Annotated in this window: 103 protein-coding genes, 1 rRNA gene and 1 riboswitch (1 of these 105 running past the window's edge); of the genes, 55 read left to right on the top strand and 49 right to left on the bottom strand. The window is 48.5% G+C overall.

The window, feature by feature from the left end:
* The 14 genes from pilV to FMR86_RS09555 all read left to right on the top strand — a co-directional run.
* A protein-coding gene (gene pilV, locus FMR86_RS09620; RefSeq protein WP_163350892.1) for a shufflon system plasmid conjugative transfer pilus tip adhesin PilV crosses the window boundary here: on the top strand, positions 1-383 show its 3' end. The gene continues 757 nt to the left of window position 1, outside the view; only the last 383 of its 1,140 coding nucleotides appear in the window; its start codon lies off the left edge, out of view; the stop codon is at positions 381-383.
* Positions 384-392: 9 nt separating this feature from the next.
* Positions 393-1,034 carry a phage tail protein gene (locus FMR86_RS09615; protein WP_163350891.1) on the top strand — a complete coding sequence of 214 codons (642 nt, stop codon included), beginning with the start codon at positions 393-395 and terminating at the stop codon, positions 1,032-1,034.
* 9 nt (positions 1,035-1,043) lie between these two features.
* The gene (locus FMR86_RS09610; protein WP_163350890.1) at positions 1,044-2,249 is read left to right on the top strand and encodes a TrbI/VirB10 family protein; all 1,206 of its coding nucleotides are present in this window, start codon (positions 1,044-1,046) and stop codon (positions 2,247-2,249) included.
* A gap of 2 nt (positions 2,250-2,251) precedes the next feature.
* Positions 2,252-4,195, top strand: a complete 1,944-nt coding sequence (locus tag FMR86_RS09605) for a type IV secretory system conjugative DNA transfer family protein (RefSeq protein ID WP_163350889.1) — start codon at positions 2,252-2,254, stop codon at positions 4,193-4,195.
* On the top strand, positions 4,182-4,604 hold the full coding sequence (locus FMR86_RS09600) for a hypothetical protein (protein WP_163350888.1): 423 nt from the start codon (positions 4,182-4,184) through the stop codon (positions 4,602-4,604). The genes FMR86_RS09605 and FMR86_RS09600 overlap by 14 nt, the downstream gene beginning before the upstream one ends.
* Positions 4,605-4,746: 142 nt before the next feature.
* Positions 4,747-6,369, top strand: a complete 1,623-nt coding sequence (locus FMR86_RS09595) for a hypothetical protein (RefSeq protein ID WP_163350887.1) — start codon at positions 4,747-4,749, stop codon at positions 6,367-6,369.
* A complete protein-coding gene (gene traF / locus FMR86_RS09590; protein ID WP_163350886.1) occupies positions 6,366-6,881 on the top strand; it encodes a conjugative transfer signal peptidase TraF in 516 nt (171 codons plus the stop codon). Before FMR86_RS09595 ends, traF begins: the two co-directional genes overlap by 4 nt.
* Positions 6,882-9,041, top strand: coding sequence for a DNA topoisomerase (locus tag FMR86_RS09585; RefSeq protein ID WP_163350885.1), 2,160 nt, complete (start codon positions 6,882-6,884; stop codon positions 9,039-9,041). It begins immediately after the preceding gene.
* Between the two features lie 22 nt (positions 9,042-9,063).
* Entirely contained in the window at positions 9,064-9,276 is a 213-nt protein-coding gene (locus tag FMR86_RS09580; protein ID WP_163350884.1) for a hypothetical protein, read from the top strand.
* Between the two features lie 4 nt (positions 9,277-9,280).
* Complete coding sequence (locus FMR86_RS09575) at positions 9,281-11,584, top strand: zincin-like metallopeptidase domain-containing protein (RefSeq protein ID WP_163350883.1); 2,304 nt, start codon at positions 9,281-9,283, stop codon at positions 11,582-11,584.
* 49 nt (positions 11,585-11,633) lie between these two features.
* Positions 11,634-11,900 (top strand): XRE family transcriptional regulator, encoded by a 267-nt coding sequence (locus tag FMR86_RS09570; protein ID WP_163350882.1) that lies wholly within the window; start codon positions 11,634-11,636, stop codon positions 11,898-11,900.
* Between the two features lie 2 nt (positions 11,901-11,902).
* Positions 11,903-12,772, top strand: coding sequence for a hypothetical protein (locus tag FMR86_RS09565; RefSeq protein WP_163350881.1), 870 nt, complete (start codon positions 11,903-11,905; stop codon positions 12,770-12,772).
* A gap of 19 nt (positions 12,773-12,791) precedes the next feature.
* Positions 12,792-13,019, top strand: coding sequence for a hypothetical protein (locus FMR86_RS09560; protein ID WP_163350880.1), 228 nt, complete (start codon positions 12,792-12,794; stop codon positions 13,017-13,019).
* A complete protein-coding gene (locus tag FMR86_RS09555) occupies positions 12,994-13,551 on the top strand; it encodes a hypothetical protein (RefSeq protein WP_163350879.1) in 558 nt (185 codons plus the stop codon). Before FMR86_RS09560 ends, FMR86_RS09555 begins: the two co-directional genes overlap by 26 nt.
* Before the next feature lie 49 nt (positions 13,552-13,600).
* On the opposite strand, the gene FMR86_RS09550 is transcribed toward FMR86_RS09555, so the two are convergent.
* From FMR86_RS09550 to FMR86_RS09450, 20 genes are all read right to left on the bottom strand, one after another.
* A complete protein-coding gene (locus FMR86_RS09550; RefSeq protein ID WP_163350878.1) occupies positions 13,601-14,110 on the bottom strand; it encodes a HEPN domain-containing protein in 510 nt (169 codons plus the stop codon).
* Between the two features lie 9 nt (positions 14,111-14,119).
* Positions 14,120-15,187, bottom strand: coding sequence for a DUF262 domain-containing protein (locus FMR86_RS09545; RefSeq protein ID WP_163350877.1), 1,068 nt, complete (start codon positions 15,185-15,187; stop codon positions 14,120-14,122).
* A 72-nt stretch (positions 15,188-15,259) separates the two neighbouring features.
* Positions 15,260-16,879, bottom strand: a complete 1,620-nt coding sequence (gene traI / locus FMR86_RS20560) for a TraI/MobA(P) family conjugative relaxase (protein WP_239057199.1) — start codon at positions 16,877-16,879, stop codon at positions 15,260-15,262.
* Positions 16,876-17,193 carry a conjugal transfer protein TraJ gene (locus FMR86_RS09530; RefSeq protein ID WP_203544834.1) on the bottom strand — a complete coding sequence of 106 codons (318 nt, stop codon included), beginning with the start codon at positions 17,191-17,193 and terminating at the stop codon, positions 16,876-16,878. The genes traI and FMR86_RS09530 overlap by 4 nt, the downstream gene beginning before the upstream one ends.
* Positions 17,168-17,995: a Rha family transcriptional regulator gene (locus tag FMR86_RS09525; RefSeq protein WP_163350875.1), complete on the bottom strand. Its 828-nt coding sequence runs from the start codon at positions 17,993-17,995 to the stop codon at positions 17,168-17,170. Before FMR86_RS09525 ends, FMR86_RS09530 begins: the two co-directional genes overlap by 26 nt.
* A 497-nt stretch (positions 17,996-18,492) precedes the next feature.
* The gene (locus FMR86_RS09520; protein WP_163350874.1) at positions 18,493-19,353 is read right to left on the bottom strand and encodes a branched-chain amino acid ABC transporter permease; all 861 of its coding nucleotides are present in this window, start codon (positions 19,351-19,353) and stop codon (positions 18,493-18,495) included.
* Complete coding sequence (locus FMR86_RS09515; protein WP_163350873.1) at positions 19,350-20,219, bottom strand: branched-chain amino acid ABC transporter permease; 870 nt, start codon at positions 20,217-20,219, stop codon at positions 19,350-19,352. The genes FMR86_RS09520 and FMR86_RS09515 overlap by 4 nt, the downstream gene beginning before the upstream one ends.
* Before the next feature lie 14 nt (positions 20,220-20,233).
* The gene (locus FMR86_RS09510) at positions 20,234-21,166 is read right to left on the bottom strand and encodes a polyprenyl synthetase family protein (RefSeq protein WP_163350872.1); all 933 of its coding nucleotides are present in this window, start codon (positions 21,164-21,166) and stop codon (positions 20,234-20,236) included.
* On the bottom strand, positions 21,150-21,344 hold the full coding sequence (locus FMR86_RS09505) for a hypothetical protein (RefSeq protein ID WP_163350871.1): 195 nt from the start codon (positions 21,342-21,344) through the stop codon (positions 21,150-21,152). The genes FMR86_RS09510 and FMR86_RS09505 overlap by 17 nt, the downstream gene beginning before the upstream one ends.
* A 10-nt stretch (positions 21,345-21,354) precedes the next feature.
* On the bottom strand, positions 21,355-22,407 hold the full coding sequence (locus FMR86_RS09500; protein ID WP_163350870.1) for a hypothetical protein: 1,053 nt from the start codon (positions 22,405-22,407) through the stop codon (positions 21,355-21,357).
* A gap of 8 nt (positions 22,408-22,415) precedes the next feature.
* Complete coding sequence (locus FMR86_RS09495; protein WP_163350869.1) at positions 22,416-23,519, bottom strand: ABC transporter substrate-binding protein; 1,104 nt, start codon at positions 23,517-23,519, stop codon at positions 22,416-22,418.
* Between the two features lie 28 nt (positions 23,520-23,547).
* The gene (locus tag FMR86_RS09490) at positions 23,548-24,246 is read right to left on the bottom strand and encodes an ATP-binding cassette domain-containing protein (protein ID WP_239057209.1); all 699 of its coding nucleotides are present in this window, start codon (positions 24,244-24,246) and stop codon (positions 23,548-23,550) included.
* The gene (locus tag FMR86_RS09485; RefSeq protein WP_163350867.1) at positions 24,246-24,962 is read right to left on the bottom strand and encodes an ABC transporter ATP-binding protein; all 717 of its coding nucleotides are present in this window, start codon (positions 24,960-24,962) and stop codon (positions 24,246-24,248) included. Before FMR86_RS09485 ends, FMR86_RS09490 begins: the two co-directional genes overlap by 1 nt.
* Before the next feature lie 85 nt (positions 24,963-25,047).
* Positions 25,048-25,629 carry a bifunctional 2-polyprenyl-6-hydroxyphenol methylase/3-demethylubiquinol 3-O-methyltransferase UbiG gene (locus FMR86_RS09480; protein WP_163350866.1) on the bottom strand — a complete coding sequence of 194 codons (582 nt, stop codon included), beginning with the start codon at positions 25,627-25,629 and terminating at the stop codon, positions 25,048-25,050.
* Positions 25,611-27,020, bottom strand: coding sequence for an HNH endonuclease domain-containing protein (locus FMR86_RS09475; protein WP_163350865.1), 1,410 nt, complete (start codon positions 27,018-27,020; stop codon positions 25,611-25,613). Before FMR86_RS09475 ends, FMR86_RS09480 begins: the two co-directional genes overlap by 19 nt.
* An 18-nt stretch (positions 27,021-27,038) precedes the next feature.
* Positions 27,039-27,899 (bottom strand): DUF4435 domain-containing protein, encoded by an 861-nt coding sequence (locus FMR86_RS09470; RefSeq protein ID WP_239057208.1) that lies wholly within the window; start codon positions 27,897-27,899, stop codon positions 27,039-27,041.
* A gap of 5 nt (positions 27,900-27,904) precedes the next feature.
* The gene (locus tag FMR86_RS09465; RefSeq protein ID WP_163350863.1) at positions 27,905-29,227 is read right to left on the bottom strand and encodes an AAA family ATPase; all 1,323 of its coding nucleotides are present in this window, start codon (positions 29,225-29,227) and stop codon (positions 27,905-27,907) included.
* A 314-nt stretch (positions 29,228-29,541) separates the two neighbouring features.
* Positions 29,542-29,775 (bottom strand): hypothetical protein, encoded by a 234-nt coding sequence (locus FMR86_RS09460; protein WP_163350862.1) that lies wholly within the window; start codon positions 29,773-29,775, stop codon positions 29,542-29,544.
* 1 nt (position 29,776) lies between these two features.
* Positions 29,777-30,583, bottom strand: coding sequence for a nuclease-related domain-containing protein (locus tag FMR86_RS09455; protein ID WP_163350861.1), 807 nt, complete (start codon positions 30,581-30,583; stop codon positions 29,777-29,779).
* Between the two features lie 124 nt (positions 30,584-30,707).
* Positions 30,708-31,115, bottom strand: coding sequence for a helix-turn-helix transcriptional regulator (locus FMR86_RS09450; protein WP_163350860.1), 408 nt, complete (start codon positions 31,113-31,115; stop codon positions 30,708-30,710).
* A gap of 115 nt (positions 31,116-31,230) precedes the next feature.
* Between FMR86_RS09450 and FMR86_RS09445 the strand changes: the two genes are divergently transcribed.
* The 3 genes from FMR86_RS09445 (at position 31,231) to FMR86_RS09435 (ending at position 32,278) form a co-directional block, all read left to right on the top strand.
* A complete protein-coding gene (locus FMR86_RS09445) occupies positions 31,231-31,506 on the top strand; it encodes an XRE family transcriptional regulator (RefSeq protein WP_163350859.1) in 276 nt (91 codons plus the stop codon).
* Between the two features lie 83 nt (positions 31,507-31,589).
* Positions 31,590-32,030 carry a phage regulatory CII family protein gene (locus tag FMR86_RS09440; protein WP_163350858.1) on the top strand — a complete coding sequence of 147 codons (441 nt, stop codon included), beginning with the start codon at positions 31,590-31,592 and terminating at the stop codon, positions 32,028-32,030.
* Positions 32,031-32,047: 17 nt separating this feature from the next.
* Complete coding sequence (locus FMR86_RS09435; protein ID WP_163350857.1) at positions 32,048-32,278, top strand: hypothetical protein; 231 nt, start codon at positions 32,048-32,050, stop codon at positions 32,276-32,278.
* Here FMR86_RS09435 and FMR86_RS09430 read toward each other — a convergent pair.
* Positions 32,275-33,462, bottom strand: coding sequence for a site-specific integrase (locus tag FMR86_RS09430; protein WP_163350856.1), 1,188 nt, complete (start codon positions 33,460-33,462; stop codon positions 32,275-32,277). The two genes, FMR86_RS09435 and FMR86_RS09430, sit on opposite strands and share 4 nt — an antisense overlap.
* A 760-nt stretch (positions 33,463-34,222) precedes the next feature.
* Between FMR86_RS09430 and FMR86_RS09425 the strand changes: the two genes are divergently transcribed.
* From FMR86_RS09425 to FMR86_RS09410, 4 genes are all read left to right on the top strand, one after another.
* The gene (locus FMR86_RS09425; protein WP_163350855.1) at positions 34,223-37,567 is read left to right on the top strand and encodes a hypothetical protein; all 3,345 of its coding nucleotides are present in this window, start codon (positions 34,223-34,225) and stop codon (positions 37,565-37,567) included.
* A 243-nt stretch (positions 37,568-37,810) separates the two neighbouring features.
* On the top strand, positions 37,811-38,407 hold the full coding sequence (locus tag FMR86_RS09420; RefSeq protein WP_163350854.1) for a DUF4402 domain-containing protein: 597 nt from the start codon (positions 37,811-37,813) through the stop codon (positions 38,405-38,407).
* Between the two features lie 232 nt (positions 38,408-38,639).
* The gene (locus FMR86_RS09415; protein ID WP_163350853.1) at positions 38,640-38,900 is read left to right on the top strand and encodes a hypothetical protein; all 261 of its coding nucleotides are present in this window, start codon (positions 38,640-38,642) and stop codon (positions 38,898-38,900) included.
* Positions 38,901-38,928: 28 nt separating this feature from the next.
* The gene (locus FMR86_RS09410; RefSeq protein WP_163350852.1) at positions 38,929-39,747 is read left to right on the top strand and encodes a hypothetical protein; all 819 of its coding nucleotides are present in this window, start codon (positions 38,929-38,931) and stop codon (positions 39,745-39,747) included.
* A gap of 7 nt (positions 39,748-39,754) precedes the next feature.
* On the opposite strand, the gene FMR86_RS09405 is transcribed toward FMR86_RS09410, so the two are convergent.
* Genes FMR86_RS09405 through FMR86_RS09395 form a run of 3 tightly spaced genes read right to left on the bottom strand, consistent with a single transcriptional unit; the run spans position 39,755 to position 44,230 of the window.
* A complete protein-coding gene (locus tag FMR86_RS09405) occupies positions 39,755-40,816 on the bottom strand; it encodes an HD domain-containing phosphohydrolase (protein WP_163350851.1) in 1,062 nt (353 codons plus the stop codon).
* Entirely contained in the window at positions 40,813-43,449 is a 2,637-nt protein-coding gene (locus tag FMR86_RS09400) for a PAS domain-containing hybrid sensor histidine kinase/response regulator (protein WP_163350850.1), read from the bottom strand. Before FMR86_RS09400 ends, FMR86_RS09405 begins: the two co-directional genes overlap by 4 nt.
* On the bottom strand, positions 43,439-44,230 hold the full coding sequence (locus FMR86_RS09395) for a substrate-binding domain-containing protein (RefSeq protein WP_163350849.1): 792 nt from the start codon (positions 44,228-44,230) through the stop codon (positions 43,439-43,441). Before FMR86_RS09395 ends, FMR86_RS09400 begins: the two co-directional genes overlap by 11 nt.
* Positions 44,231-44,376: 146 nt before the next feature.
* On the opposite strand from FMR86_RS09395, the gene FMR86_RS09390 reads away from it, so the two are divergent.
* From FMR86_RS09390 to phoU, 5 genes are all read left to right on the top strand, one after another.
* Positions 44,377-46,533 carry an adenylate/guanylate cyclase domain-containing protein gene (locus tag FMR86_RS09390; RefSeq protein WP_163350848.1) on the top strand — a complete coding sequence of 719 codons (2,157 nt, stop codon included), beginning with the start codon at positions 44,377-44,379 and terminating at the stop codon, positions 46,531-46,533.
* The gene (locus tag FMR86_RS09385) at positions 46,523-47,869 is read left to right on the top strand and encodes an ABC transporter substrate-binding protein (protein ID WP_163350847.1); all 1,347 of its coding nucleotides are present in this window, start codon (positions 46,523-46,525) and stop codon (positions 47,867-47,869) included. The genes FMR86_RS09390 and FMR86_RS09385 overlap by 11 nt, the downstream gene beginning before the upstream one ends.
* 159 nt (positions 47,870-48,028) lie before the next feature.
* A complete protein-coding gene (locus FMR86_RS09380) occupies positions 48,029-48,319 on the top strand; it encodes a YhdT family protein (RefSeq protein WP_163350846.1) in 291 nt (96 codons plus the stop codon).
* A complete protein-coding gene (gene panF / locus FMR86_RS09375; RefSeq protein WP_163350845.1) occupies positions 48,319-49,791 on the top strand; it encodes a sodium/pantothenate symporter in 1,473 nt (490 codons plus the stop codon). The genes FMR86_RS09380 and panF overlap by 1 nt, the downstream gene beginning before the upstream one ends.
* Positions 49,792-49,931: 140 nt before the next feature.
* Positions 49,932-50,600: a phosphate signaling complex protein PhoU gene (phoU, locus tag FMR86_RS09370; protein ID WP_163350844.1), complete on the top strand. Its 669-nt coding sequence runs from the start codon at positions 49,932-49,934 to the stop codon at positions 50,598-50,600.
* An 81-nt stretch (positions 50,601-50,681) separates the two neighbouring features.
* Here phoU and FMR86_RS09365 read toward each other — a convergent pair whose 3' ends face one another.
* Complete coding sequence (locus FMR86_RS09365) at positions 50,682-52,283, bottom strand: DUF4831 family protein (protein WP_163350843.1); 1,602 nt, start codon at positions 52,281-52,283, stop codon at positions 50,682-50,684.
* Positions 52,284-52,476: 193 nt separating this feature from the next.
* A riboswitch (TPP riboswitch) is annotated at positions 52,477-52,580 on the top strand.
* A 69-nt stretch (positions 52,581-52,649) separates the two neighbouring features.
* Between FMR86_RS09365 and thiS the strand changes: the two genes are divergently transcribed.
* From thiS to FMR86_RS09320, 9 genes are all read left to right on the top strand, one after another.
* Positions 52,650-52,850 carry a sulfur carrier protein ThiS gene (gene thiS / locus FMR86_RS09360; protein ID WP_163350842.1) on the top strand — a complete coding sequence of 67 codons (201 nt, stop codon included), beginning with the start codon at positions 52,650-52,652 and terminating at the stop codon, positions 52,848-52,850.
* Positions 52,851-52,855: 5 nt separating this feature from the next.
* Positions 52,856-53,632 carry a thiazole synthase gene (locus tag FMR86_RS09355; RefSeq protein WP_163350841.1) on the top strand — a complete coding sequence of 259 codons (777 nt, stop codon included), beginning with the start codon at positions 52,856-52,858 and terminating at the stop codon, positions 53,630-53,632.
* 6 nt (positions 53,633-53,638) lie between these two features.
* Positions 53,639-54,760 carry a 2-iminoacetate synthase ThiH gene (gene thiH, locus FMR86_RS09350; RefSeq protein ID WP_163350840.1) on the top strand — a complete coding sequence of 374 codons (1,122 nt, stop codon included), beginning with the start codon at positions 53,639-53,641 and terminating at the stop codon, positions 54,758-54,760.
* Positions 54,757-55,380, top strand: coding sequence for a sulfur carrier protein ThiS adenylyltransferase ThiF (thiF, locus tag FMR86_RS09345; RefSeq protein WP_163350839.1), 624 nt, complete (start codon positions 54,757-54,759; stop codon positions 55,378-55,380). The genes thiH and thiF overlap by 4 nt, the downstream gene beginning before the upstream one ends.
* Positions 55,381-55,389: 9 nt before the next feature.
* Positions 55,390-56,040 carry a thiamine phosphate synthase gene (gene thiE, locus FMR86_RS09340; RefSeq protein ID WP_163350838.1) on the top strand — a complete coding sequence of 217 codons (651 nt, stop codon included), beginning with the start codon at positions 55,390-55,392 and terminating at the stop codon, positions 56,038-56,040.
* A 117-nt stretch (positions 56,041-56,157) separates the two neighbouring features.
* Positions 56,158-56,946, top strand: coding sequence for an ABC transporter substrate-binding protein (locus tag FMR86_RS09335; protein WP_163350837.1), 789 nt, complete (start codon positions 56,158-56,160; stop codon positions 56,944-56,946).
* A 59-nt stretch (positions 56,947-57,005) separates the two neighbouring features.
* Complete coding sequence (locus tag FMR86_RS09330) at positions 57,006-57,797, top strand: ABC transporter substrate-binding protein (protein WP_163350836.1); 792 nt, start codon at positions 57,006-57,008, stop codon at positions 57,795-57,797.
* 68 nt (positions 57,798-57,865) lie between these two features.
* Entirely contained in the window at positions 57,866-58,216 is a 351-nt protein-coding gene (locus tag FMR86_RS09325) for a hypothetical protein (RefSeq protein WP_163350835.1), read from the top strand.
* 132 nt (positions 58,217-58,348) lie between these two features.
* Positions 58,349-59,107 (top strand): ABC transporter substrate-binding protein, encoded by a 759-nt coding sequence (locus FMR86_RS09320; protein WP_163350834.1) that lies wholly within the window; start codon positions 58,349-58,351, stop codon positions 59,105-59,107.
* A gap of 63 nt (positions 59,108-59,170) precedes the next feature.
* Here the strand turns inward: FMR86_RS09320 and FMR86_RS09315 are convergent, their stop codons facing one another.
* From FMR86_RS09315 to fdnG, 3 genes are all read right to left on the bottom strand, one after another.
* Entirely contained in the window at positions 59,171-60,082 is a 912-nt protein-coding gene (locus FMR86_RS09315; RefSeq protein ID WP_163350833.1) for a formate dehydrogenase accessory protein FdhE, read from the bottom strand.
* Between the two features lie 147 nt (positions 60,083-60,229).
* Entirely contained in the window at positions 60,230-60,964 is a 735-nt protein-coding gene (locus tag FMR86_RS09310; RefSeq protein WP_163350832.1) for a 4Fe-4S dicluster domain-containing protein, read from the bottom strand.
* 21 nt (positions 60,965-60,985) lie between these two features.
* Complete coding sequence (gene fdnG, locus FMR86_RS09305; protein ID WP_163350831.1) at positions 60,986-64,027, bottom strand: formate dehydrogenase-N subunit alpha; 3,042 nt, start codon at positions 64,025-64,027, stop codon at positions 60,986-60,988.
* Positions 64,028-64,394: 367 nt separating this feature from the next.
* Here fdnG and FMR86_RS09300 point away from each other — a divergent pair, with 367 nt between their 5' ends.
* Positions 64,395-64,805, top strand: coding sequence for an HI0074 family nucleotidyltransferase substrate-binding subunit (locus FMR86_RS09300; RefSeq protein ID WP_163350830.1), 411 nt, complete (start codon positions 64,395-64,397; stop codon positions 64,803-64,805).
* A complete protein-coding gene (locus FMR86_RS09295; RefSeq protein ID WP_163350829.1) occupies positions 64,805-65,107 on the top strand; it encodes a nucleotidyltransferase family protein in 303 nt (100 codons plus the stop codon). The genes FMR86_RS09300 and FMR86_RS09295 overlap by 1 nt, the downstream gene beginning before the upstream one ends.
* Before the next feature lie 514 nt (positions 65,108-65,621).
* On the opposite strand, the gene FMR86_RS09290 is transcribed toward FMR86_RS09295, so the two are convergent.
* Complete coding sequence (locus tag FMR86_RS09290) at positions 65,622-67,454, bottom strand: SLC13 family permease (protein WP_163350828.1); 1,833 nt, start codon at positions 67,452-67,454, stop codon at positions 65,622-65,624.
* Between the two features lie 223 nt (positions 67,455-67,677).
* Between FMR86_RS09290 and FMR86_RS09285 the strand changes: the two genes are divergently transcribed.
* Complete coding sequence (locus FMR86_RS09285; RefSeq protein ID WP_163350827.1) at positions 67,678-69,333, top strand: alpha-keto acid decarboxylase family protein; 1,656 nt, start codon at positions 67,678-67,680, stop codon at positions 69,331-69,333.
* A 56-nt stretch (positions 69,334-69,389) separates the two neighbouring features.
* On the opposite strand, the gene FMR86_RS09280 is transcribed toward FMR86_RS09285, so the two are convergent.
* Positions 69,390-69,809 (bottom strand): winged helix-turn-helix domain-containing protein, encoded by a 420-nt coding sequence (locus tag FMR86_RS09280; protein WP_163350826.1) that lies wholly within the window; start codon positions 69,807-69,809, stop codon positions 69,390-69,392.
* Positions 69,810-69,818: 9 nt separating this feature from the next.
* The gene (locus tag FMR86_RS09275) at positions 69,819-71,507 is read right to left on the bottom strand and encodes an FmdE family protein (RefSeq protein ID WP_163350825.1); all 1,689 of its coding nucleotides are present in this window, start codon (positions 71,505-71,507) and stop codon (positions 69,819-69,821) included.
* Positions 71,508-71,934: 427 nt separating this feature from the next.
* Here FMR86_RS09275 and FMR86_RS09270 point away from each other — a divergent pair, with 427 nt between their 5' ends.
* The 8 genes from FMR86_RS09270 to FMR86_RS09235 all read left to right on the top strand — a co-directional run bounded on the left by FMR86_RS09270 (position 71,935) and on the right by FMR86_RS09235 (position 79,607).
* Positions 71,935-72,390, top strand: coding sequence for a YaiI/YqxD family protein (locus FMR86_RS09270; RefSeq protein ID WP_163350824.1), 456 nt, complete (start codon positions 71,935-71,937; stop codon positions 72,388-72,390).
* A gap of 104 nt (positions 72,391-72,494) precedes the next feature.
* Positions 72,495-73,772 carry a phenylacetate--CoA ligase family protein gene (locus tag FMR86_RS09265; protein ID WP_163350823.1) on the top strand — a complete coding sequence of 426 codons (1,278 nt, stop codon included), beginning with the start codon at positions 72,495-72,497 and terminating at the stop codon, positions 73,770-73,772.
* 177 nt (positions 73,773-73,949) lie between these two features.
* Positions 73,950-75,233 (top strand): ATP-binding protein, encoded by a 1,284-nt coding sequence (locus tag FMR86_RS09260; protein ID WP_163350822.1) that lies wholly within the window; start codon positions 73,950-73,952, stop codon positions 75,231-75,233.
* Complete coding sequence (locus FMR86_RS09255; RefSeq protein ID WP_163350821.1) at positions 75,233-75,862, top strand: hypothetical protein; 630 nt, start codon at positions 75,233-75,235, stop codon at positions 75,860-75,862. The genes FMR86_RS09260 and FMR86_RS09255 overlap by 1 nt, the downstream gene beginning before the upstream one ends.
* 176 nt (positions 75,863-76,038) lie before the next feature.
* Positions 76,039-76,821 (top strand): 4Fe-4S binding protein, encoded by a 783-nt coding sequence (locus tag FMR86_RS09250; protein ID WP_163350820.1) that lies wholly within the window; start codon positions 76,039-76,041, stop codon positions 76,819-76,821.
* 55 nt (positions 76,822-76,876) lie between these two features.
* Entirely contained in the window at positions 76,877-77,557 is a 681-nt protein-coding gene (locus FMR86_RS09245) for a response regulator transcription factor (protein ID WP_163350819.1), read from the top strand.
* The gene (locus FMR86_RS09240; protein ID WP_163350818.1) at positions 77,532-78,923 is read left to right on the top strand and encodes a cell wall metabolism sensor histidine kinase WalK; all 1,392 of its coding nucleotides are present in this window, start codon (positions 77,532-77,534) and stop codon (positions 78,921-78,923) included. Before FMR86_RS09245 ends, FMR86_RS09240 begins: the two co-directional genes overlap by 26 nt.
* Before the next feature lie 84 nt (positions 78,924-79,007).
* Positions 79,008-79,607: a PepSY domain-containing protein gene (locus FMR86_RS09235; RefSeq protein WP_163350817.1), complete on the top strand. Its 600-nt coding sequence runs from the start codon at positions 79,008-79,010 to the stop codon at positions 79,605-79,607.
* Positions 79,608-79,616: 9 nt separating this feature from the next.
* Here the strand turns inward: FMR86_RS09235 and FMR86_RS09230 are convergent, their stop codons facing one another.
* Together FMR86_RS09230 and FMR86_RS09225 are read right to left on the bottom strand one after the other, a co-directional pair.
* On the bottom strand, positions 79,617-80,696 hold the full coding sequence (locus FMR86_RS09230; RefSeq protein WP_163350816.1) for a dual specificity protein phosphatase family protein: 1,080 nt from the start codon (positions 80,694-80,696) through the stop codon (positions 79,617-79,619).
* The gene (locus FMR86_RS09225; protein WP_163350815.1) at positions 80,689-83,136 is read right to left on the bottom strand and encodes a PEP/pyruvate-binding domain-containing protein; all 2,448 of its coding nucleotides are present in this window, start codon (positions 83,134-83,136) and stop codon (positions 80,689-80,691) included. The genes FMR86_RS09230 and FMR86_RS09225 overlap by 8 nt, the downstream gene beginning before the upstream one ends.
* Before the next feature lie 192 nt (positions 83,137-83,328).
* Here FMR86_RS09225 and FMR86_RS09220 point away from each other — a divergent pair, with 192 nt between their 5' ends.
* From FMR86_RS09220 to FMR86_RS09205, 4 genes are all read left to right on the top strand, one after another.
* Positions 83,329-84,525: a glycosyltransferase gene (locus FMR86_RS09220; protein ID WP_163350814.1), complete on the top strand. Its 1,197-nt coding sequence runs from the start codon at positions 83,329-83,331 to the stop codon at positions 84,523-84,525.
* Positions 84,526-84,663: 138 nt separating this feature from the next.
* On the top strand, positions 84,664-86,907 hold the full coding sequence (locus tag FMR86_RS09215; RefSeq protein WP_163350813.1) for a hybrid sensor histidine kinase/response regulator: 2,244 nt from the start codon (positions 84,664-84,666) through the stop codon (positions 86,905-86,907).
* Between the two features lie 106 nt (positions 86,908-87,013).
* On the top strand, positions 87,014-87,427 hold the full coding sequence (locus FMR86_RS09210) for a desulfoferrodoxin family protein (protein ID WP_163350812.1): 414 nt from the start codon (positions 87,014-87,016) through the stop codon (positions 87,425-87,427).
* Positions 87,428-87,474: 47 nt separating this feature from the next.
* Entirely contained in the window at positions 87,475-88,854 is a 1,380-nt protein-coding gene (locus FMR86_RS09205) for an MBL fold metallo-hydrolase (protein WP_163350811.1), read from the top strand.
* A gap of 143 nt (positions 88,855-88,997) precedes the next feature.
* Here the strand turns inward: FMR86_RS09205 and FMR86_RS09200 are convergent, their stop codons facing one another.
* From FMR86_RS09200 to FMR86_RS09145, 12 genes are read right to left on the bottom strand one after another with little or no spacing between them, the layout of a single operon-like run.
* Positions 88,998-90,056, bottom strand: coding sequence for an HDOD domain-containing protein (locus tag FMR86_RS09200; RefSeq protein WP_163350810.1), 1,059 nt, complete (start codon positions 90,054-90,056; stop codon positions 88,998-89,000).
* Between the two features lie 21 nt (positions 90,057-90,077).
* Complete coding sequence (locus FMR86_RS09195) at positions 90,078-91,142, bottom strand: HDOD domain-containing protein (protein WP_163350809.1); 1,065 nt, start codon at positions 91,140-91,142, stop codon at positions 90,078-90,080.
* Positions 91,143-91,163: 21 nt separating this feature from the next.
* Positions 91,164-92,120, bottom strand: a complete 957-nt coding sequence (locus FMR86_RS09190; protein WP_163350808.1) for an NAD-dependent epimerase/dehydratase family protein — start codon at positions 92,118-92,120, stop codon at positions 91,164-91,166.
* An 18-nt stretch (positions 92,121-92,138) separates the two neighbouring features.
* The gene (gene pelG, locus FMR86_RS09185; protein WP_163350807.1) at positions 92,139-93,509 is read right to left on the bottom strand and encodes an exopolysaccharide Pel transporter PelG; all 1,371 of its coding nucleotides are present in this window, start codon (positions 93,507-93,509) and stop codon (positions 92,139-92,141) included.
* Positions 93,510-93,512: 3 nt separating this feature from the next.
* The gene (pelF, locus tag FMR86_RS09180) at positions 93,513-95,018 is read right to left on the bottom strand and encodes a GT4 family glycosyltransferase PelF (RefSeq protein WP_163350806.1); all 1,506 of its coding nucleotides are present in this window, start codon (positions 95,016-95,018) and stop codon (positions 93,513-93,515) included.
* Complete coding sequence (locus FMR86_RS09175; protein ID WP_163350805.1) at positions 95,005-96,114, bottom strand: HEAT repeat domain-containing protein; 1,110 nt, start codon at positions 96,112-96,114, stop codon at positions 95,005-95,007. The genes pelF and FMR86_RS09175 overlap by 14 nt, the downstream gene beginning before the upstream one ends.
* Entirely contained in the window at positions 96,095-97,504 is a 1,410-nt protein-coding gene (locus tag FMR86_RS09170; RefSeq protein ID WP_163350804.1) for a GAF domain-containing protein, read from the bottom strand. Before FMR86_RS09170 ends, FMR86_RS09175 begins: the two co-directional genes overlap by 20 nt.
* Before the next feature lie 29 nt (positions 97,505-97,533).
* Entirely contained in the window at positions 97,534-99,420 is a 1,887-nt protein-coding gene (locus FMR86_RS09165) for an SPOR domain-containing protein (protein ID WP_239057198.1), read from the bottom strand.
* A 4-nt stretch (positions 99,421-99,424) separates the two neighbouring features.
* Complete coding sequence (locus FMR86_RS09160; RefSeq protein ID WP_163350803.1) at positions 99,425-102,265, bottom strand: tetratricopeptide repeat protein; 2,841 nt, start codon at positions 102,263-102,265, stop codon at positions 99,425-99,427.
* Positions 102,262-104,361 (bottom strand): DUF2194 domain-containing protein, encoded by a 2,100-nt coding sequence (locus FMR86_RS09155; RefSeq protein WP_239057197.1) that lies wholly within the window; start codon positions 104,359-104,361, stop codon positions 102,262-102,264. Before FMR86_RS09155 ends, FMR86_RS09160 begins: the two co-directional genes overlap by 4 nt.
* Positions 104,330-105,259 carry an endo alpha-1,4 polygalactosaminidase gene (locus FMR86_RS09150; RefSeq protein ID WP_203544833.1) on the bottom strand — a complete coding sequence of 310 codons (930 nt, stop codon included), beginning with the start codon at positions 105,257-105,259 and terminating at the stop codon, positions 104,330-104,332. Before FMR86_RS09150 ends, FMR86_RS09155 begins: the two co-directional genes overlap by 32 nt.
* Positions 105,178-105,738, bottom strand: coding sequence for a GNA1162 family protein (locus FMR86_RS09145; protein WP_163350802.1), 561 nt, complete (start codon positions 105,736-105,738; stop codon positions 105,178-105,180). The genes FMR86_RS09150 and FMR86_RS09145 overlap by 82 nt, the downstream gene beginning before the upstream one ends.
* Before the next feature lie 289 nt (positions 105,739-106,027).
* Between FMR86_RS09145 and FMR86_RS09140 the strand changes: the two genes are divergently transcribed.
* Positions 106,028-106,987, top strand: a complete 960-nt coding sequence (locus tag FMR86_RS09140; RefSeq protein ID WP_163350801.1) for an MJ1477/TM1410 family putative glycoside hydrolase — start codon at positions 106,028-106,030, stop codon at positions 106,985-106,987.
* Here the strand turns inward: FMR86_RS09140 and FMR86_RS09135 are convergent.
* On the bottom strand, positions 106,977-108,383 hold the full coding sequence (locus FMR86_RS09135) for a sulfite exporter TauE/SafE family protein (protein ID WP_163350800.1): 1,407 nt from the start codon (positions 108,381-108,383) through the stop codon (positions 106,977-106,979). The genes FMR86_RS09140 and FMR86_RS09135 overlap by 11 nt on opposite strands.
* Positions 108,384-108,539: 156 nt before the next feature.
* On the opposite strand from FMR86_RS09135, the gene FMR86_RS09130 reads away from it, so the two are divergent.
* From FMR86_RS09130 to FMR86_RS09115, 4 genes are all read left to right on the top strand, one after another.
* Complete coding sequence (locus FMR86_RS09130) at positions 108,540-109,163, top strand: TetR/AcrR family transcriptional regulator (RefSeq protein ID WP_163350799.1); 624 nt, start codon at positions 108,540-108,542, stop codon at positions 109,161-109,163.
* 33 nt (positions 109,164-109,196) lie between these two features.
* Complete coding sequence (locus tag FMR86_RS09125) at positions 109,197-110,207, top strand: TRAP transporter substrate-binding protein (protein WP_163350798.1); 1,011 nt, start codon at positions 109,197-109,199, stop codon at positions 110,205-110,207.
* Between the two features lie 77 nt (positions 110,208-110,284).
* Positions 110,285-110,770, top strand: coding sequence for a TRAP transporter small permease subunit (locus FMR86_RS09120; RefSeq protein ID WP_163350797.1), 486 nt, complete (start codon positions 110,285-110,287; stop codon positions 110,768-110,770).
* Positions 110,771-112,084 carry a TRAP transporter large permease gene (locus FMR86_RS09115; protein WP_163350796.1) on the top strand — a complete coding sequence of 438 codons (1,314 nt, stop codon included), beginning with the start codon at positions 110,771-110,773 and terminating at the stop codon, positions 112,082-112,084. It abuts the gene before it with no gap.
* An 82-nt stretch (positions 112,085-112,166) separates the two neighbouring features.
* On the opposite strand, the gene FMR86_RS09110 is transcribed toward FMR86_RS09115, so the two are convergent.
* The 3 genes from FMR86_RS09110 to rrf form a co-directional block, all read right to left on the bottom strand.
* Positions 112,167-113,969, bottom strand: a complete 1,803-nt coding sequence (locus FMR86_RS09110; RefSeq protein ID WP_163350795.1) for an SLC13 family permease — start codon at positions 113,967-113,969, stop codon at positions 112,167-112,169.
* Between the two features lie 168 nt (positions 113,970-114,137).
* The gene (locus FMR86_RS09105; protein ID WP_163350794.1) at positions 114,138-114,980 is read right to left on the bottom strand and encodes a phospholipase D family protein; all 843 of its coding nucleotides are present in this window, start codon (positions 114,978-114,980) and stop codon (positions 114,138-114,140) included.
* 180 nt (positions 114,981-115,160) lie between these two features.
* Positions 115,161-115,276 (bottom strand): 5S ribosomal RNA (gene rrf, locus FMR86_RS09100).
* Positions 115,277-115,343: the final 67 nt, after the last annotated feature.

Genomic DNA, 115,343 nt, shown 5'->3' with positions numbered 1-115,343 from the left:
GCTTTTGCGGAGATCCGGAGAAAGAAGGACGTATCTTCTTTGATCCTGCAGTTGGTCTTTACATCTGCCGTGAAGGCGAACCGCAGATCCTCGCCGACACCGGCAATTCCCAGCTTTTCAAAGATGCCACCTACGCTTCAGACGGTGAGCTGATCCCCAAACCGACCTGCCCCCCGGGCGTGACTTCAGTTCCGCAGATTTTCGTGGCCCCGGCTGTATTTGCCGAGGGTGCAGAGTCGCAGGCCTTCGTTGCCGTCCAGTCATGGGCGACGGACGAAGGCGACAACTGGCGCGTTCATCTGCGCATCAAAGACGTTACTGACACATGGGTATCGCCTCCCGCCGGATACGGACGGGTAATGGTGCTGACCACCTGTAATTAGGAGAAAATCATGAAGATAGAAGAAAAGAAACCAATGTCATTTAAAACTCTAATGATGGTTATTTCCGCCTGCATATGCCTGCTGGCGGCAGTCTTGATCGTACTTTCTTATACCCCCGAAGCGTTTGCCGGGGATGCCACAAGTTTCAACCCGACTTCTGTTGCTGTCCAAGCTCGTGCTGCCAGCGACACGCCCATAGGAGGAGTTATTCCTTATAGAGGGAGTTCCGTTCCGGACGGCTGGCTGGAATGCAACGGTCAATCAACTGCCGGATACCCGGAACTGGCTGCAGTTGTCGGCGCAAATGTGCCGGACCTGCGTGGGGAGTTTATCAGAGGATTGGACAGTGGTCGTGGTGTCGACACTGGACGAACATTGGGAAGTACACAGGCGGATGCGATGGAAGAACATCGTCATGATACGACGCTTACTGTTTCGGGAAGTTATAATATAACAGTGAAATATGGAGACTCTAGCATGGGTGGAGCTTATCCGTATGGTATTCATATTGGTCATGGTCCCGGATATTTAGGTAATTATGCTGGGGGGACTATGACAGCAACCGGAACCGGAACCTCGACTTCAGCTGGAGACGGAAGCGAAAACAGGCCCCGCAATGTAGCCCTCATGTACATCATCAAGGCGCAGTAGGATTTCATCATGTCAGATTCTCCTAACAGCCTTGCAAGTCCTTCAAAGGGAATAAAGGGAAACAACCGTATCTTCTTCATTGCGGTGGTGGTTGCGGTAATTCTGGTCGCGGTCATGATTTATTCCGTATCCAAATCCATGAACCGAAAAAAGAAAACTGATACCGGTCCCAGCACAATAGCCGAGTCAGATATCAAGCAGCCGCTTAATGCTCCTGAGACCTTCGGCCTTTCACTCCCCCCAAAGGAAGAAAAAGAACCTGAAAAAATTCCGGTTCAGGAAAAGCCATTGGTTACGGTTGTCCGACCGACTGAACCCACCGAAGCCGAAAAGCAAAGGCTGAAAGAACTTCAGGAATTGCGGACTTTCAAGCTTGAACGCATGAAAGCGGCTCTTGCTGCTCCGCTGAAAGTTCAAGCCGCTATCCCCGAAAAAAAGGCCCAAATAGTACAAGCATCCATGGATGATGTGCGCTCCCGGCATCCCCTGACCATGCCCGGAATGTCTGCCCTTACTCCGGCTGAAGGCAATGACCGGAAGGACAAGGAAGAGTTCCTTTCCACCCGTGCGGCCAAGGATGGCTCATGGCAGCTGCCTTATGACCGTGTCCCCGGCAAACCGTTTGAGCTTAAGACCGGCTCGGTCATCAACGGGATCATGATCTCCGGCATTAATTCTGATCTGCCCGGGCAAATCATCGGACAGGTCAGCCAGAATATATATGACACCGCCAGCGGACAAAATCTGCTCATCCCGCAAGGGTCACGTATGGTCGGGGTTTATGACTCCAGAGTTGCCGCCGGGCAGACCCGCGTACTTGTTGCATGGAATCGGATTATATTTCCTGACGGCTCGTCCATCACCCTCGGAATCATGCCCGGTACCGATGTCGGCGGCTATGCCGGTTATTCCGGAGACGTAGACAACCACTATCTGCGCATCTTCGGTTCTTCAGCCATCATGAGCGTGATCAGCGGCGGCATGGCCTATGCCATGGATAAATTTAATAAAAGCTCATCATCAAGTGACAATCCCAGCCTGCAGGATGAACTCGGCTCGGCCCTCTCCAGTCAACTCGGCCAGTCCACACTCTCTCTTTTGCAAAACAACATGAGTATCAAGCCGGCCATCAGCACTGCGCCGGGCAAGCGTTTCAACATGGTCGTGACCAAAGACATCGTTTTCGCACGTCCTTACAAGCCATACAGGATTTGAAAATGAGTAATAACGATTACGGACTCGGTAAAAAGAAAGGTCGTGGGAAAAGCGGCTTACTATACCTCTTTTTCCTTATACTGCTGACCTGCTTTGCCATGGGCTACGCCACCCAGAACACAGCCGCACTTTACGGTCATCATAAAGCATTGGGTCAAACCGTATACAAACAGTTCTACTGGCCGTGGATGATCTTCCACTGGGTACAAATTGTTCAGCCCAGTGAGCATCTAAACCGTATCATTTCAATTTCCCTGATTATCTTTGTTGCCCCTCAGTTTGTAGTGCTGGCAATAGTCTTCCTTTTTGCAGGCAGGCCCAAAGGGGTTGAAGACATCCACGGCACCGCGCACTGGGCCAAGAAAGAAGAAATCCAGCAGGCAGGTCTGCTCGGCGGTTCAGGGGTATATGTCGGCGGCTGGCAGGAAGAACAAATCCTCCACTACCTGCGCCACAGCGGTCCCGAACACATCATGGCCTTTGCCCCTACCCGCTCCGGTAAAGGTGTCGGACTGGTACTGCCCACCCTGCTCTCATGGGGCGAAAGTTCCATCGTTCTCGACATCAAGGGAGAAAACTGGGCTTTAACCTCCGGCTGGCGCAAAGCGCAGGGCCATAAGGTCATGAAATTTGATCCCACGGATACAACGGCAAGCTCCGCCCGGTACAATCCCCTGTCTGAAATCAGGCTTGGCGGACCTTATGCCATACCCGATGCCCAGAACATTGCCAGCATGATTGTTGACCCTGACGGCAAGGGCCTCAAGGACTACTGGAACAAAGCCGCGTTCTCGTTCCTCGGCGGTACAATGCTGCATTGCCTGATCCATTTCCAGATCAATGAAGGCCGTCACGCTACATTGAATGACCTTTCGCTCATGCTTGCCGATGAAGACCGGGATATGTCGGAGCTTTTTGAAGAGATGCTGACCAACGACCATGTTGCAGATCTTCAAACCCTTTTCGGCGACTCCATGAACGATGAATCCATGATGGCCATCAGAAAATTTATTGCCGCTGCAGCCCGAGAAATGCTCAACAAGGCAGATGCCGAACTTTCCGGGGTTGTTTCAACCGCAGTGGCCAACATGGCTCTTTACCGTGATCCGGTGGTCAGCTGGGCCACTTCCGGATGCGATTTCCGCATCGCAGACCTTATGAATTCCGAGCAGCCGGTTTCCCTTTATCTGGTCATTCGTCCTTCAGACATTGACCGCTTGCGGCCGCTGGTCCGGCTGATCCTAAATATTGTCCTGCGCCGACTGACCGAAGAAATGGAATTTTCAGGCGGTCAGGTCAAAGCTAATTACAAGCACCGTCTGCTGCTCATGCTCGATGAGTTCACTTCACTGGGCAAGATGGAAATCTTTGAACGCGCTCTGGCCTTCATGGCCGGCTACGGCATCAAGGCCTACATCATCGTGCAGGATCTCGCCCAGCTCCAATCCGCTTACGGCAAGGAAGAATCAATCATGAGCAACTGCCACCTGCGCATTGCATACGCGCCTAACAAGATAGAAACCGCCGAAGTCCTTTCAAAAATGAGCGGTAAAACCACCATCATCCAAAAAAAGACATCTCTTTCCGGCACCCGCAACGGACATATGAACAGGGCCAGCGTGAGCATTTCTGAAGCCAAACGCGCCCTGCTCACTCCCGATGAATGCATGCGCTTGCCCGGCGCGGAAAAGGACCGTCACGGCAAAATCACCAAGGCCGGGGATATGCTCATCTTCCCCGCCGGTTTTGCTCCCATCTACGGCAGACAGATTCTGTTCTTCCTTGATCCGGAATTCCTTGAGCGGTCGATGATTCCGGCTCCGGAAAAATCAGACCTGCTTCATGAACCTGCTGAAGCAATACAGACCATCAGCGAACCGGAAATAGATCTGGACGCTGAAATGGATGAACTCATTGAAGAGACCACTGACTATGAAGAATGCTGAGAAGATTGAAACCCTGCTCCCGGTACGCTTCCCGCGTGAAGCCTGCCGGACCTGTCCGGCCTGCGCCGCATGGATGGCTACACATAGGACCAGAAAAACAGGTCGCCCCGGCTGTCCGGTCTGCCATGGCGATGGCCGAGTTCCATACATGTTTCTGCCGCCGGAACAAGTTTCCGGTCGCGCTCTGGTGGAAGTGGAAAGGGATTTAATTCCGCTCCTGAAGCCCATATTTGGAGAATGCAAAGAGCCAGGTCAACACCGGGCCATGCAGATGGGCGAACAGGTGCGCTGCCCCGGCTGTGACGACCTCTGCGTAATGCCTGAAGGGATCAACGCAGGGGATCTTATTTCAACTGATTTGAAAGAAAGGAGGAACTATGCGCCCCACCCACTCACCGCAATTTCGTGACAAAATTTCAAGCGTTCCGGACATGAGCAAGCTTTTTCATGTCCGTTCTCAAAGCGATAATTTTATTTAGGGAGAACTCCCTGAATTTTAGGACTCTTAAATATCACTTTTCAACTGAACCTGATCCCCAAGGAATCAGCCCATGACTGCAACGGCACAAAAATACGACCCTCAAGGCTCTGGTAACTGCGGTGATCAGTATCAGGCCCCTGCTGATACCGATCATCTGAAGAAGCTCATGCGCCGTGATATTACCGGATTCTACAACCGTCTTTCCGCTGTCGGCAGGAGGATTCTTGCCACTCTCATCCAAGCTGCGCCGGCAATGGATGAGCCGTTTCCTTTTGTTATCTCCAGTCTTCAACATGGTGTGAAATGCAGCAAACTAAGCGTGCTGCGCACTATTCCCAAGGGCGAAGAGGCTGGCCTTTTCAAGCGCAAGGATCACGAAGCTGGCCGCAGGCACGGCAGCATCATTACCTTATATAAGGAACGCTGCGAGTTCTTCCTGAGCCTGTACAAACAGGAATATGGACTACTGCTTGATACCGATCATGATCGGTATCAGGAGAGAGTTGTTACCAATGCTGACCGGTATCAAATCAACTTTGGTAACATGGATGACCAGAAACCAAAGAACAACATCCATTCATTAAATTTATCCGATACTACGGACGCACTTTTTTCCCGCTTATCCGATCAGGGCAAACGTGTGTTCGGTATCATCTCAGCACTTGCAATCGAAACAGAGCAGGATGAAATATCCCTTGTAATCCAATCTGTTGCCAGAGAGGCCGCTTGCAGCGAAGTAACCGCAAGACGGGTACTCAAGCACGGCCATGAAGCCGGGATTTACGCCAAAAGACAACACGAACGCGGCCCCCGCTTCGGTGTAATCCTTAAGCTCAATGCCACGCCCATGGAACGGATCAAGGAGCTTGTGCAAACCTTTCCCGCTCAGGATGTTACCAATGCTGATCGGTATCAGCAGGGTGTTACCAAACATGACCGGTATCATGACCGTAATGATACCAATCCTGATACCAGACCTGATCGGTATCAGGTTACCAATGCCGATTTACCGGCAAAACAGGCCCTTAAACAGTGCGAATCAAGGGCTGGCGGCAATCACATATCACAGCCTGATACCAATGCTGATCGGTATCAAAACCCGGTACTATTAGATAGACAGATAAAAAATCTATCTGGTTCTGAAGAGAATGAAGAGGAACGCTGGGCGCAAAGGCTGCTTTCAATCAGCACAGACGAATTTCAAATCCTCTGGCCCCGGCTCCATGATGAAAGGTTTGGGCCGGATCAGATTCGCCAGATCATTCAGCATCGTTTTTCCTTTGATGAAACAATTCTGGATATCGAGAACTCTCTTCACGCTGCTGAATGGGAACTGGAACACGAAACTTTCCCGCCAGCCCGTAAAGGCCCCTGCAATTACCTCTTTGCCACTCTGAAAAGCAAAGGCACATGGCGCAGGCCCGTTGGCTTTCTGACTCCCAATGAACAGGCCCTTGCCAATGCCAAGAAAGAAAAAGCCGTTATCCGTGAGCTGAAGGAGTTGGACAAGCAGAAAGCCAAAGAAGCTGATCAGGCTGCCCAGAACAAAAAATTTGAAGCATGGCTGGCAGGCCACACTCCTGAAGAACTGGAAGCCATTGACGCCCTTTGTTCCCAGCGCGTCAGCACAGAAACAACAAAACGTGCATGGCGTAAGACATACTGGAACAAGATCAATAAGGGCGCGGCATGAAAAAAATGCTGCTAATCCTTTTCTTTCTCCATGCGCTAGGAATCATCTACCTGCTGCATGAACTTGGCTTTCGCTGTAACTTTACCGATTCCATGCCCCATGGAATTTACCAGATCGTGCCGGGCAAGCCTGATCGGCACGATCTGGTCACGTTCAGTCTTGCTGAAGACAATCCCTATTTCCAAATTTCACTTGAGCGGCACTATCTGGGCCTGAACGGTAACAGGCCGCTGCTCAAAACTTTAGCCGGCCTTCCCGGAGATTCGGTTGAGATCTCCGCTGAAGGTGTGCGTGTTAATTCCAAACTACTTCCACGTACAAAAGCCAAAACCTGCGACCGACACGGACGCCAACTGCCAATTTTCCTGAAGTCTACTGTTATTCCCTCTGCCAAAGGTCTGGCCCTGTCCACCTATACCGAAAACAGCTTTGATGGCCGTTACTTCGGGCTGGTGGATATGGATCAGGTGCGGAGGGTCATACCCATTCTAACCTTTAAAATCGGAGGATAAATGCGTTTAATAATCGCGGAAAAACGGGATGTGGCGGAAGCCATTTCCCAAGCCCTCGGCGGCCCGGCTAAACCGACCGGTCCCGCCTATCATGTAAACGGTGACCGCATCACATGGCTCTGGGGTCATCTGCTGCGGCTTACTGATCCTGAAGAGCACGATGAGCGTTACAAGCTCTGGGATCTCAACACCCTGCCCATGAAATGGCCAGTGACTTATGCGCCTGAAGCCAGACACGCCGACCATCTCAAAAGAATCATCGAGCTTGCCCATCAGGCAGACGAGCTGATCAACGCGGGTGATCCTGATCCGGAAGGTCAGCGGCTGGTAGATGAGGTTATCGAGTTTGCCGGCCTGACAGGCAAACCGACCCAACGGTTGCTGATCAACGACAACACCGACTCAGCCATTCTCAAGGCCATGAAGAATATGGAGGAGAATAAAAAATATCATGGGCTGTCCATGTCTGCGCTGGCCCGTGCGGTTTGTGATCAGCGTTTAGGATATAATCTGACCCGTTGCTATTCCATACTGGCCCAGAAAAAGGGCTATGATGGTGTGCTTTCCGTAGGCCGGGTTCAGACTCCTATCCTCGGCTTGGTTGTGGCACGCGATCGCGCACATGAAGGACATGAGAAGCAAGCCTATTACACTGTCAAAGCCCAAATTGATATGCCGGGCCAGCTGGTGGAAGCCGAATATATCCCCGCCGATGATGCGCCCATGGATGAGAAAAGGCGGATCGTGGATGCGGTATTCGGCAAGAAGATTGCCAATGAAGTTCAGGGAAAGCCGGCAACGGTTCTTTCAGTGCAGACTTCTGAGCGCAAGAATGACCCTCCCCTGCCCTACAACCTGCTGGCCTTGCAGGCCGATGCTGCCGGGCTTTGGAACTACAAGCCGAAAAAGGTGCTGGAGATCACCCAGCGGCTGCGCGACCAGCACAAGGCCATCACTTACAACCGCAGTGATTGCCGTTACCTCAATGACGAACGACATGAAGAAGCGGCAGAACTGCTGCTGGCCCTGACCCCGGCCTTCGGAGACATGGCCGAGTATGCCGCACCCAATCGAAAATCAAAGGCTTTCAACTCCAAGAAAGTCACCGCACATCACGCCATCATCCCGACCATGAATGTGCCGGAGCTGGACAAGCTTAATCAGGACGAGCGGCGCATTTATGAGCTGATCGTCAAGCTCTACATTGCCCAGTTTTATCCTCCGGCAGAATTTGTGGCCACAAAAGTGGAACTGAAAATAGCCGGCCACAGATTCAAGGCTGAAGGAAGACTGAACAGCTCCCCGGGCTGGCAGCTGCTGGATGAAAAGTATCTCAAAGAATACGAGAAAGCCGAAAAACAAACAGCACTTCACAAGCTCCTGCAGGATGATTCCGGAACCGTTGAATCCGCTGAATCGGTGAAGGCTTTCACCAAGCCCCCGGCACTCTACACCATGAAAACCCTGCTCAAGGATTTAACCGCGGTCGCTAAGTATGTAAGCGACCCGGAAATCAAAAAGCTGCTTCTGGACAAGGACAGCGACAAGCAGGACGAAGCCGGCGGAATCGGAACCCCGGCCACCCGTGATGCCCATATTGAAACGCTCTTCAGGCGTGGCTTTGTGGCGGAGAAAAACAAGAAGGTCATCAGCACCGAACTGGGCCGGCAATTCCACGATGCCCTGCCGGAATTCGCAGTGAAGCCGGACATGACCGCCCTCTGGCATGAGAAGCAAAAGCAGATCGAAGCCGGAGATCTCAATTACCTCCAGCTCATCGAAGAGGTGGACGATTCCGTTGCTCTGGAGATCGAGCGCGTCAAGCGCGAAGGCATCAATATTAAGAGTAATGCTGTGCAATGCCCCAAATGCAAAACCGGATTCCTGAAGCCCCGCAAGGGCAAAACCAAATTCTGGGGCTGCTCCAACTATCCCGACTGCAAAGCAACCTTTCCCAACAAAGCCGGCAAGCCGGATCTCAAGGCCAAGCCGGCCAAAAAACTGGAAGCATCCAAAGAACACAAATGCCCTGATTGCGGCAAAGGTCTGATCCGCAGGCCCGCCAAGCGTAAGGGCATGTTCTGGTGGGGTTGCAGCGGATTTCCGGAATGCAAATTCCGCTGCTTTGACGAGAAAGGAAAACCCAAACTGGAAAATTAACCAACAAAACCAAGGAGAAACCATGCCCGAAACTGATGAAATCAAAACACACATGAATGAACAGGCGAACCTGCTCGTTAAAGAGCTGGAAGAAAACCCCGGCGCGGCCATGGAAGTTGATCCAGAGCTGGCCGACCACATGGGGGCTTTTGAGGAAACCGCAATCTCGGCTGAAGAAGCGGAAGACGCGTCTTTCGATCCCTTTGACCCTGAAGACGCAGAAATGGAGGCATAAACATATGGCTAAAGGAAAATCAGACTACTACCAACGTTTCGCTGATAAGATCATCGAAAAGCTGGAGAATGGAACCGCACCGTGGCAGCGGCCATGGAAGGCGGGAGAATATCAGCCCGCCTTCAACCCGGTAACAGGGAATGTCTACCGGGGATTCAATCAGGTCATGCTCAGTTCCGACGGCCTCAATGATCCCAGATTCATGACCTACAAGCAGGCGGAATCACAGGGCTGGCAGGTCCGCAGAGGAGCCAAATCCCAGACGCTTGTTTATTGGCAATATGACGCAATAAATGAGGTTAAAGATGAAAACGGTAAACCTGTGCTCGATGAGGACGGAAACGTAAAAACAGAACGGGTTGAGAACGCCAAGCCGGTCAAACGATTCTTCAATGTCTTCCACGCCAGCCAGATTGACGGCATTCCTGAATGGGATGGCCGGGAGATCTCATGGAATCCGGACGACCGCGCGGAAGCCATTTTGGAGAACTCCGGAGCAAACATCACCCATGATCAACGTGACCGGGCATATTACACCCCGGCAAAAGATGAGATTCACATGCCGCCGCAGGCTGCTTTTGACAGCTCGGACAAATACTACAGCACCGCCCTGCACGAGCTGGGACACTGGACCGGCCATGAATCCCGGCTGGACCGTGAGTTCGGCCCTTTCGGCTCGGAAATCTACGCCAAGGAAGAACTCCGCGCAGAAATCGCAAGCTGGATGACCAGCGCGGAAATCGGCCTCAGTCATGATCCGAATCAGCATGCCAGCTATGTAAAAAGCTGGGTCAAAGTACTGAAGGAAGATCCTTTTGAGATCGTCCGCGCCTGCCAAGGAGCAGAAAAGATCAAGGATTACACCCTCGGCTTTGAAAAAGAACGCAGCATGGAAACAACCAAGGAGCAAGGCATGTCGGTTTCCGGTCCGGGTAAGGAAAAACTGGAGCAGCGCGAAGCAAAATACGGGGTTCCGGAGAACGGCAAGACTTGGCTCAAAGTTCCTTTCTCTGAAAAGAACGAAGCAAAGAATCTCGGTGCCAAGTGGGACAAGGATCAAAAAATGTGGTTCGCTCCTGAAGGAACCGACCTGCAAAAATTCAATGCATGGCTGCCGGAAAACAAAGCCGTAGCACAGCAGAAAGAAGAAGTGCAGGAACCGAAGCCAGCCACTGAAAAGACCTATCTCAATGTTCCGTACTCGGAGAAAGGGCAGGCCAAAAAGCTCGGCGCACGCTGGGACAAGTCCGAAAAACTCTGGTTCGCTGCCAGCGGGACAGACCTCAAACCTCTTGAGAGATGGTTGCCCAAAGAAAAAGTTCATGCTCCGCAGACAAATGCCGTGCAGGAGTTCGCCAAAGCCCTGCAGGAAGCCGAACTTGATCTTCAAGGCCAGCAGCCGATCATGGACGGAACGCTCCAGCGCGTGCCGGTCATCGATGGCAAGCCCAATTCAAGAGACGGTGCATACAAAGGATTCCTTGATGCCCATCCAGCAGGATTCATTCAGAATCACAAGACCGGCCTGAAAATGAATTGGAAAGCTGATGGCCTTGAGCTCACCGAAGAACAAAAGGCCCAGCTCAAAGCACAGGCAGCCCAAAAAAAGATCGAGCGTGAAAAAGCTCTCGCCGAGCAGCGTGAGAAGGCCTCCAAACGTTCCTTTGCCAAGTTTACCAACGCCAAATGGGCCACCGGGCAGCAGGAATACCTCGTAAAAAAAGGTGTTCCGGCATACGGGGTCAAGGTCAACGAGCGCGGAGATCTGCTTGTACCCGGTCACGATGTGCGCGGACATATCCACACCCTGCAAACCATCACCCCGGAAGGCAAGCTCTTCGAAAAAGGCGGCCTGAAGGCGGGGATGTTCCATGCCATTGATCCTGAAAGCAAGTTCAACGGGAGTAATAAAATCCTCATCGCTGAAGGATACGCCACAGCTGCAAGTGTGCACATGGCAACCAAAGAGCCGACAGTTGTGGCTTTTGATGCTTCAAATCTTAAGCCGGTCGCCAAAGCCCTGAAAGAAACCTATCCGCAATGCCAGATTGCCATCGTAGGCGACAATGATCATCACCTTAAAAACAATATAGGTGTCGAAAAAGCCGAGAAAGCAGCTTGGGCTGTTGGCGGGACAGCAATTGTTCCCAAATTCACAGCGGAAGAAAGAGAGCAAGGCCTGAGCGACTTCAACGACCTGCATCAGTCCAGTGGACTTGAGGAAGTGAAAAGTCAGCTTGCCGGGCTTTTTAAGAGGCAGCAAAGAACGGCTCAGAAACAGGAACAAGCCAAGGCAATGGCAATGTAAATTAACAAGCGGGCCTGAGGGGGGCCGCTTAAATAAAAGGGACAAACAAATGGATCATACAAAAATACTCGCAAATAGGGCTGATAATATTTCTGGAAAAACTCCTCATGAAGGATGTGCAAATTGCGAAGAGGAATTGTTCTTTGCCATGCAGGACAATGAGCACAAATTTTCACTCGGCTTGCGGACGGTACTACATTGCCTTAAGTTTGCAGAGTCAAACGGGAATATTCCTCCGCTGCCATCAAAATGGTGGATCAGTGTTAACAACAGGCATGGCTTAAAATTCCCTGCTCTGGACGAACAAGATGAGTGAACATGGATATATTCAAATTGTACACCGATGAACGTGGATATGAACGCATTTCGATTAATAAATTCGAAAGCATGACAAGAAAGGCCTACCCTTTCTACCAACCCAATGACAAAGGTGAAATAGTGCAATACGCAGTATGTCCAGATTGCAATAACCCTGTCCAAATTATCGGCCTATACAAAAGACTGAAGAACACAGACTATCCTTATGGGAAGCATTGCACACGCTCAATTTCTGACGTTGCAGACTACGATGCTCAGGCATTTGAATATTGTAGTCTAGCAAATCCCAACCGCTCTTTGACCAAAGACATGAAAAGAAAATCCAAGGGCGAAAAGGGAAAACAAATAATATCAATCATTCGCAATTGTTTTGATCAGATAGCATTCATACTTTCCAAGTCCACAGGAATATATATAACCGGAAAGCTGGCAGGCAGAATGCTTAAAGAGTACAAATCATCTGAAGGCTATCTTTATTTCGGGGCCAACGCCATGAACGTTCCATGGATCTTCGCATACATGGCCAACAACCACTCTCTATATGGACAAAGAATAGTAGACCAAAATCTACGCGAGACAATCAAAAAGCACTGTCCAAACATCATATTCGAAGGAGAATGGGTAAAAACTAAAAAATATTCTGAAATCGAATTCTGGTTTACCAAACACCGCCAGACCATGACTTCGGAAAATGGCCTTACTGAGAGTATGGAATTGAAACTCACATACAATGGCAAAACTTTTTTCAGTAAAAAAATTGACTTTGACCATGACTACTTTCAGAATCTAATGAATTACCCTGACGACAAACGCCCAAGGCAACAAGAATTAACAGACAAGGCTCAGGAATACTTCCCTGCCGCCGACTAACCCATAACAGGAGAAACGTATGGCAAAATACACCCGTGAAGAAGAATTCAAAATCATTCAGGAAATCAGAAGACTGGATGCTGAAGGAAAACATGATGAAGCTTACGAGCTGCGCTACAAGCTTCCTATGGCTCCTCATTTAGCTCAGGCATTAAAGGATGTTATTGGATTAGAAGAACTTAAAAAATCAAAAGTAGACCTTTCGGAGGCTGTAGAAAAGTATGGCGAAGACTGGCTTATTAATTAAACTCTCCATAAAACTGAGTGATGATTGGAAATCGTACCAACAAAAGGAAAATACCCCTGAGGCTCTCGCTTTCCAGAATGGCCTTAAAGACACATTAGACATGTTCAAGGAGCTGGCCGAAGCCAAAGATCCTAAAGCCATCTTGGAAGCTGAACAGATTGCCCTGATTCAAGAAAAAGAATTCGCCAACTCGGCTGAAATGGTCAACAGCATCAAGCCGGGCTTAACTCAGCTCCAAGAAGCCAGACAATCGCTGGAGCTTGTCCATGACAGTGAAACATATCAAAAAGTGACTGCTGCATTTTCCGGCAAAAGAAAGCAAGGCGGCCTGCCGATGGACGGCTTCAGGGAATTCATCAAAAGCCATCAGGCCAGACTGACCAACCGCCTCAAGTCTGACGGCTCCCACGAAGAAAAAAACATCCTCCGACAGCGCAAAACCAATCTCAAAATTGCAAACGAAACTTACATCAAACTACAGAAAAAAGCCCTCGGCATTGGGAATGCTAAGGGCAAGGGTATTGCTAGGTAGCAGGAAACTCTGAGGGGGGATTCCTGCTCCATTTGTTACATGTTAAATTTCATGAAATAGAAGTAGTGCTAACATAAAAGCACTCAATAACTTTCTTCCCCAGCTCATAACTTTCAATAGCTTCCTCTAACGTCGCATTAATGGGACATTCTGCATCGTGAACAAAAGCATGTCTCCAAATAATTAAGTTTGAATATGAACTGGTTATGCTTTTCCCTGTATTCCTCAAATACAAATCATCTTCAGTCTCCAGCAAATCACTGAATGCATCTCTATACGCATCACCAAAATTCTTTAAATAATCATTTTTAAGACTTTTTATCGCGATTCTAGCATTGATTTTTGAAAAACTCTTTTGCACATAATTAAAAAAAACTTGGTCTCGTGACCTAGCAAAAGAAAGAAGTATTTTCTTTACTGCACACTCATAGACGCTTGCCGCTAGCACCGAAACCACACCGGCATATTTAGACTTTAGCATAGGCTCAGAAGATCTCTGTAGATTACTAATATCTGCGATTAAATCATCTGCATGCGTAAACCTAGCTGAATAAGGCATAACTACCAATTATCTCAAAAAATATTTATTAACCAATGCGTAGCGTTGTGCAACAGTATTAGTATCTGTTGTTCCTTTTGTTGTCAGTGGAGCAAAAGATGGATCTGTTTTCATTTCCTTGAAGGATTTTTTTATTTCACCATCATAATCATCATAATTCAAAAGACACCACGTCATTACAGACTCAAGCACAGATCCATTCAATGGCCCTCTAACATGAAAAGGTTTTTCTCCTAAATGTTCCACTATTTCTGCTGTCACATCATAAAAACATTTTTCAAAACGAGAGACTATTTCACTTCCAGCATTACGATGCCGCTTCATTGCTTTATTTAAAAACTCTTTCATGGGCTTTTCATAATTTTCCCTGTTTTCGTAAAAGGCAAACAAACGCAACAGAAGCTCAACATCTTTCTGGTGTGCATCAGGAGTTTCTCGGCCTAAAATTTTCCTCCAATCCTCATCCTTATTCATTTCAACAAGTTTATTCGCAAGGGCACCCTCAAAAACGCAGTTACGAATTTCTTGAGAACTCAGCGGAGTACCACCAGTGTTCAATCTTTCAAAAATATGATAAGCACTCGACCCCTCATCATCTGGGTCTAACTGTTTAATGTTAATCGCACGCAGAACTGTAGAATACTGTAATTTGCGTTGTTCGTCGTCAGGAAGATCTTCAAAAGACATATTATTGTATGGATGTCCTTCAGAGAGCTTAAGACGAAAAACTCTTTTCCTTGATTTGGAATCCTCTTGTCCAAAATAGCCATTGAGAAAATAAACAATAGACATAATCCGTTGCTGCCCATCAATGACAAGATTTTCATTTTTGCGATTAATATACAAAAAAATAGGAGGAACAGGTAAGCCGCTTAAAAACGAATCAATAAGCAGTGAAGCTTGAGAAATTTTCCATACAAATTTTCTTTGAAATTTGGGTATCACCAATGCCTCGCGGTCCCACATTTCATTTATACCGGAGAGTGTTAAGTCAGAAGGATATGATGCAATATCATACTGCACGTGTTCACTTTCTTCCGAACCTTCAACATCTTCAAAATTTAATTCATTTTCCATAATACAGACTCCATTATTATTCCCTATATCCATAGGTGAATATAAAGAAAGAAGTCAATATAGGAATGAATTCTATTTCATAATATTTCTAGTAATATTCCTACGCCCAATCTCATTCCCAGAAACCTTAACATTCCGCCCAAACATCATCCGCGCAAATCCCTGCGCCACATGAGCAGCCGCAGGATCATTCACACTGAAGAATATCTTATCTCCATTGTCCTTGACCATGGAACCATTCTTCAATGTGTAAAGCACGTTCCCTGACGAATCAACACGCCATGTCATTTGATCCAGATTACGCTTTCTGGGATCGTCCGTGCGTTTGGCTTCTTCGGCCTGCAACTGAAGCATTTTGGAAATGGATAACAACCTGCGCTTATCCTTCCACGCCAAACTTGGATCAGATCTAAAATTGCTCTGCTTGAGCTTCAGCTCAGAAACTTTTGATGCCGGCACATCAAAAACAGGAGAAGGATTGCTTTGGATCGGCTCTTTCTTCGAGCGCAGGACCTGAAGAGCTTTTTCATCACCGCTCTCAGCCTTCCATTTCAAAAAGTCGTTCCAGCGGTTGAACGGCGTTTCCTGACGCAGTTCCGCTCGCTTTCCGGACATTTCTTTTTTGAGTGCTTCAATGGCCTCAGTCTTTCTGCCGGCAGCGAGAACAATTAGCCGGCTACGATCTTTGATTCTGAGCTTTTTGTCATTCCTGAGAGCCTTAATCTTACCGTCCCAATAGGAGCTGGCCTGCTGCCAGCGGCCATCCTGCTCTTCGCGCAGATCCTCGTATGCTTTTTTCCTCCCGGCAACGGCAGCCCGGTATTCAGCGTAAAGCTCTCCCCGATGTTTATGCAGAGGCCGGGCAACATACCGATCCTTCTCATTCACCACTATGCCCTTGGTATACTGGTAGCGGCCAAGCTGCGCCTCAAGCTTGGACTTGGTAAAATCACGATCAAGCCGACTGGCTTTGATGGCCGTCTTGGAATGACGGTCCTTGATGCTGCAACCATTCCCGCGCAGACGGACTTCGATACCGATCTCAGCCAAGGACATATGAAATTCGTGCCAGTCCTGCGCCTTTTCCAAGGCCTCCAAAATAAAGTCCTTGCGCTCCTTCACGTATGAATCAAAAGACTGCTGGCCGGAATGAGCTTCATAGGTAGCAGCCCGGTCATTGCTACGCTTCGGCTCCTGATCCTTCTGCCTGCCGTTATCGAACTGCAAGCCGAACTTCTGCTCCAGCTCACGGTGCAGCCGGTCGCGTTTGTAGAAATCCCGGTAAGGCTCGTAACGGGTCAACTTATCTGGATGAATCATGTTGTATGCGATATGCATATGGATGTTGTTAGTATTCTTGTGGACACCACAATGCCGTTGGTGCTCCTCAAAGCCCAAGGCCTTGGAGAACTCCTGCTCGATCTCTTTGAAGTCCTTCTCCGTAAGGACGGATTCATCTTCTGGCCTGAAGGACACGATAAGATGATAGGTCTTTTCCTTGCGTGTGCGCTGATTCAGATCCTGAGTATCGAGGACCTCCTGAATCGCCAACTCATAATCTTCACCCGCCCAACAACCGGCACACCAAGACATCAAGGTCTTTTCACCCTTGTGCTTGGCGTCGGCAATGTAATCGGCCAATCGCCGATAATTGTCATTCTGCGGCTTGCAAGAAATCCTGCGACTAATCATATGGTTCGGACCTTCTGAACTATTTCTTTCTGAAGCTGGTGTATCTCATCAAGCAGTCTTTCCGCATCTTTCCGCTGCGGGGTATCATCCATAATAAACATCTTGAGCAGCCCACCCAGACGGCCCTGATCTGCATTGACTTTCAACATATCCCGCCGGGCCTGCTGGTCAGTTTTGCTTTTGATCTCATGCCCAAGACACACGGCCTTGGCAAAAGCGGACAGCGAAAGACTGCACTGCTGCGCAGTCTTGCTGATCTGGGCGTATTCCTCTGCGGAAACGTAGGTTTTAATGACTTGTTTCTTGCTTGGCATTATTTCTACCGGATTCATTGTTAATGCCTTCCCAGACAAGACTGACGGCATGGGGAATATAAGATTTAGGCAGATCATCCAGTGATTCAATACACATGTCTCCACATAAATTTGCAAGCAGATCGTCACGAGTGGATTGGCCACAATAAGCCCAATAATCAAGCAGCCCGTTGACCGGAGACAATTCCTCTTTGGAGCAGATATCCTTGCCGCGCATTTTAGGAGGAACAACCTGCATGCATATCCTGAGATACGTCCATGCACTGCTCATGGCCAAGGCATCCATTTCATAAAGATCCGGAACACGGATAGCCCCTTCAATCTGCCTTTTGCCCTGCTCCCAACTGATCCCTTCCAAAAAGCACCAGTAACGCGCAACACCTTCAAATGATCGCACGGCCTCCGGAGCTGCCTTCTTATACTGAATGTTCCCCTCCACCGGCGGGACCGTCAGTTTAGCTTCCATTGCGTTGAAAGCTTCAAGAAATTTAATTTTCCACTCCATAGCCTTCTTGCCGGTAAACCCCATGGCGAGAAGGGAGAATCCGTCACGGGTCATGTTGAATGAGGGTTCTTTTCTGATTCCTCCATTTGGCTGAGCTACATCAATTGATGTGGGCGCAAAATTGCGCTCGCAATAATCGTTTGGAATTTCAAGATTACGGATAGCCTTCAGAACATCTTTGTGCTGTTTTTCAAACAACTCAGCCACTAACAAGGAAGAAACCATGGGCTGATTGTTTTCCATCACCAACTCCACAACCGTTGTCACTTCTTTGTTTTTAAAACCTTTTTTACTCATCTCATATACTCCATATAGTTTACAGTTGATACCAGCGCAAAATTCAGCAGTCCTGAATTTCGTTAGCAACATACGTTGAGCCGAAGGCGAATAAGCCAACCTCAGCCCTAAGGCTGTGCAGGACGTAAGGGAGACCACCTTGAAAAGGTGGGCCTACCTTACCTGTCCTGCCTTCGGACTCCGCAGGAGTATAAGCGATTTAGCGGAAAAATTTCAATTTATTTAATTATTACTGTTGGTTCTTGGTGAGTATTGTTTGTTCTTGATAATTCTCGCTGAATACTGTTTGCGTCTTAAAAATTCTTGTTAAATTAGAGTCCAACTCGGTATGGCAATAAGATGCAATTTGAAAGGGGCTGGAGCTGCCCTGAAAGAAAGGATTAAAGCGGTGCTGCTCCTGATTTGAATTTATACTTCAATGGTTCACAAAGAAAGAAAAAAGAGTGAGGTCAGTTATAGTTTTGTAGAATTGATGAACTGCGACAGTTGAACGATACTTATGCTACTTTCCAAACAGCTAAACGACTTGATAGCTTACCCCAAAATACAACACCAACGATCATCATTCCAACCACTAACTGTTTGATGTTAGCCTCATCAAAACCAGACAACCCTATAAAACGTAAACACTCGGGAAGCATAATCATAAAAGTAGCTGAAAGAAAAATACCAGCATAGCTCCCTCGCCCAAGAACCATTATAGCTACGATAAATACTGACTCATCGAGAGAAAAACTTGAGGGATCTATGTATGTCATATAGTGGGCATATAAGACCCCTGCCACCGAAGCAGTCATTGCACTAAATGTAAAAGCTGTAACTTTGATAAGTTGAACATTCTTCCCTAACGATAACATTAAAATCTCATCATCATTAATGCCTTTTAGGTTCAATGCCCAAGACGAGCGTGAGATTACAATCATAATTGTACTAAAAAACAAATAACACAGAAAAATTAATATCGGTTGGGGGATGAATTGTTCAACAGTAGAAAAATTACTTATACCTGAGATGCCGATCGGACCATTAGTTAATGCAGTGCAGTTATTAAACAAAGAGAAAAGAACGATTTGAATGCCAAGAGTCATCAAAATGAAATAGTCTTCATAAGACCTTAAACTAATTCTAGCAATAACGAACGAAATGCAGCCAGTAAGTATGGATGGCAGTAAAATGTTAACAAAAAAAGAATCAGTATAATGTATAGTTATTAAGGCAGAGCTATAGGCACCTATACCAAAAAAACTTGCATGTGCAATTGAGATCAACCCAGTAAATCCAGAAAAAAAATTCAAACTCTGCCCGAGCAATGCATATATAGAAATCATAACAAACAAATGCTCAATATATGCCATCATATTTCTACCTTTTTTAAAGTCACCCCAAAAACACCTTTAGGCTTGGCTATCAAAAAACAAACGAGTAAAAAAAACGTAGCAGTATCAATCCATTTTGTATCAAAATAAAATCCAACCAAATTATGTAATAATGAGACTAAAACAGCCCCACAAAGCACCCCTCCAGCACTATAGCCTCCTCCAACGATCATAGCCACCACGCTATATAATAGCGAGGAGAATCCCATCGTTGGTCTCATACCTGAATCAAAACCGACTAAAATCCCAACAAGACCTGCAAGCCCTGAACCGAAGGCATATGCCGTGACAATAACTTTTTCACGAGGTAAACCGTATATATAACTCAAAATACTATCATCAGCTACAGCACGAAAATATAACCCATAAGGACTATATGACATAAATATCTTCAAAAGAAGCAACACAAAAAAAGCAATACAAACAGATATAACTTGAACCGAAGAAATATATCCTCCAAGAACTTCAATACCAACAACAGTAGTCGTTTCATCTAAATGAGTCGTGCCACTTCCATAAAATATTGCCACACAAGCGACAATTGCAATATACAGACCTAATGAGCACACTAATAAACTTAAATTATTGTCATAACTGAGTAGAGGCTTATAGAAAAAAGAATAAAAAGAAGATCCGATCAGTGCAACAGCTAACAAAGACAGAAGTAAGCTCATAAAAAGCGGTAGGCCTAGCCCTAAATATAATGAGGAAAGAAAATATCCTCCTAAAACAAAAGAGGCACCATGAGCATAGTGCAAAATATTAGACGGACGGTAGACAATCCAGAAAGATATTGCACCAAGATACACAATTGAAAATGTATATAATAAATTAAGATAAAATTGCATTATTGTTAATATATCTAGAAAGATGAAACCATTGAAGACAATTCTCTAAAATCAGAAATTTCATTAACACTAAATTTATCTCTATCTAAACTATCGAGAGCTTTAGCACAGTACTCCTTAACAAGATCCTTAACTCTATCCACAGCGGAATATTTTGAAATGAGGCCTAACATATAGTCAAGGTCTTCCTTGCTAACTTCTTCAGGAGAATTATAAATTGCACACAGACCATTTAGTTCCGAATCGCTTAGTGAGTTTTTTAATATAGCCAAAATAGCCTTTTTCTTTTTACGAATTAAATCTCCATATTTAGGTTTTCCTATCCTTGCGGTGTCACCAACAAAGTCAATAACATCATCCCGCAACTGATAAGCCATACCGATATTGTAACCAAAATCTGAAAAACCACTAATAGTATCGTGATCTTTATCCGACAATATTCCACCCAGAACAAGCGGCATCTGAATAAAAGAAGCAGTAGAGAACTCCACAACCTTCAAGCATTCATCAAGAGTCGGACTATCATAAGACAACACTCTTTTCTCAAGCTCAATATCCAACAACTGGCCTAAACAGATAGCCCTGTACGTTTCTTCAAAAATAGCGTTAGCTTTTTTTAAATTATGTGGTGAGAACTCATATACAAGGTCATTAAATTTCAAACTAGCGGTTGACTTTAATATCTCAGAAAACAAAACAGTCGTTTCTGAACCATAAGCCGAAAAAAAAGACTCAACCCCATTTCTCATAGACGACTTATCCAAAAAATCATCCATTGTAAGGGCTGAAGTCTTAAGTAATTCAATTGTTTTCGCTACCTCAAGATGAAAGTTATCATCTTCATCTTTCACTGCCATCCCATAAAGCAAAGTCAACATATGGACGGTTTCATTCTCAAAATTGAGCAATTTCTCCGCATGTTTTAATATATTATGTGGTATAATCATCGCACAAATGCTTCTTTAAGTCACCTGCATCTGAAAGCATCCCTACAAGTTCATCACCAGAAAAACTTAACTTACGATATTTATGTTTTTTTACTAAAGCCCCCATGCTATCCTTCTTGTCTTTTGATTTATCTGACAACGCATTACTTGGTTTATCTTTTAAAAACATCTGTCCCATTATTTCCACCTTAATTTATAAATTTACCATGAAGGTTTGGTGTTCTTTTACTTAACAAGTCACGTATATCTTTTGCTACATCTACAGCATCACTGTTAAACACTACTTTCTCCTCGCCATTGCGGCTGAGATAGTATTTTTCATCAAGTAATATTCCATCTGATAACTTTAAAGGTTCACTCATCATTTTCTTATTTAAAAAATACACATCCCGGAGTTTCCATTCTTTCTTAAGGTACTCAACAAAAGGAGCAAGTTTGGCAAGCTCATCGTCAAGAACACTGCAATCCCATGAATGAAGAAAAATTCTATCGCAACTATTCTGCTCAACACACTCGTACATTCCTGTATAATTATTAAACACGCAGGCATGACGCAATTCATGGGTAACTATACCCTGTTCATCAACGTTAAAACGGACAGGTCTAGAAGGTCCAAACGAAACATCATCTGCTACACCTTCGATAGGACTGTCAGCCTTTTCGATTGGGAGTATGTCTAGATCCCAAATGCCAAGAACATTTTTGGGTTTCTGGATTACTACAACTCCAAGCATGCTATAATACATATCGGTGCTAATAGCCGCGCCACTATCAATATTTTTCAATGAAACGTTTAAAGGCTCATTTAAAACCATTCCCTGACTACTACCGTTGTAAGTAGTCTCAAATATCTTTTGATGTATGAAATCAAAAGACTTAATTAAATACCTATTATTACTAGACATTAGCTGACTTGAGAAACTTTGAGCAGACTTGCGATGCTTTGTCTTCATTCTAAAATGATAAAAGCTTACGCATAAGGTTGAACACAACGACAATAAATTATGGATAACTGACATCACAAATACCGTCAGGATAACATCAGAATAAAACCCATTCCAGCTATCATGAGATATATTGATTTGAACATAATCCATTAATTTAACTTTATGGAGTATATATGTTACAAAAATAGAGAAAAAAACAGAGAAGACCAATTTAAACATTCTATTCTCTAAAGCTGACGCAATTTTTGCAAAAACACTTACTGTAGAGTGAAACAAAATATTTTGTGGACTCATCTTAAAACCTAGTCAACTTTTTTGATTTCTATAGGCTTATTAACATCACCATTTTCATCAAATTCTATCAGTCCTGAAGACATGTAGCTTTCGCTCATCTTGTCGAAATATTTTTTAACGTCCACGCCTGCTCCATTAGCTGTACCTAAAAAGGAAGATCCAATAAGTATTATACTATCGTATCCAACATCGGCAAGTGGCGTCACATCATGACCGTACCTCTTCTTATAAGAGGAAAGAAAATTAGCAACAAAGGGATTACTAGAGTCAGCTTGACTGGGGAATGGATAGTAAAGACTAAATCCATATTCTTTAACTTTTGCAAGCAAAGCCTTATCTGCAATAGCAACAGTTCCAATCCATTTAGTATTAATATTTAAAATTTTAGCTTGCTTGAATATCCCTGCAGCTTCTTCTGGATACGCGACTAAATAGATTGCTGAAGGACTTTTCTTCGCAACCTTACTGAGTATTAACCTAAAATCATTTTCGCCCTGGTCAAAAGCTTCTGACGCAATAACTGAACCACCATTTTCCCGAAATTTTTGCTCAAAAACGCTCTTCAAACCTTTTCCGTAAGCATTATTGACGTAAAGAATAGCTACATCTTTAAGGCCTAATTTGTCGTGCGCATAATCAGCTACCACCTTCCCTTCTAAGGAGTCAGAATTCCAAATCCTATATATAAAGGTACCCGCATTTGAAATTTCGGGAGCTGTCGCCCCCGTAGCAAGCAAAACAACCTTATTTTTTTCACAGATCGGAGCAACTGCTAAAGTCACAGAGCTAACACTATCATCAATTATAGCAACTACGTTATCACTGGAAATTAATTTTTTAGCTGCCGAGACCCCATACCGAGCCATAGCTTTGCTGTCTTCAAAAATTACACTTATTTTTTTATTTTCTTTTGCCAACTGCCCATTTATCTTATCCAATCCCAATAAAATACCTTTTTTGGTATACTCTCCATAAATTGCAGCATCTCCACTAAGCGGAAGGATAGCTCCAACTTTAATTTCTTCAATATGCGTTTTCTTATTTTGAGCAACAGCAAACAAGGCAGTGGCAACAACAGCAATCAGAACAACACCAATAGTAATTTTTTTCATGCTTCCTCCCTTAACTTTAATATCAATCCTAATATATCTGTTTTAAACATTTTTCAATGTTAAATTCATTAGTTATCAATTCAACTTTGCCAAGTTTAATCCCAATTAACCAGTCTGCTATCTGACAAACCTCACGCAACCGATGCTCTACCAGCAAAAAAGTCACGTTATCAGTACTATTTAGAAGCTTAATCTGCCCCAACAACTGACGAAAATTTTTAACATCAAGTCCAGCTGAGGGTTCGTCAAATAGTACTAGCCGGGGGGAGTGCAGAAAACCCATTGCCAAAGCCAACAACTGCTTCTCTCCACCACTCAAATTGCCTGCTACAAGCTTCGCCTTCTTATTCAAAACATTATTCGTCTCTAAAACTTGATCAATGCTGCGACTCTGCCCCCCCTTAGTCCGTAAACTTGCTAGCTGCAAATTCTCTAAAACAGTTAAGCTTTCGTAAACATTATTCTTCTGAGGTATATACACTACACCTTTTCTAATCAAATCCTCGGGAGTGTTTCCATCAAGCACACCTCCAGAAAATTTTACTACACCTTCATGCCATACACTACCCAAACCAAAGATCGCTTTAAGAATCGTTGATTTTCCAGCTCCATTTGCACCAGCAAGAACCACAATATCCCCAGAAGAAATATCAAACGAAATATTAGTAAGAACTTTTCGATTAGCATATCCAGCCGCAACGTCGATAAGCTCTAAAATAGGCTCCATCACAAATAGGCCTCCTGAACGGCTGATTTTGACATAACTTCCGAATACCCCCCCTCAATTAACACTTTTCCAGAATTGATAAAAACCACTCTATCACTTACTTCTTTCACAAAATTTGTATCATGTTCAATAAACAAAATAAGCCCACTATAACTTAAAAGCAATTCAGCTATTCTTTCCCTAAACTTAGGTTCAACCCCCGCGACAGGTTCGTCAAGTAAAAGCACTTTTGGTTCATTCACAAGAGCTAGTGCTAAAGTTAATAATTTTTGTTGTCCAAACGAAATCTCTCCAGCAAGGCTATCTTTAATACTTGTTATTCCTACATGTTTCATAACAGAATTAACTTTCTCCATAGCGATGCTATCTATTTTGGGAAATATTGATTTTATAAAGGATTCATCATTTTTATTATTAGCCGCAAGGTAAATATTTTTTTCAACACTTAAAGAGTGAAAAACACGCAAATCTTGAAAGGTTCTAGCTACTCCCATATCGATAATTTTTTCAGGGCTAACATAGCTAGTGTTACGACCATCAACTTCAATGCTTCCTTTATCTGGATGAATAAACCCACTTATAATATTTAGCAAAGTCGTTTTTCCACTTCCATTAGCCCCCATAACAGCGACTTTACCATGACTAAAAGAACACGAAAGACCACGCAAAACATCATTACCATCAAATGACTTGCTAATATTCCGAATTACTAACATAAAACCCCACTCACTTTGACAACAAACACAAAGCAGCTAATCAATATCCATCAATTATAATTCTCTTTAAAATAAATCAGCCCCATTAAAACATCCCCCCAACCCCATTAACCCAAACCTCGCCACCAACACCGTCATTGGTGAAAACATCAATCCCGCCGTATCCACATTCTTCAAGCACCTTTCGCAATCCTTGCTCGCTCATATCCAGAAAACGGCGGCCACGATTGTCTGTGCGCAAACCTTTGCCCAGCTTGAATGAACAGAAGAAGACTCCTTCATCTTTTAGATAGGTCCGTAGCTGCTTCAGCATTCCGGGCAATTCTTCCGCCATAAGATGCAGCAGGCTTGCGCAGGCCCATATGCCATCAAATGACTTGGGTGCGAAATCCATTTCATCAAAGAGCATGACCTTTGCCTTAATTGGCAGGATCGTATTTGCTTGCTCTACGATCTCTGGAGATCCGTCGAAAGCGGTTACTTTGTAGCCTTGCTTGATAAAATGGAGAGAATCACGACCGGAGCCACATCCGACATCAAGGATGTGCGCTCCAGCAGGTAGATGCGGGAGAAATTTGTCGTAAAGGTGGGAGACGTCCAACGCCATGGTTTGTTCAGCGTATTGTTCAGCGTTGGCGTTGTAGAATTCTAGGGGGTGTAGGTCCATCGTGGTAACCCCCTGAATTTTGCGGTTAGTTCAGCCTGCTTGCTGACTACTGAGAATGTCTTATGCTCCCAGTTCGGCTTGAGTGGATCGATCTGCAAGGTGGCTTCAAGCTCTGAACAGAATTGCTCATCAGCCACGCTGCGAGTCTGGTTCCAAAAATCAAACAGCCTTGGCTTGGATTCCTCCAAGGTGTCCAGCGTGATGATCTTGTTCGACTTCTTGTTATTTACCGTTGGCAGACTTGGAACGAGGTTCCACAAGTCGTTATTGAAAAAGATCGCATACGGCAGCAGATGATCCATGTCGTATTTCTTGGGTAATGGGCTTCCAGAATAAATACAGAAAACCTTCTCGCCATGCCGCAGGATCTCTTTTATCAGGTTCCGAGCCTCGTTCTGGTTGCGCTCTTCAAAAGCGTCCACGAATAAATACGGAAGGATCTCCGCTAAGTTTCTATTCTGCTTTTTCTGGAGCCGCACACACTCATTGCCCCACTGAACTGCAATCGCATCAGACATCATGCTGCCGAACATCTGCATTTCAAACAGCAGCCCGGTCTTAAACCGCACGCACTTCATGCAGCCAGCAAAATCAGACAGAGACCGCTTTGTTCGTGTGAGTCGTCCTGAGTTAAATCGATCAGATGTCTCAAAAGTATTCTTGGCTCCGGAATGCTCTACAGGACCGTCTTTGATAGTAGTCACCACGCTGCGCATAAGTCGGCGCACGACATCGTAAATAGGACTATCCGGCTTGTAACCGGCAATGAAATCCTGCTGAAACTGCGCCAGCGGATTTACTTTATTAATCTTGGAGTAAATTTCTTGCAGCTCAAGCAGCTCGTCCTCAAAACTCATCTTCGGGCTTGATATCTGCCGGATAGAAGCTTCCACCAGCGGCCAGTAATATACCACCCATTTGAAGGCTATCAGGCCATATGGCACATAGGCATAATCCTGCTCGGCTTCAGTGTCATAATGGATTCGTTCATTCTCCAGCCCGGATGTGATGTCCACGAGAGCCTTTAGGAGAGCAATTTTATAGGTTGCGACCTTTGAGTCATCGTAGAGAATGCCACCTATGGTTTCTATTCCCTGATTTCGGGATGGGGAGAAATGGAAGACTGCCCCATTCTCGGTTTGGTTCACCAAGTAGAAGCCATAAGCGCGCAGCATTATGCGGCTTTGGGCGTCAGTATCTGTGAACTCTATGAAGGATCCTTCCTTTAGAGTGCTGGCGTAGTGGGCGGCTGTTGTTATGCCGTTTTGGAATTTTACTTTTGGGATGGACATGTATCTTTCGTCTGCATAAGAGCTTGTCGTAAGGGCTGAAAAACCACAGAGCAATGACATACCACTCTTCAAAAACAACCTTCGGCTATATTCGTTCATATTGAAATGAACTCCGCACTAGTTTACATTTACATAATCAATGCTGTCCATCAAACAATCCAAATTGCACTTCTTTGCAATTCGTAACCTTAAACTACATTGAGTATGCTTGATATCACACTTTTTATTTCTTAAATATATTTTTAAAAGAGGAAAAAGGTAATCCTTAGCTGAAGCATATTTGATAAGCATAACGTTTTCATCGCTGACAATAGAGGATATCTCTTCTTTAACTATACTATAAGAATCTTCACCAGCCTTATTTATAGTTCTTTGCTTTATAAAATCTATTCTTTCAGTTGTTTTAAATTGGTCGACAATACCAGATGAATCTGATTTCAATTCGTTAACACCAAGACTAATTGTCTTCTCTTCTGGAGTTAAAACTATGGACACAGCATATTCGACAAACAAATCGACCATAAGCTCTTTATTCGCGCTAATCCAATTACCAAAGTCAAATTGGTTCCGTAGATCTTCTAAAGTCTGTTCAGGATCTTCCTCATCAAGTATTTCAAGTATTGCCTGTTCATCTAGCAAAAAATTTTCAATACAATATCGAGGAAGCTGATATAAACCTTCCCACGGCACATCCCAGTTGCCATGCAACAAATTTAAATCTCCGTCCACAACATACAAGCGAGGACGAGGCTTTATACGCTTTTGATCACTTTGACATCGATTTAAAACTGCCGACCTTTGCCCTAATGGATAAACATTCTCAACCTTATATACACCGTCAAAAACTCTTTTAAACAAAGTTAAATACAATTTCTTAAAACCAACAGCAGTATCCTCAACAAATATATCTATTTCATTATCATTTTCAAAAAAAATAGACTTCGTAGCTTTAGCAATTGAATTTCTTTCAAAGATCATCACGACTAACCATCCACTGCAACAAACTTATCAGTATTTTCACCTACAATTTCAGGGGAATGGGTAGCCATTATAAATTGAGCCCCTTGATTTACTTCCACAATTTTCTCAGAAAATCTCTCTTGCCATTTCATATGAAGTGACAATTCAGGTTCATCAATTAAGAACAATCCTTTTCGATACGAAGGCTTACGTACAGTTTTAATAATTGCGTGAGCAAAAATAACTAGAAGTTGTCTTTCTCCTGAGGACAACCCCTCAATAGGAACTTCATCGCCATAGCTATTTACAATACCTAAACGACCAATAGTATTTATTGAGACCAATTTGTTTGAATCTTGGAAGAACTCATTTATAGTTTCAAGAAATAAATTAATTGGTTCAAAGAGCTTATCGACTGTGGACTTATGTTCATCAATAATATCTATAAGAGACAAAAACCGATCAATCTGCGCTTTATTCATTAACAATTCAAGACTAAAAGCAGTTTCTTCGACTCCATGAATCGAATCATAAAGTACCTTAAGTTTTTTAAAAAAATGCTCAACTTCATTGCGAAGACTGGCAGTCTTTGACCCTAATGAGTGAACTGCTTCTGTAATTTCAACCTCACGGTTCAACACTGACGCGATTTCATCTTCGACATTACCACCTTTAAAACGGCTATAAGAAACGTCTGAATATTGAAATGCTGATTTTAAAATATTATCTCTCAACTTAACATTTTTCTTATCTTCATAAACTTTTAAAACTCTGTAACTATCTTGAATTATAAAAATGGCATCAGTTATATTCGCAAAACTATCTGATTCGAATTTAGCTTGTCGTTTACTACTATTGTAATGATACCTCTCCATGGCGGCTGCTTCATAATCAAGATCTAAATCCCGCCCTAAATAAGTTCTATTCAAACTTAAAAAAGTAACATTTGGAATTTTCTTTCTAATTTCAAAAACATCTACTCTATCCTCAGCACTTAACAGATCATCAAAATCATATTCATAGCGATACTTCCTGCTATTTTTACTTGTAATTGTAGGCACTTTAAAATTTACAACATCATCTCCCATACCAATTTCTATCTTCTCTGTAGATTTGAAACAATAAAGCTTCATCTCTTTACTTGTCTCAATACAAAGTTCAATTCGAGAAAATGGGATTCTTAATAGACCGCCAATATCAAGAGATAATAGTGAATGAATAAGCTTCAAAACAGTTGTTTTTCCACTCCCATTAGCACCAATCAAGTAAGTTAGATCTCGATTAAACTTCACATCAAAATCCAAGACTCCATATACTTTTGAAGCACGAAACGACTTAATAAACATTACAAATCTCCTAAATAATGTGCGCCTGTAATTATCAAATCATACTACAAAACGGCCAATTCAATTCCCATAAAAACAATTCCTTGATAGCAGAAAACACCCTTAGGACAAAGTAGTTACCACTGCCTAAGCCCCACCATAGAGCACCTTTTTAGATAGGACACTTGAGCCACGACTTGAGAATTATCGCAGTGTCGACTACGAATGACAACACATGCACAACATATCCTCCTAAAAATTACAGACACCGTCCTTAACAGAACTTTATACTAATTAGTTCCCACCCATATTCCAAAAACATAGCACATAACTCTTCACATCATATGAACAAACTCATCATCAGCATCATGAACTACGACAACCGGATCATCCAAAAGCTCATCGGCCCGGCAAAAATAGCTTCCCGTCAGCTTATCTGACTTCGGATCTCCATCGTGAAACATCCCTTCAAGCAGAGTTTTTTTAAAGCCCTGCTTATAGCTTTCCATGTTCTCATGCTTATCGCTAAGACCTTTCGTCTTTCGCCATCCCCAAATATCAATCATCATTCTACCTGTGACACCTAAATGTTTCTGGAGCATAAAAAGCAGGATACTGTCCACTTCCTTGCATCCCGGCCAAAAACTTTGCCGCAACAACCGGATCAATCTTTTCTGAAAATTCGGGATTCCTGCCGTTCACGAATTCATCAAAGACTTCCTGAAAAGTATCTGCCGTGCACATAACCATACGATCCTCGGCAACTCTGGAGAGCTTGAAGGTTCCATTGGTAAAAACGATTACTGAAAAAACAGGGAGTGATTCATCAATTATAACAGGCAGAGCATCGGAAAGGATTTCTCTAGACCTTTCAGCCTGAACAACCGGCGACCTGAGGACATTGGTCTGGCCTTTCCATTCCTTCTGCCATTTCTCTGGTCGGTAGCAGGTGCAATCGTCTGCCGGACAATAGCAGCCTGAAAAATTCTTAACCTCAACGTGAACGAGGCCGTATTTACAGAGGGCGAGAATATCCAGTTCGCACTTTTCGCCGTTGTGAGCCAAACCGATGTTGCTGTATACAGCAGATTTCCCTACCAGCTCACAGTGTCCGAGAACGACTAGCTCACCCTCTTCTCCATAATGATTGATTCGGTCCTGCCCGGTCAGATTTTTGTAGCAGAGATTATTAAACCTGCGCATCCGCTCGATATATTCCTCAGAGCGCAACAAAGTCGCGGAATTTGGATTTTCATTGAAAACCTCCTCTTTTTCCGCAACCTTCTTCGTAACCTGAGAATCATTTTTCTTGGGCTTTAGAAAACGGTAAGCAACAACTAGAATGACTAGCAGCAATAGAATTGAAAAATCCGGCAACACTCCACCCCTCAAATATTCAAAAACTCAAACCAAGAACTCAATTCTTAAAATCACACAGCTCTTAGCTAAAAAAAATTGACCCACATACCTTTAATAAATGTGGGCCAATCAGAATTGCGCTCTATCCAGTTGCGGCTCGATCGTCGCCGTCTATGGGTTGCATATTTTTTTCAGCGAGTATCTCGCCCTCAATGACGGCTTTCATAGCCTCCAGTTTGGCGAGTTGAGCTGCCTTATCCATGGATTTTTCAACGTCCATCAGTTTTTTGGTAATATTCGGCAATCTTAAGTTAGATACAGTTTCGACACCCCGAAACATATCCCCTACACCGAGCATCAGCCAGTTTGCATCTATATTATATTTGACAATCCAGTTCGCAATTGTCTCCTGCTTCGGTTGACGATCGCTACCAAAATAGCCTGACAATGTAGCTTTTGAGATTCCCCCGGCTTTCGCAAAGTCTTGATCCTCTATGCGAAGACGATGGATAACCTCTTGTAATCGCTCTTTAAAACCTTCCACAGACATTTATTTTGAAAACTTCCTTCAAAAACTGTTGACTCAGTTTTCATTTTTACCTTATACATTCATTAAACCAAACACATTAAATCAAAATAACCATCAACTGATTGAGGTTCCGTTAATGATTAACCAAACTAAAGACTCAGCGCAAGCTTTTACTACTGAATCTATCCCCGATCACTTCCTGCGCCGGGCGTGGATGGAGAAAAACGGCCTCACTAACGTTGCTCTTGCAAAACGGTTTGACCTCACTGCCGCCAGAGTTTCGATAATCATGCGCAGCGGCGAATGCCCACAGAAGTACATCGACATTTTACGGGACGAATACGAGATGCCGGAAGAGATTCTCCCGGTTCGTAGCGCAGAAAAGCCCGGTCCCAAACGCAAGATTGATTAAGGCCGGAATTCAGTCAGCCGAAAATTACGTCTATTCACGTTCATGGTCACGTTAAGCGCGGTGTAAATTTCAGGAGAGATTTCATGAAGTTGACAGAAACAGTTCGCAAAATGGTTATTGATTCAGACATCGGAACAAGGGCAGTTGCTGCCAAGGTAAAGAAGAAACACCACGTCCTTCTCAACGAACTGAATTTTGAGAACACCAGCCACAAGCTTGGTGCTGAACTTCTTGTCCCTTTGATGAAAGCCTGCGGCTCCGACTCCCCCATGCATCTGCTGGCAGCAGAAATGGGCGGTCTTTTTATAATGATACCTGACGAGAACTGCCCCAACTCCACACTGGTCAAGGCAGTAAAAGAGTTTGGAGATCTTATATCGGTTTATGGCGAAGCGATAGAGGATGGTGAGTTGGACGATGAGGATAAAAGACTAATCCGCAAGGAAGGCCAAGAAGCCATGACAGCCATTCAGGAACTTCTCTGCGGACTGGATAACAACGGCAAAAGCCATTCTCAGGTTTAATTTTCTGGAGTGATGCCATGACAAAAGACGAACTCAAAGAACACATGCTCAAAACACTCCCCCCTGTTCTCAGCAGGCAGGGAGTTGAAAAGCATACCGGCGGTTTAATCAAGGCTAAAACCATGCGCATGCTCGATTGCCAAGGCGCAGGCCCCCTTGAGGGCCGCTTCAAGCGCGGCCGCAAGGTCTTTTACTCAAGGGAACACTTTGTGAACTGGTTCATCGAAGAATCGGAGCCGCTGGTTTAGAGCAGCATCTGCGCGGCATTACGGCACTGCTCATCATGAGTGTGAGTGTAGCGCATCGTAGTCTGGATAGTGGCATGACCCATCATTTTTTTAACAACAGGAAGCGGAACACCCTTGGCAACAAGACGGGAAGCAAAAGTATGACGGAAACAATGAGCACAAAAACGCAAGCGTCTGTCGGTGACGCCCTTATTCCATCCCAGATGCTTCATCATGGTTTTAAAGTTCTGTCCGATCTCCCTGCGCATCTCTCCAGAAGGTCCGGGAAAGAGCAAGGCTTCCACACTTTTCAGCTTCAGGATTCTGGCTGCCAGCATCGGCCTTATCTTTTCAGTGATGTAAGCAACCCTGCTGATTCCGGACTTGGGTCCGTCATCAGCTCCGGCTTCACCCTTAATAATGATCCTGTTCTCCACCAGATCAATGTCTTGTCTGGTGAGCGCGAAAATTTCCCCCATCCGCATGCCGGTGTAAAGACTGAGCAGGCAGATATCATGGCAGTCGGAGTATCCCCTTTTCACCGCCAGCTTGAAGAAAGCGATTTCCTCGTCAGCGGAACAGTAACGAAGCCTGCGGTTATTGAGCTTTGGGAATTTAACTCCTTTAACCGGGTTGCCGTTCTTGAGCCATCCGCGTTGGATGGAGTAATTGCAAATCTGGCGGGTAAGAGCGAGACATTGCGAGACCGTAGCCTTGGCAAGTCCCTTTCCGGCGACCGTGACCTTGAGTTCTTCCATATGCTCGAAGCAAAGGTCATCAAGCATGATATTTCCAAGGACCGGCTCAAGGTGCAGCCTGAAGCGCGTGCGGTCATGCTTCCAGCTTTTCTTATTGTTTCTGGCGTACTCTTCGATGTAAATTTCACCGGCTTCGGAAAAACTCTTGCGGGCCTGTCTTGCCATGGCTCTGGCGAGTTCTTCGTTCTGCTTGATGGTCCTGAAATCCTCAAGGGATTGCGGGCCGACTCCAACCTTGATGTTGGCGGTGATTTCGGACCTAATTTTATGAGCCTTGGCCGGAGACCATCCCTGCGATGCCCAGCCGAGTCCCTCTTCCTTGAGCTTGCCTTTGACCTTGTAGCGGATCACATAATACTTGTCGGGCTGGACTCCGTGTCTGCGTGTCTTGTGACTGCGGAATCTGACTCCGGTATACTTGGTTGCTTCGAATCTGCCTGTTGCCATATCTGTCCCACTCCTGTCCCACTTTTTTCAAATACACTAATAGACTTTACCGGCGGTAAGGACAGAGTAATATCCAATGAATCCCTTGGATTCAAAGCGTCTAGGGACGTTAAATCACACATGGCTGATTCTTTTTCTACGGGCTTAAAATCCCTCGAGCTTACGCTTGTGCGGGTTCAAGTCCCGCTCTGGGTACCACAAGAAAATCAAGGGTTTACATGCAAATTTTATTTTGTATGTGGACCCTTTTTTTGTGTTGGCGAAAGAAAGCAAACATGGCAGCCCGGACACATATATATCCAACCAACTTAACATGTTGGAACATTTCTTGAAAAACACTGCCTTGGTAAAAATTATGAAGGCAATTCTGTATATCATAGCAACCATAGGAATACTTAGTGCTGCCGCAGGGATAGCACTCTATAGTGGTGGGCAAAAGACAGAAGACAAGGCTTCATCAGCACTCCCGGCACAGGAGCAGTCCGCACCAAGCGCGATGCATCGCGCCCCGATCACAACTCCTTCCCCCAATGCCGAAAAAATGACACAAAAACTAAAAGATGAGGAACCATCCCCTGAAAAGGTACAAAACGAGACCGTTCAGATTCAACCTGTAGAAAATAAAATCTCTGCTCCCCAAGAATCAAATAAACCAAAACCAAAGCGCAAAAAGAAATCACGAGATCCATACGGAAATCTTTCACCACCATTCGGGGTGCACGTTGCCTCTTATGCCTCCAAGGCAGGTGGAAAGGAGCATATGTTTCAGCTCCGTTTTCGCGGACTGGTAGACAGGCCTGCCTCCAAGGATATCTACCTGCCTATCAAGAATCCCAATGGTAATGGGGACTTGCTGCGCATTGCCATCGGCCCCTTCGCAACAATAAGAGAAGCTTTAAAGGCTGCGCGCCCCCTATGGAAAGCCGGGGAATTTGCGGAGATCATTTCACTGCCGAAAACAATAAAAAGAGCTGGAAAAACAACCACTTCTCCAGCTCCGACAATAGTACAAACCCCAAAAGCCGTACCGCAACAATCAGCCCCGGCTATTATCGGCAGGTCAACAGTCAATACCATAGAGGAAAAAACAGATCCCCTTGATCAGGTTATCGATTCATCTTCTGCAACCGATTCAGGTGATATTTACGACGGCGACTACATTATGAACGTGATCCTGCGCGGCCGGATCATATATCAGGGGATGCTCTGTCAGGCCAAAAACAACCGGCTTTATATCCCCCTCAGCGAGCTTTGTTCGGCAGTTCAGTTCCCCATTGAAATTACTTCCGGCGGGGCAAAAGGCTGGTTTATTCGGGAGAGTCAGAAATTCAATTTTGATGCTGAAACAAAAACAGTAGTTGCCGCGCAGAAAAAATACCAGTTGGGTCCTGAAGATTATATGGATTTTGAGGATGAGCCGTATTTCTCGCTGCCGATGATTAATAAACTTTTTGATCTGAACGCAACTGCGAATTACCTGACTCTTGAATTAACACTGACTCCGCCCTACATGATGCCTCACGAAACAGCGGAAAACCGCAAGCATTCACGTTTCCTGCAGTCCAAAAACGAACTGCGCTACCCGCTCAGGGATCTGGATTATGCCATGGCTGCGCCGCCGCGCATGCAGATCAGACCGCAGGCGAGCTACAGCAAAAATAAGGACACCGAAACCACGGAACTGGACACCTCGGTACTCTACCAGGGCGATATTCTTTTCATGACTACCTCATTTTTCGGTAACGCCCGCATAACAAAGCAGACCGGCTCTTCCTCGAAAATCAAGCTTAATAATCTTTCGATTACCGGGGAACGCATGTTTACGGACAACCCCTTACTCAGCAAAGTCACCATCGGTGACATTACCCCTGTGCCCACAGCTTTAGGCTCAGGCAGCGGAATTGAAATGGGGGTAGTCCTCAGTAATGAAGACCTGTTCAGCTCCTCGACCTACGATACACGCACATTCTCCGGAAAAACCATCCCCGGATGGGATGTAGAGCTCTACAACAACGGAATCCTTGTCGGCTTTCAAACAGTGGGCGAAAACGGCCAGTATCTTTTCCCAGACATTTCCCTGCACTACGGCAACAACCATCTCAAGCTTATAATCTACGGAACAGAAGGACAGGAGGAAGTACGCGAAGAAGACATCCTCGTTGAGGGCGGAGCCGTTCCGCCGGGAGAAGTCACCTATGATCTATCTGTTTCTCAACAGGGAACCGGTGTCTTTGATGACGAAATAACCGCTGCCAACCCGGACTGGTACCCTGAAGACAACAACAAAGTGCGCGTCAATGCCCGCACCGCCATAGGTTTGCCGGGAGAAATGCTGCTTAAGGGAAACATAGGCCGGGATGTCAGAAACGGAAAAGATAGAGTCTCCGGCTCAGTGGGGCTTAGTGGCAGCATCAAGTCGGTTCTGACAGAAGTTGACTATACCTCCCACAATACCGGGGTGGACATAATATCCGGAAATGCCAAGGGAATCCTTCCCACAGGCCAGAATTACAACATTTCCGCAAAACATCAGATTTCCGACAGATACGATGTCAATCCCCTCAAAAACAGCATTGATATGTCCATAAGCGACTCAGTGAAACTGTCCCCTGAAAGCCGGGGCTCATACTCACTGTCTGCTTCACGCTCAGAACTTTCAACCCAGACCTACGACTCTTTAAGTGCCGGTCTTGGCTTCAACAACCCGGACATAAACATTCACAACAACCTTTCGGCGATCTACTACGAAGACGGAACAAACCCCACGACCATTGACGGTTCGGCTTCCGTGTACAAAAAGATCGACAAAATAACCACACGCGGAACCGCGTCCTACACGCTGAGTCCGGGTGATAAAATGGGCCTCAACACTGTTTCCGCCACTGCAAGTACGCCAGTGTCTGAAAAAATATCTACTTCTGTCACCGCCTCCAAACAGCTTATCGATAAAAAGACACTGAGCCTTTCAAACCAATGGAACTATGCATGGGAACCGGGAACAGTATTTGCGAAATTTACCGGCACGGACCAATCCACCATGTCGGCAGAAGTGGGAATCTCCATAAATCTTGGGTTTACTCCCGGCAGCGTACTTCCCAAAATAGGATCAGGCCATTCCTTCAGCGGCGCATCCTGTTTCGTTTATCTGGATAAAAACTACTCCAACACCTTTGATGCGGGTGATGAACCCATTGAGGGAGCCAAAGTTGAAAGTCTTCATAACTTTGAAGGAGCACTTTCCAATGAGAACGGCAACGCGCTTTTGTATCGCCTGACTCCCATGCAGCCCACAGACATTGAGGTTATTTCCGCCAGTCTCCCTGACCCGCAAATGGTTTGCAAGACAGGCCATGCCATTACGCCGAGACAGGGGAAATTTTATGAGCTGGAATTTCCGGTCCATATGACCGGGGAAATTGAAGGACAGATTCTCCATATCAAGGGAAATGTCGCCTCGCCCTCACGCAATGTTCCGCTGGAACTGCTTAACGCTGAAAATGCGGTCATTGACAGCGTTTATTGCGAATCCGACGGCTATTTCTATTTCAGTGAACTTGACCCCGGAACATACAGCGTACGCGTTGCCCCGGATTACCTGAAATCCAGACTCAAAACCGCCACCGTATCAGAAGACATTCAGATTGATCCCGCCAAATCCGCTGTTGTTGACACTCTGCTTTTTTACGGAAAGAAAGAAGTGGTGGAAGCCACCGCAGACGCGCACCGCAGAGCGATTATGGAAAAAAGAGATGTTCAGTTCTTTGCAAATCTTGATGATCTGGATTCCCCAGTACTGGACTCGGAAAATGCCTTGCGCCCGGCGCAGGCCAGCACTCTCCTTGCTGACAAGAAGCCGCAAAAGCCTGCAAAACGGACCGCAGCCGCAACACCGCGAAAAATCTACACTCTTATTGTCGACCGTTTCACTTCACAAAAAAGCGCGCAACGCGCCGTAAGACACTACATGGACCGCTACCCCGAAGCCCTCCGCGGCCATCCGGTTACTTATAAGAAGAAACAAGGGAATTATCTTGTTGTTGTGCAGAATATTTCAAACAAAGCCACCCTCAAAAACATAGCAGAAGCCCTGCTGTGTCCTATTTAGAAAACGAGACCAAAAACGTGTTCTTTTTTTTAACTTTAAAAAAAAACAGCACATCACACTCCACAAATCAAATATCTGAATTTAAAAAATATTACGGCTCAATATGCGTAGTTATAACGCAGATATTATTCACTACAAAAAAATTTACAACTCTAAAGAAAATGAGTATTTAACCGAAAACAATACAACGTTTAATCTTTTTCTAAATTAAAATCCTAATTGTACAACAAACGGAGGGGGACAATGAAAAAAAATGTAATTTCAGTCACTTTAGCATGTCTGATGCTGCTGGTAATGGCCGGCAGTGCATTTTCCGGAACAGATGTACCACTGCCCGCTCAGGTAGTTATCAAGTCACCGCTTACAGGTGCGTCAAAGATCCAGAACCTGAACTTCGGAGAACTCGTCACCAGAACTAATGCTCAGACTGTAATTTTTGATGCTGAACCCATTGTCCCTGTTGCTGCCAACAGTGCGGCATCCCCAAGTGCCGGTTATGGTGCTGCAACACTGAAAGTAGACGGAGCAACAGTGACTCCCTCCGGAGCTTCTGCAAATAAGCCCACTATCGGCGAAATTGATTTGGAGTTCGGTATATTCGGTATGAAACTGCAGGTAGCCATTAAAGGCGGCACCTTTGATCTGACAGGTCAGACCACCGGTGAAACAATCACCGTGAACGAACTTAAAACCAATGTTAGTAAAATCAACCTGCTTACAACTATAGATTCGACCAATCCCCACACGACTCTTTCCGTAGGCGCATCTATCACTGTTAAGGGCGGCGCAAGCTTTGATACATTTAAAGGCGACATTCCGGTTGAAATCACCGTCATCTAACTTCATGTTTTATCTACAAAAACAACGGGCTGCATACGTAATGTGTGCAGCCCTGATTTTTTTTATTTTCGCTACCCCCGCCCAATGCGCATTGAATATAGTTAAATCATCGCCGCTTATCTTCGGAACAATAACCCCTGCCCGCCATACAATTACAGTTGTATATGATGTGAAAAACTCCCAACCCGCGCAATGCGTACCGCAAAGGGATTGCGAAGTTACGGGAAGCACCATGGGACTTCTATATTTCTACGATTATGGTATTTCCGAAATTATTATTGATTATCCGGACGATGTAGTCTTTTATACCAGTGGCGGAGTCCCCAAAGGACATTTACTGGAGATGGACACATGCAGCGACACTGTGGCCCTGCCGGACCCCATGACTCCGGGAAGAAAATATGCCAGAATCGGCGGAAAATTAAATCTCACTGTAGACGAATACAACATCCAGTTAACAGGAACTATCAATCTTCAGGTTACCCTGATATAAATTACTGCCCATCTCAGGAGGAGAAAACATGAAAAAATCAGCTTTGGTATTGCACATCACCTGCTTTCTGCTTCTATTCTCCTCAACCGCTTTTGCTTTGGACGGTATAGCTTTAGACCCTCAAAGACTGGAGATAGAATCGGGTAAACGGTACGCGGATGTACGTGTAAAAAATAGTTCCTCTACAAAACCCGTACAATATTCAGTAACAACCGCTGCACTTAGAATGCGTGAAGACGGATCTGTATTTGCTCCCAAAAAATTAACCAAACGCGAGGCACTGGCCCGCACCATGATTAAATATTCCCCAAGACGTTCCAATCTCGGCCCGGCAAAAACGCAGAATATCCGCATTATGGTCCGCCGCCCGGCCAATATACCGGACGGTGAATACTTTACCTATCTTTCAGTGAATCCCGCCGCTTCCCCTGCTGCGGACAAAAAGAATGCCCCCGCTGCAGCCAATGAAATCAACACGGGGGTCAACCTGCTGCTCGGCATGCGCATTCCGGTTGTTATCTACTGCGGTAAAACCCATGTGGAAACAACTGTCTCCGGCCTGAAAAAAGGTCTCGCCGCCGGAAACACAAAAGTCCTCAAAGCCACTCTGCACCGCAAGGGAAACATGTCCAGCATTGTGAAGCTGAATGTGTATTCGCTCAACAAAGGCAAAAAAACACTAATTGCCACGAATCCGCGCATTGTCACATACATCCCCCTGAAACAAAGGGTAGCCGACATTCCTATTGTTGACGATAAATTCAACGGGGGAAAAGTACTTCTTGAAATTCAGCCTTACGGGAAAGGCAAGGACGAGGTTTTATTCAAAAAAGAATTTGTCCTGTAAACAAATCCTACTCATCCGGAAACTCATCACGCACAGCAACAATAGCCGAAAGATTGCCCAGAAAAGCACTGACGACATTGGGATCGAACTGTTTGCCGGATTCCTGAGTGATATATTCTATGGCCCTGTCCACAGTCCACGGTTGTTTATACGGACGTTCCGACATCAAGGCATCGAACACATCACTCACTGCGGTTATACGCGCATAGAGCGGGATATCTTCCCCTTTCAAGCCTTCGGGATAACCTTTCCCGTCCCATCTTTCATGATGGTAAAGGGCAATCTGAGACGCGACCCAGAGAATTTCTGACGGATGATCACCCATAATCTCGCAGCCTGATGCGCAGTGCTTTTTCATGATCTCCCATTCTTCGGGAGTAAGTGATCCGGGCTTGAGCAGAATTGAGTCCGGAATTGCGATTTTCCCCACATCGTGCATGGGGCTGGCGTAAAGGATCAACTCACAAAACTCATCATCCATTCCCATTGCGCGGGCAATGATTTCAGCAACTTTGCTGACCCTGAGAACATGAGCTCCGGTCTGGTTGTCACGAAACTCCCCGGCCCGGCCCAGCCGCTGCACGATTTCAAACTGGGTTTCGCGGATAGCCTTTGTCCTGCGCCGGACCTCGGCTTCAAGCTGCCCTCTGCGCTCGACCTGCCTCTTATAATAATACCTTGTTTCCAGCATATTCCTGATCCGCAGCAGCACTTCCCAGTACTCAAAGGGCTTGGTCAGAAAATCAGTGGCACCGGCTTCAAGGGCCTCCTGCCGGGTCTGTTGATCAGTCTGGGCCGTAAGCACAAGAATCGGAAGAAACTCGTCGGTCCCCTTTTCCCGCAGGACATTCAGAACTTCAATCCCGCTCATATGCGGCATCCTGATATCCAGCAGGATCAGGTCAAAATCTTCCTCTGCATGCAGGGGAGCTACGGTACGCGGATCAGCGGTCGAGGTATAGTTTTCGTACCCCTTGCGCTCAAGAATATTCTCCAGCAGGACAATATTCGTCGGGTTATCGTCAACTATCAGTATGCTTGATTCCAGCAGCTTCTTTTCATCAATCATTTTTCTTCCTTACTTTCCATCACAATTCTCTGCAGCCCATCCAGAGTCACAGGCAAGGGCATCACTCTATCAGCCCCCTGCGCATCCCCGCTACCGAGCACTGCGATATACGGCATCCATTCATCTGAACCCAAAGAACGGATTTCAGCAACTATCTGTCCAAGTTCATCCCCGGCTAATTCCCCGCTGAGCAGCACGGCATCCGGCTTGAGCAGCGGCAATGCCCGCAGACCTTTCTCAACTGTTTTACGAACAATCAGGGCACACTTATTCCAATCGGAAACAATCTTTCTCAATTCTTCAATGCTCCCGGCATGATCCTCGACATACAGAAGTGTGGGCAGATTTACAGCCTCACTGTCTTCCGCTGCAGCAAGTGAAGAATCTTCTTTCCCGGCTCCGGCAGCAGGCACGTAAAGGGTAAAGACAGTACCTTCCCCCTGACCGCTGCTGACATCTATACTTCCGTCCATGGCCTCGATCAGCTGGCGGGAAATAGCCAACCCGATTCCGGCACCTTCGATGCCCGAATCATTATCCACCAGACGGCTGAAAGGCTTGAAAAGTTCGCCCTGCCGTCCCGCGGGAATACCGATACCGGTATCCGCTACAGTCAAAACCACCCTGCCACCGGAATGCGTACCGGAAATATCAACACTGCCGCCCTCATAATTGAATTTGATTCCGTTTGATAACAGATTGATAAGGACCTGCTTGAATCTGGTCCTGTCCACTTTCAATTCCGGCAGGGAATGAACATCTTCATGCACATTAATCATAATCCCACTATCAACAGCGGCCTGCTCCACAAGCTTGACCGACTCTGTAATCAGCCCGGCGGCAGGGACTGACTCAAGGGAAATGGAAAAATTGCCGGATTCAATCATGGAAAAATCAAGAACCTCAGTAATCATCTGCAGCAGGTGGTGTCCTGCCTCTCTGATATGCTCCACTTGAGAACGCATCTTACCTGCAAGAGGATCATCTTTCTCAGTCAACAGAATATCGGAAAATCCGACAATGGCGTTAAGCGGAGTCCGCAATTCATGGCTCATACGGGAGAGAAATTCTGATTTGGCCCTGCTGGCAGAATCCGCATTCTTAAGGGCAGTCTTAAGCTTCTCCTCGGCATTGATCCGGTCAGTGATATCTACAAAATTCTCCAACAGATAGGTTTTATCACCTCTTTTAAAGGGGACAACACTTTTAAGAACAGACTTGCCGTTGGACAGCCTGCGCACGGCATGGTCGATCTCCTGTCCCAGATCGGTAACCGGGCATTTACCCACTTCCGCAGGGCAGATGTATTTATGGCAGATAGCACCGAGAGCCTCTTCCCGGTTCACACCTATGAGCCGGGCCGCAGTTTCATTCATATCCACAATGGTATGGCTTTCAGCGGCAATCACCACCACCCCGGCCTGCACGCCCTGCAGGACAGCATTAGTATAATCCTGCTGCTCCTGAAGCCGCTTTTCCATCTCAATACGGTCGCTGATATCCATGAAAGCTTCAAGAATCACCCGCTCGCCGGAAAGGGATATATAAGTCGCGTTTTTCAGAACAGTAATTTCACGCCCCGTTGCAGTCTCGATCTTAACTTCATTAACGTAATTGCCCGCAATCCCGCGCCCGAAAGGACACCCTTCCGAAGAAGACAGACAGAAAACCTTGTTGCAACGCTCGCCAAGGATCATTTCCATGGAATCCACATCAAAAATTTTCAATGCCTCGGAATTGACCCTGATTATCTCCCTCTTGGAATTGACTATAGCCATACCCACCGGAATGGAATCCAGGATAGTTTCAATGGCCAGTTTGGCTTCTTCAAGGTTGCGGGCCTTGTTTTCCCGGTCAGCCAGAATGGAGCGTATGTTAAAGAGGATACGAAAAAAAATAAAAAGACAAACCGGGAGAGTGAAAATCAATACTCCGAGCCTCAGGTTGTCCATTCTGTCGGAAGCATTCTGCCTGAGCTCCTTCAACTGCTTTATCTCTATCTGGGTTTCATGGAATATCTTCCCTGCCGATTCCCTAGCCCGCAGAATCAGTGCATCTATCTGCATAGTCCGGAAATTCAAAGCACTATGAACCCGCTCAAGGGTGGGAAGTTCATCCCCGATAAGCAGCTTTCTCATCGTAAAGGAAACACTGGTTATGACCTCTTCCAGCTCAAAAACCTTGGGATTAAGATCAATGACCTCCATGGCGTATCCGGCGTCTGCATCCCGGTAAAAATCAATCTGCTCGCGCACTTCGTCCGTTTCATAAAAATTGGCCGGAAAAGTATTCTTAAAAGTTCCGCCATGCTGGAGAACGTTCAAAGCAGTCACCAGCTTGTCCAGGCTATGGTTTATATCGCCCATGAGCAGGTCTACTTTGCGCAGGTCAGTGGAATCAACCATCCGCGCCACGCCCAGTTCAATCATGAGCAGCCGGTGCATAACAGCTTTTCCGAGTTCGGAACGGGCCTGCTGGTTATGTATTGCGCGATCATAACGGGCAAGCGTATTGAGCTGGACCCGGTCCACGGTATAGTTTACCGCAAAGCCCGCAAGAAAGATCAAGCAGAGAAAAATCACCTTGGCGGTAATCTGCTCCTTGAAAAATCCGGGTAACTTTTTATTTAACATCATATAGTCCGTATTTATCAAACACAGCCCTGCCCTTGTCACTGGCAGCATATTTCATAAAAGCCTCTGCTATTTCCGGATAACGGGAAAACCGCAGCAATCCGATAATCAATTTTTTCTTCCCGGCATATTCGCTGCTGATGGGCAGAACTGTGACATAATCTTTATTTTCCGGCCACATAGATGTTGCATACCAGTTCACCACCAGATCAGCTTCATCATTTTTGAGGCAACGGGACAAATCCTTGGAATCAGTCGTCATCGTCTGCACATTGTTCACGACGTCGCTGAAAATACCCTTTTTATCCAGAATCTTTTTTGTCTCACGACCGATGCTGCCGCTTTCAGGATTACCGATAACAACAAAGTAACGATTATCAACAAGACTATCCAAAGAATCGGAAACCCCCTTGGGATTCCCCTTTTTAACCATCATAGCCGCCTTGTTGAAGCCGACATGGACAGTATCGGTAATGAGCCCCTGTTCAAGAGCAGACTGAATATAAGACCCGGAACCGGGCAGATAAAGATCGCCTACCTTATTGGCCTTGATGGATTTCAAAAGATTTCCCGACCCGCCCTTGGTGATAAGTATCCTGCAATCATACTCCTGCTCAATAAAAGCCGCGATCTCGGTCATGGGTTTGATCATGGTTATACCGCAATAAACCAGCAGTTCCTTTTTCCGCTCAGGCCTTTCTTCATTGCAGCCGGGCAGAACAATAAAAAAAACCAGCAAAATGCATAGTTTCATGAACATATCAGAGCAGCGGGGTCGCATATGAATTCCTCCGGACAAATTGGGGTACAACTTAAACATGCCATAGACAGGCGCGGAACTGAATTAAATATTGAGATTATTTGTAGCATATGTATAACCGTAATATTCAGTATTTTGGGCTGAAATAAACTAAGACGGTACAATTCATGAAAAAGCATATCCCACTGTATATCAATATACTGACAATATTCTCAGCACTAACATGTACGATAGTTATCTGCATTGTAGTTTACGGCTATATTCAAAATTCCCAAATAGCACTGCTTTCAGCAAAACAGCTGGTCAGTCAGACCGGGGCGGCCATAGGTGAGCGCACCCAGAATATTTTCGACAGTGCCTTCATGACTGTGAATACCTACGTGGGCTTTAATGAAATTGAAGAAAAACCTTCCCTGCATTCGCACCCCATGAGCAATGCTCTTTTCAAATGCCTTCAGGAACACGATGATTTCACGTCCATTTTCATCGGCTACGCGGATGGAGATTTTTTTCTTGTCTCATCACTGCGCGGCCGGGAGCAGCTGAAAAAAGAAAAAAACATTCCTGCAGAAGCCCAATGGTACACCCAGACCATCGGGCACCTGCCCAGCGGACGAAGATATGAATTGAATAAATATCTTGATGCAGGATTTGTGACCATCGGCTCCAGCTCCGACACCAACCCCGGCTATGACCCCAGAATGCGCAGCTGGTACGACATGGCCGGAAAATCGGACAATGCCGAACTGAGCGATGTATATCTCTTCGCTCTTTCAAGGGAACCGGGGATCACAGTATCCAAACGATTCGACGGCAAAATCCCCGGAGTAATGGGAGTCGATATTTCGCTGGCAAACCTCTCCAACTTCATGAAAAAACAATTGGTGGGAGAAAACTGCGAAATAATGATCTACGGACCTTCAGGGGATCTTTACGGATACCACGACATGCAAAAACTGGAGGCAAGCATACACTGGAACGCAGACCGAGGTTCAAACAAACCGCATGTCGGAGGGCTGGAAAACAAAGTACTGAAATCACTGGTCGCCAACCACGCAAAAAATACCGGGGACGACCTGCACATCCATCAGCTGGAGGTTGAGGGCAAAGACTATATCTCACTGGTCGATCCTCTGCCCAAAGAATACGGGAAAGAACTCTTTGTCGCCATCACGGTCCCGGAATCATTTTTCACCGGCCCCATCGCAAAAATCGGAACAAGAACTCTTTTTGCTTCACTCGGGATCATGCTGCTGTTCCTGCCGGTAATCCACATGATCGCTAAAAAACTCAGCCATCCGCTGATTCAACTGACCAGAAGTGTCAACAACATCCGCCAATTCAAGCTGGATACTCCCATCGATGTAAAATCGAACATCGTTGAAGTACGCGACCTTTCCAATGCCACTGAAACAATGCGCGAAACACTGAACTCCTTCGGGAAATACATCCCCCGCCCGCTGGTGCAATCCATGATTGTAAACAAGATCGTCCCCGTACTTGGCGGCGAAAGAAAAAAACTGACCTTTCTATTTACCGACATCAAGGACTTCACCAGCATCTCGGAAACAATGACCCCGGAAAAACTGACCGGAACCATTACCGATTACCTGAAATGCATGAGCCGGGTCATTCTTGAAAACGGCGGCACCATCGACAAATACATCGGGGACGCCATCATGGCTTTCTGGAATGCCCCGGTGGATGATGAACAGCATGCCCGCAACGGCTGTCTGGCCGCACTCAGCTGCCAAAATGCCATCAATGAATTCAACTCCCGCTGCCGGGAATGCAACGAACCCCAGATGTTGACCCGGCTGGGCGTCCATACCGGGGAAGCGGTTGTGGGCAATATAGGTTCATCCGACCGCATGGATTATACGGCCATCGGTGCTGCGGTGAACCTTGCTTCGCGCCTTGAAGGTTTGAACAAATATCTGGGAACCGAAATTCTGGTCAGCGAAGAGACCAGAAATCTTGCCGGAGACAAATTCATGTTCCGCTTTGCCGGAAAGGTCATAGCAAAAGGAACCACCCAGAGTTCCGGCGTATATGAACTGTTGGGAACCCGTCCCGGATGCAACGGGGAATACGGTCCCTTTGCGGTCAGTGCGGAAGAGGAATCCAGAGTGGAGCACTGGGAAGAAGCTCTAAGCACCTTGCTTGCCTGCAAATACCCGGAAGCAGTGGAATCATTTGAAACATATATTGGAAAGCACGGCCCGGACCAACTGGCGGAGTACTATCTCAATATGTCACGGAGATTTATGACTGATCCTCCGGATAAAAGCTGGCAGGGAGAGGTGATATTCAATGAAAAATAAACTCCGCATCTTCACACTGGCCCTGCTGTTCTGCCTGTTCAGTGCCAGCGCGCAGGCCAAAACATCCATCAGCTTCTGGACCACCGAAATCGCTCCGGACAGGCAGGCGGTGATTGAATACCTTATCCGTGCCTTTCAGATTCATAACCGATCCATAAAAGTGACCGTCCGGGGAGTGGAAGAGAATAAGTTTGCAGCAGAACTTGCAGCCGCCCACGCCAACGGGACAGCACCGGACATCATCAGCTGTTCATCCGATCTTATGGTTGCTTTCAGCAAAAAAGGCTGGATCAATTGCTGCGGCACCCAGAAAGTTCTCGACCATGTGGGTAAGGATAATTTCTTTTCCGGCCCGTTGAACAAGTTCCGTCTGGCTGACGGAAAATATTGCGGCCTGCCCTTCAACGGCTGGGTGCAGGGCATATGGTACCGCAAGGACTGGTTCGCAAAAAAAGGACTCCCCGCGCCGGACAGCTGGGAGAACATCCTCAATGCGGCCCGCGCTTTCCATGATCCGCAAAACGGAAAATACGGAATTCTGGTGGGAACCCGCAACGACTCATACGCCGAACAGGTCTTTACCCATCTGGCCCTTTCCGCCGGGGTTACGGAGTTCGATAAAAACGGCAAGGTTGTCTTTGATTCCCCGGAAACAGCTGCCACCCTTAAGTTTTACAAACAGCTTTCCAAGTACACTCCGCCGGGTCCCCAATGGTGGCGGGGCCGCGACTTTTACATGCAGGGACGGCTGGCCATGATGTTCTACTCCACATTCATCATGGATGATCTGGCCATCCCGGCCGTTGCCGCCAATTCCCTCAGCCCGGACAACTTTAATGAACTGCAGGGTGCGGAGTATGACGGCATGCTGCTCAGAAATACCGGCATGGTTTCAAGTATCAAAGGAACCCGCAAGGCTGCATTCGGGGTCATCCACGCCCTCGGCCTATTAAAGAGCGAAAACATGAAAAAACAGGCAGCCGCAGTGCGTTTCGCAAATTTCCTGTATCAGGATGATGCCTACATAACCTGGCTGCATATGGTTCCGGGCGGCATGCTGCCCATGCTGAAGCATATTGCCTCAACTCCGGCTTTCTACCGCGACGCACAGGGAGTATTTCAAAAATATTCCCGCAAACGGGTCAAGGAAATTGTCTCCGGGTTTGAAAATATAAGAAGCTTCAGCCTCATAGACGGAGTGCTCATCCCGCAGGCCGCGCAGGCTTCGGAGCAAGGCATCATTTCGGAAATGATTGATGGAACCCTGCAACTGGACACTCCGCCAGCTGAAGCGGTCAGCAAAGCGGCAGCAAAGATGAAAGCAATAAACGATTAAAAGGCCACGGCTGGACGTAAGAGATTCAGCCGGGACCTTAATACTCACATTCCTGCACAAAAAACTTGCATTTATCCCATCCATAAGGCACTCAACCCGCGGCATCAGCCGAATATTTCTGCACTCAACCATAAACATATCACCTTGAGGCCGATCACCATGGACAAACATCCCAAGGACTGGCGATTTGCGCAGGCCAACAAAGAAGCCCTGCTTACACTGGGAGCCTATGCCCTTTACTTTATCTGGTGGTACGTCTGTGCTTACGGCATGGGCAGCGGGGACCCGGAACAATATGAATACGTATTCGGACTGCCGGAATGGTTCTTCTACAGCTGCATTGTGGGCTATCCGCTGATCACCATCCTGCTCTGGGCAGTGGTCCGCTTCAAATTCAAGGATATGCCTTTAGACGAAGAACTGGACGAAAAGACCGGGGAGAAGCGGTAATGAACAACACCATGATGACCGTCATCCCGGTAATCCTTTATCTGACAATGTCCTTCGGCGTGGCTCTCTGGGCACGCAAAAAGTCCGAATCCAGCGGCTCCTCCAAGGGATTCCTTGAAGATTATTTCATCGGCGGACGCTCCATGGGCGGCATGGTGCTGGCAATGACCATCATCGCCAGCTACACCAGTGCCAGCAGCTTTGTGGGCGGTCCCGGCGTGGCCTATAAGCTGGGTTTAAGCTGGGTTCTGCTGGCAATGATTCAGGTTCCGACCACTTTTCTTACCCTGGGTATCCTCGGCAAACGGTTCGCCATCATGGCCCGGCGCACCGACTCAGTAACCATCACCGATTACCTGCGTGCCCGCTACAAGAGTGACGCGGTGGTAATTCTCTGCTCCGTGGCCCTGATCGTATTTTTCATGGCTGCCATGCTGGCCCAGTTCATCGGCGGGGCGCGGCTTTTCCAGACCGTGACCGGATATCCTTACATAGTAGGTCTCATTCTTTTCGGGGTCAGCGTGGTCCTTTATACCGCCATCGGCGGATTCCGGGCTGTGGTGCTCACCGATGCCATTCAGGGCATTGTCATGGTTGTGGCCGTGGTGGTCATCCTGCTGGCGGTCATCAATGCTGGCGGCGGCATGGAAAACTGCATCCAGTCCCTGAAAGCAATCGACCCCGGCCTGATCACCCCCACCGGACCGAAAGACGCAGTCCCGCAGCCTTTCGTGCTTTCCTTCTGGGTGCTGGTGGGTATCGGTATCCTCGGCCTGCCCCAGACCACCCAGCGTTGTATGGGCTACCGCGATTCCAAAGCCATGCATGACGCCATGATCATCGGCACCCTGCTTATCGGTTTCATGATCCTCTGCGCCCACCTTGCGGGAACACTGGGCCGGGCCATCCTGCCCGAACTTCCGGCAGGCGATCTGGCCATGCCTTCACTTATCGTGGAACTGCTTTCCCCGGTCTGGGCCGGGGTATTCATTGCCGGACCGCTGGCGGCAATCATGTCCACTGTGGATTCCATGCTCCTGCTGGTTTCCGCCGCCATCATCAAGGACCTCTACATCCATTACCGCCTCAAAGGTGATGCCTCACGCATGACTCTGGTCAGCATCAAAAAAATGAGTCTGGTCTGTACCGTGGTGGTAGGGCTGATGGTCTTCGTGGCTGCAATCCAGCCTCCGGACCTGCTGGTCTGGATCAACCTTTTCGCCTTCGGCGGGCTGGAAGCGGCCTTCCTCTGCCCCATTGTCATCGGGCTGTACTGGGAGAAAGCCAACAGTACCGGGGCAATCTCATCCATCATCATCGGAGTGGGAACCTTCATCGTGCTGACCATCATGAAACCGGCCATGGGCGGGGTGCATGCCATTGTACCGACCACCCTTGCTTCCCTGACAGCATTTGTACTCGGTTCATATGCCGGACTCTCCCGCAGCAAAACAGGGCAGGCAGCTGGATAAACAGGATAGGCACTCTATATCCACCCTTCTGCAACAGGGTCGACATGCTTTCGTAACAAAAATCACGTAATTGCATACAGCTGAATACGTTTTAAGAAAACTGTCACCGAATATAAACCCGCCGCACAGGAGTAGAAGATATGGATATGCACCACCCCCTGAAAGTTTATCAGGAAGAGCTTGCCGAACTTCAGGGACTTGTCCTTAAACTAGGCAACATGGCCCTTGAACAGCTAAATAAGGCAATTGATACTTTCGAAGAAAGCAATCCTGAAAAAGCGCAGGCCATCATTGATATGGACGAGAAGATCAATGACCTTGAACATGAAGTGGACAAAGCTTCGCTGATGATCATCACCAAGATGGAGCCGAAAGCCGAAGACCTGCGCTATGTACTGACCGCCAGCAAAATCGCGTCAGACCTCGAACGCATTGCCGACTACGCCAAAAGCATTGCCAAGAAAGGCAAACGCGGTTTTGCCGAGGAACACACCCAGCATCTGGGCTATGTCCAGCATATGGGACAGGAACTTAATGCCATGCTGAGCAGCATCCTTGTGGCATTCAAGGAACTGAGCGTGGAAAAGGCCCTCGATGTCTGGCATAGCGACAGCAATGTGGATGCCCTGTTCAAGGAAGGCGTATCCGGCATGAAAGATTGTGTGGAAGCAGAAGATCTAGAAGGCAAGGGCTTTATTTCCCTGCTCTTCACCATGCGCTGCCTTGAACGTGTCGGTGACCATATCACCAACATTGCCGAGCATATCTATTTCATCAAGTACGCTGAGTTTTTTGCCGGAAAGAAATAGATTCGGAATACAGATAATTTAAAGGGCGGAAACGCAGCTGCGTTTCCACCCTTTTGATTTTTCACGTTCGAGATAGAACTATTATTCTTCGCCGGATCCTGCGCTAAATGATTCTCCAATATTCTGCAATTTAAGTTTTGCCTCTTCCTCGTTATACTTAGCCGTGGCTATATCTGCTTTGGCCGTTGCCTGTGCAGCTGCGTTCTGAAGATTCTTGGTTTTGTCAAACACGCCCATTGCCGATGCCGCAGCGTCGCCGCCCGCTGAAACCGAAGCCCCTTCGGGAAGCACCTTAGTAATGTTTACAATCTTGAGAGCACCGCTTTCGCCATAATACTCAGCAATCAAACCGGACTTGCTCCCGTTGATAGTACGCGGCAGATATGCCACCAATCCGCTCTGGGCAATTGCAACTTCAGCATTCTTCAGGACCGTGCTGTTGGTAGCAACTGAAACATGTGCGCTACCCGGAATGCGGTAAGCAAGACCGCAGGGAGGTGATGAGCAAAAAGTTTCAGATGTGCCCCCGGTTGCACTGTTCTTGCCGGCCAGAGCAAGCATAGTTTTGGAAAGACTATTCAACTTTTCTACACCGCCATCCATTGCCGGACTCACGGTCAAAACAACATCTGTTACATCCTTTGCGTTGCTAGATACTGCGAATACTTTTTGGTCAAAGCGGAGCCTTGTAGAATTTGAGTATATTACACCGCCGGACTTTACATGATTGAATAAACTGAAAAGCTTGATGCTGTCATTTGCATTGGCAAAACTGGTTTCAGGACAATACTTAACAGAAAATGTTTTAACTTTTTCATTCTTGGTCCCGATAAACATACCTTTATATCTGTTAATACGCGCTTCATAGTTGGCTTTGGCAATATCGAACATTTCCTTGGTCATTTCACCTTGGCTGTAGCTCCTGAAAGTTAAGAATTCACCAAAAGCCTCTTCTTCCTCAAGATATTTATCATACCAGAACAAGGCTTTCCTGAATTCCAATGAAAGCCCGATATTATCCAGAGTCGTAACATCATCTTGATCCATGCTTTTACCCCAACTAGTGCCGCCACCTAATCCGAAAAAAGCCCCTGCAATGGAAGCTGTAGTTTTAAGTCCTGCAACAGCATAATCAATACTCTTATCCTCGGCAGTAACTGCAACATCTGAAACTATACCATATTCAGAAAGGGTCATCTGCAGACTATTAGCAGTGAAGGCATCCGCACTTATGTCAACATAGAATTGATTTTCATGATCAGGTTCAACAACAGTAACAATTGATGACTCTGCTATTTTATATGTTGTATTATCTTTCTTTACAGCATCTTTGGATCTTAACAATTCCATTATACCTTCACACTGAAGAATGATTTTTAGTTTGTCATCATTTATAGTTGAATTTTTCAGCTTTTCAACAACACTCGTACAATTAGATATTATTCCATCTTTGTACTTCCAAAAAACACCGGGAGTCTCTACAACTTTTTTAACTTTAAATTCAACATTCAAAACAGTCTTGGGAAGCGCGTAAAAAAAACCCTGAGATTTATTTTTAACCATCTCCTGCGCCAACGTACTGTTTTTAGCAATCATACTTACCGGATAAACATTCGCAACATTAGTTGTGCACCCTGCCAAAAACAGCGAAATACAAATAGCTATGAGTAATCTTTTAATCATTTTCTCCCCCGATTTAAGGTGTTCTTCCGGCATGGAAAGTCACTGGAACTGAAATCCATACCTTAATTATAATCCATATCAACAATCACCCTATTGCGCAAAACAAATTAATATTAACTTACCAATCTTTTTAAACAGCCCGGACACTGGATTTTCTTTTCCCCTTTACACCGCCCGTCTAATTTCATACTCTCTTTGTCGCTGGGGGTGCCTTATCTGGCTGAGATGGCGTTTTTCGCCTGTCCCTTTGAACCTGATGCGGGTAATCCCGCCGTAGGGAAGCTGAAATAGATTTATATTCTCATATCTTAATCTATTCCTGTGCTCGCCCTGTCCTGTGGTGAGCTTTTTTTTTACGGAGTTAAAATGATCGTAAAACTGAACGGCAAAGATGCCGAACTGTCCGAAGGAACAACCGTTCTGGACCTTCTTGAATCCAAGAATCTCCCACCTGAAACCGTAGTTGTTGAAATCAACATGAAAATCATCCCTGCGGAAAGTTACGGCTCCACAAAAATAAATGACGGGGACCACCTCGAAATACTGCGCTTTGTAGGCGGAGGCTGATTAAAATGAACAATGATATCTTTAAACTGGGCGGCCTTGAATTTGAAAGCCGTCTGCTCACCGGAACAGGCAAATACGCCGATGATTCCGTAATCCCGGATGTCTGTGAAGCATCCGGCTCCCAGATCATCACCGTGGCCCTCAGGCGCGTTGATCTGGAATCCGATACCGGAAACGTAATGGACTTTATTCCCAAGCACATGCAGCTGCTGCCCAACACTTCCGGCGCGCGCACTGCCGAGGAAGCAGTGCGTATCGCCCGCCTTGCCAAGGCCATGGGCTGTGGCAACTGGATCAAGATCGAAGTAATCTCCGATAACAAATATCTGCTGCCCGACGGCTATGAGACCGCCAAGGCAACCGAAATCCTCGCCAAGGAAGGATTCGTGGTCCTGCCCTACGTGAACGCGGACCTGTACATCGCCCGCTCACTGGTGGATGCCGGGGCCGCAGCAGTCATGCCGCTGGGCGCGCCCATCGGAACCAACCGGGGCCTCAAAACCCGCGAAATGGTCCGCATCCTGATCGATGAAATCGAGCTGCCCATCATCGTGGATGCCGGAATCGGCCGCCCTTCCGAAGCCTGCGAGGCCATGGAAATGGGCGCGGATGCCTGTCTGGTCAACACCGCCATCGCCACCGCATCCGACCCCGCGCTCATGGGCAGGGCATTCGGCCGGGCAGTGAAAGCCGGACGCGAGGCATACCTTTCCGGCCCCGGAGCAAAACACAGCCATGCCAAGGCTTCCTCACCCCTTACCGGATTCCTGCACGAAGGATAAAATAAAATGAGTTTCTATCCCATCTGCGCCGAATACAACGACGCCCCCCTTGCCGAGCAATTCGGCTCCGTAACTGAACATGATGTCAGGCGCGCCCTTAACAAGACAACTTTAAGCCCCGAAGACTTCCTTGCCCTGTTAAGTCCGGCAGCTGTGCCCTTTCTCGAAGAAATGGCCGCCAAGGCAAGTCAACTGACTCTGCAGCACTTCGGCAGGACCATCCAGCTGTTCACTCCGCTGTACATGGCAAACTTCTGTACCAACAAATGTGTCTACTGCGGATTCAATACCAAGAACAAAATCCCCCGCTCCCAACTGGGACCGGAAGAGCTGGAAAAGGAAGCCGAGGCCATTGCCGCCACTGGGCTGAAACACCTGCTCATCCTCACCGGGGATGCCCGGGCCAAATCCTCCCCGGAATACATTGAATCCGCGGTGGAAATCCTGCGCAAGCACTTCCCGTCCGTATCCATTGAAATCTACGCCATGACCGAAGAAGAATACGCCCGGCTGATCGAGGCCGGAGTGGACGGCATGACCATGTTTCAGGAGACCTACAATGAAGAGCTCTACCCGGAACTGCATCCCGCAGGCCCCAAGCATGATTACCGTTTCCGCCTCGATGCCCCGGAACGGGCCTGCAAAGCCGGAATGCGTGTGGTCAACATCGGTGCCCTGCTCGGTCTGGACGACTGGCGTCACGACGCCCTGAAAACAGGCATCCACGCTGCATACTTACAGAACAAGTATCCCGAAGTGGACATTGCCGTATCCCTGCCGCGCATCCGCACCCATGTGGGTGACGCCTTCACTCCGAAATCACTGGTCAGCGACACCGCTCTTGTGCAGAACATGCTCGCTTTGCGTATCTTCCTGCCCCGCTGCGGAATCACCATTTCCACCCGTGAGGCCCCGGATTTCCGGGAAAATATCCTCCCGCTGGGCGTAACCCGCATGTCCGCAGGAGTTTCCACCGAAGTGGGAGGACATACCTGCGAGGAAGAAGAAAAGGTAGGCCAGTTCGATATCAGCGATGAACGCAGTGTGGATGAAATGTGTGAAGTTCTCAGAAAACACGGCTACCAGCCAGTTTTCAAAGACTGGCATCCCCTGCAGGAAGCATCGTGAACCGCACGGAACAAGGCATAGCAAAATATCTCGGTGAGGACTGTCTGCGCTTTTTGCAGACGGTCCGCATCGGCATTGCCGGGGCCGGGGGCCTAGGCTCCAACTGCGCCATGCATCTGGTACGCAGTGGCTTCAAACAGTTCACCATAGCCGACTTTGACACAATCGAGGAATCCAACCTCAACCGCCAGTTCTACTTCGCGCACCAGCTCGGTAAAAATAAAGTTGAAGCCCTGTGTGAAAACCTGAAGTCCATCAACCCGGACCTCGACATCACCGCCCACACCACCAAGATCAGCCGTGAGAATATGGCCGGAATTTTCGGTGAATGCGATGTGATCATCGAAGCCTTTGACGATGCCGCAGCCAAGAAAGCACTGGTTGAGACTTTCCTGCCCGGCGGAAAACTGCTGATAACAGCTTCGGGCATGGGCGGAGCAGGCAGCAGCGATGAGATCAAAACCCGCAAGGTCCGCGACAATTTCTACATTGTCGGGGACATGAAGACCGAGTGCAACGACGAGACTCCGCCCTTTTCGCCGAGAGTGGCAATCTGCGCCGCCAAGCAGGCCGATATTGTACTTGAGCATTATCTTAATAAATTTAAGGAAGCCAAATAGGAACCGACCATGAGCGAGAAAAAAATCACCCGCCAGAACATCCTTGATACTGATATTTACTGCCTCACCGCCCTGAAATTTTCCAAAGGCCGTTCCAATATCGAAGTGGTCCGCGAAATGCTGGATAACGGAATCAAGCTGATCCAGTACCGGGAAAAAGAAATTAAATCCGGCCAGAAATACGAAGAATGCATGGAAATCCGCAAGATGACCCGCGAAGCCGGGGCCGCCTTCATCGTCAATGATGACATCGACCTCGCCATGATGGTGGACGCGGACGGCATCCATATCGGGCAGGAAGATTTCCCGGTCCATGCAGTGCGCAAGCTCATCGGCGATAAAATGGCTATCGGGCTTTCCACCCACGCACCGGAAGAAGCTCTTGCCGCCGTGGAAGCCGGGGCGGACTACATCGGCGTAGGCCCCATTTTCAAGACCTACACCAAAGACGACGTGGTTGATCCGGTAGGCTTTGAATACCTCGACTGGGTGGTCAAAAACATCGACATCCCCTTTGTGGCCATCGGCGGTATCAAAGAGCACAACATTGCAGAGGTCATGAACCGGGGCGCAAAATGCGTGGCACTGGTCACCGAGATTGTGGGAGCGGATGATATCGGGGGAATGGTCAAAGACCTGCGCGCGGCAATGAAGGATTAACCTAAGCCAAAGCAGCACGCATACTTTTGCAGCACCGAACCCGCATTTAAAACAAATATGTATTTTAATTTCATATTTATATGTTTTTAAGATAACATTGAGTGCAAGGAGGTTTCGATGCTGCTGAAAACGATATCTGCTTCGATTTTTACTTTACTAATCCTTTGCACTTCCGTGCTGGCGCAGGAATTAGCAGACACCTTCTTCATTACTGAAGACCTTCCTCCTTTCAGCTACTCCTTAAACGGTGAAAACAAAGGACTAAGTGTAGATATACTGAAAGCCGCACTGCGCGCAGCGGAGATAGATCCGGAATCAGTAAAAATACATATTTATTCATGGCCGAGAGGAATGAAAACGACCCTGAACAGGCCCAACACCTGCCTCTTTGCCACTGTCAGAAAAGCCGAACGCGAAAACCTTTTCAAATGGGCCGGCCCTATTGCTGATGTTGATTTTGCTTTGGTCTCCCTGAAAAACGATCTCACCATTAATGACCTTTCAGAGATTAACAACTACACAGTAGGTGCACTGAAAACAGGCATCTCGCATCTTATTCTGAAAGAAAAATTCCATCAGGGAACCAGGGTTGAGCTATCAACGACTATTTTATCTATGCTGAAAAAACTGCAGAGAGAACGGGTTGATTTTATTCTGGAAAGCGAACACACCCTGCACCATGTAATGATGCAGAACGGATTTGACTGGAAAAATTATAAGATCCACTATGTCTTTAATTTTGGACAAACATACTTTGCTTTCAATAAAAATACAGCTGATCATATTGTGCAAAAGCTGCAAGACGGCATAGACAAAATACGCAAATCAGGAGAATTAAGCAGAATCCAAAACAATTATCTACCTGAAACGCGCCCCGCATCAACCCCCATGGGTCCAATTAACTGATTTATGCCCATTCAATTTTAATGTCATTTAAGTTATATATACTGCAAGTGAGGACTTAAATGCTTAATCGCCCGTTTATCAATGTTTTACTGCTGCTTATGCTCTGCGCCCCCGCAGCAGCACAAGCCCAGAATCTTGAGAATACTTTTTTCATAACAGAGCACCTGCCCCCATATACTGCATCTGTAAACGGAGAAGCGCAGGGTTTAAGTGTTGATATTCTGAGAGCGACACTTCGTGCTGCCGGGATAAATCCGCGAAACATTAAAATACATGTTTACCCATGGGCACGGGGTTTCAAAATGACCTTGAAAACCCCAAACACCTGCCTCTTTGCCACTGTCCGAAACAAAGAACGGGAACATCTTTTCAAATGGGCAGGCCCCATCGGGGACGTGAATTTTGCGCTCATTTCTTTAAAAGACAATATTGAAATGAATAGTTTTGCCGACATCCAAAAATACTCCGTAGGAGTCATCAGATCCGGAGTATCGCATCAGACGTTACTGCAAAAAGCCCCGGAAGGAACACGAATAGAATTATCCACAGACATCACAGCAATGATAAAAAAGCTACAAAAGGGAAGAATTGATCTTATCCTTGAGAACGAACATGTTTTGCACCATGTAATAAAGAAAAGTAATCTTGACTGGGATAAATTTAAAATTAACTACGTGCTTAATTTTGGCCGGATGTACTTTGCGTTCAGCAACAGCACAGAGGACTATGTTGTCCGCAGAATGCAAAAAGGCATAGATACAATACGCAGAAATGGCAAACTGAAAGAAATTCAGCAAAAGTTCCTACCCAAAGCAAGGGCAACTTCTCTTGAGGTCACTCCATTGAACTGAACTTAGCGTGAATATTGGTTTATTCCCCTGCACCATAAAATTACACCTCAGAGCTAAACAGGAAAAATATGTTCAAGCAAAAAGACTGGCCTTTCACAGGTAAATCCGGAAAAGAATACAATTTCGGCATATTCGCTAAAACCCGCCCTATCCCAGAACAGGGCGGCATCTACATCCTCGCCTACACCCACCCGCGCGGACACCGGGCCGGGTTCAAAGTCAATATGCTCTTGATCGGTGCAACGGAGAACTTCCGCAAGGAACTCGAAAACCCTCCGCAGGCCGATTGTCTGTGGGAAGGAAACTGGAACTGTATTTATTTATTGGGTCTTGATGATACGGATGAAAAAGTGAATACGCTTGCGGACTTAAAAACGGGTAATGCATTCCCATGCATGAATGGAAATCAAGCCGACTGACCAGAACGTATTTACCTGCACCTCTTGATTAACAGCAGCCATTTTCGAATAGACTTCATTTTTTGAATAATTTTAATTTGGCGTTTAATTTAGACTCTATTTAAGCTATACAAGAATCAAAGAGGATTTTGTATGCTTAAAAGAATACTACTCTGCACTATCGCCATAATCTGTGTTCAAATCGGTTGCGCGCAAGCCCATTCACTCGAGAAAACGACCTTTGTAACAGAAGATTTACCACCATATAATTATAAACTTAACGGCATCCCGGCGGGCATAAGTGTTGAAATTCTCAATGCGGTATTAAAAGCGGCAAAGCTCCAAAATCCTTCACGGCCAATACACTTCTACCCAGGGGCAAGAGCATTTAAAATTGTCAGGTCAACCCAGAATGTATGCGCTTTTAGTGTGATACGCAGCCCGGAACGTGAGCATATGTTCAAATGGGTAGGCCCGATAGCGGATTACAATATATCTCTAATCTCTTTAAAAAAAACCGCGGATATTAATAAAACAAACAAGCTAAACCAATTTAGAATTACCGTTTTGCGCAACAGTATATCTCATGAAACATTACTTGTGGCCGGATACCCTGAAAGTCAAATTGACCTATCTTCTTCAATCTACTCAATGCTTGAAAAGCTGAAACGCGGACGGATTGATGCAATTTTTTCAAATGAAAACGTAGTGTTCTACACTGCCGAAAAAATGGGAATAAATACATCCACTCTTGAAGTAATCAGAACATTACATAACTCTGAATTCTACTTCGCTTTCAACAATAAGACAGAAAATCACGTGGTCGAAAGAATGCAGCATGGTCTTGATACGATCAAAAAAGACGGAACTTTAGCAAAAATTCTAAAAAAACTTACGCCCCATCCCCACTAACAACAAAACCGCCGCAACCTCGTAAGACTGCGGCGGTTTCCCGTTTTTAAACCCTTAAAAATTCTACAACACATTCCAGGGAGTCTCAGCCAGCGGCTGATAATTCTCCTCCTGTGCCTTGATATCCAGATGCACCAGCCCCAGCGGGGCTACGCGCGGGTCGGGCTGCTCCACAAGCTCGCGGGTATCAAGGGTCACGAAATAGTGATTGCATTTTTTACAGATATCCACCCGCTCATTCTGGCGTTCCTCAGCCTGCAGGTAACGCATTTTTTCATGATCCTCATTCTCGCACCACGGGCAGGTGTTGCGCTTGAATCGCCATTCGTGACCGCAGCCGGAGCAATGCAGCCAACGCTGACCGCCGTGCGACTTCAGGTAAGCATTGTCGTCACCGGACTTACGGAGCAAAGCCAGATCAGGGAAAGTGCCGCAGACCGGGCAATACCCCTTCTGCCAGCTCATATTCTCAATCGCCTTGGCTGCTTCCGGCTCAATACGGACCATGAACGGTTTCAGGGCCAGAGTCCCCACAAAGGCCAGAATCTGCTCATCCACCTGCCACTCTTCCACAAGTGAATGCAGCAGCTTACCATCTTCGTCCCAGATGGCCTTAGCCAGATCATTTAAATTTTCCACCTCGCCAATCGCCGCCACAATCCCATCAACCTGCCCGTTCAGAGCGGGAAGCCCCTCAGCAACAGCAGAAATCATCAACATGAACACTTCGCGATATTTATCGCCGAGTTCAGGCAACTCCATATCCGCCAGCAGAGCCACACCCTGCTCAAAACGCGGAGCATAAGATTCAGGAATGGCATAGCCATCCCAGTCCGCCAGCACTTCTTCCGCCTTTTCCTGAGCCAGCACCAGCGGGCCGAAAGCATCAAAAATATTTTCCAACGCAGGCATTCTTTTACGTAAGGTCAGCAACCCGGCCTGCACATCACGTTTCTTCTTAGTGGTACCACTCATGAAATTTTGCTCCTGAAATCAAAATTTATTTAAAACTTCCAAACGAAGCGGCGAAGCCTAATAAAAGTTTTGGARGGGGGTGGGGTCTGGGGAGGGGGAAACTTTTTACAAAAAGTTTCCCCCTCCCCAGCCGCCGGAGGCATCAAACTATCCAAACATGCGTTTTGCAGGCTTGGCTAATTTTGCAAAGAACTCTTTGCGGGTTACGCCGTTGCCGACGCCGGAAGCGTCTGCAGTGACGTACTCGTAGTAGAGTTCGGGTTTATCCTGCACCAGATAGATGACGTTGACTTCATCAGCATCGATAATCTGGGCATTGGGGTAGTCTTTCTTGACTCGCTCAAGTGCTTTTTCAGCCATAGCGACCATTTCTTCACGTTCACCGAAGTTCATGGTTCCGGTGGGACAGGTCTTGACGCAGACGGGGATCAGCCCGGCCTGCTGGCGGTCAATACACATATCGCATTTGGTCAGCATTCCTGTGCCGGTATTACGGCGCGGAATGTTGTAGGGGCATGCTTCAGTTATTTCCTGACACTCGTCAGCACCGAGACGCTTGGTCTGGTCGGTGAAGATGACCGCTCCGGTCTCTTCATCCTGAACCACGGCCCCGGTGACGTATGCATCAGCAATGTCCTTGCAGGGAGGCACGTCGCAATGGCGGCACTGGTCGGGGAAGAAATACCACTCGACCTTGCCGTTAATGCGGTGCTCGCTGAAACGGACCAGTTTATAGTTGAAGGGGTTCAAGTCCGGCGGATTCTGATGGGTTCCGCGCTGCTTGGTTTTTACTGCGGGCAGATCGTGCCATTCCTTACAGGCAACCTGGCAACCGCGGCAAGCCGTACATCTGGAGGTATCTACAAAGAATGCTTTAGGCATGTTTTACTCCTTGGTTGCAGGTTATTCTTCGATCTCGGTGAGCTTTTTCGCTTTGCGAACATTCACCAGAGAGGCCTTGTATTCAGGAATTGTGGTGTTGGGGTCACCTACCGACGGGGTAAGACGGTTGGTGGCATCACCACATCCGGGGGTAGTCCAGCCGAAGCAGAAAGGCATACCGACTTCATGCACGGTACGGCCCTTGATCTTGAACGGGGTCATACGCACGGTAACCATGGCAATGGCTTCAACCCTGCCGCGAATTGATTCCACGACAACCGGATCGCCGTTTTCAATACCCTTTTCTTTGGCCAGCTCGGGGCTCATTTCCACATAAAGCTGCGGTTCAGCTTCGAGCAGGGCCGGGGTGTTACGGGTATCACCGCCGCCGCACCAGTGTTCGGTGAGGCTGTAGGTGGTCAGGACGATGGGGTACCGGTCGTCCGCGGCTTCAGCCAGTTTGTCGAGGTCACTGGTAGTGTACTTGTAGACCGGGCTGTTCAGCTGGCGTGAGAACGGATGGCTGGAGATGGGAGTTTCCACCGGCTCGTAATGCTCGGGGAAAGGACCATCCTGCAGACCGGGACCGTAGAGCTGCCCGTGGCCTTCCTTGCGCATGATGAAGGGATAACGTCCCTTACCGGTAGCCATGGGCGGCCATCCGCCATCAGGTACGTCACCGATCCACTTGGAACCGTTCCATTCGATAACGGCTTTCTCAGGAGCATAAGGTTTACCGTTAAGATCGACAGAGGCTCTGTTGTAGAGGATGCGGCGGTTGACAGGCCAGCACCATGCGTAGTTGGGGAAGAGGTTGATCTTGGCCTGCATTGGAGTCTGTGCCAGACTGCGACGCTTGGCCTTGTTGCCTGCTTCCTCGGTGTAACTGCCCGCGTAAAGCCAGTTCAGGGAGGATGTGGAACCGTCGTCCTTGAGGGCTACGAATGAAGGAACCTGCTGGCCCTTTTTGTATTTCTTGCCCTTGAATTCCATATCCTTGGTGAAGCGGCCGTTGATGCGCTGGGCAACATCTTCGGGATCATAATAGGAAGGCCAGTCAAGAGTAAGCAGAGGCTCGGGGTAAACACCGTTCTCTTTGTTGTAGAGGCGGCGTACGTGGTTGATGATGTCCACGTACATCTCACCCATGCTCTTGGATTCGCCCATGGGGCGTGCGGCTTCGTAGTGCCAGAGCAGCCAGCGGCCGGAGGAGCTGATGGAACCCGCTTTTTCCGCACGCTGGGCGGAAGGCAGCATAAAGACTTCAGTCTTCATGCTGGTGGGATCAACACCCGGACGGTGCCAGTTATCGGAGGTCTCGGTGTGGTGAATCTCACCCACTACCAGCCAGTCGAGGTTATCAAGGGCCTTACGGGCCTTGTTGGAGTTGGGAACACTCATGGCCGGGTTGGTTCCGAATGCGAAACCACCCTTGATGTCGCCGCGGTACATGCGGTCGAAGATGAAGAGGTAGGAATAATCTTCGCCGTCATCCGCCTTGGGCAGCATCTGGTAACCGAAGCCGTTCTCGGCAGTGGCATTATCGCCGCGCCAGCCCTTGAGCAGGGAGGCCATGTACTTGGGCTTATGCTGCCACCAGTTGGCACTCTGCGGGTCTTTGGAGACCGGAGTAGTTGCCTTGGTGTATTCCTCAAAGGAACCCATGCTTGCTTTAGGCATGGGCAGGTAACCGGGCAGGATGTGCCAGAGGATACAGTGGTCAGTGGAACCCTGTACGTTAGGCTCACCGCGCAGGGCGTTGATACCGCCGCCGGCCACACCGATGTTACCGAGCAGAAGCTGGAGAATGGCACTGGAACGGATATTCTGCACGCCCACAGTGTGCTGGGTCCAGCCAAGGGCGTACATGATGGTTCCGGCCTTATCGCGTTTACCTGTGCCGGAGTATTCCTTGTAGACCTTGAGCAGGTTGTCTTTGGAGACACCGGTGGTCTTGGAAACATTGGACAGGCTGTAGCGGGAGTAATGCTTCTTGAGCATCTGGAATACACAGCGGGAATTCTTCAGGGATTCGTCCCGCTTGGGAACGCCGTTCTTATCCGTTTCGAAAGCCCATTTGGACTTATCGTACTTACGCGCATTTTTATCATATCCGGTAAACAGACCGCGGGAGAACTTGAAGTCCTTACCGACGATAAAAGCCGCGTTGGTGTAGTTGGTAACGTATTCCTTGAAGTAGAGATCGTTCTCAAGAACGTAATTGATCATACCGCCCATGAAAGCGATATCGGTACCGGATCTGAGAGGAACGTGAAAATCACTTCTCGCAGAGGTACGTGAGAATTTGGGGTCTACATGCATGACCTTGGCGCCTTTGTCCTTGGCCCGCAGTACCCATTTGAAGGAGATAGGATGGTGCTCCGCAGCGTTACTACCGATAATCAGGATAGAATCCGCGTTTTCAATATCGCACCAGTGGTTTGTCATCGCACCGCGCCCGAACGACTCTGCCAGAGCCGCAACTGTTGCGCTGTGTCAGATACGCGCCTGGTGATCAAAATGCACCAGGCCGAGGCCGCGCACACCCTGATGGACGACTGCACACTCCTCGTTATCCATCTGTGATGTACCGAGATGGAAAATTGATTCTACACGGTTGACTTCCTGCCCCTTGGCATTGAAACGTTTGAAGTCAGCATCACGTGTTTCCTTTACGCGGCGGGCAATGCGGTCAAGCACAAAGTCCCAGCTCTTTTCTTCCCATTTAGTGCTGTAGGGAGCACGGTAAAGGGGCTTTTCAATGCGGTGGTGGTTGTTATGCATGGAAAGCATAGCAGCACCCTTCGCACAAAGAGCACCTTCACTGACCGGGTAATCCGGATCACCCTCAGTGCTGACGATCTTGCCGTCCTTCACATGGGCGATAAAATGGCAGCTCAGCGAACAGAAAGGACAGATGGAAATAACTTCCTTCGCGCCCTTGATCTTCAGCCCCGCAGCATAAGCCTGCGTAGGCGTGAGATCCAGTCCCAGCTGGCTCATACCGATACTTGCGACACCGACGCCCGCAAGTTTCATGAACCCTCGCCGTGAAATATTCATGGAACCTCCTCAGTTTAATCAGGTTTTCATCCGGCATTTAAACCGGCTGGAATCCTGACAATTTCTTTGATGGTTCCATAGAATCTTATGCGTGAAATAAAGTCAATAAATGCAATATGTTAGATTTAGCACATATGAGTATTATTTTTAAGCTGAGCAGCTTACTTAATGACTGAGCGGAGTCGATGGGTAGATTTATAGATAATAGTAAGGATTGGGATTGTTCTTCTATTTAGAAATTGCCTTCGCATTTCTCGTAAGGTAAACCGGATAAAAGGCCGCAATTTGCAACAAGTTGCAGCCGAATTCCAAAATATTCCCAGCAAATAAAAAACGGCACAGCTTGCGCCACTTTTGAGAGATGGTTATGGATTACACACAGTTCAAAAAAGCAATCCTCCGCTTTGAGGAGATGCTCCGTAAATACAATGAAGGGTCTGCCGATCTTGACGAAATAACAAAAGATGCTGTGCAGGATTCATTGGTCAAACGTTTTGAATACACGCTGGAACTGGCTTGGAAAAGCTGCAAGCGGCATTTGTCCGAAGAAGGATACGTTGAAGTTAAAACCATGGGACCGAAACCGATGATGCGTTTTGCGTTCACTGCGGACCTTATCACCAATGTTGAAAACTGGCTCGGGTACATCAATGCCCGTAATGATACCTCGCACGATTACTCCGGGGACAAGGCAGACGCCATCTTAGATATTGTGGATGATTTTTATAATGATGTGGTCGAGTTATACAAAAAGATTTCAAAGGAAACGTGGGAATAATGCCGAAAATTGATGTCAGCCCCACGCAGTTGAAGATAATTCTTTCACTGATTGAAACCCATCTGCCGGACACCACCATCTGGGCATACGGGTCCCGCGCTACAGGCTCTGCCCGTCCACAATCCGACTTGGACCTTGTAGCTTTTGCTTCTGCTGATCAGAAAAAAGCCGTCTACAACTTAAAAGAAGCATTTGAGGAAAGCGATCTGCCTTTTATCGTGGATTTGTTTGTCTGGGACACTGTGCCTGATGAATTCCGGAAAAATATTGAGCGGGAGCGGGTTGTTTTGGTGGGTGGGTAAAAAGTCCCCAAGTGGCAGAACCAAGGATACAAAGTCGCTCTGGTATTCTTAGCACTTGAGAATGAACAGGCCGCCATTGATCGCGTAGCCTACCGGGTCTCTCAGGGCGGGCATGATATTCCAGTGGATGTCATCAAAAGACGCTTCCAAAATGGATTAAAAAATTTTCCTACATACAAAAAACTTGTGGATGAATGGTTTCTGTTTGATAATATGAAAAACAGGTCCACACCTGATCGACTTTGGAGGAAATCAAAATGACTAAAGACACCAACAACGAAATGCTGACATTAATAGAAAAAGCATTAAAGCGTTCTGCCCTCAAAGCACGGGAAACCGCCCTCTAAACGAACACTCCCATAGTTGTCAAAGTCGATGGCGAAGTTAAACACCTCAAAGTAACCGAGCAGGATATCAAAGAATACCGCGAATCCATTAAAGACGCTTTGTAGCCTCTCCAGCTAATCAAGTTGCAAAAACCTCGTACTCCAGTGCGAGGTCTTTTTTATCCCCTCTACAAATAAATCACAGGCAAAACCACCGACAACACACCCCACATAAGCAAAACCAGCGGCGTCCCCACCCGCAAAAAATCCGCGAAGGAATATTCCCCAGCGTTCATGACCAGCAGGTTGGTTTTGTACGCCATGGGAGTGGCAAAACTCATGTTGGCCCCGAAGAGGACAGCCAGTATGAAGGGTTCCGGGTCCAGATTCAGCTGCTGGGCAATGGAGAGCGCGATGGGGGTTCCGATTACGGCTGTTGCATTGTTGGAAATTATGTTGGTGAAAATAGCCATAAGCAGCATCAGCCCGCTGAGAATCAAAGCTGCGGGAGCATCGCCGCTGAGTGCTACGAACAATTTACCCAGATAGTCCGCGCCCCCTGTAATCAGCATGGCTTTGCCTAGAGCCAGACTTGTGACCACAATCAGCACCACCTGCACGTTCAGTGCGCGTGTGGCGTCCCGCCATGTTATGCATCCGGTCAGGATCATGAACAATGCTCCGCATGGTGCGCTGATGGCGATGGGCAGTATGCCGAAAGCGGCGGTCAGTATTATTCCCAGCATGATGCTAAGTGCCAGATGGACCTTTCGGGAATACGGGAGATCCATTGTGGAATCCAGGACCAGCACCTTGGTGTTCTTTTTAAGTTCCGTAATTCTCTCCCGCGCTCCCTGCACAAGGAGAATATCACCCTGCTTCAATTTTATGTCGCTTATCTTATCCAGATAACGTTTCAGCTTCTTCCCGGAACGGTGAATGGCAAGGGTTGTCATGCCCGTGCGCTGGGCGAAATGGTATTTCTTCAAAGTCGTGCCTTTCAGCGGTGAGCCTTGATAGATTACGATTTCCGCGATCTGCTGGTCAGTCGCTTCGAGTGGTGTCTTGGAATCAATGGGAACGTTTGATCCCACAGGAAAAAGCGTGCCGTGCAGTACCTTTTCAAACTCTTTGAGCTGATCCGGGGTGTCATTTATTACAAGGTGATCCCCTGTTTGCAGGATGGCTCCCGGATGCAGGTAGATCGGCTTTCCTTCGCCACGTTCAATTGCCGAAACCTTCATGGCATTATCGGTAAGTTCAAAAGCCTTTGAGAGAGGATTGCCTACCAAAGGACTGTTCTCGGTAACTTCCAGATGGGCGGTAAAAATTCGCGGAGACCTGTCGGTCAGGGTAATGTCTATTTTTGGGATGAGGCGCGGGGCTATCTGCCAGAGATACAGAATACTGATGGATCCGGCGATGACTGCGGGCAGCACGAAATCAAACATTTCCAGACGCTTGAACCCCATATCCGCTGCAACGGAAACCACCAGCAGGTTGGTGGAGGTTCCGATGGTTGTGGCGGTTCCGCCCAGCAGAGTGGAAAAGCCCATGGGCATAAGTACCGATGAAGCCGGAGCCCCGGTCCGCAGCGATACGCTGATGAGAACCGGCAACAGCAGAACCACCACCGGGACATTATTGATAAAGGCACTGATGAAAGCCCCCAGCAGCAGAGTCAGTAAAAACGAAAGGGAAGGGCTTTTTTTCCATAACCGGGCCAGCATACGTCCCATGGGATCCAGCGATCCTGTACGCAAAAGCCCCTGCCCGGCAATCATGAGCGCGCATACCGCAATGAGGGCTTCGTTACCGAATCCGTAGAAGAAATTTACGGCGTGGAATGTTTCACCGCCTGATTGATAGGGGAAAAGCTCAAATCCAACCGTCAGAATCAGGAGAATAATCAGACTGGAGGTTTCCAGCGGAGTCTTTTTCCGGCTGAATAATATCAATGCAACAGCTGTCAAGGCCAATACTGCCAAAGCATGAATATCCGGGAGCGGGGGTAGTGTCATGACAATTCTCCAGTCGCAGGATGAGTAAGGGAAGCTTCTGTATAATACTGGAAAATATATTGGGTGAACAGAGATAAAACCATCCGCTGCAACTGATGGATGATGAGTAAACACTTGAGGAGAATATTTTTGTCATCCCCATGGACACAACCTCCCCCAACTGGCAAAATAGCAGCAATAATCAAACTACCCTGCTACCAAAACAATAAGGGGGGGAGCACCCATGACCCAGACAGTCATCCAGCACCTGCTGGAGCGATTAAAAGAAATCGGAATAACAGATATTTTCGGGGTTCCGGGCGACTATTCCTTTCCGGTGAATGATGCCTTCTGCAATGATTCAGACTTCAACTGGATCGGCTGTTGTAACGAACTCAATGCCGCCTATGCCGCAGACGGCTACGCCCGCATCAAGGGTAAATCCGCTGTCTGCACCACCTACGGTGTGGGCGAACTGAGCGCAATTAACGGTATTGCCGGATGCTATGCCGAAAACCTGCCTGTCTTCCATATTGTGGGCATGCCCAAATGCTCGGTGCAGCGTAACGGCAACCTCATCCATCACACACTTGGCAACGGTGAATTCGACCTTTTTCATAAGATGACCCAACCTGTGGTTTGCGCCAGCACCATCCTTACCGCTGAAAACACCGTGGCCGAGGTGGAACGCTGCATCAATGCCGCGCTGAGCAAAAAGCAACCAGTGTACATCGCGGTTCCTGCGGATGAAGCACTCAAAGAACTGGGCTGCACCAAGCCGCATACCCTGCCCATGCCTGTGAGCGATCAGGATACCCTTGAAACAATCATTCCTTTGATTCTTGAAAGGCTGGAGCAATCGAAAAACGGCATCGCCATGGTCGGTGCGCTTATCGGACGCTATGAACTGCATAAGCCCATGCTGGAATTCATTGATAAATCAGGCATTCCCTTTACCTCCATGTTCATGGCCAAGGGCACGCTTTCCGAGACGCATCCCAATTTCATCGGGGTCTACAACGGGCGCATCCTTGATGAAGAAGTGTGCCGGACCGTTGAATCAGCTGATCTGGTGGTCAGTTTCGGCACCATCCGTTCGGACATCAACACCGGGGCCTTTACTGTAAATATCGACCCCGACCGCGAAATCAAAATCCATCCCGACCGGGTCTGCATAGGGCATGCGGTCTACCATAATCTGCTTCTGGAAGATGTGCTGCGCGAACTTTGCGCACGCATAGGAAAACTCTCCCTGCCCATACCCATGACCCCGCAGGGGCTGGGTGATCCCGTGGGCAAGCCGGACGATGAAATCACAGCTGAATCCCTCTATCCGCGCATTGAACGCTTTTTCGCAGCGGGCGACATCATCATGGGGGAAACCGGAACCGCCTCCATGGGGCTGGTCAATTCCCGGTTGCCCGAGGATGCTGTCTTCTTCAACCAGACCCTATGGGGTTCCATCGGCTGGGCTACTCCAGCTGCCTTCGGCGCGGCCATGGCTTCCCCGGACCGCCGCACCCTGCTGCTTACCGGGGAAGGCGCGCACCAGATGACTGTACAGGAGATCTGCCAGTTTGCGCGTTTCAAGCTCAAGCCCGTAATCATCTGCGTGAATAATGACGGCTATCTCATCGAGCGGCTGCTCTGCGAAGATCCGTACATTTATTATAATGATCTGGCGCAATGGAATTACAGCAAACTGCCCGAAGCTTTGGGCATGGACGGCTGGTTCAGCGCAAAAGTGACCACCAATGGCGAACTTGACGAGGCTTTGCAGAAGGCCGCAACAGCAGACAGCGGCTGTTATATCGAAGTGGTGACCGGGATGATGGAAAGCCCGGAAATGGGCCGGGTGCTGAATGAAATTGTTGTGAAAGGTCCGGGCTGGAAGGCGTAGTCATAAAAATCAGGAAAAAAACCCTTGCATGATCATCCATGCAAGGGCTGATAATTTCAACTCTCTCCGAAGCTCCGTGACTTCCAAGGGAAGATTTCCTCCGCCCTTGCGCGGGCATCCTGTTCAACCTTATTGAACCATTCCAAATATTTGTCCCGAACAACCCGTCCGGCTTCGGTCAGGCGGTAGCCGCTGCGCCTGCTGCCTGCCCGCTCCATAAGCTGGAAACCGAGCACCTGTTCGGTCTGTTTAATCTTGCCCCATGCAGCGCGGTAGGACATGCCCAGCTCTTCGGATGCTTTTTTTAGCGAGCCGCAGGTTTCAATCTTGTCCAACAGAAGCAGCCTGCCGTAGCCGAAGAAAACACCCTCGCCTCCTTCCAGCCAGAGATGCAGCCGGATAGTGGGTTTATGGGAATCCATATCTGCCAGTGCCGCTGTCCCACCCATTTCAGGCGGGTCAAGATTCTTATGCATACTCGCCTCCTATTTTCCGAAAGGACATTTGGGGAATGTGCAGACCTTGCACTCCATGCAGTAGCCGCCGTCAGCAAATGACGCGAGATCACTGCGGGTGATTTCCTGCCCCGCAATCACCTTGGGCAGGACCAGATCCAGACTTGTGGTCTTGAAAAAAAGCGCGCAGGCCGGAACCCCGATCACCCTCGCATTGCCGGCTTTAGCCAGCAGGAGCATGGTGCCGGGGAGTACCGGAGCACCATAAAGGAGGTCGGATACTCCGGCATCCACCAGGCCGTGGCGGGTCACGTCATCAGGATCGACAGACATCCCCGCGGTTGTGATGAGCAGGTCACAACCGTCTTCCATAAGGGAGAGGGCCGCATCGCGGATTTCCTCGCGGTTGTCCGGCTTAATGACAGAGCGGATAACCTCGCAGCCCAGTGCCTGCACCTTTGCAGTGATGACAGACTCAAATTTATCGTCGATCAACCCGTTGAAGACTTCATCTCCGGTGATGAGGATGCCGACTTTCTTGCGCTTAAGGGGAAGCACCTTGAACAGCGGATCGCCGTTCAACGCGGAAACAGCGCGGGAAAAATTCTCGCGGGAAAGATAGAGCGGAATGGCCCGTGTTCCGGCAATGCGTGCACCTTCCTTAACCAGAGTGCCGCTCTTACGGGCCGCGACCATGACGTCAGGCACGAGGTTGAAACGATTCATCATTTCAAGATCGCTGACCAAAACACCGTCATGTTCGGCGAGCAGGGTGACCTTGCCCTCTTTCGGCTCGCCGTCGGTACAGATACCGCCCCCGGCCATGATCCGTCCGAAGGTGCGGGCAGCCTCGTTCTCATGCACCCACTCCCCTTCCGGGATATCGCCCTCGTCCACATAGATGTGATTCTTGCCGATCATCTGCAGGCGACAGATATCGTGGGCGGTAAAGTCGTGATCCTTACGGAATTCCGGCCCCTTGCTTTCACCGGGAACAATGCGGGTCATGTCGTGCACTGCGGTTTTGCCTTCGGCTTCATCCACGGGAACGACCTTCAGACCTTGAGGAAGCGGCGCAGTGGAAGCCTTCAGCCCGGCATCGCGGCTGATATAGGGACTTTCACCCTGACAGCTTCTACAGATAGCACCGAACGAACCGGGATAGGCATCCCCGCAAATAGGACAGGTAGTGATGCCGCCCTTGCTGCGCTTGATCATGGCTTCGGGCTTGATCTGCACAGCCTCGACGGAACAAAATGATGCTCCGGCCTCACGGATTTCCGCATGAAGCTTTACGGAATCCTGCTCATGCTTGGGGCGTCTTTTGAAAAACCATGATTCGGTTTCCGGCCAGTCTTTAAGTTTCTCGGGGTCCACCCGTATACGCACACCCTCGCCTGTGTACTTATCGTAAAGAGAAAGGGCATAGACCCCGAGATTCTTAACTCGTAACCAGCCGTTACCTGTGCTGCATACGGTAAGCATCTGCACGGCATCGGGCAGACACCATGAAGTCTCGGAAATGGCATCGAAAATAGCACCTTCAGGAAGATGCCGCCGGGCCTCCTCCATCATATAACCACCTAGAATAAGTCCCGGCGCGGGGCTGCCGTGAAAATTACGGGCAGCATCGATGAATTCATCATAAGTATAAGGGCCGATGGAATCATCGCGGACCGGTGCTGAGTTTTCCTGACTGATGGCGGCTTCAAGATTCATGTTCTCTCCATATGCTAAAAACTTTAATTATGCCGTATGGGACACAATTAAAGAAAGCCGGAAGGAACTACAAAAACATCGGGATTGGGTACGGTTTGGAACAAAACTATTTTTTCACAATATTTTAGTATCTTAATAAATCATCCTTTCCTGCTCCAACGGTATGAAACTTAATATATTTATAACCTCAATCAAACAACCTCAACTCAAACCTATCGAACTAACATATTAATCCCAAAGGGTTTTACCGGCAAAAATCGATAAAGGGGAGATATATGTTAAAATAAACAAGTATGTTGATTCCGCCTGAATTAACTTGCGCCTCTCAAGCACAACAGAAACAGCCGGCCTTTCCATTAAGTTTGCATTCCCCGGCAGCCCCCTCTATAAAGGCTGCGAACATTTAACTCTCCACAGGGATAAAACAATGCAGATCTGGGTCGACGCCGATGCCTGCCCCAAGGCCGTAAAAGAAATTCTATTCAAAACAGCCGTGCGCCGGGAGGTAGAGCTTACCCTCGTAGCCAACCAGTACATGAACATTCCCACTTCACCTTTCATCCATATGCTCAAGGTCGGTGCCGGGTTTGATGTGGCGGACAATGAAATTGTCAAGCAGTGCAGCCCCGGCGATCTGGTCATCACTGCGGATATTCCGCTGGCGGACAAGATTGTGGACAAAGGAGCCACGGGCCTTAATCCGCGCGGCGAGCTCTACACTGAGGACAATATCAAAGGAATTTTAAGCATGCGCAATCTCATGGAAGAACTGCGCAGTGCGGGCACTGTCTCCGGCGGCCCTGCCGCATTCAGCCCCAAGGACAAGCAGAACTTCACCAACCAGCTGGATAAATTCCTGACCCGCGCACTGAACCGGACATAGCTCAACGAAAAATTTTGCGGTAATTATATACACCGCCTCCCCAAATCTGCTAAGCTAGGCTTGAAAACCATAGCTTGATGATCAGATAAATACGGGAGGCCAGCATGACCGATCTCAATTTCTCAGACCAGAAGAGTGCTGAATTATACAAGTTGGAAAAGCTGAATCATATTCTTTCCATCGCTGTTCAGGCCCCTTTTTATAAAAAACTATATCAGGGCATCGAACTGCCGCTGAAGAATCTGGATGAGCTGAAAAAGCTCCCCGTGATTGACAAGCAGACCCTCTGCACCGAAGGGGAAACCTGCAAAAAGTCCCTGTACACCCGCAATAACGGGGGATTCTACAAATTCTCCACCGGAGGCACTTCCGGGCGGATGAGTTTTGCCCGTTACAGTCTGGATGAATTTCATGAAGTATGCTTTGGCGCGGCATACGGCCTCACAGCCTGCGGCATCACCCCGGATGACTTGGTGGCCAACTGCATCCGGGCCGGGGCTTTCTGGACCGGGTTCCTGACAAGCTACCGCGCACTGGAGATGATAGGATGCAACATCCTGCCCATCACCGACAACCAGCCAGTGGAAAAGACTTTGGAATATCTGGAAATGATGCAGCCGAACACCCTCTTCGGCATCTCGCCCACACTGGTCCAGATCGCACAGGAAGCAACCCGGCGCGGCATCAAGCTGCATATTGAAAAAGTAGCCTTTGCCTCCACTCCACTGACCACGGAACAGGAAAAATATCTGGCTTCGGTCTGGCCCGATGCAACCTTCCATTCTGCCGGATACGGCGCGGCAGAAGTAGGCCCCATCGGTTTCCAGTGCGAACACTGCACCGGAACCGAACACCATGTACTGCAACCCGACTGCATAGTGGAAAAGGACGACGACGGTGCCATCATCGCCACCTCCCTGATCCGCGTCCTGCAGCCGGCCATCCGCATGAAGGTGGGCGACGACATTGAATGGATGGAAGGCGAATGCGAATGCGGCCGAACCAGCCCGCGCTTCAAGCTGCTGCAACGCTCTGATGAAATCATCGAATTCAGCCATGATTCCATGACCCTGGACCAGCTAGGTTCCTGCCTCGGCAAGTTCGATGAACTGGCCCCGGTCTTCCAGGTCAGGCTGGACCTCAACGCCGATAAAACAGATATCATCGTCCGCGTTGAAGCCGCAGACTGTGACGCCGTGGATGATTTTCAGCTGACTTCAAAGGTCTACGAATGCTTAAGCGGCGACATCCCCGCAGTAGGAACCAACCGCGACAAGAACAACATCCGGGCCTTCAAGATCCTGATCGTCCCCTCGGGCGGCATCCCGCGTGTGGAAACCACCGGAAAAATCCGGAGGGTTATTGATAAGCGGTTCATGTAGATTCATTGTAATAATTATACAGCCCCTCTTTGCCTTAAGTGGCGAAGAGGGGCTTATATTTTCAATCAACCGTTGACGCATAGGTTAAAAGTAATTAACAAAAAATATGCTTCACAGCTTTTTCGGCGATAATCTTCCGAAAACAGCCTAGTTCACAAACTTATTACGGAGTCTTAAGTGATAATTCTCTCTTTTTGTTTTGACAATGCCTGGTCATTTAAGGATGAGCAGTGCCTCGACTTTGATTTTAAAAGTGTTGATAAAAAATATTCCGATGATCCCCGTTTTATTGAGCTGGCGGAAAATCATTACGTGCCTTCCGTGATCACATGCATCGGAGCAAATGCTTCCGGTAAGTCGAACCTGATCAAGACCCTTTCTGCTCTTCTTTCTTTTATGACAAACAGGCAAAAAGCACTAAAAATTGATTTCTTCAGGTTGTCAGAAAAACCGAGTCCGATCTCTGATTTTGAACTTGTATGCGAAATTTCAGGAACAATTTTCCGCTACTCACTTGGTTATGACCGTGCGGCTGCACAAGTTGATTATGAAGAGCTTTATGAGTCAAACCCCAAAACAGGGCGTTGGAATTATATATTTAAAAGAGAGCTGGATGATGACGGCGAAATCCAGATAACAAAAGGAACAAAAGCCAAATTCAGCATTGATAAAATGAAACGTGAACTGGAACATAGTGAATCGCTTCTTGCTGTTTCTGATTCATTGAAACACGAAACTGGACTTGAAGAAATATTGGAAGGATTGAATCTATTTTTTGTATACAAATACAACAATTATGTTCCAGTGATAGAAGCAACAAAAGCATTCAAGGACTTGAACATAATAGACAACGTTTCCAATTATCTGAAGTCATTCGATGTAGGAATTGAGCGGATTGAGCATTCAGAAATCGAAATAGAACAAGAGTTTCTTGATTCTGAACCCGTAAAGAAAATCAAAGGCTTGCTGGACAATATGCCCGACGAGAGTATTCCCACCCCTAAGGTGTATACTAATTTCTTTGCAGGTAAAGTTGAAGTGTGCGAAGCGATACATGAAATCAATGGCTTTGAATACAGATTCGATATCAACCTTGAGTCAGACGGAACCAAGCAACTCATTAAAGTCCTTTTTCCGATCATAGCAGCTCTTACAACAGGGGGAGTTGCCATCATTGATGAAATAGAAGTGGGACTGCATCCTATTGTTGTTGAAGAAATGATTGAACGTTTCAGAGAGCAGTCCGGTGAAGAATTGCGTGGCCAGCTCATCTGCAGCAGCCACAGCGTCAACGTCATAAACCAACTCAGCAAAAGACAGATTGTGCTGGTGGAAAAAGACCGCAAAACTCTTGAGAGTCAGGCATGGTTTCTCAATGACGTAAAGGATGTCAAAGAGCGGGATAACTTCTTCATGAATTACATCACCGGAAAATACGGTGCCATCCCGCAGGTAAGCTAATGGCTAAAAGATCAGAAGGCTCCCGTAAGAGCAGAAAGTTTCAACGCAGAAAACAACGCCCCCAAAGACTACAAAAAACATCTGTACTTGTTTTTGGAGAAGATCAGGCTTGTCGGGAATTATACAAAATAATCTCGTATTTCTACCCGGCACACGAAAACTACAGCGTTCGGCCTTCATTCGGAAATGGCCGCAGCCCGATTGATGTTGTCAAAGAAGCCATACTCTACAAAGACAACAGCTTTGATAAAATCATAGTCATTATGGATTCTGATTTTATTGAATACGACAGACTGAATACAGAACAAATCATTGCGGAAGCCTGCAAAAAGATCCCAAACAAAAGACTGCTCTTCAAAAAACCAGACAAGTCGCAAATAAAACTCTTCGCAATAGAACCCAACTGCTGTGAATGCTTTTTACTGGAACTGACAAAAACCGGAAAAGTCTCCACAAGGAAGTGCAAAAACTGCAAGGACACCTGTAAGCAAAAGAAAATTAACTCAAACGATCATTCCAAATATATCGCAAAGATTGACCACAAACACCTTGAGCAGATGCGCAAGCAATCTAAATATAAATGGCTGAATGATCTGATTATCGAAATCCAGAGTGATCCCACTCAATAAAATTTCAGAATTTCATCAACACTTATTAAAATTATGCAGCCCCTCTTTGCCTTAAGTGGCGAAGAGGGGGTTTATTTTGCAAAATTACGCCCGTGTAATTTTCAGGTAATCAGCCCGCAAGAGTACTCACTCATATTCCCCCGAAGTAAACACTTATTTCCAAACAAGGGGAAAACATGAAACTTTATAAAAAAGACACACCGCTGACCTTTTCAAGGGACGCCATACGCTTTTTCTTTGCCGCAAACTTTTACTTTCTGGGCAAGCTTATGGGCATCGATTTTGAACTGGAAAGTGAATATCTGGTACTCGGTTCCATAATTCTTTTTGGCCCGTTCTTCTGCGGCTGGGCCTGTCCCTTCGGGGCTGCGTCCTACTTTGCCACCCGCGTGGGCAATAAGCTCTTTCCCAAGCTGCAATTCAACATCCCCCAGCCCTATGACAAATGGCTGCGCATGCTCCGTTACCCGCTGCTGGGCTTCTTCCTCTACCTCTTCACCGTCAAAGGGGTCAGCTACTTCGGTGACCACATCGAAATGTACAAATCCACTGCTTTCTCATGGAACTTCATTAAAGCAAAACATTTTGCGGTCCTGCTGATCCCCCTGTTCATTCCCAACTTCTTCTGTAAATACATGTGCTTTCAAAAAGCGGGCTACAACCTGATCAACAAAGTGATTAAAATCTGCAAAATCAAGCGCAATACAGAAACCTGCATTGATTGCGGAAAATGCGACCGGGTCTGCCCCATGCAGGTCAACCCTTCATCCAAAAATGAAATCTGCGGCGATGACTGCCTGAGCTGCTTCAACTGCCTCGATAATGTCTGCCCGTCCAAGGCAGATGCCCTGTCACTGGAACTGCTCGGCCTGAAAATCAATCCCGGCCTGTTCTCAGCTCTGGTCATGACCGCTTATCTGGCCGCCACCTATCTGGTCTTGTTTGTATATCAATGGTAACAATGAACCCAATGCGGCCAGATAAGCCCGCACTGGGTTCCCAAGGAGACAGACATTGCGGATTTTGATTGTTGAAGACGACACGACCATTGCCGAGTACATTGCCAAAGGGCTGCGCGAAGCAGGCTTTACCGTGGACCATGCAGCGGACGGCAACGAGGGGCTGAACTTCGCCCTGAGTACGGAATATGACGCAGCCGTAATCGACCTCATGCTTCCGGGCCGGGACGGACTGAGCATCATTGCCGAGATGCGGGGCCGCGCGCTGGAAACCCCGGTACTCATCCTCAGTGCCCGCCAGAGTGTGGACGACAAGGTCTCCGGGCTGCAGGCCGGGGGTGACGACTACCTGACCAAACCCTTTTCCTTTGTCGAACTTCAGGCCCGTTTGCAGGCCCTTATCCGCAGGTCTTCGCGCACCCCGGCAGAATCGAAATTACAGGTCGGTGATCTGGTTCTGGACCGCTTCACCCGCGAAGTAAGCCGAGACGGCGAACCGATCATCCTGCACGCACGGGAATACGGACTTCTTGAATACATGATGAACAATTCCGGACGGGTGATCACCAAGACCATGATCCTCGAACATATCTGGGACTACAGTTTCAACCCGCAGACCAATGTGGTGGAAGTGCTCATGCACCGGCTGCGCTCCAAAGTGGACAAACCCTTTGCTGAAAACCTGATTTCCACAATCCGCGGGGTCGGCTATGTGCTCACTGAAAAAAAGGGTTAAAAAATTATTTAATTCCTACCGCATAATTTCCGCGTACTTTCTGCTCTTTGTGGGAAGTACGCTCTGCCTATTCGCCCTGAGCACATTTATGCTCGATTTTTACCTGACCCAGATGGAGCGGGAACGTATCAACGAACGGGTGCAGGTATATAAAAACATCTACAAAAACAAAGGTTTTGCGTCGCTGCTGAGTACAATCCGCAGCCAGCATCAGGCCAACACATTCAGTAATATTTTCATCCACCTGACGGACGGTGACGGCAAAACCGTCTGGCTGACCATACCGCAGGAGCTTGATGAGCTGGACTCAAAACATTTTCTGCTCCCCGACCTGCCTAAACAGACAAAATGGGTACCGTTCAACCTGCCCACACCAACAGACCTTGATATACTCATCACTGCGCTGGATAACGGATTCACCCTACAGACCGGACGGACCACCGGACGTCAGGAATTCATGGTCGAGGGGTTGCAAAGCGTATTCCTGATCACCATTTCCGGGATCATTGTTCTGGGGGCAATCGGTGGGATTATGTTCTCCCGCCATGTGCTGCGCCCGGTACGGGAACTGGCCGCAACAGCAAAAAAAGTTTCATCCGGCAACATGGAAAGCCGGGTTCCGGTCTTTGAAAAAAGCGGGGAATTGCGGGAACTGGCTGAACTTTTCAATATCATGCTGGAACGGATTGAAATCCTGATTACCGCCATGCGCGACACTCTGGGCAATGTCAGCCATGACCTGAAAACCCCGCTGGCCCGCATGAAAGCCCGTATTGAACAGACCCTTCTTTCAGATGCTTCCGCAGAAGAACAGCGGGAAGTGCTCATGGATTGTGCTGAGGATGTAGAACGCATCGACAAACTCATCAACATGCTCATGGATATTACCGAGGCGGAAACAGGCCAGATGCATCTTGCACCCGAACCTCTTTCCTGCTCTGAACTAATCACAGAAACCATTGATCTCTATGAAATAATTGCCGAAGAACGCAACATCATCATAGACAATAAAGCTGATAACTTCATGATTTCAGCAGACCGTCAGCGCACCCTGCAGGTCCTCGGCAACCTGAGCGACAACGGACTTAAATACACCCCGGAAGGCGGAAAAATTATTTTCAGAACCGCGCTTGAAGAGGAATTTACCGTAATTTCCATACAGGACAGCGGCCCCGGAATCCCGGAAGAGGAACGGGAACGCATCTTTGAAAAGCTCTACCGGGGAGATAAAAGCCGTTCCACAAAAGGCGTGGGGCTGGGCTTAAGCCTTGTCCGCGCGGTAATGCAGGCCCACGGCGGCAGTGTCACGGTTCAGGAGGCTTCGCAAGGAGGCAGCATTTTTGAGATTCGCTTTCCAAGAAATTAAAATTACAGCCAAGTAATTTCCGGGTAAGCCGCAGGCAATTCCCATATTCCATGATGTTCTCAACAAACCAAAAGGAGAACCACCATGGATAAATCAATTTTGAAAGAAGCGTTCATTGTTTTATGTGCCGCCATCACCATAACCTTCGGGTCCATCTCAGCCATTGCCGACGACTTTTTCAGCGATGACTACATCAAAAGCGCGGATTATATCATACAGGCCGCACAGCAGAGCAACTGCACTCTTGCAGCACTGGTTGCCAAGGCTGAAGAAAAAGCAGAGGGAATTGCCGTTGAAGTGGAGATAGAGGGAGAAGAAAACGGCAGCCGGCATGTTGAAATAGACATCCTCCGCAAGCAGGAAATCGTGCAGGTAACGGCTTCACTTGCAACCGGGGAAATACTGAGTATCAGCCAGCCGGAATTCATGCCCAGTGTGATTGAAAAAATATGCAAATATTATGATCCAATAGAAAAAAGCAAACTGAGTATGGAACAGGCCATTCGTGAGGCAGAACTCAAAACCTGCAGCACCGCCTACCGGGCCGAAATTGAGAATATAGACGGCCTGCTCTGCTACCGGATCAATCTTTTCACAGCGCAAAGGACCCTGATGGTCATGATTGACCCGCAAAACGGAAGAATTCTCAGCCACCGGGATTTTGAGCACCGGGACGACGACTAGTTCAAATATCTAAGCATCATCAATTCCCTGCTCCATCATCAATTTAAAGAGAACTTCGATGAACTTGCCGGAAACAACATCCGGCAGGGAAAAACGGGGCAGGGAATCCCCCTGCATGGCTCCGGTGCAGGCAAACCAGATTTGCGTGGAAACGGAATCCAGTCCGGGACTGAGCACTTCCCGCCACAAACGTCCGTTCTCAGATGAATCCAGCCCGAAAGCCCGGCATTGCAGGGGACGGAATTCAAACAGCCTGCATCTGCCTTCTTCCAGCAACGGGCATGGCGAATCCACGCCCGACAGGCAGAATCCGGCTTCGTTATCAGCGGCCAGTTCGCGCATGGCCCGCTTTTCAATCCGCGCCGTTGCCATGGCCTTTTCAATCACCTCCACCCTTTCCCCGTGGCTCAGTTCAAGGTTGACGCAATGACTGAGGTGCAGGGCTTCGGCCAGAGTCATACTCAGCGGAGTACGACAGCAGAGATCATGGTCCAGACCGCATTGCTGCCTGTTTTCCAGTTCCCCGGCCCGCTGTTCCACTTCACTGACCAGCTTCAGGTAATCATTAAAAAACGGGGAAAGATCGACCTTGCGCGTGAATTCAACTGTGGGAGTACGCGCGGTGAGCTTTCCGCTTTTGCGCCCGTACTTGCGGATGGTCCACCACTGGGAAAAATTGGCGGGCTTTGAACGCAGCTCCTTCATCTTCTTCCCGGCCAGCTTGTGGCCCAGCCCACGCCGCAGCAGGTAGGCATTAAGCACGGTCCCGGTCCTGCCGATGCCGTGACGGCAATGGATGAGCACCTTCTTGCCCAGATAAATGGACTCATCCAGCCATTCAAGCGCGTTTTCCAGTTCCAGCAGACCGGGTGCCTCCTCATCCTCAATAGGCAGATAATAAACCTCAAACCCGGCATTCTGCTCAATCTCATGCAGGTCGCAGAACTCACCGCAAAGGTTGATGATGCCGTCAATCCCCTGCTCTTTCAGGGATTGCAACTGGGCATGACTCATGGGCGCACAGCCCACGGCCAGTTGATCGGTTACCCATGTAATTTTATAGGCATGCCCGTTTTCCTGATCAGCCATCAATCCCCTCCGCTGCGGCAATAAAGCTCTCAAATTCCCTGTCCACCTGCCCGGCGTTATCCAGACGCATATCCATCATCCGGGTCACCGCCATCAGGTAGCCCACTACGACCAGCTGTTTTTGTATGTCGGCAGCAGCAAGACGGCTGCTAACCCCGTCCAGCATATCCCCGCGGATCTCGGTCTCAAATCCGAAATGGACAAGCACCCGGCTGACGAACTCCAGCCGCAGCTTTTTATTTTCAGCCCCGGCCCCGCCGCCCTTGAAACGAAATTTCACATAATTCTGGGCCGCAACATCCCCGCACAGGGAATCAACCTCGGAAAAATGATATCCGAAACGGACCAGCAGATGCAGATAATCTTCAGCCAGCAATCCATAACTGGCAAGCAGTTTGGAATCCTTGCTGAAAATCCCGGCGGACATGCGGTCGAACTCTTCCCAGTCCACGTGGGTCATCTCTTCAGGCCAGACCACCCGTTCATCGGAAAGCCCCTTCCAGAAAGCCTGCATGGGAACGGAGAGTACGTCTGCCGGGGAAAGCTCCTTTCGACTGCGCGCTCCGGCATAAAGCCCCCGGTCCAGATCAATCAGGTAAACCACCAGCGGCAGTTCGGTCCGCAACCGCTTGGATCGGCCCATACCCAACCCGCGCTTATCCACCAGCGAAAACATCTCCTGTACCGCCATTTCATGACAATAACGCACCAGATCATGCAGAGATTCACACCCTTCGGCACTGAAATTTTCGCCATGGGGATCAACTAGATTCAAATGGACCATGGAAGAAATCATGCCCTTGTACAACTCAAGAACACGTGGCGAAACCTGTGTGTCCGCGCAGGAACGGGTCAGCACGTCTTCCACGCACCCTTCATAAACAGCACCGGCCATGCCGTCCACGGTCACCAACTGGCCCGGTTTCAACCGATCAGACACATCACCCACCAGCACGGGAATGCCCATCTCCCTTGCCACGGAACCGAAATGGCTGGCCCGGCTTCCGGCCGAGGAAAGCACCCCGTTGATTTTCGCCGCAAAACTGAGCAGTGAAGGTTTCAAGGCCGGTGTAACTACGATGGCACCCTCCGGGATACGGGAAATTTCCGCGCCGCTGCGGGCAAAGTAGACTTCCCCGCATCCGGCTCCACCGGCAGCCCGTTCCAGTCCGTCCATGATCGGCATGGAGTTGAGGGAAGCAGGCGAAACAAGCTGTCCATGCGCTTCCTGCTGCAAAGGCCGGGTCTGGAGGATATGAAACTGCCCTCCCCGGTCCACGGCCCACTCCATATCCTGCGGACAGCCGAACTGCTCCTCAAGCTTGAGTGCGCATTTTGCCAGTTGAACCAACATTTTCTCATCCGGCAGCCCGGAACGGTCAAATCCGCATTCACTGACCGGACGGGGTTCCTTCCCCCGGTGCAAAGAGGCCTTGACCGGAACCACGCTGCCGTCCACAAGGGAAGCCCCCAGACCGGAAACTCCGTAAATGCCGACACTGTCCCTGCTGAGACAGTCCGGGTCCACAGAATAAACCACCCCGGAACTGCGGGCATCGATCATGGGCACGATGAGCACGGCCATGGCGGTATCGTTGTCGGTCAAGCCGTTGGAGATGCGGTATGATACCGCACGGGGACAATATTTCCCGGCCAGAACACGCTTGTAGCCGTCCAGCACTTCGGCGGGATCGACATTGAGTTCGCTGGCATACTGCCCGGCAAATGAAATTTCGCTGTCTTCGGCCAGTGCGCTGGAACGCACGGCCAGCTTTCCGGTTCCGTCCAGATAAGTTTCCAAGCCGCGCTCTATGGCCCCGGCAACTCCGGGCGGAACTTCACCGTTCAGAAAGAGTTCCTGCAACTCAAGGGTCATGGAAGAGAGCAAGCGAACGTTGTCCACTTCCATACGACTGAGCCTTTCATTCAGCTCTTCACGCAAATTGTTATGATCCACAAAGGCATGGAAAGCATTAGCCGTGACCACAAATCCGGGCAGTGCTTCAGTATGGCCCAACGCGTGCACCCGCCCCAGATTTGCAGCCTTGCCTCCGGCAAGTTCAGGACACTCCCCGGCGGCAGCAAGGGGGACTGTATACGGAGGGCCGGAATCCCCACCGGGCATCAGCAGAGCATGCCGGGCATGATCATCGATACGCTGGAAAGCCTCAGGCAGATCCCGGAATTTATAAGGATGCATTTTCCTCAATTCTCCGATCATCCCGGACACAGCAGAAGAAAGCTGCTTCTGAAGGCTGCCAGCCTGATTGCGATCGGCCAGCCTTTCGCCGTAGAATAGTTCCTCAAGATCCGCCACCAGATCAAGAGCCTGCGAATCATATTCCAGCAGGACTTTGAAAGCCTCATATTTACGCTGCAATAAAGCCCGCGGGGCCAGCAATGTTTCAGCCCAGAATTTCAGGATATTGACAGGCAGCATGCATTCTCCGGTGTATGCTTTCGGTTCGAATATTTTCAGCCTTGTGAACAGGTTATCCCATTACTGCGTCAAATGACAAGGAGGACAAAAATTAATGAAAAAGAACCTTGTATTGAAAAAGCAAATATGCGATTTTTAATTCATAAAAATTTTAATACGTTACAACATTAATTCTATCTCTCAAAAAATTACATGCGCAGACCTGATTTCAGCCTACAACACACAGCCGCAGCATTTGCCCGGCTTAATGAACCGGAATTTCGCACTGACGGACCTCTGGTCTCGGTGCTCATGGCAACCCACAACCGCAAACACTGCCTGCCACGTGCCCTGAAATCCATCCTTGCCCAATCATATAAAAATATTGAAATTTGTCTGGCCCGCGACGGCGGTGAAGCTGTCGATGATGTGGTTGCAAAGCTTAGCGATCCCCGGATCAAGCTGCTTTCATATGAACAGAACCGGGGCAAAGCCGCTGCGCTCAACAGCGCGTTCGAAGCAAGCCGAGGTGAATACATAGCCTACCTTGATGACGACGACATCTGGTATGAAGACCATCTGGAACGGCTCATGTCCGCCGCCAGAATACTGAACCGGGACTTCGTATATTCCAATGGCATGGAAGTTATGCTGGAATCGAAAACAAATCCCAAAGAACTCTCACGCAGCCTGCGTTATGCCCGGCAGGTAAATTTAAAAAACCTGCTGGAATTTAATTACATTACCGGTATCAATGTTCTGCATGAACGATCTTTGTTTGAAAAAGCGGGCGGTTTCGATGAGAATTTAAAGGTGCTCATAGACTTTGACATGTGGCGCAGGCTGGCCTGTTTCGCAGATCCTCTCCATGTAGATTTCACTACAGCCGAGTATTATCTGCACAAAGAAAAAGGCCGCCATATAACTGACCTTGCAGTAAATAATCCTCTAGAATACAGAAAACAGCGTCTCAAAATACTAGCCAAGAACATCCCCCTGCCCGACCCGGAGCTGAGAAAGGAACTTGCGCAGGTTCGCCAACGTGCCCATTTTGACTATGCTGTCTTCAACTGCACAAAAGCACTGGACAACAATGATTTGCAGCTGGCTTCCCGCAGTCTGGCGCAGGCCGGAAAATATTACACGAAACTCCCCACTGCCCAGCTCATGTACGCGGTCTGCCTGCTGCGTTTATCAAATCCACAAGAGGCCCTTGCTGTTTTTAAGGATTGTATCACCCATGATTCAGATACGGCCAGCCTGCTCATGGCCTGCTCGGTAAGCATGATGCTCAAAGATAAATTCGCGAATGAAACACTGACTATTCTGGAAAAAAGAAAAAATATGCTGAGCGCAGAACAGCTTAAAATATTCAGCGACTACAAAGAGCGATATGCCGGGTTCATTTAAAATCAATCCGCACCCCACCTTTTCTGCGCAACATATTGATTTTATCCCCACCGCAAGATAAACAGATAAGGCTGGACCTTGCGTAAAATGGAAAATCAAGGAAACAATCCCCCGGTAACCACGGAGACATTGAGCATAATGACTTATCTGAAAAAATGGTGGCTGGCCCTGAGCTTCATATCACTTGCGGTTGTCCTCACGGCAATTATCATAATCCCCTACACCACCACCTCCCGCAATGCTCTCAACGGATTGGCCCATGATATCATGCTCAATATATCCGCCTATACGCTGGATAAATCCGAAAGCTATCTTCGCCCTGCGGAAAATGCAGCAGAATTGACCCGTTTTCTGGCAGACAGCAACATAGTCAGCAGTGCAAACTCCGAACATATGCTCAAATACTTCATTGAGCAGCTTTCATTATACCATCAGTTTTCAGGCATATACTACGGCAACACCAAAGGTGAATTTTTCATGGTCAACCGCTCAGAGGAAAAAGTTAAGGGCGGTTTATTCACCAAAATAATCAAGATTCACGAAGGTGAAAGAACCGCAAAACTCAGCTGGACCACCCCAGATCATAAAATTCTGGAAAACAAGCTCGACCCGCTGGATAAATACGATCCCAGAAAACGGCCATGGTTCATTGATGCCCTGATGAACAATGACGTAATCTGGACCTCGCCCTACATCTTTTTCTCCAACCAAAAACCCGGGATTACCACAGCCAGTCCGGTCTACGATAAAGCCGGAAATCTTCAGGGAGTTGTCGGGGTAGATATAACCATTGATAAACTCTCAACTTTTCTAAGTAAGCTGAACATAGGCAAAAACGGTAAGGCATTTATTGTTGATACCAGCGGGAATGTCGTGGCTTTCCCGGATGTGGAAGCACTCAAGCAAAGCACCGGAAACAAAATCCGCTTAAGCAAAATCAGCGAACTGCCCGATATTCTCAGCAGAAAGGCTTTCAGTTCCCTGAATATTCCCCCTGATCAATTGCCGAAAAGACCTGTATTCACCACCTTTGAACACAATAATTCCCGCTACAATGCCGTATTCACCCCCTTTAAAAACAACCACTGGCCCTGGATTATCGGGCTATACCTGCCTGAAGACGATTATCTGGGCGAAATCAAGGAAGATTACCGACTCAGTCTGGTAACCGCAGCACTGGCCATTCTGCTGTCAGGCCTTATCGGCTGGATTGTAGCCCGGAAAATCAACGCAGCAAAAGAAACGGCCATTGCCGCCAACCACGCCAAAAGCCAATTTCTGGCAGTCATGAGCCACGAAATAAGGACTCCCATGAACGTCATCCTCGGCACCACCGACCTGCTGAAAGATTCCAATCCGCACGAGGACCAGAAGAAATATATCAAACTGCTCGACAATGCCGGGGAAGGACTGCTGGCCCTGATCAATGACATCCTTGATATGTCCAAAGTTGAGGCCGGACTTCTGGACCTTGAACACATCGACTTCAATCCTTCAAAAATCATGCGCCAGGCATGCAGCGTATTCGAACTCTCAGCTGCCCAGAAAGGGATTGAACTGGCCTGCCGTATTGACGGCAAGCTTCCTGAGCAGGTCAAGGGTGACCCGGTACGGGTAAAGCAGGTTCTGCTGAACCTCATCGGCAATGCAATCAAGTTTACTGAATCAGGCGGGGTATACGTGCAGGCCGGCTGCAAAAAAATCCAGAACGATCAGGTTGAGCTGAAATTTGATATTCAGGATACCGGGCCGGGCATTCCCAAAGACAGACAAAAAGCAATTTTCGAACAGTTCATGCAAGCGGATAAAACCATATCCCGTGAATTTCAGGGAACGGGTCTGGGATTATCCATCAGCAAAAAACTGTGCGAATTGATGAACGGCGACATTAGCGTGTCCAGCACCCCCGGCAGCGGCAGCACTTTCACATTCACCATTACCATGCCGGAAATCAGTTCACCGCCTTCTGAAGATAAAAATGGAACGGTAGATACGGACAATGTGACCCTGCCGCGCAAAGTCCTGCTCATTGAAGACAACCGCAGCAACCGACTGCTCTTCAAGCATTTTATCTCCGACTCGCCGCACATAATGAAGTGCGCAAATGATGGTGAAGAAGGAATCGAAATATTTAAAGAATTTCAGCCGGACATAATCTTCATGGACATCGAAATGCCGGTTATGGACGGCTACAAGGCCACTGAAGAAATCCGTGACTGGGAAAGAATCATCGGACATGCGCCTGTTCCCATTATCGCCCTTTCTGCCCATGCCATCAAAGGTACAGCTGAAGCCGCACGTGAAGCCGGATGCACCAGCTACATGACCAAACCAGTGACCAAACTGCAATTCCTTGAAAGAATTGAACGCGATCACAACTAGCTAAACAATATCAGGAACCATTATTGACTAACTTAAGATTATGAAGCATAACTGATTGAACAAGACAGGCAGGAACCACGGTTTAAAAGACCGTAAGGAGTAGATTATGAATTCCAGAAGAAAATTCATGGCCATGTCCGCTGCTGCCACAGCGGCAATCCTGATGCCCGTGACCAATGCCGCAGCAGAAAAAAGCCGCAGGTATCCTTCAAACGTGGTCTATACCCGCAAAGACACCGGTGTCTGGGATAAAAAAGCAGCCACCCACCTGCCGCAGGTAGAGGTAAAAAACGGGAAAGCCATCATCCGCACCCTGCATCCCATGACCGAAAAACACTACATAGTCCGCCATACCCTTGTGGATAAAGACGGCAATGTGGTGGGCGCAAAAACGTTTTCCAACACTGATGAAAAAGCAGTATCCCGCTTCAAAATTCCAGCCGGAAGCAAAGGTAAAAAATTCTTTGCAACCAGTTTCTGTAACAAACACGATTTCTGGGTCAGTCCGGTAACATTATAAAATCGGCCCTGCTATTCACACGGCATATTAAAGGGAGTGAGTATTAAATGTATTTCAAACAATTAACCACTGAAGGACTCGGCTGTTACTCATATGTAATCGGCTGTCCTGCCGCAGGCGAAATGGTCATCGTGGACCCGCGCCGGGATGTTCAGGAGTATCTTGATATTTCCCGCGAAGAAGGCATGAAAATCACGCGGGTCATCAACACCCATGTCCATGCCGACCATGTGGGCGGGGAGCAGGAGCTTAAATCCATTGTAGGCGCGGAGCTCTACATCCATGAAAACGCGGATGTGGGCTACCAGCGCACCCTCATCAAGGAAGGCGACACCATCACCGTGGGCGCGGCCAAGCTCGATTTTCTACATACTCCGGGACACACCCCGAACGCCATCTCCATTCTGGTCACCGATATCATGCGCGGGGATGAGCCATGGATGATTCTCACCGGGGATCTGCTCTTTGTGGGCGATATAGGACGCCCGGATCTTCCCGGTGATGAAATTCTGGATGAACAGGTGGAAAACCTCTACAACAGCCTGTACAACAAACTGGGCAAGCTTCCTGACTATCTGGAAGTTTACCCGGCTCATGGGCAGGGTTCCCTGTGCGGTAAGGGCATGAGTGCCAAACCAAGCACCACTCTGGGTTATGAGCGGCGTTACAACCCCATGCTCCAATTCAAGACCTTTGAGGATTTCAAGGCCAAGGTACTGGAGTCATTCCCCAGCCGCCCGAAATCTTTCACCCATATCATCAATACCAACTTCAACGGCGCGCCCCTGCTGGAACGCTGCCCGCTGGACCGGGCCATGAACCCGGAAAAATTCAAGCAGATGATCGAACAGGGCTGTACGGTTATCGATGTGCGTGACGCAGCCGGATTCGGCGGGTTCCACATTCCCGGCAGCCTCAACATCGGCCTTGAAAAACAGCTCGCCAACTGGGTAGGCATGGCTGTTGAGCCGGATTCAGATCTGCTGCTGGTGGTCAATTCCAAGGAAGACTACGACCGTATGTGTACCGAACTGCACCGGATCGGCTACGACCGTATTTTCGGCTATCTGCACGGCGGTATGGCAGCATGGCTGCTGGCCGGATACGAGGTGGAAAGCCTGGACCAGAAGTCCACCAGACAACTTCATGCAGCACTGGCGGAAGGAAAGGAGTTCACCCTTCTTGACGTGCGCACCCCGGCCGAAGTTACAGGCGGAATGATCAAGGGAGCCATGCACAAACCCTTTGCCAAAGTACTTGATGAAGGGGTCGATGTGGATAAGGACAGCCCCATTATCGTCATGTGCGGATCAGGCTACCGCTCAAATATCGTGGGAAGTTACCTGAAAAACAACGGCTACACGCAGGTCTGCTCACTTGCAGGCGGGGCCATTGCATGGAATCGCTCTGGATTTAAGATGGGGTAGTTAGCCTTCGGCGACCCTGCCGGGGGCCTTAAACCCTTTTGCAAAAGGGTTTAAGAATCCCAAAACCTTTTATTCAGCTTCGCAGCAAAAGATTGCCAATTGTCTTATAATAAAAAGGCTCCCGTTCTTGTTGGGAGCCTTTTTTAATCTTCCAGAATCTGAAAAATATCATCAATCAAACGCCGGATCTCCGGCAGTAACTCTATGACCTGCTCTCCTGTTATGCCGAGCTTTTCCCACGCCGTACGGTCAATAAATCCGATAACCGGGGAAATTCCCAGATCATAACCTAACGCCTGCGCAATAAAATCCGCCACATGGGTAACCATGGCATCCGGGTCTGTTTTTACCTTGCGCGGATTATGATGCCCCCATGCGGCGGCGATCAGCTGCCGGGGAAACTTCCATTTGTTGAGTATGTAACCGCCGAGAGAAGCATGGTTGAAGCCCAGCAGCTCTTGCTCAGCCTTGTAAAGATTATAGCCGTCACTGTGCGCCAGTTTGTACAGCTCCAGGGCCAGACCCTGATCACTCTCAAAAATCACATGCAGACCGAGGTCATGCATCAAACCACCTGCAAAAAAACGCTCCGGATCACCCAGCTTTGCAAGGATGGCGATTTCCTGTGCCACAACTCCGCAGGCAATGGAGTGCTTCCAGAACTTTTTCAGGTCAAGGACCGGGTTATTCTGACGCTTAAAAAGACTGAGCGAGACAGTACCGAGAGCCAGTGATCCGGCCTTCTCAAAACCGAGTATTTCCACCGCTTTTGCCGGGGTCTCGACCTTTCCGTCAAGCTGGTAGAGTCCACTGTTGGCCAGCCGCAACACAGCCGCGGAAAGCTTGGGCTCATTGTTGATGATCTCAACAAGGTCCTCCATACTGCTTTCCGGATCATCCAGAATTTCCTGTAATTGAATCTGGACCTGCGGCAAAGTGGGTAATACAAGCGATCCACTTAAGAACTCCCCCGGCCCGGCAACCTTTTCACCGCTCCACGGTTCAATGTCATCCGGAAATGTGCGGGGCAGAAAAAGATCCGGTTCATGGATCATCTGCCTGTAGACCTGTTTGAAAGCCTCCTTTTTCAGCACCCGGACCAGATCGGAACTGCCGGCCTGCATAAAAAGCTTATGCACATGGCGGGCCGCGGCTTCCTTAACATCCGGCCTGATTCTAGGCGACTTTCCAGATTTGACCATCAACAGCCCCAACTTGGTTATTTACGCGGGATTCAAAATTTCAAAAATTTCTTCAATCAGCTTCTGAACTTCCGGTATCATATTAACAAAAGATTCAGAAGTAAGCCCGAAACTTTCATAGATTTCATGATCCAGAACACCAAGCACAGAGGACAGACCGAGATCATATCCCATGGCCCGGGCAATGAAATCCGCCACATGGATAATTCCGGCATCAGGATCGCTTTTGGCTATCATCGGATTGTGGTGTCCGGCAGCAGCAAGGACTAAAGACTTCGGAAAATTCCAGTCCTTGATGATAACTCCACCGAGACTTGCATGGTCAAAACCGAGCAGGTCCAATTCAGCATCGTAAAGACTGTTGTCATCTTTGCTGGCATAATCACTGAGCTCAAGTGCGAGGCTCCGGTTGCTTTCAAAAACAACATAAAGCCCGATGTCGTGGAGCATACCGCCCACAAAAAAACGTTCGGTATCTTTATATCCGGCCTCTTTTGCGATTTCCTGCGCAATTACCCCGCAGGCAATGCAATGCTTCCAGAATTTCTCAATATTAAGAACTTGTGTTTCGGAAGAACGCTTGAACAGACTAAGAGAAACAGTACCTAAAGCAAGAGAACTGGCCTGCTTGAATCCCAGCAGGGCCACCGCCCTTGACGGGGTATCCACCTCGGTTCGAAAGCTGTACATGGCACTGTTTGCCAGACGCAGGATGGCTGCCACCAGTTTGGGATCTTTATTGATAATTTCTGCAAGATCATCGGCAGAACTGTCCGGGTCGCTAATGACCTTCTGAATTTCAACCAGAACCTGCGGCAAAGAAGGCAGCACTACTTTTGATTTCAAAAAATCACGCGGTCCTTCAGGGCGCATTCCGTCCCACGGTGCTACATCGGCAGGACGCGGCTGCGGGAGAAACTCATCCGGCTCCACAATCATTTTTTTATAAATATGTTTAAAGGACTCCTTTTTCAAAGTCCTGATCAGATCGGAGTCACCCGCCTGACTGAATAACTTGCGCACATATTTTATGGCCGCATCTTTTATCTGCGGATTAAGCGTCGATGTTTGTTCTACTTCCTGCATGTCTATCCTTTAAAACAATCATTAAGACTGAGATTCAGCAGCCCATTTCACAGTTCGGGACAACCCTTCGTCAAAAGCAACTTCAGCTTTGAATCCTACGGCCGTGATCCTGCTGACATCAGCACGGGAGTGCTTGATATCCCCGGCCCGCTCGGATTTAAAATCAATTTCCTTCGGTGCGGAGGTCAGTTCAGCCACAACCACGGCCAGTTCACGAATGGACCTGCCTTTGCCCGTACCTACATTAAAGACCCCGGTCAACGGTCCCCGGCCCTGTTCATCCAGCCCGGCGGCAATCATATAGGAGGTAACCACGTCAGAAACATAGAGAAAATCACGGCTCTGTTCGCCGTCCCCGAAGATAACCATATTTTTCCCGGCCAGTCCGAAATCCACAAAACGGGAAATCACCCCGCTGTACTGGCTGGTGGGGTCCTGACGCGGTCCGAAAATATTGAAAAAACGCAGGGCACAGCCGTAACCGGATTTCTCAATATAAGACGAAGACTTATACTTGGCCACCCCGTAAGGACTGAGCTGCTCGGCTCCGTCCGCGTACTCTTCCTTGACCGGAAGACGATCCTCGTTGCCGTATTCCGCCGCAGACCCGGCAAAAACAAAACGGGAAAAACCCATTTCCCTTGCCGCATCGAGCATATCCCGGTTGGCCTCGAAATTTACCTGCATGGTCAGTTCAGGATGCTCCACCGAGTAAGGCACGCTGACCACCGCCGCCAGCTGGAACACAACATCCAGCTCCGGGTGCTTATCCTTCAACTCCGCAAGCAGCCCTTCTTCGGTGATGGACCGTTCATAAAAGGTGAAATCAGCATGATCTGCAAATCCTTTCATGTTGTGGGCGTAACCGCTGGCAAAATTATCCACACCCACAACCGCGTGGCCCTGATCAAGCAGGGTCCGGGTCAGGTGGCTGCCGATAAATCCGGCACACCCGGTCACAAGACATGTTTTCTTCATCTCCCCTCCCTCCCGATTTTAAAATAAAGGCTGGCTTGAAAAAGTTATGTACTCCAGATCACGCACACTTTTTGAAACAAGGTAATAGGCAAACATCAAAGAAATAAAACAGGAATAACAATAGCCGTAACCGTAAAAACTAAATCCCAGCTGCATGGTCAGCCAGGTCAGCCCCACGTTGCTGAGCAGAAAGACCAGCGTCACCGCCAGCACTTCCTTACGTAAATCAAAATAAAACAGGATGATCACCGCCACGGAAAGCATGACCTGCATGAGCGATCCCACAAGGGCGATCTGGAGCAACGGCTGCTGCAAGGGTGAAAGCCCGACCATATCCACGAATTCCGGGGCCATGAAAATACAAAGCATGGTCAATGAACCCTGCACAATGAGAATCTCGCGCAGGCTTTCCTTAAGCATGCTGATCATGCCCTGCTTTTCCTTCAGCACACTGGACAGATTCTGCTTGGAGATAATTTTTGCAAAGTAGTCGTGGTAATGCTCGTAAAATTTGGTCTCAATCTTGACCAGAAAAATAGCCAGCGTCGGCACAATGGTCAGGTAAGCAAAGAAAATAGGCCCCTCGTACATATCGTGGGTGCGCAGGTAGGGAACTACCATGCGTGAATCCGGGGCGAACCAGAACATGATCTTGTCCACCCAGATGGCGAGGTTGAAAAACATGCCGATCAGGGCCAGCTCCCAGTATTTAATGAAATAGGAAAACATCTCCGGATCCCAGACCCGGCCCGGCGGAAATTCCGCCAGCAAACGGGCCAGCAGCCAGAAAAAAATCACCGCCTGCCCAAGGGTATAACCCAGCAGATACCCCTCCAACCCGGCCAGCGGATAAAGCAGAAAAGCCCCGCCCACACTGCAGGAAGTACCCACAGCGAAAGCCTGCACAATGGACCTGAAATCCTTTACCGCCGAAAGAAAGATCATGGTCAGCCAGATCATGGCCACAATCAGAAAAAGCACTACCGCAATGATCTTATAGTTGAAGGTCAGCTCAAAAAACCATATGCCGCCGACGCTGATAATCCCCCCGGCCAGCAGCACTATGGCCGCGCTGGTTGAAAAGGCGGTCAATGTTATTTTCTCATCGCCCATATAAAAACGGTCCGCCAGATAGCGGGTCACTACCAGCTGGATATACCCCACGTAGATGAGGGTGAAGGCGTAAACGTAAACAATGGTGGTCCGGAAAATATCCTGATCCTTGGGGGAAAAACCGGAATAGGAATACAACCCCAGCACCGCAAGGCAAAGCACGCTCATAAGCCACGGGCCGGAAGAAACCATGGCCGCGTACAGATATGCGGACATATCCGAAAGAAAGCTGTCCCCGCGCAGCAATTTTCTCAGTTCAAAACCGATTCCAGCCATATTTTACTCCAGATCATCCATTGCCATGTAATCTTTGTAAATATTCAAATATGTTTCATTGAGGTCCGACTCTTTGTAAAAAGTCTTCACCCGCTCAATCCCGGCCTTGGACATTTTGCTCCGCAGGATGGGACTGGTCAGAATTTTCAGGATAGCCTCCCCGGTGCTGACCGGGTCCGCAACCTTGGTCACAATCCCGGACGGCCCGAGAGCCTGATCCGCCACAGTACGCCCTTCCAGAAGCTCCCGGCAGGAACCTACATCCGAAGCCACCGCGGGAATTCCTGCGCAGTTGGCCTCCATGATAACCAGCGGCTGGGCCTCACTGATACTGGTCAGCACAATCACATCAAGCCCCGGCAGGTAGTCGGTAACCCGGACCTTTCCGGTGAACTCCACCACCTCCTCAAGATGCAGCAGACGGACAAGGTTCACGCACTCTTCATAGTACTCCTCATCCTCTTCCGTGGGGCCCATTATGTAGACTTTCAGCTTCTCGATCTTGATGGACACGATTTTGATGGCCCGCAGAAAAGTCTTCACATCCTTGATAGGCACCACCCGGCCCACAAAGCCCACCGCAAACTCGGTCTGGCCCTGATAGTCATGGTCTTCAGCCTTAAGGCCCAGAAAATTATCCAGACTGATCCCGTTGGGAATGATCCTGATCTTGTCCGGGTCCGCACCCTCCTGAATCTCAAGCTGGCGGTTTCCCTCGTAAAGGGTGTAGATAGCAGAAGAATAATCATAACAAAGCCGACCAAGCTGCTCAAACATCCTGATCCAGAAAGTCTGAAATGCGCCGAGCTTGCTGTCAACACGCAGACGATCATCTTCCTTGCGGTAAACCCACTCGGCCTGTGAAATCTCGATCTTGCGTTCCTTGACGTAAATCCCGTGCTCGGTGAGCAGCAGAGGCCGCCCGGTCATAACCCGCGCGATCACCCCCAGAAGACCGGCATATCCGGTTGAAATAGTATGATAAACCTTTGCCTTAGGCAGATCGATGGGCAGCATCTTAAAAATAGGCAGATGAGTGAAACGGTAAGTCCAGAAATAGTCAATAAAAGACTCATCGTTGGTATCCGCCTTGTAACGTTCCACCAGCAGGTCCCACGCTTTCTTGCCATGGAAAAGTTCCGAGAGGGGAAATTTATCATCACGAAAAAGTTCGACCATTCCCCGCATCATGCTGATATCATTGCGGTCCATGCGGTAGTGAAAGCGACGGAGTTGCTCCATATTCTTGCCGGATATCTTCTTGAACGGATTCTTTGAAATTTCCACCGGATCATGCAGGTATACGATCTTGGGATCCACAAAATTATCCGGCACATCGTAGCGGTATTCAGCTTTTTCCTTGGAAGAAGCCAGAATGCAGACCGCAGTAAAAGTAAGCTCCGGCATGCCCTTGATCAGGTTGTGAATCCAACTGGAAACACCACCGGCTACAAACGGATAGGTACCTTCCAGAAGCAGGCAGACATCGTATTCTTTATCCGAACTCATGGCCCACCTCGTCAAAATTCTCTGTTAGCACTTCTTCATCCGCAGTCTTGTTTTCCAGCCAGAAATTGTAAATCAACTTTTTAAACGGGTCCTGTGCTTTCAATTCAGGCCGCGCCCGCAACTGTTCCACTTCCTGAAAAAGAGCGATGAAATTGCCCATATCAAAAAAGACCCGGCAGATTCCCAGACGGGATTCCAGCTCCAGTTCCGGATCAACGATCATACCCCTGTAGATATGCAGGGCTTCAGTAAACTCCCGGCTCTCCACGCAGGATTCCGCAAGACGCATCAGGTAGTCCTTGTTGCCCTCATCCTTTTCCACAGCCTTGCGCCAGTGCTCGCAGGCAAGGACCATGGAACGCTCCTGCATATTCACTTCCGGCAACCCGCTGCGGGCGTAGTTTCTGTAAACCGAAGCCAACTCGGCATGGGCCTGCGCGCTGTCATATCTTTCCGCCCGGAAACGGGCCTTGTCCACGGCCTCGGCATAATCTTCTTCCAGCCGGGTCAGGGCGGTATGGGCATAGAAACGAACCTCGGCACTTTCATCGGAAAGGCTTTTGCGCAGCAGATTCACGGCCTCGGCGGAACCGATGCGCCGCAGCAGGTTTACCGCGCCGCGCTTCATTTCCATATCATCCCCGGCCAGAATATCGGCAATGGGGTGCACATCGACCTCATCATAAAGAAATTCAGTAATATCAGTGGGCAGGTCAACATCAATCCCCCCGCCTTCGTACGCCTTTTCCTTGTACTCTTCGGCCAGCCCCTGACTGCGCATGAGAATGCGGGACGTGAACAGGGTCATGGATATCCCGGCCAGCCCGATCAGAGGCATGAAGATGGTAAACAGGGCCGCGATACGGGGATAATAAAAGGCCATTCCGGGTACAGCCCTCGGCTTGGGAGAGGTAAAAAGGATAAAGGAAAGACCGGAAAGCAGGTGGGCTGCAACGGCTGCGTAGATATGCCAATGGCCTTCAGCGCGATTCAGATACAGCCAGACCGCCCCGCTCTCGAACAGGTAGGAAGCCGCAAAAGCCCCCAGCAGACGCCAGCGCGCCCGTCTGATAACCCTACTCCGCGAAAAGTACACTTACCAGATCCTCTTTAACGTTCTTGACCAGTTCTTCAGGATCTTCCATGCCAAGGGTATACCCGGCCACCCCGGCCCGTAGTTCCACAAGATTCTGGTCGGTTTCAAAAGCCATCACACTGAGTGCCTTGAATGAACTCAGCAGGTTGTTGACCACCACCCGCGCCCCGGCAGCAGGTGTAGTCGGAAGTATCATGTAAAAAGCCCCCGGTTCATCACTTATGAACAGGATGTCGATTTCACGGATCTGGTTGGTCAGGATCATACTGAAAGCCATGAGCACTTCATCGCGCCCCTCATCAGAGGCATCGCCAAGTCCCGGAAATTCCAGCATGATCAGGGACAAATCCAGCTCGTATCGCCGCGCCCGTACAAACTCCTCACGCAACCGGCGTAAAAAGTAGTCGTAGGTGTAGGCATCAGTGATTTCATCGGCAATGAGCTTGTCTTTTGTCTCGGCAAAAACTGTGGCATTCTCCACACTACTGCCGCACCAGTCAGCCACCAGCCCGGCCACCCGCACGGAATCACTGGTAAATTTCAGGAAAGGCATTTTCTCCACATTGAGCACACCCACCACATGGGAATGGTTATCGGCCATGATGGGTGCGGAAATGACGATGCCTCCGGGCATGCTCTCTGTGCTGGCGATATCACGGATGGATACAGCCTTTTTCTGGCCTGCGGCAATGCTCATCAAGCTCTCACCCAAGGGAACGACCTCAGGAACAAAACTTTTGCCGTGGCGCAATGCGGTATCAAGCTTGAATTCAGTACCGTCCAGCAGATAGATGGAGCAGTCCTCCACATCCATGAATTCACGCAGTATTTCCAGCACCGCCGGATAAATACTGTCCATACTCAGGGTACGCAGCCCCTGCGCAGCTTCGTAAAGAGTACCCAGCGTGCTTTCCTGTGAAAGAATTTTGCTGTCCAGCTCCTGCTTGGCTTCACTGAGGATGTCATACTTGATTTTAACTTTATCAAAAGCATCGTGGTAGGCATCCCGCTCTTCGCAGACCGCGTCATATTCACGGATGTTCAACTGGCGCATTTCCCCGAGCACCACCCCGACCAGAAAGAAAAGAATGGGCTTGCCCCACATGCCGAGGGTTCTGAAATCCGCAAGCTCAATATCCGGGATAGCCAGACTCTTGAAAACAACAAAAAACAATCCGGCCATGAGACCAGAAAAGAGTCCTCCGCCAAAGCCGTAACGCGCAGAAGTAAGCAGGACCACAATCCAGTACGGATGCGGGGATACATTTATGAATCCCGGATCCTGCCTAAAAAAGAGCAGATTGACCGCAGTAATGGCTATCAACCCGAGCAGGACTTCATAAAATTTAGAAAGCTTATATTTTTTGGCAGTCGTATTAATCTTAAACATATCCACCGGCCTGAATCTTTTCAATCGCCTTAGAAAACATACCCGATCCCCCCGCTCAAGAACTGGGTTTCCCCGCCTCCGGCAAGGCCGGAATCACTGCTGTATTCATAATCAAGACTGAGTTCGAACCTGCCCAGCCTGAAAGCCAGTGACGGTCCGCCGAAATAACTGGGACTATTCTTGAATTCATCCATCCTGATCCCGCCTGCGGCCTGAAAAACAATGGTATCGCAGATGGACTTGCTGAAGCTGGCACTCAAGGTATGGATACTCTCGTTATCCACTACCTCGAAAGGCTTGTAGTTCTCATCGTCATACTTGAAGAATGAACGGTAGAATGAATAAGATACAAACAAATCCGGGTCCGCCAGAACCCTGCGGGTCAGGATGATGTTGTAAATCCCCTTGGCCCCGTAATTACGGTCGGATTCAAGCTTATACTGACGCAGCTGACCGTTGAGAAACAGCCCCCATTCGTCATTGTAAAAACCGTCATAGGTCAGGGAAAGCTGACTGTAACGTCCCTCGTAGTTGGCAGCAGACGGCTCATCCAGCCACGGATTATCATAATCGATCATGGCTGAAAAAGTACCGGGCTCATGAATGCGCCAGTCAAAACCGAGAGCACCGGACACACCGGAAGCGGTTCCTTCAAAAGCCCCCACGCCCACAATTCCGGTAAATACGCGGTTGAAATCGCGCTTGAAAAGAATCGCCGCCTGATTCACATCCTTGTTGATCTTCTCAACCCCGTCCTGCTGCGGACGGTAGATACGGGTGTTGGCGTAATAGAATTCCCCTCTGGTCTGATCGGTAAGCTGCATGGAAAAACGGCTGCCCAGAGTAGTGGTTACCGACTCATCGGATTGCAGATAGACACTGGGAGTCAGCACCAGCCTCGGCCTGCGCTCCATAAGCAGACTGGAAAGAGCCTGCCGGGCTTCGTAATTATGCGGCTCGGCATCAATAAGTTCTGAAAAGCTCTCAATAGCACTCAGCCAGTCGCCGCCCTGCTGGCTGCCGTATGCCTTGGCGGAAAGTGAATCCGTATCGCCGGGCCGCAGCCGCAGCAGGTAATCAAGGGAATTGATCTGCACAGAATAATCGCCGGACAGCAAGCGCAAACGCGCCTCCTGCCTGAGAGCCCTAGGTGAATGGGGATCATGGCCGAGCCAGTCCCGAAGCATGGCAGCGGACTTTTCAATCTCACCGCTATCGATAAGTGCGCCGATGTACTCCTCACGCAATTCCACATCATCCGGGTAAATACGCAGCAGCCGGGCATAAAGGCGCAAGCCGTCTTCAACATAGCCCCTGCGGATCATGATCCGGGCGAGGATCACATTCTGCTGCCTGTGGCCTGTGGCCCGCAACACATCACGCTGGTCCAGCTCATAAAAAAGCGATTCAGGTGCGCCCACCAGCTTCTGTGAAACAGCAGAAGACTCTTCCACAGCTGCTCTATCCGTTCTTGCCGCAGCAGCGGCACGTGCTGTCGGAACTGCTTTGTTCGACGGTATGGGACTCCTGCGCGAATCAAGGGTCCGTTCTTCCAGCAGGGCTATAGGCATGGAGCGGATCAGGTAATCAAGTCCGGTCCTCTTCTTGAAAATACGTCCGGCAACACGGGCCTGACTGCGGGTGGGGTAATCTCCGATCTGGACCACCCGCCAGCCGTTACCCTTGGAATCGTAAAGGTAAACCATGATCGGCTTGTAGCCTTCACCCTTGAGGTAGGACATGAAGTTCCATGCCGTATCCGCCTTGCTGAAGGAACTGACCCGCACAGTCCAGATACGTTCCTGCTCCTGAACAACAGGCACAGCTGCATTATCCTCCGCCAGAAGCGGGGTTGCGGACATGACCGGCAACAAAGCCGTCATGAAAAGAAAAAGCAACACAACTGTTTTCTTCAAATCCTTACCTGTTAATCCTCTTTAGATCCCTGTCCTGCACATTCTTGCGCCCTTCGCGCTTGATGGTGCGTGCAGCACGCTTGAATTGACGGACCGCATCATTTTCACGGCCCATGAACCTGTAAATTTCACCCAGCTGGTAACGCCCTTCGGCATCATCGGGAACAAGTTTCAAATATTTACGCAATTTAGCAGCTGCACGTTTATATTGCTCACGCTCCCCGAGGATGATGCCCAGCCCCTTGAGCGCGGTATGGTTTTCCGGGTTGACCTTAAGTGCCGCCTCGAAAAGACCATAGGCGTCAGTCTGAAAATTATTAAACAAAGCTTCAGCACCCAGACGGGCCAAAAAGACTTCGTCCTTATTGTACTCTTTTTTCAACCTTTTATAAACATCTGAAGCCTCACTTCCGCGCCCGGCCATCTGCAATGCCGAAGCAAGCAGAAATCCTTCAAAACGGGGCAGTTTTTTCAAACGTGCATAAGGTTCCAGAATACGCAATGCAGGTTCCGGTTCACGGGCGTCAAGATAGGCCCTTGCCAGTTCCACCCGCTCTGCTTCAGGCAGCTTTCCGGCGGCCTGCAATTCCTTGAAAATCCTGATCTGGTCCTGCGGCTGCCCGGCAAAACCGTAAGTCCGGGCCAGCTCCAGCTTCAGTTCATAATCCTGCGGTTTCAGGTCAATGGCCCGCTCATAGTAAGCCACGGCCTTGTCATATTCTCCGGCATCGGACCAACCCTTGGCTGCTTTTTTGGCCAGATCGAAATCACGGGGGGATTCATCGGAAATCTCCCCGTAAATTTTAGCGGCCACTGCCGGACGTCCGGTCCACTCGGCCAGGCGGGCCAGCGGTTCACGAATCTCCCTGCGCTTGTAGCCGCGCTCATAAAGCTCATCGTAAATACGGTAGGCTTCTTCGTTAAGCCCGGCCTTGTCGGCGAAATCCGCCCACTTATGCAGGGTTTCCAGATTCTTGGTGCCCTGCCCTGCAAAACGGGCCAGAAGCAGTTCAGCTTTTGCGTTATCCCCGGCCGCAGTCCAGACCGCCGCAGCCAGCAGGGCCACCTGTTCGTCATCCGGACGCAGTTTAATAGCGGTCTCAGCGGCATCACGAAATATCGCCTTATCCCCGGTGTAGGATGCGATCTGAATGAGATTCATCACATACTCGCGGCTGCCTCCGGTCATGATTGCGGCCTTCTTGTAGTACGGATAACCGTCCTTGGGAGAATTCAGCCAGAGCATGATTTCCCCGGCCTGCGCTATGACCAGCACATCCTTGGGAGCAATATTTTCCGCATACTGCGCAGCCTGCTTAGCCAGCTTCAAATCCTGAGTTTCGGAAGCTGCCAGCAGCATATCGATAATGTCCTGCTGCAGTTTTTCCTGCTTCAGCAGCGTGCGGTAAATTTTGTATGCCTTGTACGGCTGCCCGGCATTGCGCCACGCCGATCCGGCGATACGCATAAGATTGATGTCTCCGGGAAAAGCCTTGAGAGCCAGATCGACTGTATCGGCCAGCAGCTGCTGCTCCCCGGTCCCCCCGGCTGCATCAATGAGCCGTTCATAATCATCCAGAGTCGCGCCGGGAGAATCCACAACTCTGCGCAAAGCATCATACGCCTCACGGGGCCGCTCAAGGGTCAGCAGCAGTTCTCCCCGGGTGCGCAAATATTCCGGCTCGGAAAGATCAACATCCCTGGTATGTTCCACCACTTCGCTCATAAGCTTGATATCGCCGCTGAACAAAGCCGCACGGAGCATATCGTGGGCATAAAGGAGCCAGTTGCCTACCCGCTCGGCAAGCCTGCGGAACAGGGAGACAGCCTTACGATGATTCCCGGTTGCCATATAAGTTGCACCGAGAGCCTGCTGATGTTCGTGGTTGTCCGGCTCGATCTGAACCAGTTTTTCCAACACTTCCTGCGCTATATCATGCCTGTCGGCACTACGGGCCATCCATGCGGTTTCGGTCAGCAAAGCCACATTTTCGGGGCTTATCTTGAGTAGTCGGTCGGCAATTTCCAAAGCCTGTTCATACTCTCCGGCCCAACCCAGCACTTTGACCAGCTGAGTTCTGCTTTCGACATCCAGCCCGGTTTTTTCATCCATGCGGGCGGCATACTCGTAGCCTCCTTCAATACGGTCCGTTGCTACAAAATATTCCAGAACATAGATCACGTACTGCTTAAAATCGACCCTGCCTCCGGCTTCTTTCCTGAATTCGATCTCAGCCTTAAACCGCTCGCCGACAATAAAAATCCGCTGGATCAGGAAATTGAGATACGGATCATCCGCATTTCCGGCATGTTCCGCTCCGAGCCGCTCAATTTCATCATTGAGCACATACATGAAATCACCGCTGAACGGCCTCTTGCCCTGCAATTCATTGAGCTTGAGTATGGCATCCACTTCCTGCGGGAACATATCAAAGTAGCGGTAATACATAACCAGCTGCTCAAGAGGCTTCATCTTTCCCGATTCGATTTTAGAAAGCTTTTCCCATGTGTGCATGGCTTCACGGGGCATGACATTCCACTCGTAAACCTGCGCCAGCTTCCTGCGTTCGGGGATGCGGTCAGGCTTCTGCTTGAGAATTTCCTCAAGGCTGGTAATGGCTTTATCCGGCATGCCCATCTTCAGGAAAACATCAACCCCCAGATTCAATAGCCGCAGATCATAAGGATCTTCTTCAAGAAGCTCACTGAGCAGATTCGCTGCTTTGGAAACTTCACCGCTCCGCAGGTACAGGGGGACCATATCCCTCGGAAAGGGATAGATAAGCACGGTCGTCCCGATTATGATGAGTACGAAAAGCAGTACCCGCCAGAGCTTTATGTTCAAATCAGATTAATCTCCATGGGGCCGGAAAGCATATCTTCCACACTAAGCACTCCTTCCCCGCTGCTGCTGAGTTCCAGAGGCGGACCGTCCCTGCGGATAAGCCTGTACCTGCTGTCCGGCACCAGCCCGCCCAACTGAAAACGTCCTTTGCTGAAACACTCAAAATCAAAACGCACGCCCTTTGCGGTACGCTTAAAATTCCGCACCCAGCCGGAACCGTTTTTCAAATAAACATTCCCCGCATTGGCCTGCTTATCCGCAGTCAGTACCAGTTCTGCCCGCGCAGTTCCGGGACGCAAATGCACGAAAATCCCTTCAGGCTGGATGTCGTAACCGATTACGTTTTTGCACCGGGCCAGATCAGGCACTTTTTCCATGCCGTCCAAGCGCACAGAAAGGCAATGCGCATAATCGCGGAACACAATACGGTCCGGGGAAATCTTCTCCACTTTGGCTGCCAGATATCCGTTAACCATCTTGATGTAGGCGGAGGCAAAAACCCGGGCAGTATCCTGACTGAGTGCCCATTCATAAACATCTTCAAGGGCCTTGAGAGATGCGAATTTCTCACCGCTGTAAAAATGGTAGTAAATATCGATGGGCATGATCCGGCGCGGTGATCCGGTCCGTTCCATTGTTTCCACGATGTTGCGGAATCCGTAATACGGCCCGGACCAGAGATTGGTCAGGATATTTTCATTGGCCTGCCCGGTATAAATCTGGTTGTGGTTGCCAAGTGCACGGTAAAGAGGGGAAACCCCGAAATAAGAATTACGCCGTTCATCAAAGACAGTATCCCCGCCGTTCATATTCAGGATTCCGGCCCTATCGGCAATGGCCACCTGCTCTTCCGTAGGATCACACATACCGGACCAGAAAAGGACCTTGCAGGGCTTATCCGCCGGGGCCAGATTTTCGGAAATATAATCGCAGGAACCGACAATTTCATACCGGCCATCAAATTTATAATCCGCAAGCTCGTACTGCCCGATGACAAAATCTTCCGCATACTCCTTGGATTCACGCAGCTTGGCATTCCATGCGTAAGGGTGGGTGTAGGAGTGGGAAGAAGTCTCCACATTTTCCATCTCAAACATGGTTTTTGCCAGCTCAACATTATCCAGACTGCCCTTCACTGCAGGGTTGATCTCCCCGGCAATGACTGAAGCCGAGTTGGGAAAATCATAGCCTTCGAAAATACGCTCCATGACAATTTCAGCGCAGACCTTATGCTTGTCTATCTCGGTATATCCGGCAAAACCATCACCATCGATATGAGCAAAAGCCAGTCGCTTGCCGTTCAGGGTTGTGGGGGTCAAGGTGGGCATCCCCTTTAAATCCAGACCGATGCGCAAAAATTCAAAGGGATTCAAATACCATTGTTTCTGATAATCAACCGGGTCCTGCCAGCGCATGTAGCCGTCAAGAGCATAACCGCCACGCGGCCCCACTGCCACAACGGCAGCAGTTGATCCGGATCGATTTTTCAGGCCGACCTTAACCCATGATTCAACGTCCTCCCCGGTCGGGACAATCTGCATGTATTTTTCCGGAAAAAGCGGTAATTTACGCTCAAAATTCATATTCTGCGGATCAACATACTCATACTTCAGCCGATAATCGTCATTGGTGGCGTTGCCCTGATAGGAAAATCCAAGATTGGAAAATAGTTTTTTAATCAGCACCGGGTCGGCGGAAACTTTATCATAATCACTGAAAGCTCCAGGAGTTCCGGCAATGAGCACTTGCCTACCCTGTTTCTGCTGCCGTATCAGCCACTTGAGATATTCCTCAGGTTTGTCCATTAAATCTTCGGAAAATGTAGTGAACACAGCTCTGTATTCAGACATTTTTTCATCCGAAGGGAGCGGTCGCAGCGTGACATCCCGAACTTCGTACAAAAATCCGAGGTAGTTCAAGGGTGCGGCAAAGCCTTCTACAAAGCTGTTGCCTCGTGCGGAACGGCCTTCCGCACTGTTATAGAGCACCAGCACCTTACGCTTGACCTGCTCCGCATGAACGAAAGTAACACCGAGGATCACAAGCAGAAATGCGACAACAATCCTATTTATCAAACGCATGTGTGGCAGACGCATGAATGAACACCTCATTTAAAGCAGGAGTGCTGACATAAGGAACAAAACCCAGCTTGCGGGAAAAATCGTAAGCCTTTTTGATTTCCTGCTTATCATCAGCCGGAACATAATCAAGAGTCAGGACCACCAGTTTCGGATTGGCCTTGCGGGCAATTTCTGCCTTGGCGATGAGAAAATCGCGGTCTGCTTTTGAAACATCCGTGCGGGTGGAGGTGGCTAAATCCATGGAGCTGCTCAGCCCTTCTATCAGCAGGTAATTGAGATACGGAGCCGTGCGGCGGACGATCTCAAAACCCCGGTTCTGGCAGAGCAGCAGCTTGGGATACTTCTCCCGGATGGCCCGGACCAGCTCAACACAGGACCGCTCGGTTCCCTTATATTTATCCGGGTCACGACGCTGCATATCAATAGGCGAATCAAGGGTATCAAAAAAAAGCCCGTCATATCCCGCCGCCAAAGCATCGGGGATTATGCGGGTCAAAAGCAGACTGCTCCATTCCGGGCGGCGCACATCCACCACCCATGAATCCCAGCTCTCATTATGGCGCACAAGCAGCCCCAGCTCTTTGGCCTCCTCGTAATAAGGACCATTCCCCGCCACCTCACCGAGACTGACATAGCTGAGAACCCTCACCCCTTTTGCACGCAAAGGAACCGGGTCCTGCCCGCCGGGGGCAGAGACCAGCAGATCAAAACCGGACAGCTTTTCCGTCCGGTCTTCGTGGCCGTAGTAGCAGGACCATGACGATACGGCGTTATTTCCGCCGAACGCAAATGTCCTGCCGAACAAGGAGAAAGAGATCACAAGCAGTGCGACTATTGCGCAGAAACGGAAGACATGGCCGCAACCATATCCGCAAGGGTTTCCTGCGCTACGCTGTTCAAGGATTCCGTACATCCGAAAAAGCACCCCCCGCTCTTGGAAGAAGATGAAGCCCAGAGCACATTGCCGGAAGAAACATCAATCATACGCAGATTGATGCCCACGGTAGGACTCTGGTTAACCCCGCGCTTGTACTGGTATTCAGTAACGGAACCGTAGATAACGGTATCCACTCCGAGCTTGCTGCCCAGTTTCTGGGCCACCACGTCTTCCATGACGAACTCAAGATCATCCTCATCACCCTTGATGCGCTTAAGCATCTCAGTGGATTCCATGAGATCGAATTTTGTGGAAGCATAAAGCTCGGTGGTCAGCAGATCACCGACCATACGCCCTGCATTGGGAGTATTTGTCAGGTTAACCAGCGGCAGCACGGCAGCGTGGCGGGCCTCACTGGCCACACCGTTTGGCTGTACGTAATCTTTCATGTAGGTACCGGAACACCCGGCAAGAAAGAAAAGAAAAATCAAAGTAGTGAAAAAGCTCTTTTTCACAGCACCCTCCTATTTTATCAAAAAAAACTTTTTTGGATCCACTATAAGAATACGAAAAAAACCGTGCGCTCATCCCTATTCTTAAAAAAATAATTAAGTAATATTAAAATTTCCCATTATTTCTAGACACTATAATCCTATTCCATACCCATGCAAAGTATTATTTATTTATAACCTTCAAAAAAGACTTTCTTTTTTGTATCTTAAATAAAAATCAAGCATATTAAGAACAGTGAGTCCCGCGCCCACTCCTATTTCATAATACTTTAAAACAGGAAAAGAATTGACCATGAAAATACGCTATCCACTTATTCTGATTCTTATTTTTTCAATGACAGCATGTGCTTCAGCAACGGTCAAATCTTCATCATCGGCACCTTCCGGGCAATCAAAACAGGAGATAAGGATGACCCCGCCGCAAAAAAAAATTACAAGCTGGGCCTACCAGCTGCAAAAACCGCAAGTGGCAACTCTGGCCGAGTCTCCCTACGACCTGCTGGTAATCGACTATTCAAAAGACGGCTCGGATAAAAAAAGATTCTCCGCGAAAGACATTTCCACCCTGCACAAATTCCAAAAAACCGTGCTCTGCTATTTCTCCATCGGCGAAGCTGAAGAGTATCGTTTTTACTGGCAGAAGGATTGGAAAGATAATCCGCCCCGTTTCTTGGGTCCGGAAAACCCGGACTGGGCTAAAAACTACAAAGTGAAATACTGGCGCGAAGACTGGTGGGAAACCGGACTGCGCCCTTATCTGGACCGCATTCTTGAAGCCGGTTTTGACGGCGTTTATCTCGACATAGTGGATGCGTACTGGTTCTGGCACGAACAAGACATGGAAGTACGCGATACAGCGGACGAAATGGTCAAACTGATCAAAAGAATCGCTGACTACACCCGCAAAAAGGCCGGAAAAAACTTCATAATCTGCCCCCAGAACGGAATGGGCGTTTTCAACGACTGCTCCCCGGAATACGAGAAAGTCTACTTCAAAACCGTGGACATGGTCGGCCTTGAGAGCCTGCTCTTCAATATCCACAGTACGGAAGACCGCGACTATCGCTTGAACCTCGCCAAACAACTCGCCGATGCAGGCAAAACAGTCCTTGATGTGGAATACATCGAACCGTCCCAATACGCAGATTACCTGAAACAGGTAAAAGCACTTGATTTCAAACTCATCCCCTACGGCTCAACGCCGGACGCGGAATTGAACGGGATTACAGATTTTTGGAAGTTTAAAAATTAATCCGCAAAATCCCTCCGGCATGCAGGGCATTAAACGCGATGGCGATTCCGGCCAGCATGACCAGCCCGGCACTTAGCACGGGCAGGTTCTCGATCCATTTGCGTGAACCGGAAAACCTTTCGGTAAGCTTCGAAGCCCGCACGGTCAGGATACCGATGATTATAAGCACTGCGGCAAGGCCGAAACTGAAGGACAGGATCAGCAGCAAACCGAACAAAATACGTCCGAAAGCCACCGAGGCCAGCAGCACAACCAGTGCTGTCGGACAGGGAACCATACCCCCGGCAATGCCGAGGCTGAGCATGGACCACCATGATACCGGGCCTCCTTTGCTCTCATGCCCATGGCTGTGCGAATGACCGTGATCATGGGCGTGTCCATGCGAATGGTCGTGATGATGATGGGCATGCCCGTAGCTATGCACCGCCCTGCGAGCCAGCATCATGTACCCGACCCCAAAAACCAGCGCACCGGAAAAAGCCCCCAGCCACGGATAAAGATCACCGGGCAGAAAATAACGGGAAAGCAGCAAGGCAGCGATACCGAGCACAATCACACTTGCAACATGAGTGACGGTCACGATTGTTCCCAGCGTGAAGGCATCGCGAATACGCCCGCTGCGCCCGATAAGATAGGCGGCAACCATGGCCTTGCCGTGCCCCGGGCTGAGTGCATGGCCCATGCCTAAGAAAAAAGCCAATCCAAGCGCGAAAAGTATGGTTCCCGGTCCGAGGTTTTCCTGCGCAAGATAATCCTTGAGTGCGGCCTGACTGGAATCCTCCTGCGGGCTGGGCTTTATACCGTCATCCATGGACGGAACCGGAGCTGGAAATGATGCTTCATCGCCATCAACCTTCTTGGCAAAAAACTGATAATTCAGTTCCCGCGAATCCGGCGAAGTGCGCACCACGCTGAACTCTGGGTCGGCCTGCACCTTCCACTTCAGCCACTTGAGTTCCCCGGTCTGAAAATTATTGTCGGAGAATTTCAGGTAATGCTTGCCGAAATCCTCCTTCGGCAGGGGAATGGCGTAGACCAGATTGGAACGCAGACCGTTGTTGTACCCGCCGGGGGCCGGGACCACGGAATCATAATAAAGTTCAGGAGTTACCTGTTTATCATCCAGATAGACTTCGAGATTAGGCAGCAAAAGAGCACTGATATCACGTGAAAGCTTGCGTTCTTCCCGCCTGGACACCTTTCCATCGTGATTCGCGTCAGGAATGAGCGTGGCAGTGATGGACGGACCGATGGAGGTATCATACACAATGAGCAGCCTCGCGCCCTCATTCATGACCGTGGTTTCCTGCACCACCTCCCCCAGAGGATGGGCTTGAACGGCAATTCCACACAGAGAACAAATCAGTACAATATATAAGATAAACAGCTTGCGCACTTCAGGTCGTTCCTTCTGATTATTTTTAAATTCGTCACCTGCAAGTTGTCATAGTTAGATATTGACAGCAAGCACTCGCACAGCTATACACCATAAAAAATGACCAACGGTCACTTTATGACCACTGGTCGCAAAAACATATTACAAAACTCTCAAATGGCCAGAAAACAACAGGAAAAATCGCTCCAAACCAAGAAAGAGCTCATGGAAGCGGCCAACGAACTTTTCGGCAAGAAGGGTTTCGTGGAAACTACAGTGGCAGAAATCACCAAGCATGCCGGGTACGCCAAGGGCAGCTTCTACCGCCACTGGGTGAGCAAGGACAAACTCTTTCTGGAGATCGTGGAAGAAAAGCTGACCGAGTACCGCAATTCCCGCGATGACCGTCTGGACAAAGCGCAGTCCCTTGAAGAAGTCATGAACATCATCTGGGATTTTCTGGAAAACATCGTTCGCGACCAGAACTGGGCCAAGGTTTTTCTGGAATTCACCATCTATGCCTCGCGGGTGCCGGAACTTCGTGAAGACCTGAGTCTAAGCCAATACCGTCTTTCCGAGGAAGTCTTTGCCGATCTGGTTCGCAATTTTGTGGAGACCGATTATCCGCCGGAAAAGATCGGGGCCTTCAACACTGTGCTCTTTGAAGGATATATGGTTCGCAGCTCCATTGAGACCGGATTCATGATCCAAGGCAGCAACGAGGGTTTGATCGGGTTTCAGGATATCCGCGAAGCAGCGGTAACCCTTGCACTGACCAACGGACTTAAAAAAGCTGAATAATCAGCCATTTTTACATAATTAAACGGAGGGAACATGAAAAAACTTTTGATTATAGTAGTGGCCGCAGCCATGTGCATGTGTGCACTGCCGCTCACAGCGGGCGCGAAATCCATTAACCTGACCTACTCCAACTTTTTCCCGCCCACACACATCCAGTCCAAGCTGGCCCAGCAGTGGAGCGATGAAGTTACCAAACAAACCGAAGGCCGCGTCAGCATCGCCTACTTCCCCGGCGGAACCCTGACCAAAGCCAAGCAGTGCTACGACGGTGTTGTGGAAGGACTTTCCGATGTAGGTATGTCCGCGCTGGCTTACTCCCGCGGCCGTTTCCCCACCATGGCAGCAGTTGACCTGCCGCTGGGCTACAAGTCCGGCGTAGCCGCCACCGAGGTTGCCAATGCTGTTTACGAAAAGTTCCAGCCCAAGGAACTGCGCGATGTAAAAGTGCTTTTCTTCCATGCCCACGGTCCCGGCCTGCTCTTCACCGCTAAAAAACCGGTCAAGAAGCTTGAGGACCTCAAAGGCATGAAACTGCGCGGTACCGGTAACTCCGCCCAATTGCTCAAAGCACTCGGCGCGGCCCCTGTTGCCATGTCCATGCCCGATACCTATCAGGCCATCCGCAAAGGCGTTGTTGACGGCGGTGTTTACCCCATGGAAACCAACAAAGGCTGGAAAATGGGCGAAGTTGTTGATTTCTGCACCCTTGATTACCCGGTCGGCTACACCACCACCTTCTTCGCGGTCATGAACAAAGACAAGTGGGACATGATCTCCGAGCAGGACCAGAAAATCATCATGGATATCAGTAAAGAATTCGCAGCCAAGCACGGTCAGGCATGGGATGAAAGCGATAAGGAAGGTCGTGAGTTCCTGACCAAGAAAGGCGGACAATTCATCGAACTGAGCGAAGCCGAAGGCAAACGCTGGAAAGAAAAAGCAGCACCCATGATGGATGCGTATATCGAAAAAGCAAACAAGAAAAAACTCGACGGTAAGGCAATACTCGATTTTACCGTTGAAACTTTGAACAACGTACAGTAATTACGCACAAATATAGTTGATAAATCCCCCACTTTGTTCTGCAAAGTGGGGGAAATTTCGTAAATCTGGAGTTTCAAGTGGGTAATCAAGTCACAGGCCTCATTGATAAATTCGAGGCATTCTTAAAAAACATCGCCGCTGTCTGTTTGATCGGTATGGCTCTTTTGACCGGGGCGGATATTATTTCACGCGGCGTGCTGGATACCCCCATTTTCGGGGTGGAAGACATTGTGGCGGTTCTGGCAGTGCTGACCACCGGGCTGGCACTCGGTTATGCCGAAAGCCAGAAAGCCAACATCGGCGTGGAATTCCTGTACAGTAAAATGAGTGCCAAAACCCGGCGCATCGTCAAGATCATCACAACTTCGATAAGTGCTTCACTTTTCGGTCTGGTTACATGGAGACTCTATTTGTACGGTTGTTCCATGCGTGAATCCGGGGAAGTTTCCATGACCCTTGAACTGCCCACAGATATGGTCATTTTCGCTCTGGCATTCGGTTTCGGTTGCTTCACCCTTACCCTGCTGAAAGAACTCATCAAAAACATGGCGGGGGGAGAATAAATGGAACCGACCACCCTTGGAATTATCGGCATCTTTGTGATGCTGGCCCTGCTCATGACCCGCATGCCGGTTGCTTACGTCATGACCTTAGTGGGCTTCGGCGGATTCTCCATGCTCATTTCCCTGAAAGGCGGCATGAACCTGCTTTCGCGAAGTTTTTACGATACTTTTTCATCTTACAGCCTGTCCACAATCCCGCTGTTTATCCTCATGGGCCAGCTGGCCTTTAACAGCGGAATCAGCCGCAGACTGTACTCCACGGCTTATCATTTTCTGGGACACATTCAGGGCGGTCTGGCCATGGCGACCGTTGCCGCCTGCACCGCTTTCGGTTCTGTATGCGGATCCAGCCCGGCCACTGCAGCCACCATGGCAACTGTCGGTATCCCGGAAATGAAACGGTACGGCTACTCCAACTCCCTTGCGGCGGGCTCCGTTGCTTCCGGCGGGGGCCTTGGCATGATTATGCCGCCCAGCATCGTGCTTATCGTATACGGCATCCTCACCGAACAATCCATCGGCGAACTTTTCATGGCTGGAATCCTGCCCTCAGTGGTGCTGACCATCCTGTTCATCATCGCCATTGCAATTGTGTGTGGACGCGACCCCAGCCTCGGTCCCAAAGGCGAAAATTTCCCCTTAAGCGCGAAGCTGAAATCCCTCATGGGTCTGCTTGATACCATTGCCGTGTTCGCCCTTGTAATCGGCGGCATGTTCTTCGGCTTCTTCACTCCCAACGAATCAGCAGCCGTGGGCGTGCTGGGCATCCTCACGCTGGGCATCATCAAACGCCAGCTCACATGGCAGGCTTTTGTGAACTCTCTTTACGAGACCCTGCGCACTTCAGTGATGGTGCTTTTCCTCGTGGCCGGGGCCCTGATTTTCGGAAAATTTCTGGCCGTAACCCGTATCCCCTTTAACGTTGCCGCATGGACCGCATCATTCGACCTGCATCCGCTGATCATTGTTTCCATGATCCTCGTGGTCTACTTCATCGGCGGCTGCATCATGGACGCGCTGGCCCTGATAATGCTGACCATCCCGGTCTTCTACCCGGTCATCACCACGCTGGGCTTCGATCCCATCTGGTTCGGGGTCATCATCGTGCTGGTCACCCAGATCGGGGTCATCACCCCGCCGGTGGGCATCAATGTCTACGTTGTTTACGGCATGGCCCAAAAGTTCGCCCCGGATATTACACTTGAAGATATCTTCAAGGGAACCATGCCCTTCCTGCTGGCCATTCTGGTAGGAATTATACTCTTTGCCATCTTCCCGCAGATAATTCTGTACCTACCCCAGGCCATGTATTAATTTAGATTAATTCAAGAAAAACGAAAGCCGCAGTTCCTGGTGGAGCTGCGGCTTCTTATTTGGAATCAAAAAAATATCCAATCTAAAAAAACACCTGCATCCCTGCCACCAGCACAATCATAAAAATAATAGTCATCCCGGTCCCGGCGCGCAGGTAATCCACGGACTTTAATCCGGCAGGCCGCATGACCAGCGCATTGACCTGATGGGTGGGCAGAATAAAAGTATTGGAAGCCGCCAAAGCTACGGTCATGGCCGCCACGCGCGGATCTGCCCCGCAGGAAAGAGCGAGGTTCATTGATAGCGGCACCAATAGAACCGTGGCTCCCACATTGGACGTAAACAGGGTGAAGAAAGAAGTCAGCAGCCCGATACAGATCAGCAGAACCGTCGGCGATGGCACGCCCACAGCATTCATGAGCATATCGGCAATCATTTTCGCGGCCCCGGTGTTCTCGAAGGCCAGCCCCAGCGGAATCAGCCCGGCAAGCAGAAACACGGTCATCCAGTCCACTGAGCGGTAAGCTTCATCAATGGTCAACACACGTCCGAGAATCATAGCCATGGCCCCGAAAAGAAGCGCAATTGAAAGCTGGATATCAAGCACCAGAATCATGAACATGGTCACCGCAAGGCAGCCCAGGGCCCATGGTGCTTTTTCCTCACGAATGGGTTCGCCCTGAATCGGTTCGGTGAAAACAAGATCGTTCTGGTCCTTTAACTGGTGAAAGGTGCTCCATTTGGCATGCAGGAGCAGAGCATCTCCTTCGCTGATGGTCAGATTGGACAGATCACTGATGATCATCTCATGCCCGCTGAAGGCAGCCAGCGGAACCACACCGAGCTTTTTGCGCAATTCAATCTCGCCGATGGTTTTACCCACAAGGCGCGAGCGCGGCGATACAATCCCTTCCATGATTCCCACATTGGTCGGGGAAAGGTCATCGGAAAAAACTTTTAGCTCAGCAGAATAAGTCCAGCCGTAATCAGCAGCCAGCTTGCAAATAAACTGTTTATCCCCGATGACCGCAAGCACATCGCCGGGCCCCAGAGTGTCGTCGCGCAGAGGGGCATTATTTCTTTTGTGGGTAACCGGGTTATATGCAGCTACTACTGAACAGGCATAATTTGAGCGGATTCTTAATTCCGAGAGAGTCTGTTCCTGAAATCCAGACGGAATTCGCATCTCATAAATACTGCCAATATCATGGTAGGTCTTATCGAGCATGGGGGACAGGGGGCCGTGGACCTTTACCTGCTTACTTGGAGGAAGAATCCATTTGCCCAGCAACCTGAAATACAGCAGAGCGGCAATAACCAGCAGCACTCCAATGGGTGTCATGCTGAACATGCCGAAATGCTCGTATTTCACACCCTGAACCACCAACAGGTCATTGAGCAGAATCAATGGACTTGAACCGACCAGAGTAAGAGTTCCGCCGATTATAGCACAAAAGGCCATCGGCAAAAGAATATGCGAGGCTGGAACACCGGTCTGGGCAGAAATCCTGCGAGCAGCGGGCATAAACAGCGCAGCAGCCCCTATGTTCTGCATGAACCCGGAAATACCGGCCACAGTAGCCGAAACCATGGAGGTAATCTTGGTTTCATCCTTTCCGGCAACCCTGAGAATCAAATGTGCCAGCTTGTTCATAACCCCGGTTTTATCAAGTCCTGCGCCAATGATGATTACCGCGATGATGGAGACAACTGCGTTACTGCTCAAACCGCTGATAGCCTGTTCCGGTGTAACCAATCCAAGTAGAGGCAGGCAGACCATAACCATGATCCCGACCATATCGACACGAACCCATTCGAAGACAAACAACAGGATAACAAGAACCAGAACAACTAGGACAAGGATTATATCGGGGGTAATGGGCATAACTGATCAGTAATTCCTTAAAATTATAAATTTTGATTAAATAAAAATGCCTTAGTTATTTATTTTAGACAAGGAAGAGTTTGGTAATACAATGATCCAAATATTCTAAAAACAAAAGCTCCCAAGATTTCTCAAGGAAGCTCAAAGATACATATAGTGGTTCAACAGCTACTCAGCAACTCGTGATAGTGGAAAAAACCAGCACCCACCCTCAAAATATGGCTCAGCAGCAACATAAACCATTCCTTCATAAACAAAATCTGTAAAAAGATGAATTCTGGCACTACGATCGCCATAAGTATCATAAATCACTTTATTACCGAAAATTAAACGCTGGTCCCCCTTACCTGTATTCTGTCCCTTAAAATGAAGCATCCCAGCTTTCACACTATTCTGAAATTTACTGTTTGTGTTTTCAAAAAGGACTATGTCGCCGAGCTTACAGGTTTTAATTCCAGACATCTTTTTGTATTCAAAATCAAAAATAGTATCCAGAACCTCTAAATCATATTTCTCGCCTTTGACCAACCCAAGAGGAATATTATCGCGATCATGTGCACAGATCATGTCTCTACGACTTAATCTTCTAGCTTCATCAACAATTTGCCCATACAAAGACTCACCAAAGCCGGAATTCTTGATTAAAATCCCCATCTCATCATTATTGATCTGGCTGAAATCATACAGATTGAGACTACCGATTAAGGCAGATTTTTCGGTGAGATAGCATTTAGCATGAAGATTAGGCCTATCAATTGGCTCGCCGATAATACCGGAAAGATCATCTTTCAATTCGTTCACGCGGCAGACAACTTTAATTTCGACACCTTGACGGGCTTTTTCTGCTAATATTTCTTTCAATCTGGAATGAATCTGAAGAAACGGTGCAATTATAACAATTTTCTTTTCCGCTTTCTGAAACATCATCTCCAGATGATAATTCATCCCTTGTGTTGTGAGAAAAAGTATATCTTCAGAATGATCTAATCTTTTTGCAAAAAAACTCAGCATTTTATTAACCTCAAAATTACAAAATCTTACCCAAACAAATAAAACCTGTCGCGTTATAAATATAAGACGAAATATATTCAACTAAAAATAGATAAAGCCCCGCACTTAGCGAAAAGTACGAGGCTTGCCCCCCCAGAACGCAAAAAACCCCTGAACCTAAGTTCAGGGGTTTAAAATAAAAGCTTGCGACGACCTACTTTCCCACTGGCTACCCAGCAGTATCATCGGCGATGGAGAGCTTAACTTCCGAGTTCGCAAGTGGAGTCGGGTGTGACCTGATTTCATTAACGGATAGATTTCACCCCGCCGTCCTAGCGGGGATGAAATCGTCGCTGCGCGGAAAGCGTAGTTTCCGCTTACTCC

Source organism: Desulfovibrio sp. JC010 (assembly GCF_010470675.1).
GTDB lineage: Bacteria > Desulfobacterota > Desulfovibrionia > Desulfovibrionales > Desulfovibrionaceae > Maridesulfovibrio.
The sequence above is the reverse complement of the archived record's forward strand: the minus strand, read 5'-3'. Positions and strand labels throughout refer to the sequence as shown.

Coding starts and splice junctions, on each gene's coding strand:
- FMR86_RS09615 (WP_163350891.1), top strand. CDS start 393: ATGAAGATAGAAGAAAAGAAACCAATGTCATTTAAAACTCTAATGATG.
- FMR86_RS09610 (WP_163350890.1), top strand. CDS start 1,044: ATGTCAGATTCTCCTAACAGCCTTGCAAGTCCTTCAAAGGGAATAAAG.
- FMR86_RS09605 (WP_163350889.1), top strand. CDS start 2,252: ATGAGTAATAACGATTACGGACTCGGTAAAAAGAAAGGTCGTGGGAAA.
- FMR86_RS09600 (WP_163350888.1), top strand. CDS start 4,182: ATGAAGAATGCTGAGAAGATTGAAACCCTGCTCCCGGTACGCTTCCCG.
- FMR86_RS09595 (WP_163350887.1), top strand. CDS start 4,747: ATGACTGCAACGGCACAAAAATACGACCCTCAAGGCTCTGGTAACTGC.
- traF (WP_163350886.1), top strand. CDS start 6,366: ATGAAAAAAATGCTGCTAATCCTTTTCTTTCTCCATGCGCTAGGAATC.
- FMR86_RS09585 (WP_163350885.1), top strand. CDS start 6,882: ATGCGTTTAATAATCGCGGAAAAACGGGATGTGGCGGAAGCCATTTCC.
- FMR86_RS09580 (WP_163350884.1), top strand. CDS start 9,064: ATGCCCGAAACTGATGAAATCAAAACACACATGAATGAACAGGCGAAC.
- FMR86_RS09575 (WP_163350883.1), top strand. CDS start 9,281: ATGGCTAAAGGAAAATCAGACTACTACCAACGTTTCGCTGATAAGATC.
- FMR86_RS09570 (WP_163350882.1), top strand. CDS start 11,634: ATGGATCATACAAAAATACTCGCAAATAGGGCTGATAATATTTCTGGA.
- FMR86_RS09565 (WP_163350881.1), top strand. CDS start 11,903: ATGGATATATTCAAATTGTACACCGATGAACGTGGATATGAACGCATT.
- FMR86_RS09560 (WP_163350880.1), top strand. CDS start 12,792: ATGGCAAAATACACCCGTGAAGAAGAATTCAAAATCATTCAGGAAATC.
- FMR86_RS09555 (WP_163350879.1), top strand. CDS start 12,994: ATGGCGAAGACTGGCTTATTAATTAAACTCTCCATAAAACTGAGTGAT.
- FMR86_RS09550 (WP_163350878.1), bottom strand. CDS start 14,110: ATGCCTTATTCAGCTAGGTTTACGCATGCAGATGATTTAATCGCAGAT.
- FMR86_RS09545 (WP_163350877.1), bottom strand. CDS start 15,187: ATGGAAAATGAATTAAATTTTGAAGATGTTGAAGGTTCGGAAGAAAGT.
- traI (WP_239057199.1), bottom strand. CDS start 16,879: ATGATTAGTCGCAGGATTTCTTGCAAGCCGCAGAATGACAATTATCGG.
- FMR86_RS09530 (WP_203544834.1), bottom strand. CDS start 17,193: ATGCCAAGCAAGAAACAAGTCATTAAAACCTACGTTTCCGCAGAGGAA.
- FMR86_RS09525 (WP_163350875.1), bottom strand. CDS start 17,995: ATGAGTAAAAAAGGTTTTAAAAACAAAGAAGTGACAACGGTTGTGGAG.
- FMR86_RS09520 (WP_163350874.1), bottom strand. CDS start 19,353: ATGATGGCATATATTGAGCATTTGTTTGTTATGATTTCTATATATGCA.
- FMR86_RS09515 (WP_163350873.1), bottom strand. CDS start 20,219: ATGCAATTTTATCTTAATTTATTATATACATTTTCAATTGTGTATCTT.
- FMR86_RS09510 (WP_163350872.1), bottom strand. CDS start 21,166: ATGATTATACCACATAATATATTAAAACATGCGGAGAAATTGCTCAAT.
- FMR86_RS09505 (WP_163350871.1), bottom strand. CDS start 21,344: ATGGGACAGATGTTTTTAAAAGATAAACCAAGTAATGCGTTGTCAGAT.
- FMR86_RS09500 (WP_163350870.1), bottom strand. CDS start 22,407: ATGAGTCCACAAAATATTTTGTTTCACTCTACAGTAAGTGTTTTTGCA.
- FMR86_RS09495 (WP_163350869.1), bottom strand. CDS start 23,519: ATGAAAAAAATTACTATTGGTGTTGTTCTGATTGCTGTTGTTGCCACT.
- FMR86_RS09490 (WP_239057209.1), bottom strand. CDS start 24,246: ATGGAGCCTATTTTAGAGCTTATCGACGTTGCGGCTGGATATGCTAAT.
- FMR86_RS09485 (WP_163350867.1), bottom strand. CDS start 24,962: ATGTTAGTAATTCGGAATATTAGCAAGTCATTTGATGGTAATGATGTT.
- FMR86_RS09480 (WP_163350866.1), bottom strand. CDS start 25,629: ATGGACCTACACCCCCTAGAATTCTACAACGCCAACGCTGAACAATAC.
- FMR86_RS09475 (WP_163350865.1), bottom strand. CDS start 27,020: ATGAACGAATATAGCCGAAGGTTGTTTTTGAAGAGTGGTATGTCATTG.
- FMR86_RS09470 (WP_239057208.1), bottom strand. CDS start 27,899: ATGATCTTTGAAAGAAATTCAATTGCTAAAGCTACGAAGTCTATTTTT.
- FMR86_RS09465 (WP_163350863.1), bottom strand. CDS start 29,227: ATGTTTATTAAGTCGTTTCGTGCTTCAAAAGTATATGGAGTCTTGGAT.
- FMR86_RS09460 (WP_163350862.1), bottom strand. CDS start 29,775: ATGATGATTGATATTTGGGGATGGCGAAAGACGAAAGGTCTTAGCGAT.
- FMR86_RS09450 (WP_163350860.1), bottom strand. CDS start 31,115: ATGTCTGTGGAAGGTTTTAAAGAGCGATTACAAGAGGTTATCCATCGT.
- FMR86_RS09445 (WP_163350859.1), top strand. CDS start 31,231: ATGATTAACCAAACTAAAGACTCAGCGCAAGCTTTTACTACTGAATCT.
- FMR86_RS09440 (WP_163350858.1), top strand. CDS start 31,590: ATGAAGTTGACAGAAACAGTTCGCAAAATGGTTATTGATTCAGACATC.
- FMR86_RS09435 (WP_163350857.1), top strand. CDS start 32,048: ATGACAAAAGACGAACTCAAAGAACACATGCTCAAAACACTCCCCCCT.
- FMR86_RS09430 (WP_163350856.1), bottom strand. CDS start 33,462: ATGGCAACAGGCAGATTCGAAGCAACCAAGTATACCGGAGTCAGATTC.
- FMR86_RS09425 (WP_163350855.1), top strand. CDS start 34,223: ATGTTTCAGCTCCGTTTTCGCGGACTGGTAGACAGGCCTGCCTCCAAG.
- FMR86_RS09420 (WP_163350854.1), top strand. CDS start 37,811: ATGAAAAAAAATGTAATTTCAGTCACTTTAGCATGTCTGATGCTGCTG.
- FMR86_RS09415 (WP_163350853.1), top strand. CDS start 38,640: ATGGGACTTCTATATTTCTACGATTATGGTATTTCCGAAATTATTATT.
- FMR86_RS09410 (WP_163350852.1), top strand. CDS start 38,929: ATGAAAAAATCAGCTTTGGTATTGCACATCACCTGCTTTCTGCTTCTA.
- FMR86_RS09405 (WP_163350851.1), bottom strand. CDS start 40,816: ATGATTGATGAAAAGAAGCTGCTGGAATCAAGCATACTGATAGTTGAC.
- FMR86_RS09400 (WP_163350850.1), bottom strand. CDS start 43,449: ATGTTAAATAAAAAGTTACCCGGATTTTTCAAGGAGCAGATTACCGCC.
- FMR86_RS09395 (WP_163350849.1), bottom strand. CDS start 44,230: ATGCGACCCCGCTGCTCTGATATGTTCATGAAACTATGCATTTTGCTG.
- FMR86_RS09390 (WP_163350848.1), top strand. CDS start 44,377: ATGAAAAAGCATATCCCACTGTATATCAATATACTGACAATATTCTCA.
- FMR86_RS09385 (WP_163350847.1), top strand. CDS start 46,523: ATGAAAAATAAACTCCGCATCTTCACACTGGCCCTGCTGTTCTGCCTG.
- FMR86_RS09380 (WP_163350846.1), top strand. CDS start 48,029: ATGGACAAACATCCCAAGGACTGGCGATTTGCGCAGGCCAACAAAGAA.
- panF (WP_163350845.1), top strand. CDS start 48,319: ATGAACAACACCATGATGACCGTCATCCCGGTAATCCTTTATCTGACA.
- phoU (WP_163350844.1), top strand. CDS start 49,932: ATGGATATGCACCACCCCCTGAAAGTTTATCAGGAAGAGCTTGCCGAA.
- FMR86_RS09365 (WP_163350843.1), bottom strand. CDS start 52,283: ATGATTAAAAGATTACTCATAGCTATTTGTATTTCGCTGTTTTTGGCA.
- thiS (WP_163350842.1), top strand. CDS start 52,650: ATGATCGTAAAACTGAACGGCAAAGATGCCGAACTGTCCGAAGGAACA.
- FMR86_RS09355 (WP_163350841.1), top strand. CDS start 52,856: ATGAACAATGATATCTTTAAACTGGGCGGCCTTGAATTTGAAAGCCGT.
- thiH (WP_163350840.1), top strand. CDS start 53,639: ATGAGTTTCTATCCCATCTGCGCCGAATACAACGACGCCCCCCTTGCC.
- thiE (WP_163350838.1), top strand. CDS start 55,390: ATGAGCGAGAAAAAAATCACCCGCCAGAACATCCTTGATACTGATATT.
- FMR86_RS09335 (WP_163350837.1), top strand. CDS start 56,158: ATGCTGCTGAAAACGATATCTGCTTCGATTTTTACTTTACTAATCCTT.
- FMR86_RS09330 (WP_163350836.1), top strand. CDS start 57,006: ATGCTTAATCGCCCGTTTATCAATGTTTTACTGCTGCTTATGCTCTGC.
- FMR86_RS09325 (WP_163350835.1), top strand. CDS start 57,866: ATGTTCAAGCAAAAAGACTGGCCTTTCACAGGTAAATCCGGAAAAGAA.
- FMR86_RS09320 (WP_163350834.1), top strand. CDS start 58,349: ATGCTTAAAAGAATACTACTCTGCACTATCGCCATAATCTGTGTTCAA.
- FMR86_RS09315 (WP_163350833.1), bottom strand. CDS start 60,082: ATGAGTGGTACCACTAAGAAGAAACGTGATGTGCAGGCCGGGTTGCTG.
- FMR86_RS09310 (WP_163350832.1), bottom strand. CDS start 60,964: ATGCCTAAAGCATTCTTTGTAGATACCTCCAGATGTACGGCTTGCCGC.
- FMR86_RS09300 (WP_163350830.1), top strand. CDS start 64,395: ATGGATTACACACAGTTCAAAAAAGCAATCCTCCGCTTTGAGGAGATG.
- FMR86_RS09295 (WP_163350829.1), top strand. CDS start 64,805: ATGCCGAAAATTGATGTCAGCCCCACGCAGTTGAAGATAATTCTTTCA.
- FMR86_RS09290 (WP_163350828.1), bottom strand. CDS start 67,454: ATGACACTACCCCCGCTCCCGGATATTCATGCTTTGGCAGTATTGGCC.
- FMR86_RS09285 (WP_163350827.1), top strand. CDS start 67,678: ATGACCCAGACAGTCATCCAGCACCTGCTGGAGCGATTAAAAGAAATC.
- FMR86_RS09280 (WP_163350826.1), bottom strand. CDS start 69,809: ATGCATAAGAATCTTGACCCGCCTGAAATGGGTGGGACAGCGGCACTG.
- FMR86_RS09275 (WP_163350825.1), bottom strand. CDS start 71,507: ATGAATCTTGAAGCCGCCATCAGTCAGGAAAACTCAGCACCGGTCCGC.
- FMR86_RS09270 (WP_163350824.1), top strand. CDS start 71,935: ATGCAGATCTGGGTCGACGCCGATGCCTGCCCCAAGGCCGTAAAAGAA.
- FMR86_RS09265 (WP_163350823.1), top strand. CDS start 72,495: ATGACCGATCTCAATTTCTCAGACCAGAAGAGTGCTGAATTATACAAG.
- FMR86_RS09255 (WP_163350821.1), top strand. CDS start 75,233: ATGGCTAAAAGATCAGAAGGCTCCCGTAAGAGCAGAAAGTTTCAACGC.
- FMR86_RS09250 (WP_163350820.1), top strand. CDS start 76,039: ATGAAACTTTATAAAAAAGACACACCGCTGACCTTTTCAAGGGACGCC.
- FMR86_RS09240 (WP_163350818.1), top strand. CDS start 77,532: ATGTGCTCACTGAAAAAAAGGGTTAAAAAATTATTTAATTCCTACCGC.
- FMR86_RS09235 (WP_163350817.1), top strand. CDS start 79,008: ATGGATAAATCAATTTTGAAAGAAGCGTTCATTGTTTTATGTGCCGCC.
- FMR86_RS09230 (WP_163350816.1), bottom strand. CDS start 80,696: ATGGCTGATCAGGAAAACGGGCATGCCTATAAAATTACATGGGTAACC.
- FMR86_RS09225 (WP_163350815.1), bottom strand. CDS start 83,136: ATGCTGCCTGTCAATATCCTGAAATTCTGGGCTGAAACATTGCTGGCC.
- FMR86_RS09220 (WP_163350814.1), top strand. CDS start 83,329: ATGCGCAGACCTGATTTCAGCCTACAACACACAGCCGCAGCATTTGCC.
- FMR86_RS09215 (WP_163350813.1), top strand. CDS start 84,664: ATGACTTATCTGAAAAAATGGTGGCTGGCCCTGAGCTTCATATCACTT.
- FMR86_RS09210 (WP_163350812.1), top strand. CDS start 87,014: ATGAATTCCAGAAGAAAATTCATGGCCATGTCCGCTGCTGCCACAGCG.
- FMR86_RS09205 (WP_163350811.1), top strand. CDS start 87,475: ATGTATTTCAAACAATTAACCACTGAAGGACTCGGCTGTTACTCATAT.
- FMR86_RS09200 (WP_163350810.1), bottom strand. CDS start 90,056: ATGGTCAAATCTGGAAAGTCGCCTAGAATCAGGCCGGATGTTAAGGAA.
- FMR86_RS09195 (WP_163350809.1), bottom strand. CDS start 91,142: ATGCAGGAAGTAGAACAAACATCGACGCTTAATCCGCAGATAAAAGAT.
- FMR86_RS09190 (WP_163350808.1), bottom strand. CDS start 92,120: ATGAAGAAAACATGTCTTGTGACCGGGTGTGCCGGATTTATCGGCAGC.
- pelG (WP_163350807.1), bottom strand. CDS start 93,509: ATGGCTGGAATCGGTTTTGAACTGAGAAAATTGCTGCGCGGGGACAGC.
- pelF (WP_163350806.1), bottom strand. CDS start 95,018: ATGAGTTCGGATAAAGAATACGATGTCTGCCTGCTTCTGGAAGGTACC.
- FMR86_RS09170 (WP_163350804.1), bottom strand. CDS start 97,504: ATGTTTAAGATTAATACGACTGCCAAAAAATATAAGCTTTCTAAATTT.
- FMR86_RS09155 (WP_239057197.1), bottom strand. CDS start 104,361: ATGCGTCTGCCACACATGCGTTTGATAAATAGGATTGTTGTCGCATTT.
- FMR86_RS09150 (WP_203544833.1), bottom strand. CDS start 105,259: ATGTACGGAATCCTTGAACAGCGTAGCGCAGGAAACCCTTGCGGATAT.
- FMR86_RS09140 (WP_163350801.1), top strand. CDS start 106,028: ATGAAAATACGCTATCCACTTATTCTGATTCTTATTTTTTCAATGACA.
- FMR86_RS09130 (WP_163350799.1), top strand. CDS start 108,540: ATGGCCAGAAAACAACAGGAAAAATCGCTCCAAACCAAGAAAGAGCTC.
- FMR86_RS09125 (WP_163350798.1), top strand. CDS start 109,197: ATGAAAAAACTTTTGATTATAGTAGTGGCCGCAGCCATGTGCATGTGT.
- FMR86_RS09115 (WP_163350796.1), top strand. CDS start 110,771: ATGGAACCGACCACCCTTGGAATTATCGGCATCTTTGTGATGCTGGCC.
- FMR86_RS09110 (WP_163350795.1), bottom strand. CDS start 113,969: ATGCCCATTACCCCCGATATAATCCTTGTCCTAGTTGTTCTGGTTCTT.
- FMR86_RS09105 (WP_163350794.1), bottom strand. CDS start 114,980: ATGCTGAGTTTTTTTGCAAAAAGATTAGATCATTCTGAAGATATACTT.